Source organism: Microbacterium sp. GbtcB4, assembly GCF_019091465.1.
Taxonomy (GTDB): domain Bacteria; phylum Actinomycetota; class Actinomycetes; order Actinomycetales; family Microbacteriaceae; genus Microbacterium; species Microbacterium paraoxydans.
On the sequence record NZ_JAGXJJ010000003.1, the window covers coordinates 238,001 to 345,888 of the forward strand.

The 107,888-nt window shown below is 70.6% G+C and carries 105 protein-coding genes, 5 tRNA genes and 1 other RNA gene; 29 read left to right on the forward strand and 82 right to left on the reverse strand.

All coding sequences use genetic code 11. The features are described from left to right. Positions 1–114: 114 nt before the first annotated feature. Both KVS71_RS07085 and KVS71_RS07090 read right to left on the reverse strand, forming a co-directional pair. Positions 115–798, reverse strand: a complete 684-nt coding sequence (locus tag KVS71_RS07085) for a response regulator transcription factor (RefSeq protein WP_071328841.1) — start codon at positions 796–798, stop codon at positions 115–117. Next, the gene (locus tag KVS71_RS07090; protein ID WP_060921938.1) at positions 795–2,018 is read right to left on the reverse strand and encodes a cell wall metabolism sensor histidine kinase WalK; all 1,224 of its coding nucleotides are present in this window, start codon (positions 2,016–2,018) and stop codon (positions 795–797) included. Before KVS71_RS07090 ends, KVS71_RS07085 begins: the two co-directional genes overlap by 4 nt. 214 nt (positions 2,019–2,232) lie before the next feature. Here KVS71_RS07090 and phoU point away from each other — a divergent pair, with 214 nt between their 5' ends. After that, complete coding sequence (gene phoU, locus KVS71_RS07095; RefSeq protein ID WP_025104304.1) at positions 2,233–2,931, forward strand: phosphate signaling complex protein PhoU; 699 nt, start codon at positions 2,233–2,235, stop codon at positions 2,929–2,931. An 80-nt stretch (positions 2,932–3,011) separates the two neighbouring features. Here phoU and KVS71_RS07100 read toward each other — a convergent pair whose 3' ends face one another. Further along, positions 3,012–3,761 carry a phosphoglyceromutase gene (locus tag KVS71_RS07100; RefSeq protein ID WP_217584222.1) on the reverse strand — a complete coding sequence of 250 codons (750 nt, stop codon included), beginning with the start codon at positions 3,759–3,761 and terminating at the stop codon, positions 3,012–3,014. A gap of 60 nt (positions 3,762–3,821) precedes the next feature. Here KVS71_RS07100 and KVS71_RS07105 point away from each other — a divergent pair, with 60 nt between their 5' ends. Both KVS71_RS07105 and KVS71_RS07110 read left to right on the forward strand, forming a co-directional pair. Next, positions 3,822–4,643: a class I SAM-dependent methyltransferase gene (locus tag KVS71_RS07105; protein WP_144882418.1), complete on the forward strand. Its 822-nt coding sequence runs from the start codon at positions 3,822–3,824 to the stop codon at positions 4,641–4,643. A 142-nt stretch (positions 4,644–4,785) separates the two neighbouring features. Next, the gene (locus KVS71_RS07110; protein ID WP_217584223.1) at positions 4,786–6,303 is read left to right on the forward strand and encodes an amino acid permease; all 1,518 of its coding nucleotides are present in this window, start codon (positions 4,786–4,788) and stop codon (positions 6,301–6,303) included. Positions 6,304–6,315: 12 nt separating this feature from the next. Here the strand turns inward: KVS71_RS07110 and KVS71_RS07115 are convergent, their stop codons facing one another. From KVS71_RS07115 to KVS71_RS07125, 3 genes are all read right to left on the reverse strand, one after another. Then, complete coding sequence (locus KVS71_RS07115; RefSeq protein WP_217584224.1) at positions 6,316–7,431, reverse strand: folate-binding protein YgfZ; 1,116 nt, start codon at positions 7,429–7,431, stop codon at positions 6,316–6,318. 12 nt (positions 7,432–7,443) lie between these two features. Then, the gene (locus KVS71_RS07120) at positions 7,444–8,046 is read right to left on the reverse strand and encodes an FABP family protein (protein WP_217584225.1); all 603 of its coding nucleotides are present in this window, start codon (positions 8,044–8,046) and stop codon (positions 7,444–7,446) included. A 147-nt stretch (positions 8,047–8,193) separates the two neighbouring features. Further along, positions 8,194–8,484 carry a hypothetical protein gene (locus tag KVS71_RS07125; protein ID WP_062636289.1) on the reverse strand — a complete coding sequence of 97 codons (291 nt, stop codon included), beginning with the start codon at positions 8,482–8,484 and terminating at the stop codon, positions 8,194–8,196. A gap of 74 nt (positions 8,485–8,558) precedes the next feature. Between KVS71_RS07125 and KVS71_RS07130 the strand changes: the two genes are divergently transcribed. From KVS71_RS07130 to pstB, 7 genes are all read left to right on the forward strand, one after another. Beyond that, a complete protein-coding gene (locus KVS71_RS07130; RefSeq protein ID WP_060923071.1) occupies positions 8,559–9,242 on the forward strand; it encodes a response regulator transcription factor in 684 nt (227 codons plus the stop codon). Between the two features lie 45 nt (positions 9,243–9,287). Continuing rightward, entirely contained in the window at positions 9,288–11,456 is a 2,169-nt protein-coding gene (locus KVS71_RS07135) for an RNA degradosome polyphosphate kinase (RefSeq protein WP_025104296.1), read from the forward strand. Then, positions 11,453–12,439, forward strand: a complete 987-nt coding sequence (locus KVS71_RS07140; RefSeq protein WP_217584226.1) for an NUDIX hydrolase — start codon at positions 11,453–11,455, stop codon at positions 12,437–12,439. Before KVS71_RS07135 ends, KVS71_RS07140 begins: the two co-directional genes overlap by 4 nt. A gap of 221 nt (positions 12,440–12,660) precedes the next feature. Beyond that, entirely contained in the window at positions 12,661–13,764 is a 1,104-nt protein-coding gene (locus KVS71_RS07145; RefSeq protein WP_217584227.1) for a phosphate ABC transporter substrate-binding protein PstS, read from the forward strand. Between the two features lie 106 nt (positions 13,765–13,870). After that, on the forward strand, positions 13,871–14,854 hold the full coding sequence (pstC, locus tag KVS71_RS07150; protein ID WP_060923075.1) for a phosphate ABC transporter permease subunit PstC: 984 nt from the start codon (positions 13,871–13,873) through the stop codon (positions 14,852–14,854). 1 nt (position 14,855) lies between these two features. Beyond that, a complete protein-coding gene (gene pstA / locus KVS71_RS07155) occupies positions 14,856–15,953 on the forward strand; it encodes a phosphate ABC transporter permease PstA (protein ID WP_060923076.1) in 1,098 nt (365 codons plus the stop codon). A 29-nt stretch (positions 15,954–15,982) separates the two neighbouring features. Further along, the gene (pstB, locus tag KVS71_RS07160) at positions 15,983–16,762 is read left to right on the forward strand and encodes a phosphate ABC transporter ATP-binding protein PstB (protein WP_025104291.1); all 780 of its coding nucleotides are present in this window, start codon (positions 15,983–15,985) and stop codon (positions 16,760–16,762) included. A 78-nt stretch (positions 16,763–16,840) separates the two neighbouring features. Here the strand turns inward: pstB and KVS71_RS07165 are convergent, their stop codons facing one another. The 5 genes from KVS71_RS07165 to KVS71_RS07185 all read right to left on the reverse strand — a co-directional run bounded on the left by KVS71_RS07165 (position 16,841) and on the right by KVS71_RS07185 (position 21,669). Continuing rightward, positions 16,841–17,725, reverse strand: a complete 885-nt coding sequence (locus tag KVS71_RS07165; RefSeq protein WP_217584228.1) for an aminodeoxychorismate lyase — start codon at positions 17,723–17,725, stop codon at positions 16,841–16,843. Between the two features lie 171 nt (positions 17,726–17,896). Then, positions 17,897–18,526 (reverse strand): hypothetical protein, encoded by a 630-nt coding sequence (locus KVS71_RS07170; protein WP_060923078.1) that lies wholly within the window; start codon positions 18,524–18,526, stop codon positions 17,897–17,899. Between the two features lie 29 nt (positions 18,527–18,555). Next, the gene (locus KVS71_RS07175; RefSeq protein WP_083370905.1) at positions 18,556–19,326 is read right to left on the reverse strand and encodes an anti-sigma factor; all 771 of its coding nucleotides are present in this window, start codon (positions 19,324–19,326) and stop codon (positions 18,556–18,558) included. Further along, on the reverse strand, positions 19,323–19,925 hold the full coding sequence (gene sigK, locus KVS71_RS07180; protein ID WP_174521451.1) for an ECF RNA polymerase sigma factor SigK: 603 nt from the start codon (positions 19,923–19,925) through the stop codon (positions 19,323–19,325). The genes KVS71_RS07175 and sigK overlap by 4 nt, the downstream gene beginning before the upstream one ends. 31 nt (positions 19,926–19,956) lie before the next feature. Then, positions 19,957–21,669, reverse strand: a complete 1,713-nt coding sequence (locus tag KVS71_RS07185; RefSeq protein WP_060922991.1) for a cytochrome c biogenesis protein DipZ — start codon at positions 21,667–21,669, stop codon at positions 19,957–19,959. Between the two features lie 167 nt (positions 21,670–21,836). Between KVS71_RS07185 and KVS71_RS07190 the strand changes: the two genes are divergently transcribed. Continuing rightward, positions 21,837–22,496, forward strand: a complete 660-nt coding sequence (locus KVS71_RS07190) for a fasciclin domain-containing protein (RefSeq protein ID WP_105950821.1) — start codon at positions 21,837–21,839, stop codon at positions 22,494–22,496. 135 nt (positions 22,497–22,631) lie between these two features. Then, positions 22,632–22,704: transfer RNA gene (locus tag KVS71_RS07195), tRNA-Lys, on the forward strand. Positions 22,705–22,712: 8 nt separating this feature from the next. Here the strand turns inward: KVS71_RS07195 and KVS71_RS07200 are convergent. Continuing rightward, positions 22,713–23,177: a hypothetical protein gene (locus KVS71_RS07200; RefSeq protein ID WP_060922992.1), complete on the reverse strand. Its 465-nt coding sequence runs from the start codon at positions 23,175–23,177 to the stop codon at positions 22,713–22,715. A gap of 157 nt (positions 23,178–23,334) precedes the next feature. Here KVS71_RS07200 and KVS71_RS07205 point away from each other — a divergent pair, with 157 nt between their 5' ends. Continuing rightward, complete coding sequence (locus KVS71_RS07205; protein WP_060922993.1) at positions 23,335–23,880, forward strand: type 1 glutamine amidotransferase domain-containing protein; 546 nt, start codon at positions 23,335–23,337, stop codon at positions 23,878–23,880. Positions 23,881–23,883: 3 nt separating this feature from the next. Here the strand turns inward: KVS71_RS07205 and KVS71_RS07210 are convergent, their stop codons facing one another. Then, the gene (locus KVS71_RS07210; RefSeq protein ID WP_217584229.1) at positions 23,884–24,402 is read right to left on the reverse strand and encodes a CGNR zinc finger domain-containing protein; all 519 of its coding nucleotides are present in this window, start codon (positions 24,400–24,402) and stop codon (positions 23,884–23,886) included. A 25-nt stretch (positions 24,403–24,427) separates the two neighbouring features. On the opposite strand from KVS71_RS07210, the gene KVS71_RS07215 reads away from it, so the two are divergent. Next, entirely contained in the window at positions 24,428–24,646 is a 219-nt protein-coding gene (locus KVS71_RS07215; RefSeq protein WP_217584230.1) for a hypothetical protein, read from the forward strand. Here KVS71_RS07215 and KVS71_RS07220 read toward each other — a convergent pair. From KVS71_RS07220 to KVS71_RS07275, 12 genes are all read right to left on the reverse strand, one after another. Continuing rightward, the gene (locus KVS71_RS07220; protein WP_105950272.1) at positions 24,627–25,160 is read right to left on the reverse strand and encodes a DUF1697 domain-containing protein; all 534 of its coding nucleotides are present in this window, start codon (positions 25,158–25,160) and stop codon (positions 24,627–24,629) included. The genes KVS71_RS07215 and KVS71_RS07220 overlap by 20 nt on opposite strands. Further along, positions 25,157–25,738, reverse strand: a complete 582-nt coding sequence (locus KVS71_RS07225; RefSeq protein WP_217584231.1) for an isochorismatase family protein — start codon at positions 25,736–25,738, stop codon at positions 25,157–25,159. The genes KVS71_RS07220 and KVS71_RS07225 overlap by 4 nt, the downstream gene beginning before the upstream one ends. Before the next feature lie 78 nt (positions 25,739–25,816). Next, positions 25,817–25,889 (reverse strand) — tRNA-Thr (locus KVS71_RS07230). 69 nt (positions 25,890–25,958) lie between these two features. Then, entirely contained in the window at positions 25,959–27,512 is a 1,554-nt protein-coding gene (locus KVS71_RS07235; protein ID WP_199787655.1) for an alpha/beta hydrolase, read from the reverse strand. After that, positions 27,509–28,666, reverse strand: coding sequence for a DNA polymerase III subunit delta' (locus KVS71_RS07240; protein WP_217584232.1), 1,158 nt, complete (start codon positions 28,664–28,666; stop codon positions 27,509–27,511). Before KVS71_RS07240 ends, KVS71_RS07235 begins: the two co-directional genes overlap by 4 nt. Positions 28,667–28,753: 87 nt before the next feature. Then, positions 28,754–29,383, reverse strand: coding sequence for a dTMP kinase (gene tmk, locus KVS71_RS07245; protein ID WP_105950275.1), 630 nt, complete (start codon positions 29,381–29,383; stop codon positions 28,754–28,756). Continuing rightward, positions 29,380–32,256 carry a type I DNA topoisomerase gene (topA, locus tag KVS71_RS07250; protein ID WP_217584233.1) on the reverse strand — a complete coding sequence of 959 codons (2,877 nt, stop codon included), beginning with the start codon at positions 32,254–32,256 and terminating at the stop codon, positions 29,380–29,382. Before topA ends, tmk begins: the two co-directional genes overlap by 4 nt. A gap of 78 nt (positions 32,257–32,334) precedes the next feature. Next, the gene (locus tag KVS71_RS07255; RefSeq protein WP_306663911.1) at positions 32,335–32,667 is read right to left on the reverse strand and encodes an Rv3654c family TadE-like protein; all 333 of its coding nucleotides are present in this window, start codon (positions 32,665–32,667) and stop codon (positions 32,335–32,337) included. Further along, positions 32,664–32,957: a TadE family type IV pilus minor pilin gene (locus KVS71_RS07260; protein ID WP_217584271.1), complete on the reverse strand. Its 294-nt coding sequence runs from the start codon at positions 32,955–32,957 to the stop codon at positions 32,664–32,666. The genes KVS71_RS07255 and KVS71_RS07260 overlap by 4 nt, the downstream gene beginning before the upstream one ends. 83 nt (positions 32,958–33,040) lie before the next feature. Continuing rightward, the gene (locus tag KVS71_RS07265) at positions 33,041–33,247 is read right to left on the reverse strand and encodes a DUF4244 domain-containing protein (RefSeq protein ID WP_105950277.1); all 207 of its coding nucleotides are present in this window, start codon (positions 33,245–33,247) and stop codon (positions 33,041–33,043) included. A gap of 30 nt (positions 33,248–33,277) precedes the next feature. Continuing rightward, on the reverse strand, positions 33,278–34,177 hold the full coding sequence (locus KVS71_RS07270) for a type II secretion system F family protein (RefSeq protein WP_105950278.1): 900 nt from the start codon (positions 34,175–34,177) through the stop codon (positions 33,278–33,280). Further along, positions 34,171–35,175 (reverse strand): TadA family conjugal transfer-associated ATPase, encoded by a 1,005-nt coding sequence (locus tag KVS71_RS07275; protein WP_217584234.1) that lies wholly within the window; start codon positions 35,173–35,175, stop codon positions 34,171–34,173. Before KVS71_RS07275 ends, KVS71_RS07270 begins: the two co-directional genes overlap by 7 nt. A gap of 398 nt (positions 35,176–35,573) precedes the next feature. On the opposite strand from KVS71_RS07275, the gene acs reads away from it, so the two are divergent. Beyond that, on the forward strand, positions 35,574–37,541 hold the full coding sequence (gene acs, locus KVS71_RS07280; protein ID WP_217584235.1) for an acetate--CoA ligase: 1,968 nt from the start codon (positions 35,574–35,576) through the stop codon (positions 37,539–37,541). Positions 37,542–37,640: 99 nt separating this feature from the next. Here the strand turns inward: acs and KVS71_RS07285 are convergent, their stop codons facing one another. Both KVS71_RS07285 and KVS71_RS07290 read right to left on the reverse strand, forming a co-directional pair. Continuing rightward, positions 37,641–38,099 (reverse strand): RidA family protein, encoded by a 459-nt coding sequence (locus KVS71_RS07285; protein ID WP_105950280.1) that lies wholly within the window; start codon positions 38,097–38,099, stop codon positions 37,641–37,643. Then, entirely contained in the window at positions 38,096–38,320 is a 225-nt protein-coding gene (locus KVS71_RS07290) for a hypothetical protein (RefSeq protein WP_060921874.1), read from the reverse strand. The genes KVS71_RS07285 and KVS71_RS07290 overlap by 4 nt, the downstream gene beginning before the upstream one ends. Positions 38,321–38,409: 89 nt before the next feature. On the opposite strand from KVS71_RS07290, the gene KVS71_RS07295 reads away from it, so the two are divergent. From KVS71_RS07295 to KVS71_RS07315, 5 genes are all read left to right on the forward strand, one after another. Next, entirely contained in the window at positions 38,410–40,971 is a 2,562-nt protein-coding gene (locus tag KVS71_RS07295; RefSeq protein WP_247641260.1) for a transglycosylase domain-containing protein, read from the forward strand. Continuing rightward, positions 40,962–41,903: a metallophosphoesterase gene (locus KVS71_RS07300; protein ID WP_217584236.1), complete on the forward strand. Its 942-nt coding sequence runs from the start codon at positions 40,962–40,964 to the stop codon at positions 41,901–41,903. Before KVS71_RS07295 ends, KVS71_RS07300 begins: the two co-directional genes overlap by 10 nt. Positions 41,904–41,986: 83 nt before the next feature. Continuing rightward, a tRNA-Pro gene (locus KVS71_RS07305) sits at positions 41,987–42,063 on the forward strand. A 68-nt stretch (positions 42,064–42,131) separates the two neighbouring features. Further along, positions 42,132–42,608, forward strand: coding sequence for a VanZ family protein (locus KVS71_RS07310; RefSeq protein ID WP_082750020.1), 477 nt, complete (start codon positions 42,132–42,134; stop codon positions 42,606–42,608). Next, the gene (locus KVS71_RS07315) at positions 42,605–43,372 is read left to right on the forward strand and encodes an HAD-IIB family hydrolase (RefSeq protein ID WP_217584237.1); all 768 of its coding nucleotides are present in this window, start codon (positions 42,605–42,607) and stop codon (positions 43,370–43,372) included. The genes KVS71_RS07310 and KVS71_RS07315 overlap by 4 nt, the downstream gene beginning before the upstream one ends. Before the next feature lie 85 nt (positions 43,373–43,457). Here the strand turns inward: KVS71_RS07315 and KVS71_RS07320 are convergent, their stop codons facing one another. The 17 genes from KVS71_RS07320 to KVS71_RS07400 all read right to left on the reverse strand — a co-directional run bounded on the left by KVS71_RS07320 (position 43,458) and on the right by KVS71_RS07400 (position 63,256). After that, complete coding sequence (locus KVS71_RS07320; RefSeq protein ID WP_144882404.1) at positions 43,458–44,735, reverse strand: alpha-hydroxy acid oxidase; 1,278 nt, start codon at positions 44,733–44,735, stop codon at positions 43,458–43,460. A 10-nt stretch (positions 44,736–44,745) separates the two neighbouring features. Then, positions 44,746–45,468, reverse strand: a complete 723-nt coding sequence (locus KVS71_RS07325; protein WP_060921880.1) for a FadR/GntR family transcriptional regulator — start codon at positions 45,466–45,468, stop codon at positions 44,746–44,748. 152 nt (positions 45,469–45,620) lie between these two features. Further along, positions 45,621–46,274, reverse strand: coding sequence for a thymidine kinase (locus tag KVS71_RS07330; protein ID WP_060921881.1), 654 nt, complete (start codon positions 46,272–46,274; stop codon positions 45,621–45,623). Positions 46,275–46,283: 9 nt separating this feature from the next. Next, positions 46,284–47,756 (reverse strand): malate:quinone oxidoreductase, encoded by a 1,473-nt coding sequence (locus KVS71_RS07335; protein WP_060921882.1) that lies wholly within the window; start codon positions 47,754–47,756, stop codon positions 46,284–46,286. Positions 47,757–47,802: 46 nt separating this feature from the next. Then, a complete protein-coding gene (locus KVS71_RS07340) occupies positions 47,803–48,873 on the reverse strand; it encodes an aspartate-semialdehyde dehydrogenase (RefSeq protein ID WP_105950284.1) in 1,071 nt (356 codons plus the stop codon). 351 nt (positions 48,874–49,224) lie between these two features. After that, positions 49,225–50,505: an aspartate kinase gene (locus KVS71_RS07345; RefSeq protein WP_025104257.1), complete on the reverse strand. Its 1,281-nt coding sequence runs from the start codon at positions 50,503–50,505 to the stop codon at positions 49,225–49,227. Positions 50,506–50,586: 81 nt separating this feature from the next. Next, complete coding sequence (locus KVS71_RS07350; RefSeq protein WP_217584238.1) at positions 50,587–51,501, reverse strand: DMT family transporter; 915 nt, start codon at positions 51,499–51,501, stop codon at positions 50,587–50,589. Next, positions 51,498–52,091, reverse strand: coding sequence for a recombination mediator RecR (gene recR / locus KVS71_RS07355; protein WP_025104255.1), 594 nt, complete (start codon positions 52,089–52,091; stop codon positions 51,498–51,500). Before recR ends, KVS71_RS07350 begins: the two co-directional genes overlap by 4 nt. After that, positions 52,091–54,379 carry a DNA polymerase III subunit gamma and tau gene (locus KVS71_RS07360; protein ID WP_217584239.1) on the reverse strand — a complete coding sequence of 763 codons (2,289 nt, stop codon included), beginning with the start codon at positions 54,377–54,379 and terminating at the stop codon, positions 52,091–52,093. Before KVS71_RS07360 ends, recR begins: the two co-directional genes overlap by 1 nt. 126 nt (positions 54,380–54,505) lie before the next feature. Next, positions 54,506–57,013 (reverse strand): glycosyl hydrolase family 65 protein, encoded by a 2,508-nt coding sequence (locus KVS71_RS07365; protein WP_217584240.1) that lies wholly within the window; start codon positions 57,011–57,013, stop codon positions 54,506–54,508. Next, positions 57,010–57,768, reverse strand: coding sequence for a beta-phosphoglucomutase family hydrolase (locus KVS71_RS07370; protein WP_217584241.1), 759 nt, complete (start codon positions 57,766–57,768; stop codon positions 57,010–57,012). Before KVS71_RS07370 ends, KVS71_RS07365 begins: the two co-directional genes overlap by 4 nt. A 99-nt stretch (positions 57,769–57,867) precedes the next feature. Then, a complete protein-coding gene (locus KVS71_RS07375; protein WP_060923290.1) occupies positions 57,868–59,088 on the reverse strand; it encodes an acetate/propionate family kinase in 1,221 nt (406 codons plus the stop codon). Further along, entirely contained in the window at positions 59,085–61,214 is a 2,130-nt protein-coding gene (gene pta / locus KVS71_RS07380; RefSeq protein WP_060923289.1) for a phosphate acetyltransferase, read from the reverse strand. Before pta ends, KVS71_RS07375 begins: the two co-directional genes overlap by 4 nt. A 62-nt stretch (positions 61,215–61,276) precedes the next feature. Beyond that, complete coding sequence (locus KVS71_RS07385; protein WP_157547021.1) at positions 61,277–61,975, reverse strand: hypothetical protein; 699 nt, start codon at positions 61,973–61,975, stop codon at positions 61,277–61,279. Continuing rightward, positions 61,972–62,580 carry a rhomboid family intramembrane serine protease gene (locus KVS71_RS07390; protein ID WP_060922551.1) on the reverse strand — a complete coding sequence of 203 codons (609 nt, stop codon included), beginning with the start codon at positions 62,578–62,580 and terminating at the stop codon, positions 61,972–61,974. The genes KVS71_RS07385 and KVS71_RS07390 overlap by 4 nt, the downstream gene beginning before the upstream one ends. A 48-nt stretch (positions 62,581–62,628) precedes the next feature. Next, positions 62,629–62,725, reverse strand: an RNA gene (ffs, locus tag KVS71_RS07395) — signal recognition particle sRNA small type. A gap of 63 nt (positions 62,726–62,788) precedes the next feature. After that, complete coding sequence (locus KVS71_RS07400) at positions 62,789–63,256, reverse strand: hypothetical protein (protein ID WP_157547022.1); 468 nt, start codon at positions 63,254–63,256, stop codon at positions 62,789–62,791. 261 nt (positions 63,257–63,517) lie between these two features. On the opposite strand from KVS71_RS07400, the gene KVS71_RS07405 reads away from it, so the two are divergent. Genes KVS71_RS07405 through KVS71_RS07415 form a run of 3 tightly spaced genes read left to right on the forward strand, consistent with a single transcriptional unit; the run spans position 63,518 to position 67,962 of the window. Beyond that, on the forward strand, positions 63,518–64,507 hold the full coding sequence (locus KVS71_RS07405; RefSeq protein WP_060922553.1) for a MoxR family ATPase: 990 nt from the start codon (positions 63,518–63,520) through the stop codon (positions 64,505–64,507). A gap of 10 nt (positions 64,508–64,517) precedes the next feature. Further along, entirely contained in the window at positions 64,518–65,708 is a 1,191-nt protein-coding gene (locus KVS71_RS07410; RefSeq protein WP_217584242.1) for a DUF58 domain-containing protein, read from the forward strand. After that, positions 65,695–67,962: a DUF3488 and transglutaminase-like domain-containing protein gene (locus KVS71_RS07415; RefSeq protein WP_217584243.1), complete on the forward strand. Its 2,268-nt coding sequence runs from the start codon at positions 65,695–65,697 to the stop codon at positions 67,960–67,962. The genes KVS71_RS07410 and KVS71_RS07415 overlap by 14 nt, the downstream gene beginning before the upstream one ends. Before the next feature lie 18 nt (positions 67,963–67,980). Here KVS71_RS07415 and KVS71_RS07420 read toward each other — a convergent pair whose 3' ends face one another. The 12 genes from KVS71_RS07420 to mpaB form a co-directional block, all read right to left on the reverse strand. Further along, entirely contained in the window at positions 67,981–68,889 is a 909-nt protein-coding gene (locus KVS71_RS07420) for a rhodanese-related sulfurtransferase (protein ID WP_060922556.1), read from the reverse strand. A gap of 29 nt (positions 68,890–68,918) precedes the next feature. Continuing rightward, positions 68,919–69,650, reverse strand: coding sequence for a hypothetical protein (locus KVS71_RS07425; protein WP_083370907.1), 732 nt, complete (start codon positions 69,648–69,650; stop codon positions 68,919–68,921). Then, a complete protein-coding gene (locus KVS71_RS07430) occupies positions 69,647–70,375 on the reverse strand; it encodes a hypothetical protein (RefSeq protein ID WP_060922557.1) in 729 nt (242 codons plus the stop codon). The genes KVS71_RS07425 and KVS71_RS07430 overlap by 4 nt, the downstream gene beginning before the upstream one ends. Further along, positions 70,372–71,088 carry an ATP-binding cassette domain-containing protein gene (locus tag KVS71_RS07435; RefSeq protein WP_060922565.1) on the reverse strand — a complete coding sequence of 239 codons (717 nt, stop codon included), beginning with the start codon at positions 71,086–71,088 and terminating at the stop codon, positions 70,372–70,374. Before KVS71_RS07435 ends, KVS71_RS07430 begins: the two co-directional genes overlap by 4 nt. Before the next feature lie 2 nt (positions 71,089–71,090). Further along, complete coding sequence (gene mpaP, locus KVS71_RS07440; RefSeq protein WP_060922558.1) at positions 71,091–72,776, reverse strand: daptide biosynthesis intramembrane metalloprotease; 1,686 nt, start codon at positions 72,774–72,776, stop codon at positions 71,091–71,093. Further along, positions 72,773–73,585: a daptide-type RiPP biosynthesis methyltransferase gene (gene mpaM, locus KVS71_RS07445; protein ID WP_217584244.1), complete on the reverse strand. Its 813-nt coding sequence runs from the start codon at positions 73,583–73,585 to the stop codon at positions 72,773–72,775. Before mpaM ends, mpaP begins: the two co-directional genes overlap by 4 nt. A gap of 69 nt (positions 73,586–73,654) precedes the next feature. Continuing rightward, on the reverse strand, positions 73,655–73,774 hold the full coding sequence (gene mpaA3, locus KVS71_RS20245; RefSeq protein WP_301178377.1) for an MpaA3 family daptide-type RiPP: 120 nt from the start codon (positions 73,772–73,774) through the stop codon (positions 73,655–73,657). A 10-nt stretch (positions 73,775–73,784) separates the two neighbouring features. After that, the gene (gene mpaA2, locus KVS71_RS20250; protein ID WP_255218699.1) at positions 73,785–73,910 is read right to left on the reverse strand and encodes an MpaA2 family daptide-type RiPP; all 126 of its coding nucleotides are present in this window, start codon (positions 73,908–73,910) and stop codon (positions 73,785–73,787) included. A 43-nt stretch (positions 73,911–73,953) separates the two neighbouring features. Then, complete coding sequence (mpaA1, locus tag KVS71_RS20255) at positions 73,954–74,088, reverse strand: MpaA1 family daptide-type RiPP (RefSeq protein ID WP_255218700.1); 135 nt, start codon at positions 74,086–74,088, stop codon at positions 73,954–73,956. A 5-nt stretch (positions 74,089–74,093) separates the two neighbouring features. Beyond that, a complete protein-coding gene (gene mpaC, locus KVS71_RS07450; RefSeq protein ID WP_060922560.1) occupies positions 74,094–75,266 on the reverse strand; it encodes a daptide-type RiPP biosynthesis dehydogenase in 1,173 nt (390 codons plus the stop codon). Next, entirely contained in the window at positions 75,263–76,522 is a 1,260-nt protein-coding gene (mpaD, locus tag KVS71_RS07455; protein ID WP_217584245.1) for a daptide-type RiPP biosynthesis aminotransferase, read from the reverse strand. The genes mpaC and mpaD overlap by 4 nt, the downstream gene beginning before the upstream one ends. Further along, positions 76,519–77,586 (reverse strand): daptide biosynthesis RiPP recognition protein, encoded by a 1,068-nt coding sequence (gene mpaB, locus KVS71_RS07460; protein WP_217584246.1) that lies wholly within the window; start codon positions 77,584–77,586, stop codon positions 76,519–76,521. The genes mpaD and mpaB overlap by 4 nt, the downstream gene beginning before the upstream one ends. A gap of 165 nt (positions 77,587–77,751) precedes the next feature. Between mpaB and KVS71_RS07465 the strand changes: the two genes are divergently transcribed. Beyond that, positions 77,752–77,839 (forward strand) — tRNA-Ser (locus KVS71_RS07465). 52 nt (positions 77,840–77,891) lie between these two features. Here KVS71_RS07465 and KVS71_RS07470 read toward each other — a convergent pair. From KVS71_RS07470 to KVS71_RS07500, 7 genes are all read right to left on the reverse strand, one after another. Further along, positions 77,892–78,494, reverse strand: a complete 603-nt coding sequence (locus KVS71_RS07470) for a GNAT family N-acetyltransferase (RefSeq protein WP_217584247.1) — start codon at positions 78,492–78,494, stop codon at positions 77,892–77,894. A gap of 18 nt (positions 78,495–78,512) precedes the next feature. Continuing rightward, positions 78,513–79,154, reverse strand: coding sequence for a phosphatase PAP2 family protein (locus KVS71_RS07475; RefSeq protein ID WP_234024150.1), 642 nt, complete (start codon positions 79,152–79,154; stop codon positions 78,513–78,515). A gap of 47 nt (positions 79,155–79,201) precedes the next feature. Further along, positions 79,202–80,362: a cystathionine gamma-synthase gene (locus KVS71_RS07480; protein ID WP_060922564.1), complete on the reverse strand. Its 1,161-nt coding sequence runs from the start codon at positions 80,360–80,362 to the stop codon at positions 79,202–79,204. A 54-nt stretch (positions 80,363–80,416) separates the two neighbouring features. Continuing rightward, the gene (locus tag KVS71_RS07485; protein ID WP_025104232.1) at positions 80,417–81,787 is read right to left on the reverse strand and encodes a cystathionine beta-synthase; all 1,371 of its coding nucleotides are present in this window, start codon (positions 81,785–81,787) and stop codon (positions 80,417–80,419) included. A gap of 201 nt (positions 81,788–81,988) precedes the next feature. Further along, positions 81,989–82,957 (reverse strand): carbohydrate ABC transporter permease, encoded by a 969-nt coding sequence (locus KVS71_RS07490; RefSeq protein ID WP_025104231.1) that lies wholly within the window; start codon positions 82,955–82,957, stop codon positions 81,989–81,991. Beyond that, positions 82,957–84,294 (reverse strand): carbohydrate ABC transporter permease, encoded by a 1,338-nt coding sequence (locus KVS71_RS07495; protein WP_025104230.1) that lies wholly within the window; start codon positions 84,292–84,294, stop codon positions 82,957–82,959. Before KVS71_RS07495 ends, KVS71_RS07490 begins: the two co-directional genes overlap by 1 nt. A 111-nt stretch (positions 84,295–84,405) precedes the next feature. After that, complete coding sequence (locus KVS71_RS07500) at positions 84,406–85,734, reverse strand: ABC transporter substrate-binding protein (protein WP_060923551.1); 1,329 nt, start codon at positions 85,732–85,734, stop codon at positions 84,406–84,408. Positions 85,735–86,017: 283 nt separating this feature from the next. Between KVS71_RS07500 and KVS71_RS07505 the strand changes: the two genes are divergently transcribed. Further along, complete coding sequence (locus tag KVS71_RS07505) at positions 86,018–87,022, forward strand: LacI family DNA-binding transcriptional regulator (RefSeq protein WP_083371072.1); 1,005 nt, start codon at positions 86,018–86,020, stop codon at positions 87,020–87,022. 66 nt (positions 87,023–87,088) lie between these two features. On the opposite strand, the gene rplL is transcribed toward KVS71_RS07505, so the two are convergent. Then, a complete protein-coding gene (gene rplL, locus KVS71_RS07510) occupies positions 87,089–87,472 on the reverse strand; it encodes a 50S ribosomal protein L7/L12 (protein ID WP_025104227.1) in 384 nt (127 codons plus the stop codon). A gap of 48 nt (positions 87,473–87,520) precedes the next feature. Further along, on the reverse strand, positions 87,521–88,009 hold the full coding sequence (gene rplJ / locus KVS71_RS07515; RefSeq protein ID WP_025104226.1) for a 50S ribosomal protein L10: 489 nt from the start codon (positions 88,007–88,009) through the stop codon (positions 87,521–87,523). A 1,437-nt stretch (positions 88,010–89,446) separates the two neighbouring features. On the opposite strand from rplJ, the gene KVS71_RS07520 reads away from it, so the two are divergent. Continuing rightward, the gene (locus KVS71_RS07520) at positions 89,447–90,127 is read left to right on the forward strand and encodes a YqaJ viral recombinase family protein (RefSeq protein ID WP_060923575.1); all 681 of its coding nucleotides are present in this window, start codon (positions 89,447–89,449) and stop codon (positions 90,125–90,127) included. A 15-nt stretch (positions 90,128–90,142) separates the two neighbouring features. Here the strand turns inward: KVS71_RS07520 and KVS71_RS07525 are convergent, their stop codons facing one another. The 6 genes from KVS71_RS07525 to KVS71_RS07550 all read right to left on the reverse strand — a co-directional run bounded on the left by KVS71_RS07525 (position 90,143) and on the right by KVS71_RS07550 (position 94,172). Beyond that, a complete protein-coding gene (locus KVS71_RS07525; protein WP_217584248.1) occupies positions 90,143–90,634 on the reverse strand; it encodes a hypothetical protein in 492 nt (163 codons plus the stop codon). Continuing rightward, positions 90,631–91,251 carry a hypothetical protein gene (locus KVS71_RS07530; protein ID WP_217584249.1) on the reverse strand — a complete coding sequence of 207 codons (621 nt, stop codon included), beginning with the start codon at positions 91,249–91,251 and terminating at the stop codon, positions 90,631–90,633. The genes KVS71_RS07525 and KVS71_RS07530 overlap by 4 nt, the downstream gene beginning before the upstream one ends. A gap of 11 nt (positions 91,252–91,262) precedes the next feature. Further along, on the reverse strand, positions 91,263–91,835 hold the full coding sequence (locus KVS71_RS07535; RefSeq protein WP_217584250.1) for a signal peptidase I: 573 nt from the start codon (positions 91,833–91,835) through the stop codon (positions 91,263–91,265). Then, on the reverse strand, positions 91,832–92,413 hold the full coding sequence (locus KVS71_RS07540) for a SipW-dependent-type signal peptide-containing protein (RefSeq protein WP_234024151.1): 582 nt from the start codon (positions 92,411–92,413) through the stop codon (positions 91,832–91,834). Before KVS71_RS07540 ends, KVS71_RS07535 begins: the two co-directional genes overlap by 4 nt. Before the next feature lie 42 nt (positions 92,414–92,455). Further along, positions 92,456–93,082: a SipW-dependent-type signal peptide-containing protein gene (locus KVS71_RS07545; protein ID WP_060923006.1), complete on the reverse strand. Its 627-nt coding sequence runs from the start codon at positions 93,080–93,082 to the stop codon at positions 92,456–92,458. A 160-nt stretch (positions 93,083–93,242) separates the two neighbouring features. Then, entirely contained in the window at positions 93,243–94,172 is a 930-nt protein-coding gene (locus KVS71_RS07550) for a LysR family transcriptional regulator ArgP (RefSeq protein ID WP_105950305.1), read from the reverse strand. A gap of 24 nt (positions 94,173–94,196) precedes the next feature. Between KVS71_RS07550 and lysE the strand changes: the two genes are divergently transcribed. Then, complete coding sequence (gene lysE, locus KVS71_RS07555) at positions 94,197–94,850, forward strand: L-lysine exporter (protein WP_217584251.1); 654 nt, start codon at positions 94,197–94,199, stop codon at positions 94,848–94,850. Between the two features lie 4 nt (positions 94,851–94,854). Here the strand turns inward: lysE and KVS71_RS07560 are convergent, their stop codons facing one another. The 9 genes from KVS71_RS07560 to KVS71_RS07600 form a co-directional block, all read right to left on the reverse strand. Next, a complete protein-coding gene (locus KVS71_RS07560; protein WP_217584252.1) occupies positions 94,855–95,211 on the reverse strand; it encodes a DUF1801 domain-containing protein in 357 nt (118 codons plus the stop codon). Between the two features lie 40 nt (positions 95,212–95,251). After that, positions 95,252–96,055, reverse strand: a complete 804-nt coding sequence (locus tag KVS71_RS07565) for an amino acid ABC transporter ATP-binding protein (RefSeq protein ID WP_085606301.1) — start codon at positions 96,053–96,055, stop codon at positions 95,252–95,254. After that, positions 96,042–96,707 carry an amino acid ABC transporter permease gene (locus KVS71_RS07570; RefSeq protein WP_144882383.1) on the reverse strand — a complete coding sequence of 222 codons (666 nt, stop codon included), beginning with the start codon at positions 96,705–96,707 and terminating at the stop codon, positions 96,042–96,044. The genes KVS71_RS07565 and KVS71_RS07570 overlap by 14 nt, the downstream gene beginning before the upstream one ends. A 3-nt stretch (positions 96,708–96,710) precedes the next feature. Beyond that, positions 96,711–97,526 (reverse strand): amino acid ABC transporter substrate-binding protein, encoded by an 816-nt coding sequence (locus tag KVS71_RS07575; RefSeq protein WP_217584253.1) that lies wholly within the window; start codon positions 97,524–97,526, stop codon positions 96,711–96,713. A 199-nt stretch (positions 97,527–97,725) separates the two neighbouring features. Then, the gene (gene rplA / locus KVS71_RS07580) at positions 97,726–98,415 is read right to left on the reverse strand and encodes a 50S ribosomal protein L1 (RefSeq protein WP_025102336.1); all 690 of its coding nucleotides are present in this window, start codon (positions 98,413–98,415) and stop codon (positions 97,726–97,728) included. 11 nt (positions 98,416–98,426) lie between these two features. Further along, entirely contained in the window at positions 98,427–98,858 is a 432-nt protein-coding gene (rplK, locus tag KVS71_RS07585; RefSeq protein WP_025102337.1) for a 50S ribosomal protein L11, read from the reverse strand. A gap of 284 nt (positions 98,859–99,142) precedes the next feature. Next, a complete protein-coding gene (gene nusG / locus KVS71_RS07590; RefSeq protein ID WP_217584254.1) occupies positions 99,143–100,177 on the reverse strand; it encodes a transcription termination/antitermination protein NusG in 1,035 nt (344 codons plus the stop codon). Between the two features lie 42 nt (positions 100,178–100,219). Continuing rightward, positions 100,220–100,492: a preprotein translocase subunit SecE gene (gene secE / locus KVS71_RS07595; RefSeq protein ID WP_025102339.1), complete on the reverse strand. Its 273-nt coding sequence runs from the start codon at positions 100,490–100,492 to the stop codon at positions 100,220–100,222. Positions 100,493–100,531: 39 nt separating this feature from the next. After that, positions 100,532–100,604 (reverse strand) — tRNA-Trp (locus tag KVS71_RS07600). 192 nt (positions 100,605–100,796) lie between these two features. Here KVS71_RS07600 and KVS71_RS07605 point away from each other — a divergent pair. Further along, on the forward strand, positions 100,797–102,617 hold the full coding sequence (locus tag KVS71_RS07605; protein ID WP_105950308.1) for an HSP90 family protein: 1,821 nt from the start codon (positions 100,797–100,799) through the stop codon (positions 102,615–102,617). Positions 102,618–102,645: 28 nt separating this feature from the next. Next, complete coding sequence (locus KVS71_RS07610) at positions 102,646–105,438, forward strand: hypothetical protein (protein WP_217584255.1); 2,793 nt, start codon at positions 102,646–102,648, stop codon at positions 105,436–105,438. Between the two features lie 62 nt (positions 105,439–105,500). On the opposite strand, the gene poxB is transcribed toward KVS71_RS07610, so the two are convergent. After that, positions 105,501–107,225, reverse strand: coding sequence for a ubiquinone-dependent pyruvate dehydrogenase (poxB, locus tag KVS71_RS07615; RefSeq protein ID WP_060923243.1), 1,725 nt, complete (start codon positions 107,223–107,225; stop codon positions 105,501–105,503). Between the two features lie 40 nt (positions 107,226–107,265). Continuing rightward, entirely contained in the window at positions 107,266–107,703 is a 438-nt protein-coding gene (locus KVS71_RS07620; protein WP_105950310.1) for a pyridoxamine 5'-phosphate oxidase family protein, read from the reverse strand. Positions 107,704–107,888: the final 185 nt, after the last annotated feature.

Below are 107,888 nucleotides of genomic sequence, written 5' to 3' on the forward strand. Positions count from 1 at the left end.
CCCCGGGCCCCGCCGCCCCCCCGCCCGCCCCCCTCGCCCCCCCCCCCCGAGCCCGGACCCCCGGGAAGGGGGGGGGGCCGGCCCCCGGGGGGGCCCCCCCTCTCCTGTCTGTCATCAGCCCTCGAAGCGATACCCCAGGCCGCGGACGGTCACGAGCATCACCGGCTCGCTGGGGTTCTCCTCGATCCGCGAGCGGATGCGCTTGATGTGCACGTCGAGCGTCTTGGTGTCGCCGAAGTAGTCGCTCCCCCACACCCGGTCGATGAGCTGGCCCCGCGTGAGCACCCGGCCGGAGTTGCGCATCAGCACCTCCAGGAGCTCGAACTCCTTCAAGGGCATGTTGATCTGCTCGCCGGCGACCGACACCGTGTGCCGATCGATGTCGAGCGAGACGCGCCCGCCCTCCAGCACCCGTTCGTCCAACTCGCCCTCGGCCTGCACGACGCGTCGCAGCACCGCCCGCATCCGGGCGAGGAGCTCCCGCGACGAGTAGGGCTTGGTGATGTAGTCGTCCGCTCCGAGTTCGAGTCCCACGACGATGTCGACCTCGGAGTCCTTGGCGGTCAGCATGATGATCGGCACGGCCGAGGTGGAGCGGATCTGACGGCACACCTCGGTCCCCGGCATCCCCGGCAGCATGAGGTCGAGGAGCACGATGTCGGCGCCGCGCTCCCGGAACGCCGTCAGCGCACCGGGACCGTCCTCGGCGATCTCGACCTCGTAGCCCTCGCGGCGCAGCAGGTACGCGAGGGGGTCGGCGAGGTCGGGCTCGTCTTCGACGAGAAGGATGCGGGTCATGCGGTCTCTCCGTTTCGGACGCGCGTCGCCCCGGTCGCGGGGGCGCCCTTGCGTGCGCGCTTCTTCTTGCTCTTCTTGCCCTGCCCGCTGTTCGCGGGGGCGTCGATGCGAGGCAGGCGGATGGTGAACGTGGACCCGCGGCCGGGGCGCGACCACAGCCGCACCTCTCCCCCGTGCCGCTGGGTGGCGTGCTTGACGATGGACAGCCCGAGGCCGGTGCCGCCGGTGCGCCGCGAGCGGGCTTCGTCGGCACGGTAGAACCGCTCGAAGATGCGCTCGCGATCGGCCTCGGCGATCCCGATGCCCTGGTCGGACACGGCGATCTCCACGACGTCGTCGTCGGCCTTCACCCCGACGCCCACCCGGGAGCCGCGGGGCGAGTAGACGATCGCGTTGGCGATGAGGTTGCCGACGGCCTCGATGAGGATCTGCGCGTCGCCGCGGACCCAGACGCCGCGGTCTCCACCGCGGGCGAGCTCCACACCGGCGGAGTCGGCCTGCACGACGTGGGCTTCGATCGAGGAGGCGATGACCTCGTCGATCGAGACGGGGGCGACCTCGGTCAGCCCGTCCTCCGCCTGCAGCCGGGACAGGCTCATGATGCGTCCGGTGAGCTGACCGAGGCGGCCCGCCTCCGCCGAGATCCGGGACGCGAACGCCCGCACCTGGGCGGGGTCGTCGGCGGCGGACTCGATGGCCTCGGCGAGCAGGCTCACGGCCCCGACGGGCGTCTTGAGCTCGTGGCTCGTGTTGGCCACGAAGTCACGGCGCATCTGGTCGAGGCGCTCCTGCTCGGTCACGTCGCGGATGATGAGGAGCACGAGGCGCGTGCCGATCGCGCTCGCCCTGGCCGACACGAGGCGCGGGTCGAGGCTGAGACCGCCGCGGGTGATGCGCAGCGACTCGGTCGCCGTCTCCCCCGTCGAGCGGACGCCCCGCACGAGCTGCCGGAGCTCCGGGTTCTCGAGCGTCGATCCGACCTCGATCCCGAACCGTGCGGCGGCTTTCGACGTGGCGAGCACGAGGCCGGAGACGTCGACGACGCACGCGGCGTCGTCCATGCTGCGCAGCACGTCGGTGATCCCGGGCGGGATCGTCATCGACGTCTCCTCCTCCGCCCGCGCCCGCGCCCGATAGGCCCAGACGACGAGGAGGGAGAGGCCCACCCCGATCGCCAACCCGATGGCGAGGGAGGACAGCGCGAGCTGCGGCAGGGTCATGACTCCAGCGTAGAGCGCGTTCACCGTCGATCCGGCGGGTTTCCGCGCCATCCCGGGGAGCGGAGACGTACTATTCACTCGCCGGGCACCGTTCGTTAACCTTCGGAGCAGACAATCGCTTCAGGCCTGCGCGCGCGCAGTCCTCACCCCTGCGGACGCCCCGCCGCCCCGCGCTGGACCGTCAGCCGGATCCGAACGAAAGGTTGCGCCCACCATGCGCGAAGTCTTCCACCAGTCCCTCGAGGACCTGCAGTCCCGCCTCGTCGAGATCGCCGAGCTCGTCACCGTCTCCATTGACAAGGCCACCCGCGCGTTCGCCACGAGCGACGTCGCCCTGGCCGAGGAGGTCATCGCCGACGACGCCAAGATCGACGAGCTCGCGGTCGCGCTGGACGAGCAGGCCATCGAGATCCTCGCCCGACAGCAGCCGGTCGCGCGCGACCTCCGGATCGTCGTCACGGCGCTCCGCGTCAGCGCGTCCCTGGAGCGGATGGGCGACATGTCCGAGCACATCGCCCAGCTCGCCCGCCTGCGCTTCCCGGAGCGCGCGATCCCGAAGGGCCTCAAGGGCACGTTCGTGAAGATGGGCGAGCTCGACGTGGAGATCTCCCGCACGCTCACGGAGCTCCTCCGCACCCAGGACCTGAAGTTCGCGGATGCCATCCGCAACGCCGATGACGACGTCGATGAGCTGCACGCCAGCGTCTTCGAGAAGGTGCTCAGCGACAACTGGAAGGGCGAGGCCGTCGCCACGGTCGATGCGACGCTCGCGAGCCGGTACCACGAGCGCTTCGCGGACCACGCGGTCGCCGTCGCCAAGAAGGTCGTCTACCTCGCGACGGGCGACTGGCACGTCGAGGAGGAGGACATCGCCCTCGCGGTGGAGCAGCAGGAGCAGCTCGGCCACGCCTGACCGAGCCCCCGCCTTATCGCCGAGACCCCCTGCTGCAGGCGACTGCAGCAGGGGGTCTCGGCGTGAAACCGGGGTCTCGGTTACTTCTTGCCCTGGGCGGCGACGGCCGCGGCACCGGCGGCGGCGGCCTCCGGGTCGAGGTACCGGCCGGGACCCGTCGGCGCGTTGTTCTCGTCGAGCTCGTACACCAGCGGAATGCCGGTGGGGATGTTGAGGCCGGCGATGTCGTCGTCGCTGATGCCCTCGAGGTGCTTGACGAGGCCGCGCAGCGAATTGCCGTGCGCGGTCACGAGGACGGTCTTGCCGGCTTCCAGGTCGGGGGCGATCTCCGCGTCCCAGTACGGCAGGAGACGGTCGATGACGAGCTTGAGCGACTCCGTGCGCGGCACCTCGCCGTCGATGCCCTCGTAGCGGGCGTCGCCCACCTGGCTGAACTCGCTCGCGTCGTCCAGCGGGGGCGGCGGCACGTCGAACGAGCGGCGCCACAGCTGGAACTGCTCCGGACCGAACTCCTCGAGCGTCTGCGCCTTGTCCTTGCCCTGCAGCGCCCCGTAGTGGCGCTCGTTGAGCCGCCAGGAGCGCTTCACCGGGATCCACAGCCGGTCGGCGGCATCCAGCGCGATGTCGGCGGTCTGGATCGCCCGGCTCAGCAGCGACGTGTGCAGCACGTCGGGCAGGATGCCGGACTCGGCGAGCAGCTCACCGCCGCGACGGGCCTCGCCCTTGCCCTGCTCGGTCAGGCGGACGTCCACCCAGCCGGTGAAGAGGTTCAGTTCGTTCCACTCGCTCTGGCCGTGGCGGAGCAGGATCAGGGTGCGCTTCGCAGTCATGCCGCCAGTTTATCCGGGGGCGCGGAGCGGACACAGCGGCGGAGGAGGGAGGATGGACGCATGGCGTCATCTCCCCTCGGTCGGCCGACCCGCGGCACGACCGGGACGAACCGGCTGCGTCGGAACGATCGGTGGATCGCCGCCTCCCCCGCTTTCCGAGGCGCGGCTGACCCCCTCGTCGTCGACCTCGGGTTCGGGGCGAGCGGGGTGACCGCGTTCGAGCTGGCCGCACGGCTGCGTCGAGTGCGGCCGGATGCCGAGGTGCGCGGCCTGGAGCTCGACCCGGACCGGGTGGCCACCGCGGAGCAGCAGCTCGCCGAGGTCCGGGCCGGCCGGACCCCCTTCCCCGCCGATCTCCGCGTCTCCTTCGCCCGCGGCGGGTTCGAGGTACCGCTCCCCGGAGGTCGGCGCCCCGCCGTCATCCGGGCGATGAACGTCCTGCGGCAGTATGACGAGGCCGAGGTGGCCGCCGCCTGGCGGACGATGGCGCACCGCCTCGCGCCGGACGGGCTCCTGGTGGAGGGCACCTGCGACGAGATCGGGCGCGTGGCGAGCTGGGTCGACGTCGATCCCGGCGGCACGCCGCTCCGCTTCACCGTCTCCCTCCGCCTCCGCGGGCTCGAGGTCCCGAGTATCGTGGCGGAGCGGCTGCCCAAGGCCCTCATCCATCACAACGTCCCCGGCGAGCGCATCCACGCGCTGCTCGTCGAGCTGGACCGGGAGTGGGAGCGCGCCGCTCCCCTGTCGACCTTCGGCGCCACGCAGCGCTTCCTCGCCGCGGTTACGGCGCTGCGCGCGCAGGGCTGGCCTGTGCAGGGCCGGCGGAGCCGGTGGCGGCTGGGAGAGCTCACCCTGCCGTGGGGCGCCGTGGCACCGGCCTGACGGCGCCCCGCGAGGACACACCCCTGCTGTATTCCGGTGCGCACCTCCTCACGGGCCTGCGCACCGCTAGCGTCGTACGCGGCGGGCCGTACCGACGCGTGCGCCGACTCGATCGCCATGCGTTCCCAGGGCAGGAGAGGCGATGACGACCGAGAACGCGAAGGCGGAAGGATCCGCGGAGGCACAGGAGAACGACCGCGAGCGACTCGGCGACGTCCTGACGTCGGCGCAGGACTTCGCCCACGAGCAGTCCGGCTACCGCACCGCGTTGAAGGCGCGGCACCTGCAGATGATCGCCCTCGGCGGCGCGATCGGGACTGGACTGTTCATGGGGGCAGGCGGACGCCTGAACGCGGCAGGACCCCTGCTGGCCGTCTCCTATCTGGTGTGCGGGGTGTTCGCCTTCTTCATCCTCCGCGCCCTCGGAGAGCTCGTCATCCACCGCCCCTCCTCCGGATCGTTCATCTCGTACGCGCGGGAGTTCTTCGGTGAGAGACTGGCCTTCGCCGCGGGCTGGCTGTATCTGCTGAACTGGGGCATGACGGCGATCGTCGACTCCACGGCCGTGGCGCTCTACGTCCACTACTGGTCGGCGTTCCGCGTCGTGCCGCAGTGGCTGCTCGCGCTGATCGCCCTGGTCGTCGTCGTCGGTCTCAACCTCGTCTCGGTCCGGCTGTTCGGCGAGATGGAGTTCTGGTTCGCGCTCGTGAAGGTCGCCGCGCTGGCGCTGTTCCTCGTGATCGGCGTGGTGTTCCTCGCGGCCGGCTGGCAGACCGACGAGGGACCGACGGGGATCCCCATGCTCGCAGCGCACGGAGGCTTCGCACCGGAGGGGGTGCTCCCCGCCGTGATCGTGATGCAAGGGGTCGTCTTCGCGTACGCCTCCATCGAGCTGGTCGGCACCGCCGCCGGCGAGACCGCGGACCCGGAGAAGGTGATGCCCCGGGCCGTCAACTCGGTGATCCTGCGCATCGCGGTGTTCTATGTCGGATCGGTGCTGCTCCTCGCCCTGCTGCTCCCGTACACGGTGTACCGCGCCGGGGAGAGCCCGTTCGTGACGTTCTTCTCGCACGTGGGAGGGCCGGACGTGGGGGCGGTGGCCGGCAGCGCCATGAACTTCATCGTGATCACCGCCGCGGTCTCCGGGCTGAACGCCGGGCTCTACTCGACGGGCCGGGTCTTCCGCTCGCTCGCGAGTTCGGGCGCCGCACCCCGCGCGACCGGGCGGATGAGCCGTCGCGGCGTGCCCGTCGTGGGGATCCTCGTCACCGCCGTGTTCGCCCTCGCTGGTGTCCTGCTGAACGCGGTGGTGCCGGGGCAGGCCTTCGAGATCGTGCTCAACATGTCCGCGCTGGGGATCATCGCGGCCTGGGCGACCATCATCCTCTGCCAGCTCCGGCTGTACCGGCTGTCGCGGCGCGGCCTCGTCGAGCGCCCGTCGTTCCGCCTCTTCGGTGCACCGTACACCTCGTATCTGACGCTGGCGTTCCTCGCGTCCGTCGTCGTGCTCATGGCCTTCGACTATCCGACGGGCACCTGGACGGTCGCCAGCCTCGGCGTGCTGATCCCTGCGCTCATCGGCGGCTGGTTCCTGGCCCGAGCACGGATCCGGGAGCTCGCCGCGCAGCGCTCGGCGGCCGGACCGGGAGTCGAGATCTGACGGACGCCCCGCTCAAACGCCGGCGTCGCGGGGATCGGGCGCCGTCGGGCGGCGGGACAGCCGCGTCAGGCGCGGGACGTCCGCGGTGGCGCCGGCATCGGCCGGGACGATGATCTGCTGGGACGCGGCGACGTCGATCCCTTCGGCCCGGACGACGAGATCACCGATCGGGGCGCGACGGGACAGGAGGGCGAGGGCGATCGGCCCGTCTTCATGATGCCGCGCGGAGGAGGTGATGTGCCCGACCTCGTCGTCGCCCGCGAACACGGGGGCTCCGGGTTCCGGAAGCACGGCGTCGCTGCCGTCGAGCTGGAGCAGAGCGAGCCGCCGCGGCGGATGGCCGAGGTTGTGCACCTTCGCGACCGTCTCCTGGCCGCGATAGCAGCCCTTGTTCAGGTGCACAGCGCTGCGGAGCCAGTCCGACTCGTGCGGCAGCGATCGCTCGTCCACCTCGGCCGCCCACCGCGGGCGCCAGGCGGCGATGCGCAGAGCCTCGGCGGCGAGGAGACCGGCGGCGTCCTCCCGATCGAGCTCCGCGGCGAGCGCCCGCGCCGCCGCCTCGGGCACGATGCCGACCCGCCAGGCGAGGTCGGCCCCGGGGTGCGCGGCCACGTCGGCATACTGATGGCCGCCGACGGCGACCTGCTGCCACGGGTCGACCCAGATCGGCGCGTCGTCGAGGCCGCGCACGCGCTCGGCCGCGGGACCGCCGTCGACGAAGCCGAGCAGCGCGAGGTCGGGGCGCAGCTCGACCGTGGCTTGGGTGCGGAACTTCATCCGCGTCAGCCAGGTCGCCAGACCCTCGGCATCGCCGGCGTCCGCCAGGAGCCAGGTCGAGGTGCCGTCGTCGAGGACCCCGGCCGCGTGCTCCACCCGTCCCTGCGGATCGAGGACGAGGAGCTCGGTGCTCTCCCCCGCGCGCAGATGACCCACCGCCTGCGACGTGATGGAGTCGAGCCAGGGGAGGCGTTCGGGGCCGGACACCTCGATGACCGCCCGGTCGTCGAGGGGCGCGATCGCCGTTCCGGCCGCGAGGCGGCGCTGCTCCCGGAACGGATCGCCGAAGTGGGCGATCCCGCGCTCCCCTGCTGTCGCGCCGGGGACGCCGTCGAAGACGCTGGTGCTCACGGTGTGCTCCGTTCAGACGCGAGCGAGACGTGCCGAGGCGTGCGCCCGCAGAGGTGTGCCGAGGGCGGCGATGTCCCACGCCCACAGCAGGTGCCCGTCGACGAGCCCGTACATCCGCGCGGCGGAGCCGTAGTCCTTGGCACCGGCGCCGCGCACGATCGCGTCCGACGCGAGGTCGACCCGCGGTCCGTTGATCTCGCCGAGGTAGTACTCGAGCATGCCGTCCGAGCGCGCCAGCGACACCTCGAGCGGGAACGCGCCGTTGTCGGACCGCAGCGCCTCCACGTCGTCGACCGTGCGGGTGACGGGTGTCGCCGTCGGCGGCAGCAGCGCCGGTCCCGCGTCGGTCGCCGCGGCCGGACGCGCCAGGCGCCAGAAACCGGACTCGGCGGTCAGCGGGACGGCGGGCGCACCCTCGTCACCGACGAAGGTCGCCGTGGCCGCGTAGTTGAGGAACGGTCCCCCGTCGTGGCTGAAGCTGACGCGATGGGTGAACTCGCCCTGCAGACGCTCCTCGCCGACCGGGTAGTCGATCACCCCGGACCCCTCCCACACGCCGATCAGCCACGCCAGCGGGGCGAGGTCGGCGGGAAGGTCCGTGGGGAGTTCGATCATGTCGTCAGCGCTGGCCGCGGAAGAGGTTGCGCAGCACCACGGCCGACACGAAAACGATCGCGAGGCTCGCCAGGCCGAGCAGGCCGATGAAGAAGATTTCGAGCGCCATGATGTCCATGACCTCCACCTTACCCCCGGCGATCCGGGTCAGGAGGGGATGAGGGCGGCCAGGCCGAAGCCGACCGAGATGATCCCCATCAGCAGCAGCGCACCGGTCACGCTGCTCGCGACGCGGAAGATGAAGCCCTGCGTGCGCCCGTACCAGAGCTGCACGGCGAAGGAGAGCAGCACCACCGCGCCGAAGCCGACCAGCATCCAGGGGATGCGCCACTCCTCCGGAGCGAAGATCCCGATGACGATGCTGCCGACGAACGCGGTCGCCCAGACCGCGATGACGCCGGTGAAGGCGTTGCGGGGCGCGAGTGCCGGTTCTGACATGTCTCCATTCTTGCGCATCGGTGGCCGCTATCATGGCGGCACGGCGTCGATCCCCCCGCCGGTGAGGAGTGCGCGTGGCCCTGGTGCTGGTTCTGACCAATGCTCCGCTCTCGGAGCAGGTGCTGCCCGCCCTCGAGCTGCTGAGCCATCGCACGCGGCAGATCCCGGCCGAGCCGGCGCAGCTGATCAATGCCCCGGAGTACGACATCGTCATCGTCGACGGCCGTCACGACCTGGTCGGGGCGAAGTCGCTGTGCCGTCTGCTGCGGGCCACCGGCCAGGATGCGCCGCTGCTGCTCGTGGTGACCGAGGGCGGCATGAGCGCCCTGTCCGGCGAATGGGGCATCGACGACGTGCTGCTGTCCACCGCCGGCCCCGCGGAGATCGACGCGCGCGTGCGTCTGGCGCTCGCGCGACGGGACGAGGTCGCCGAACCGGCGCGCGTGCAGGCCTCCGGCGTCACGATCGACGAGCAGTCCTACTCGGCCAAGCTCCACGGGCGGCCGCTGGACCTCACCTACAAGGAGTTCCAGCTCCTGCACTTCCTCGCCACCCACCCGTCCCGGGTGTTCACCCGCGAGCAGCTGCTCAGCGAGGTGTGGGGGTACGACTACTTCGGCGGCACCAGGACCGTCGACGTGCACGTGCGACGGCTCCGCGCCAAGCTCGGCGATCAGGAGCAGATCATCGGCACCGTGCGCAACGTCGGATACCGCTTCAACGTCTACGAGGACGACAGCCTGGTCGGCTCGCGCTGACCGCCGTTCACACGCCCGACACCTGCCGGTGCTTAGATGTACCCCATGATCGATCCCGCACTCGCCGACGCCGGACTCGGTGACGCCGAAGACGACGACTTCGACGACGCCGTCGAGGCGCCGGACTCGCAGCTCCCCGACCACCGCTATCTGGACCGCGAGCTGAGCTGGCTCGCGTTCAACCAGCGCGTGCTCGAACTCGCGGAGGATCCGTCGCTGCCCGAGCTGGAGCGGGCGAACTTCCTGGCCATCTTCGCGAGCAACCTCGACGAGTTCTTCATGGTGCGCGTGGCCGGTCTCAAGCGGCGCATCATGACCGGTCTCGCCGTGCCGACCAACATCGGACGCTCCCCCGTCGATGCCCTCGCCGACATCTCTCGGGAAGCGCACGCCCTCCAGCTCCGCCACGCGGACGCCTGGACGAAGCTCGTCCGCCCCGCCCTCGCCGACTCCGGCATCGAGATCACGGAGTGGTCGGATCTCACCGACGACGAGCGCAGCGCGCTGTCCGACTACTTCGGCGCGCAGGTCTTCCCGGTGCTGATGCCGCTGGCGGTCGACCCGGCGCACCCGTTCCCCTACATCTCCGGACTCTCCCTGAACCTCGCCATCCGCATCCGCAATGCGCGGACCGGCCGCCAGGAGTTCGCGCGCCTCAAGGTGCCGCCCATGCTGCCGCGCTTCGTCGAGGTGCCGTCCACGGGCGAGATCAAGCGCTTCCTCCGCCTCGAGGAGCTCATCGCCAACCACCTCGGCGATCTCTTCCCCGGCATGGAGGTGCTCGACCACCACGCGTTCCGCCTCACCCGCAACGAGGACGTGGAGATCGAGGAGGACGAGAGCGAGAACCTCATCCAGGCGCTGGAGGCCGAGCTGCTGCGCCGCCGGTTCGGGCCGCCGATCCGGCTCGAGATCACCGACGACATGGACGAGGTCACGATGGACCTCCTCGTGCGCGAGCTCGACATCACCGACCAGGAGGTCTACCGCCTCCCCGGGCCGCTCGATCTGCGGGGCCTCTTCGACCTGTCTCGCATCGATCGCCCCGATCTGCGGTACCCGCCGCACCTCCCCACGACCGCGGTGGCCTTCCAGCCGACGGGCTCCAACACCCGTGCCGACATCTTCAAGGCGATCCGGAAGTCCGACGTGCTCGTGCACCACCCGTACGAGTCCTTCACCACGAGCGTCCAGGCGTTCCTCGAGCAGGCCGCCCGCGATCCGCACGTGCTCGCCATCAAGCAGACGCTGTACCGGACGTCCGGGGACAGCCCAGTCGTGCAGGCCCTCATCGATGCGGCCGAGGCCGGCAAGCAGGTGCTCGCGCTCGTCGAGGTGAAGGCCCGCTTCGACGAGGCCAACAACATCGTGTGGGCGCGCAAGCTCGAGAAGGCCGGCGTGCACGTGGTGTACGGCCTCGTCGGGCTCAAGACCCACTGCAAGCTCGCCCTCGTGATCCGCGAGGAGGAGGGCAGACTCCAGCACTACTCGCACGTCGGCACCGGCAACTACAACCCGAAGACGAGCCGCATCTACGAGGACTTCGGTCTGTTCACCGCCGATGCCCAGGTCGGCAAGGACCTCACCCGGCTGTTCAACGAGCTCAGTGGCTACGCGATCGAGAAGAAGTTCAAGCGTCTGCTCGTCGCCCCGCTCCACCTCCGCAAGGGCCTCGTGCGGCTGATCGACGCCGAGCGCCGGATCGCCGAGTCGGGCAAGCCCGCGCACATCCGCATCAAGGTCAACTCGATGGTCGACGAGGAGATCATCGACGCGCTCTACCGCGCCAGCGCCGCGGGGGTGAAGGTCGACGTGTGGGTGCGTGGAATCTGCAGCCTGCGGCCCGACCTCGACGGGATCAGCGACAACATCACCGTGCGCAGCATCCTCGGCCGCTACCTCGAGCACTCGCGCATCTTCACGTTCGAGAACGATGGCGACCCGCAGGTGTACATCGGCAGCGCCGACATGATGCACCGCAACCTCGATCGGCGCGTCGAGGCCCTGGTGCGGGTCACCGACCCCGCGCATCTCAAGGAGCTCACCGCCTTCTTCGACCTGGCGATGGACGACCGGACCTCGTCGTGGCACCTCGGCCGCGACGGCGTGTGGGAGCGCCACGCCGTGGATGCCGACGGCAAGCCGCTCACCGACCTGCAGGATAAGACCATGGGGATGATCCAGCGACGTCGTCGGGCGCGGGCGGTTCGATGACGGCGCGGCAGGTCCAGCTCCCGCCGTCCGCGGCCGACGCGAAGTGGGCGGACAAGGCCGTGTACGCGGCCGGCGCCGTCGTGTGGCGTCTGGTCGACGGCAAGCTGCGGATCCTGCTCATCCACCGCACGAAGTACCGCGACGTCACCCTCCCGAAGGGCAAGGTCGACCCGGGCGAGATGCTCGCGGAGACCGCCGTCCGTGAGGTGCACGAGGAGACCGGCATCCGCGTGGCCCTCGGCGTGCCGGTCGGGATCAGCCGCTATCACCTCGCGTCCCGCAAGCAGAAGGTCGTGCACTACTGGGCTGCCGAGGCGACGGACGCCGCGATCCGCGCGTCGACCTTCGTGCCCAACCGCGAGATCGCCGCCCTCGAGTGGGTCAGCGTGAAGAAGGCCCGTGCCGCGCTGAGCTACCCCGTCGACCTCGAGATCCTCGATGCGTTCGCGGCCCTCGTCGACGACGGCGTGCTGCGGACCTTCCCGGTGATCGCCCTCCGGCACGCGAAGGCCCTGCCCCGTTCGGAGTGGGACAAGGCGGACGCGGCCCGGCCGCTCACCGACCGCGGGAAGCGCCAGGCCAAGGCCATCGTCGGACCGCTCCGCGCTTTCGGCGTGCGCAAGATCGTCACCAGCGACGCGGTGCGCTGCGTGCAGACCGTCACGCCGCTCGCCAAGGCCCTGGACCGCAAGCCGGTCCTCACCGAGAAGATGAGCCAGGACGCCTGGGAGGACGGCGTCGCCGATCTCCGCTCCGTCGTCGGCCGCCGCATCCGCGCCGGCAAGCCCGCCGTGCTCTGCAGCCACGGCCCGGTGCTGCCTGCGCTCCTCTCGGAGATCGCCCTCGCGACCGGCACGGTGCACGGCTCGTACGTCGGCAGCGCCGCCGATCTGGAGACCGGCGCGTTCTCCGTGGTGCACGTCTCGGCTACCAATCCCGGCTCCGGCATCATCTCGATCGAGACCCACGCCCCGAAGGTCTGACCCCTCCCCCACGTTCGAATCGCGCACTTCGCTGCATCCGGGCCGGAAATGGCGCAAAGTGGGCGATTCGAAAGGGCGCGCGGTGACAGGGATCGGTGACAGAGAGTCGCCGGCCGTTCACCTGCCGTTCACCTGCGCGGGAGAGTCTCGTTAACCGTCGCCCCTAGCGTCACTGTGTGCCCTGCACCGGGCCCCACCCCTCCAAGATCGAAGGATCCACAGTGAAGATCTCCCGAATCGCACGAATCGGCGCCATCGGCGCCGTCGCCGCTCTCGCCCTCGCCGGCTGTGCCGCGAACGAAGGCGGAGCCGGCGGCTCCAGCGAAGAGCCCTCGGAGTCCACGCTCTCCGGCACGATCGACGCGACCGGCGCGTCGTCGCAGACCGCAGCCCAGGAGGCCTGGGTCGCCGCCTTCCAGACGGCCAACCCCGATGTGACGGTCAACTACGAGCCCACCGGCTCGGGCACCGGCCGCGAGAACTTCCTCGAGGGCGGCAGCAACTTCATCGGCTCCGACCGCGCGTTCAACGACGAGGAGATCGCCGCCGGCGGCTTCGGCGCCTGCACCACCGACGACATCGTCGAGGTCCCCCTCTACATCTCCCCCGTCGCCGTCGCCTTCAACCTCGAGGGCATCGACACGCTGAACCTCGACGCCGCCACGATCGCGGGCATCTTCGCCGGCACGATCACCAACTGGAACGACGAGGCCATCGCCGCCCTGAACGACGGCGTCGAGCTCCCCGACCTGGCGATCTCGCCGGTGCACCGCTCCGACCCCTCGGGCACGCAGGAGACCTTCGCCAAGTACCTCAGCGCGACGGCCCCCGACATCTGGACCTACGAGGTCTCCGACGAGTGGCCGATCCAGGGTGGCGAGGCCGCTCAGGGCACCTCGGGCGTGAAGCAGGCCCTCACCGCCGGCAACGGTGCGATCGGCTTCCTCGACGCCTCGCAGGCGGACGGCCTCGGCCAGGTCGCCGTGGGAGTCGGCGAGGACTTCGTCTCCTACTCGGCCGAGGCCGCCGCGAAGCTCGTCGAGGGCTCGCCGCTCGCCGAGGGCCGTGGTGAGGGCGACCTCGTCTTCGACGTCGACCCGGCCGCTGCTGCGGACGGCGCCTACCCGATCGCCCTGGTCAGCTACCTCATCGGCTGCGAGCAGTACGAGGACAGCAACGTCGCGGAGCTCGTGAAGGAGTACTTCACGTATGTCGCGAGCGCCGAGGGCCAGGACGCCGCTGCGGAGAACGCCGGCAGCGCCCCGATCTCGGACGGCCTGCGCGAGCAGGTTCAGGCCGCGATCGACCTCATCCAGGTCGGCTGATCCTGCCGATCCACTGACGACGGTGCCCCCGCGTCCCCGAGCGGGCGCGGGGGCTCCGCCAGGTCAGCACCCGATCCATCTCCACCCGGCCCGAAACAGGGAGATCATGAGCACGACCGCGCAGGAGCCGACAACGGCACCGGCACCGACACCGGCGCCGCCCACACCGATCAAGGCCAAGCAGCGCCTCGGCGACCGGGTCTTCTCCGGCACCGCGCTGGCGGCCGGCATCATCATCCTGATCGTGCTGGCGCTCGTCGCTGCCTTCCTCATCATCCAGAGCCTGCCGGCGTTCCAGCTCGACACCACCGACAACCACATCCTCCGTGGCGAGTCGTTCTGGGTGTACGTCTGGCCGCTCGTCTTCGGCACCCTCTGGGCCTCGTTCATCGCCCTCCTGATCGCCGCCCCCATCGCCATCGGCATCGCGCTCTTCATCTCGCACTACGCCCACCGGCGGCTGGCGTCGTTCCTCGGCTACATCATCGACCTGCTCGCCGCGGTGCCCTCCGTGGTGTTCGGCCTCTGGGGCGGCCTCGTGCTCGCCCCCATGCTCCAGCCGATCTACGTGTGGCTCAACGAGAACGCCTCGTGGGTGCCGTTCTTCGGCGGTCAGGTCTCCGCGACGGGCAAGACCATCCTCACCGCCGCCCTCGTCCTCGCCGTGATGTGCATCCCGATCATGACCGCCATCTGCCGCGAGGTCTTCCTGCAGACCCCCAAGCTCCACGAGGAGGCGGCCCTCGCCCTCGGCTCCACGCGCTGGGAGATGGTCCGCATGGCCGTCCTCCCCTTCGCCCGCGGCGGCATGGTGTCGGCGGCGATGCTCGCCCTCGGCCGCGCGCTCGGCGAGACGATGGCCGTGACGATGGTGCTCTCCCCCTCGGCGGTCGTCAGCTTCCTCGTGCTCACCGCCACCAACCCCACGCCGATCCCCGCGAACATCGCGCTCGCCTTCCCGGAGGCGCACGGCACCGGCGTGAACACGCTGATCGCGACCGGCCTCATCCTCTTCGTCGTGACCTTCGCGGTCAACGCGCTGGCGCGCTGGATCGTCGCCCGCCGCGCCGAGTTCTCGGGAGCGAACTGACATGACCGCCCTCACCAGCGCTCCGCCCGCCGCGAGCACCACCGCCCTCACCTCCGGCCGCCTGCCGAAGTGGGCTCCGTGGGCCCTCCTCGGCGTCTCGTTCGTCGTGTCCGCCGCCGTCTTCGGTGTCGCCGCCGCCGGCTCCGACACCCCGCTCGCGGACTTCAACATCGCGGGCACCGTCATCGTCGGCATCCTGCTCTACATGGTGATCATCACGGTGATCTCCTCCATCGCCGAGAGCCGCCGCAAGGCCGTCGACCGCCTGATGACGGCCCTCGTCGCCACGGCCTTCCTCATCGCCCTGCTGCCGCTGATCTCGCTGCTGTGGACCGTGGTGGCGAACGGCCTCGAGCGCTTCGACGCCGAGTTCTTCACCTACTCGATGCGCAACGTCGTCGGCGACGGCGGCGGTATCGTGCACGCCATCTGGGGCACCGTCCTCATCACGCTCACGGCCACGATCATCTCGGTGCCGGTCGGTCTGATGACCTCGATCTACCTCGTCGAGTACGGCCGCGGCAAGATCGCCAAGGCCATCACGTTCTTCGTCGACGTGATGACGGGCATCCCCTCGATCGTCGCGGGTCTGTTCATCTACGCGGTGTTCGCCCTCCTGATCCGTCCCGGGATCTCGATGGGCTTCATGGGCGCGCTCGCCCTCGCCGTGCTGATGACCCCTGTCGTCGTGCGCGGCAGCGAGGAGCTGCTCCGGATCGTCCCCAACGAGCTGCGCGAGGCCTCCTACGCCCTGGGCGTGCCGAAGTGGCTCACGATCCTCAAGGTCGTCCTGCCCACCTCGATCGCCGGCATCATGACCTCGGTCATGCTCGCCATCTCCCGCGTGATCGGCGAGACCGCCCCGCTGCTGCTCACCGCCGGCTTCACGCAGAGCCTCAACACGAACATCTTCGACGGTCAGATGATGACCCTCCCGGTGTTCGCATACAACCAGTACATGAACCAGGGCACGAGCCCGGACGCCGCCGTCGCGCGCGCCTGGGCCGCCGCCCTCACCCTCATCCTCATCGTCATGGTGCTGAACCTGCTCGCCCGCCTGATCGCGAAGCTGTTCGCCCCGAAGGTCAACGGCCGCTGAGCGCCCGACCACTCAGAATAGGAATCCACGTGTCCAAGAGCATCGAAGTCAACGACCTCAACGTCTACTACGGCAACTTCCTCGCGGTCGAAGGCGTCTCCCTCGACATCCAGCCGCGCAGCGTCACGGCCTTCATCGGCCCGTCGGGCTGCGGCAAGTCCACCTTCCTCCGCACCCTCAACCGCATGCACGAGGTGATCCCCGGCGCCCGCGTGGAGGGTGAGGTGCTGCTCGACGGCAAGGACCTCTACGGTGCCGGCGTGGACCCGGTGCTCGTGCGTCGCCAGGTCGGCATGGTGTTCCAGCGGCCGAACCCGTTCCCCACGATGTCGATCAAGGAGAACGTGCTCGCCGGTGTGAAGCTCAACAACAAGCGCATGTCGAAGAGCGAGCAGGACGACCTCGTCGAGAAGTCCCTCACCGGCGCGAACCTGTGGAACGAGGTCAAGGACCGCCTCGACCGCCCGGGTTCCGGGCTCTCGGGCGGCCAGCAGCAGCGTCTCTGCATCGCCCGCGCGATCGCCGTCTCCCCGGAGGTGCTGCTGATGGACGAGCCGTGCTCCGCCCTCGACCCCATCTCGACCTACGCGATCGAGGAGCTGATCGGCGAGCTCAAGAACGAGTTCACCATCGTGATCGTGACGCACAACATGCAGCAGGCGAGCCGGGTCTCCGACAAGACCGCGTTCTTCAACATCGCCGGCACCGGCAAGCCCGGCAAGCTCATCGAGTACGACGACACCACGAGCATCTTCACGACCCCGTCGGTGCAGGCCACCGAGGACTACGTCTCCGGCCGCTTCGGCTGACCCGCACCCTTTCGACCTTCGGGCCCGGACGCCTCGCGTCCGGGCCCGTTCTCGTCTCCGTCCGTCCCGCCGGGGGGCTCAGTCGCGCGGGGAGAGGAGGTAGGTGTTGAGGTCGTCCGTGAGGGCGGTGTCGACGGGGACCGGCGTGCCGTCGATCCCGGTGATGGCGGTCGCGAGACGCACGCTCGACACGAGCCATGCGGCGTCAGCCTGCGTCAGATCGGTGGCGGGGATGCGGTCGTACCCGACCTCGAAGCCCCGCGCGAGAAGGTGGTCGTAGACGCTGAGCTGCGTGGTGCCGTGCAGGATCCCGCCGTTCGGGGCCGGCGTCGTGAAGCGGTCGCCGAAGCGCAGGATGAGGGAGGCCGTCGGAGCCTCCAGCACGAAGCCGTCGCTCGACAGGAAGATCGCGTCGTCGGCTCCGCGGCGCTTGGCCTCGCGCAGGGCCGCCATGTTCACCGCGTAGGACAGCGTCTTGGCTCCGAGCAGCAGCCAGGGCGCCCGTTCCGCGGCGCCGAGGTCGTATCCGCGGTCGAGGGTGACGACCTTGACGCCGTTCCGCCGTACCGCGGCGAAGTCCGCCGCCGGAGCCGCCGTGACCCACGCGGTCGGCGTCGGCCCGTGCTCGACGCCGCGGCTGAGGATCAGCTTGATGACCGACTCCCCCGCGCCGAGCTCTGCTGCGGCCTGCTGGATCGCCTGCCGCCACTGCTCCTGGTTCGGCACCGGGAGGTCGCAGAGTCGCGCCGAGTGCGCAAGACGTTCCAGATGCGGGACGACCTCCTGCGCATGTCCGTCGATCACGCCGATGGACTCGAACACGCCATCGCCCCGTTGCGTGCTCAGCTCGCCGACGCTGAGGGCGGGGGCCGCGGCGTCCACCTGCGTGAACGTGTCGGCGTAGTCGGCACGCTGCTCGTCGGCGGCGACGGGATCGATCATGAGGGCGAAGCGACGGGTCATGTCACCGAGCCTAGGCCGCCGGGAATACCCACCGCGTCCTCGCGTTACACTGGAGTGGCCGGGCCGCATAACCCCGGGCTCCAATTTTCGCCGCTGCGAGCGGCCTTCCGCCGAGAGGCGTTCTTGCGGCCCGGTCTTTCTCTGTCCGGATGATGTCCCGCCCGCTCGGACTCAGGCCAGGGCGCCCGTGCGCCACAGGGCCGCCGACGCCGCGAGGTCCTGGGCATAGCTGCTCAGTCGCAGCGCCCGCGTGGTGAGCTCGCTGGCCCGCGCGGGCTCCGTGGGCTCGTAGTCGTCGGCGGTGTGCGTCGCCCCCGAGGCCTGGACGCGGCAGAACGCCGCCGCGCGCTCCAGCGCCACGGCGAAGTCGCCGCGGAAGGCGCCGCGCAGGATCGTGTCGATGAGCGCGACGAGCTCGTCCGGGCTCGCCGGCACCGGCGCTCCGGCGACCACGGCGTCGGCCGAGGGCAGCTCGACCCGCCCGCGGTCATAGAGCAGGGCCGCGGTGCGCGGATCGCCGTGGATCGCGAGCTGGAGGACGTACAGCCGCCACAGCGACCCCGGGAGGGTGCGCGACGGCGCCTTGGACCACAGCTCCGCGATCTCGTCGATGCCGTGCTCGCTCGTGAAGGCGATCAGCCGCTCGACGCTCGCCCCGCTCTCGTCCTCGCGGACGCGGGTGAGCAGCGCGGAGGCGGTGGCGTGTGCGACGCGCGTCTCCTCGGCGGGATCATGGGCGCCGACGATGTTGTCGAAGGCGCTCGTCGGACGACGCACGGGGCGGTGGTGCTGCTCGGGCATCCCTCCAGGGTACGCCCCGCCTCCGACGCTCAGGCCGTCGGGATGACGATCACCGGGTCGGTCGTGGGGAGCCCGGACGGCGATCCGCCCTCCTGCTCGACCGTCACCGCGATGGCGTCGCCGGCCTGCATCTCGCCCTCGAGGAGCGCGGTGGCCTCCCCGCCGTCGACATCGAACACGCCGGCGGCGATCGGGTCCTCCCCGCGCACGAACCACAGCTCGTACGTCTTGCCGTCCGCGACCTCGGGCAGCCCGTCCGTGACGAGCACGGCCTTGCCGACCGAGCCCGACCAGTGCGCGGTGGCCGTCGCGCCGTCGTCGAGCTCGACCGTCGCCTTCTGCGCGTCGCCCGCGGATTCGATCTCCTGCAGCGCGACGACACTCGCCGGGCGGTTCAACTGGTCGTTCAGCGCGACCGCACCGATGCCGACGCCCACCAGGAGCGCGAGACACGCGGCGAGCGCGAACGCGAGCCGGGTCCAGCGGCGAGCCGGGCCGGGAGAGGCGGCGCCGGAGGCGGGGCTCTCGTCCGCGGAGCCGTCGGGCTCGGAGGCGGATGCGGATGCGGAGCCCTGCGGAGTCTGGGCGATCTGCGCGAGCAGGGCCGCACGGATGCCGGCGGGTGGGGCGACCGGGGCCACGCCGTCCGCGAGGAGAGCGGCCGTATCGGCGTCGGCGTCGTCCTGCGCCGCCCACTCCGGGTGCTCGGCGAGGGCACGGCGGTACCGACGCTCGTCGTCCGCCGAGAGCGCGTGGAGTGCGGCACCTGCCGCGAGCTCCGTGAAGTCCTTCTCGTTCATGCCGTCACCCCCATCGCCGTGCGGAGCCGGGTCAGCCCGTCTCTCATCCGTGTCTTGATCGTGCCCAGCGGTGCTCCCACGAGCGCCGCGATCTCGTTCTGACTGTAACCGCCGTAGTAGGCGAGGACGAGCGCCTCCCGCTGCGCCTCCGGAAGCCCGGTCAGCGCCGCGACGACCCGCTCTCCTTCGATCCCCAGCTCGACCCGTTCCGCCACGCTGTCGTGCGCGACGCCGAGGTCCTTGAATCCCGCGCGCACGTCCCGGTCCGCACTCGACTGCGAAGCCCGCACCCGATCCACGGCCCGGCGATGCGCGATGGTCATCACCCAGGTTCGTCCCTGTCCCTTGTTCGGAGCGAACCGGGAAGCGGATTGCCAGATCTCGAGGAAGACCTCCTGCAGCACTTCCTCGCTCTGCGCGCGGTTCACGAGCACGCGGAGGATGAGACCGAAGACGCGGGAGGAGAGGGAGTCGTACAGAGCCGCGAAGGCAGCCTGATCACCGGAGGCGACGCGGACGAGGAGGTCGGCGACAGCATCCTGCGGCGCCGTCCCGTCCTCGGGGACGTCCATCCCATCGATGACCATCTCCATAAGCATGCCGTATCTCCTCCCTCTTCCCGTGCAGACGTCACCCGAATGTGAACGAATACACCTCGACGCCGGTGGGGACCTCGAGCGTGAACGTGCCCTTCGCGATGTCGTCCTGCTCGAGCAGCCCGTAGGAGCGTGGCGTCCCGTCGATCCGGATCGTCTGCGCGTTCCCGTCGGCGTCGGTGACCACCACCTCCCCCGACCCCGCGACGACCATGCGCACCTCAGCCGCCCGATACTGCAACCGGATCCGCGCGTCGTCAGCGGTCGGCGTCACGTACTGGGTCTCCACCGTCCAGTCGCCGTCCAGGGCGAAGCTGTCGTCGGGCTGGTCGTCCGGGAAGCGGAAGCTGCCGTCTCCGCGACGGTACTCGTCGCCGCCGCCGTAGTTGACGTCCTTCGAGGAGCCGAGGAAGGTCTCCCGGGTCGTGGCTCCCACGTCCGGGGTCTCGTCCTTCACGTCCGTGGCGGCGGGGAGATCGACGTCGGGGTCGGCGTCCTGCAGCAGCTCCCGGATCATCGCCTCCGTCGCGGCGTAGTTGCCCTCGCCGAAGGAGATGTGGCGCACGGTCCCCTCCGCGTCGATGAGGTAGTGCGCGGGCCAGTAGCGGTTGCGGTAGTTGGTCCAGGTGGAGAGGGTGTTGTCGAGAGCGACGGGGTACTCGATGCCGAAGTCACGCGCGCCCGCCGAGACGTTCCCCGGATCCTTCTCGAACGCGTACTCGGGCGAGTGGATGCCGATCACCTGCAGTCCCGCGTCCCGGTAGGCCTCGTCCCAGGCCACGACGTGCGGGATGGAGCGCTGGCAGTTGATGCAGGAGTACGCCCAGAAGTCGATGAGGACCACCTGGCCGCGCAGGTCCTTCAGGTCGATCGCCTCCCCGTCCGGGGTGTTGAGCCACTGCTGGATCCCCTTGATGGAGGGCGCCGTCCCGCAGGACTCCAGCTCGGTCGCGCCGTTCGTGCACTTGTCGAGGTCCTTGTTCTCCTCGTTCACCAGGCCGCCGAGGTCGAGGGCGTCCTGCACCTGCTCGGAGTCGGCGATCTGCTCCTGCAGGGGCGCGGTGTAGTCCGGGAGCAGACGCTGCAGCGCCTGCGGCACGTTGAACACGAGACCAACGGCGAGGCCGATCATCGCCACGCCGGCGGCGATCCGGAGCGCCCGCTCCTTCGTCCGGAAGGCCCGGATGCGCTCGATGACACTGCGCCCCGCGAGCGCGAAGACCAGCAGGGGCACCGCGACGCCGATCGCGAAGGAGACGGTGAGGAGCACGGTGCCCACGCCGATCTGCCCCGTGGAGCCGGCGACGATGATGGCCGCGAGGACCGGGCCCGCGCACGGGACGAACACGGCCCCGAGGGCGAGGCCGACACCGAAGCCGTTGCCGCGGTTCTTCACCTCGCGCTGTCCGAAGCGCTGGAACGGCCGCTCCAGGATGTGCTGGAACCGCGGCACGATGAGTCCCACCCCGATGACGACCAGCACCGCGATGCCGACCCAGCGGATGATGTCCTGCGGCAGGTTCAGCAGGCCCAGCAGGAGCGAGCCGGCGAGCGTCACGAGCGTGAAGCTCAGCACGAGGCCGGCGATGACGAAGTAGGGGCGGCTGCGCTTCGCCGGCACCGCCTCCCCCTCGTAGGACGCCGACTGGGCACCGCCGGTGAGGAAGATCACCGGGAGCACGGGCAGGATGCACGGCGAGATGCCGGTGATGAGCCCGCCGAGCAGGCCGATGATGATCAGGTCCATGAGGTCCTCGTCTCTGTCGGGTGCTGTTCGCGCCGACCCCCCGCAGCGGATTGGATCGGATCCGATTTCGGAGAATCTCGAAATTCCTCCCATCCGATCCGGGGAGGCTTCCGAACAGCCCTCGACGCCACGGAGAGGCCGTGGCCGGAGTTTCGAAGGAGCTCGACATGTTCAGCACCAAGAAGAAGGTCACCGCAGCAGTCACCCTGGGTCTGGCGAGCGCATTCCTGCTCTCGGCATGTTCCATGGGCAGCGGAACGAGCACGGAGGAGTCGTCGGAGCCGACGACCCCGGAGTCGTCGGAGTCGACGCCGATGGAGATGGATCCCGCCGCGAACCTCGTCGGCCCCGGCTGCGAGGCCTACGCGGAGGAGGTCCCGGACGGCGCCGGTTCCATCCAGGGCATGTCCCAGGACCCGGTGGCGGTCGCCGCCTCGAACAACCCCATGCTGACGACGCTCGTGTCGGCGGTCAGCGGTGAGCTGAACCCCGACGTGAACCTCGTCGACACGCTCAACGGCGACGAGTTCACCGTGTTCGCCCCGGTCGACGACGCCTTCGCGAAGATCGACGCCGCGACCATCGAGACGCTGAAGACCGACAGCGACCTGCTGACCTCGATCCTCACGTACCACGTGGTCCCCGGCCAGATCGAGCCGTCCGACATCGAGGGCATGCACACCACCGTCCAGGGCGCCGACCTCGAGGTGACCGGCAGCGGTGACGAGTGGATGGTCAACGACGCCAACGTCATCTGCGGCGGCGTGCAGACCGCGAACGCGACCGTGTACCTCATCGACTCGGTCCTGATGCCCCCGGCTGAGTAAGCCAGGGATGGTGCCGGCGACCCGACCGGCACACGGCCTCCCCTGTTGTCAGGAGGGACACGGGGCAGGTGAAGGGGCCGTCGGCGGCTGTGGCGCCGACGGCCCCTCGTCGTGCGCCCCCTAGACTGGGAGCACGGGCCTCTAGCTCAGTTGGCAGAGCATCGGACTTTTAATCCGCGGGTCGTGGGTTCGAGCCCCACGGGGCCCACCGCATCCTCAGTCGTCGCCGCCGGCGTTCCCGGCGAGCAGGTCGTCGCGGATCCCGGCGACGCCGTCCGGCAGCGTCTCGCCGTGCATCACGAAGTCCGGGGCCTCGGGGCTCCCCCCGATGCCGCAGACGGCGACGTTGTCCTGACCGTCGATCGTCTCCGGGACGGCCACGAACCACACCGCCGACTCTTCCAGCCACTCCGTGGTCGCCATGTCGGCGAAGAACGTCGCATCCGGCGAGATCGAGCGGATCTTCTCGGTGCAGAGAGAGACGAGCTGCCCCTTCGCGAAGGCGCCGGCAGCCGGCGGCGCGGACGTCTCCGTGGGCGTCGGGGCCGTGGTCGGGACGGGCGAGGACGACGGCGTCTCCGAGGGGGTGGAGGTCACGGTCGGTGTCGGCTCCGGAGCCGGCGTGCAGCCGGCGAGGACGACCAGCACCGGCAGGAGGAGGAGAGCAGGGCGGAGGCGCATGTCTGGATCGTATCGAGTCGCCGATGCCATTCCCGCCAGCGCGGCCGCTCTGTATCACCGTCGTCCGCGGCTGGCCACCCCCTGGCGACGCCCGGAGCCCTGCGAGAGGGTCGAGGAGTCCCCGGAACAGGGCGACTTCCTACCGAAAGGACGGACCATGACTCTCACCGGAAACCGCGTGGCATTCCTGGCGACGGACGGCTTCGAGGACAGCGAGCTCACGAGCCCCTGGGAGGCGGTGACGACGGAGGGCGCGAGCGCCACACTCATCGCCCCGGACGGAGCAGCGATCACCGGGAAGAACGGCCACGAACAGGCCGTCGACCTGAAGGCCGCGGACGCCAGCGCCGACCAGTTCGACGCGCTCGTGCTGCCCGGCGGCGTGGTGAACGCGGATCACCTCCGGATGGATCACGCCTCCATCGACCTGGCACGTGCGTTCTTCGAGCAGCACAAGCCGGTGGGCGTCATCTGCCACGGCGCCTGGATCCTCATCGAGGCCGGCGTCGTCGACGGCCGGACGATCACGAGCTACCCGAGCCTGAAGACCGATCTCCGCAATGCCGGCGCGAGCTGGGTGGACGAGGAGGTCGTCGTCGACGAGGGGCTCGTGTCGAGCCGCACCCCCGATGACCTCCCGGCGTTCAACGCCAAGCTGGTCGAGGAGATCGGCGAGGGCAAGCACGCGGGACAGACCGCCTGACCATCAGCTCACGCGCGCCCGATGGCGCCGCACGGCCGCCCGGTTCGCGCACCTCACGGAGCAGAACCGCTGGCGGCCGTTGCGCGTCACGTCCGCGACGACGTTGGTGCACGGCGGCGCGTCGCAGCGCCCGAGTCGGTTCATCCCCCGGGTCACGAGGTGCAGCGCCGTGCCGAGGTTGATGATCGCGCGCAGCACGAAGGGCAGCGAGCGCACGTCGTCCCGGTAGTGCAGGTGCCAGCCCTCGTCATCGTGATTGGTGAGCCGCGGATAGGCGCCCGCGGTGGCGAGCTGATCGTTGAGCAGGGCGGCCCGCGCATCGGGGTCCGGTTCATCCACGATGGCCAGCCAGTCGTCGATCACGGCGCGCACCTGCGCGTGGTCGTCGGGGGCCGGCGGAAACGTCTGCGTCATCCCCAGCGCGAGCGTGCGTTCCTCGATCCCCGCGCGGTCCTCCGGCCAGTCGTTCGCGAGGGAGGCGGCGAGGAGCACCGCATACTCCCCGTAAGGGTTGAGATGCATAAGACCATTACATCACGCTGGTCCCATGGCCTCCTCCGACACCCTCCCGATCCCCCGTCTCACCTTCCCCGACGACACCCACGAGCACGCCTGGCTCGTGGAGTCGCGCCATCCCACGAGCGAGGGCGTCGTGCTGTACGTCCGGTGCCCGGACTGCGATTCTCGTCGGGTGGACCTCGCCCCGCATGCCCAGATGCCGCCGACCGCGCTGAGCCGGGCCGTGGTCACGCCGTCAGCGCGATGAGCTTCCGCACCGTGCGCAGGTTGCGCGCCGTGCCGGGAACCCCGAGCGCCCGGTCGAGCACGGCTTTCGAGAGCTTCGTCGTGTGCACCCCGCCGGGGGCGTAGTCGATCCACAGATCGTGTCCGACCAGGGCGAGGCGCTCCCCCGGCATCAGGCGCTCGTGCAGAGCCTCGAGAGCCCCGGGGGCGGGCTCACCCTCGAGGAACATCGCGTGCACGAGCTTCAGCTCCCCCTCCGGGAAGGGCTGGGCCGCTTCGGACTCGGCGAGCTCGGCGTGCGTGCGATGGATGACCGGTGTGTCGACACCGAACTCCGCCGCGATGAGCGCCCGGACCGTCGCGCAGGCCGCCGCGGGTTCTCGCGGCGTCGCGCAGAGGATGTTGCCGCTCGCGATGTAGGTGGAGACGTCCCCCAGGTCGGTCTCAGCGGCGAGCAGCTCGCGCAGCCGCATCATCGGCACACTGTTGCGTCCGCTGACGTTGACCGCGCGGAGGAGGAGGACGCTGCGACTCACGTCTCCGCGCTCTCCAGCAGTTCGGCACCGGCGTGTGCAAGCTCGGCGAGAGCAGCGGCACTGGGTTCGGGGGCGACCCCGGCGATCAGGTCGGTGAGCACACGGACGTGGACGCCGTGGGCGATCGCGTCGAGCGCAGAAGCCCGGACGCAGTGGTCCGTGGCGATGCCGACGACATCGGCCGTCACGACGCCGGCCGCACTCAGCACCGCGGCGACCGTCGCACCGTCGTCGGTCACCCCCTCGAACATCGAGTAGGCCGGGCGGCCCTGGCCCTTGCGCACGTGGTGGGTGACACGGTCGGTCACGAGCAACGGATCATACTCGGCTCCGGCCATGCCGGCGACGCAATGCACGGGCCAGGAGTCGGTGTAGTCCGGGGTCGTGGAGAAGTGGCCGCCGTTGTCGCCGTCGGCATCGTGCCAGTCCCGGGAGGCCACGATCACCTCGTAGTCGTCGGCGTGGGACGCGAGGTAGGCGGAGACGGCGGAGGCCACCGCGTCACCGCCCGGAACCGCGAGGGCACCACCCTCGGTGAAGTCGTTCTGCACGTCGACGATGAGAAGCGCTCTGCTCATGCTCCGAGAGTACGCCCCGCGGCCGGGCCCGGAGACGAGGAAACCCCCGGGACCACGAGGGTTCCGGGGGTTTTCCTGAGCCGCTTGTCAGAATCGAACTGACGACCTTTTCATTACGAGTGAAATGCTCTGCCGACTGAGCTAAAGCGGCGTGCGACGCGTGAGCGGCGCGATCACCGATATTACCCTGTCTCGCGCTCACTCGCGAATCGAGGCGCGATCACTCGCAGCGCAGGCCGTCTTCCGGCACCACGCCTTCGAGGAGGAAGGCCTCCACCGCCTCGTCCACGCAGACGTTGCCCTTGTTGTAACCGGTGTGGCCCTCGCCCACGCGGGTGATGAGGACGCCCTCGGAGAGCTGATCGGCGAGCGACTCCGACCACTCGTACGGGGTCGCGGGATCGTTGGTCGTGCCGACGACGACGATGGGCCCCGCGCCTTCCGCGGTGATCTTCTCGCGGGTCCCGGTGGGCGGATACGGCCACACCTCACACGGGTCCGGTCCGGACCAGTACGGGGCGATGGTCGGCGCCCCCTCCGCGATCTTCTTCTCGGTGGCCGCCTCGGCGGCAGGGTCGTCCTCGACCGGGTAGTCCATGCAGTTGTACGCGCGGAACGCCTCGGTCGAGTTGTCGATGTAGGTGCCGTTCTCCCGACCGTTGTAGAAGTCGGCGAGGCGGAAGGCCGTCGACGGGTCGCCCTGTAGCGCCTCGTCCAGGGCCTGGGTGAGGATCTCCCAGCTGTCCTCCGAGTACAGCGCCGCGATGATCGCCGTCATCAGGGCGTCGGCGCCCATGAGGCGGCCGTCCCCGTTCTTCAACGGCGTGCGGTCCGCGCTCGCCAGGAGCGCGCCGAGATCGGCCATCGCCTCATCGACCGTGCCGTTGAAGGGGCACGAGCCGGAGTCGAGGCAGTTCTGCATGTACGCCCGCAGCGCCGACTCGAAGCCGAGTGCCTGCGTGGCACCGACCTCGAGGCCGGGGACGGAGGGATCGATCGCCCCGTCGAGCACGAGCCGCCCGGCCTTCTCCGGGTAGAGCTTGGCGTAGGTCGCGCCCAGGAACGTGCCGTACGAGTACCCGAGGTAGTTGAGCTCCTTGTCGCCCAGGACGGCACGGAGGAGGTCCATGTCGCGGGCGGCGTTCACCGTCGTGATGTACGGGAGGATGCCCCCGCTGTTGGCGTCGCACGCCTCGCCGAAGGCGCGGGCTGAGTCGAGCAGCTCGGCCTCCCACTCCGGGGTGCCCCGCGACGCCGAAGGGATGCCGTAGAGATACTCGTCCATCTCCTTCGCGTCGTAGCAGGTGACGGCGGTGGAGGCGCCGACCCCGCGCGGGTCGAAGCCGATGACGTCGTAGTTCTCGATGAGCGCCGGACCCACCGCGTAGTCGAGGCTGCTCTGGATGAGGTCGACGCCGCTGGAACCGGGGCCACCGGGGTTCGTGAGCAGCGAGCCGATCGCCTCGCCCTCGGCGCGATGCCGCACGACGGCGAGCTCGATCTCTCCCGCTCCGGGGTCTTCCCAGTCGAGCGGCGCGGTGACGGTCGTGCAGTCGAAGCCTGGACCGCAGTCGGTCCAGTCCAGCCCCTGGGAGTAGAACGGCAGCAGATCTTCCGCGACACCCTCGGTGTCCGGGGTCTTCTCCACGGCCGGCTTCGAGGACTGCTCCGGGATCATGGCGTAGAGGCATCCGGAGAGCGCGACCGAGGCGGCAGCCAGGCCGGCGACGATGGCCGCGGTGCGACGGAGGCGGGAAAGGGATCGAGTCTTCACGGTTTCCTCCCGCTCGTGACGGTCACGAGCAAACTCTCGAGTGCGAGCAGCGGGGCGACGTTGCGCTCCAGCGCCTCACGGGTCTCGGCCAGGTGGTCGAGCACGACGAGCGTACGCTCCACGCTCCAGGCGCCGGCGAGGCCGGCCAGCTCGGGGCGCAGTTCGCGGTTGATGAGGTCGTCGCCGCGACCGTACTGCAGCATCACGACGTCGCGGAAGAGCGACTGCAGGTCGGTGAGGACCCGGTCGATGCCGTCCCGCAGACTCCGTGTCGCCCGCTTCTTCTGGTCGTCCTCCAGCGCGGACACCTGGGCTCGCAGCGCCGGAGGCACCGCCTGCCCCTCGGCGACCCCGACGGTGCGCAGGAGAGCGGCACGTTCCGCTGCGTCCCGCTCGGCGGTGAGCGCCTTGGCGTCCTCCGTCGCCGCCTGGATGATGCGGCCGGCGACCTCGACGGCGTCGTTGACTCCGCGCACCCCGATCACGGCGCGGAGTGTCTCGTCGCGGCGGCGACGTGCGGAATCGTCGGTGGCGAGACGCTGGGCCATGCCGATGTGACGCTGCGCGTGTCGGGCGGCCTGCTCGGCGACCGCCTCGTCCACTCCCGTGCGGAGACTGATGAGGCGGGACACGTCCGCCACGTCGGGTTCGCGAAGCCGGAGCGACCGCACGCGCGACCGGATCGTGGGGAGGAGGTCGGCCTCGCTGGGCGCACAGAGGATCCAGACGGTCTGCTCCGGCGGCTCCTCCAGCGCCTTGAGCAGCACGTTCGAGGTGCGCTCCACCATCCGGTCGGCATCTTCGACGACGATGACCCGATAGCGGCCGGCGGACGGGGCGAAGTAGGAGCGCTCGACGAGGGCGCGCGCTTCGGCGATGGTGATGATCACCTTGTCGGTGCGGAGCGCGGTCACGTCGGGGTGGGTACCGGCGAGGACCTGCCGCATCGTGGCCTCGTCGTCCGGCCCCTCGGCGATGAGCGCGGCGGCGAAGGCGTAGGCGAGGGTCGAGCGTCCGGAGCCCGGAGGGCCCGTGATCAGCCAGGCGTGCGAGAGCGCGGCGGGATCGGACGCGGCGGCGCGCAGCGTCTCGACGGCGGCCTCCTGCCCCCAGACGTCGGCCCAGGGAAAAGGCGGGGCGAGGGTCGAGGGCATGCACTCAGCCTAATCGCGACCGCCGACGCTCCCACCACCCGCCGGTGGACCGGGCATCCCGTCGGACGGGGCCTTCTCTGTGGAGGATCAGTCGAACAGTGCGGAGACGCGGGCGCGGATGCGATCAGCGATGTGTTCGGGCGACGCCGCAGCGTCGATCACGAGGAACCGAGCGGGCTCCGCGCGGGCCAGTTCGAGATAGGCGTCGCGCACACGGGCGTGGAAGGCCTCCTTCTCGGCCTCCAGCCGGTCGAACGGCTTGTCGGCCGAGTCGAGGCGCGTGCGCGCCGTGGCCGGATCGAGATCGAGGAGCACGGTGAGGTCCGGAAGAGCCCCTTCCGCGGCCCACAGCGACAGATCACGGATCTCCGTGGCGTCGAGGACGCGTCCGGCGCCTTGATATGCCACCGAGGAGTCGAGGTAGCGGTCCTGCAGCACGATCTCGCCGCGAGCGAGCGCGGGTCGGACGACCGTGGCGACGTGGTGTGCACGGTCAGCGGCGTAGAGCAGCGCCTCCGCACGCGGGGCGATGTCGCCGCGATGGTGGAGCACGATGTCGCGGATGAGCTGCCCGACCTCGGAACCACCCGGCTCCCGGGTGCGCACGACCGTCCGACCGCTCTGCTCCAGCCACGTGGCCAGGAGGTTCGACTGGGTGGTCTTCCCGGACCCGTCCCCGCCTTCCAGCGTGATCCAGAGGCCCGGGCCTGCGGTCACGAGTCCGCCTTCTCTGCGGCCTTCGCCGCCGCGTTCGCGGCCCGGGTCGCCGCCGCCTTCTTGGCCGCCGCCGAGCGGGCCGCCGAGGTGGTCGACGTCTTCGCCGCCGTGGACTTCTTCGCGGTGGAGGCCTTCGCCGGGGCCTTCTTCGCCGGCGCCTTCTTGGCGGGGGCCTTCTTGGCCGGAGCCTTCTTCGCCGCTCCGCGCTTGGGCGCGGGACCCTTCGCGCGCTTGTCCGCGAGCATCTGCACGGCGATCTCGAACGTGATGTCGTCCGGGGTCTGTCCGCGCGGGATGGTGACGTTCGTCTCGCCGTCGGTGACGTACGGTCCGAAGCGGCCGTCGCGCACGCGGATGGGCTTACCGCTCACCGGGTCGGCCTCGAACTCGGCCAGCGCGCTCGACGCCCGCCGGGCGCCGTACTTGGGCTGCTGGTAGATCTCCAGCGCCTGTTCCAGCGTGACGTCGAAGATCTGCGACTCGCTCTCCAGCGACCGGGAGTCGGCGCCCTTCTTCAGGTAGGGACCGAAGCGGCCGTTCTGCGCGGTGATCTCGTCCCCCGTCTCCGGGTCGACGCCGACCACGCGCGGCAGGCTCAGCAGCTGCAGCGCGGTGTCGAGATCGATCGTGTCCACCGACATCGAGCGGAACAGCGAGGCGGTGCGGGGCTTGGGCGCCGCTTCCTTCTTCGCGCCGCGCTTCCCCTTCGCGCTGGGTGCCTGAGCCTGCCGAAGGTCGACGACCTCACCCGTGGCCTCGTCGACGGCGGCATCGTCGGAGACCGGATCGTTCTCCTGCACGTAGGGACCGAAGCGTCCGTCCTTGACGACGACGACCTTGCCGTTCTCCGGGTTCACCCCGAGGACGCGGTCGCCGGCGACCGGCGCATCGATCAGCTCCTGGGCCTTCTCCGCCGTGAGCTCGTCAGGCGCGAGATCTTCGGGGACGTTGACGATCCGCGGCTTGGCCTCCGGATCCTTCGGGTCCGTCACCTCGAGGTAGGGGCCGTACTTGCCGAACCGGAGGGTCGCGGTGTCGGTGATCCGCGTCGAGTTCAGCGCCCGGGCGTCGATCTCCCCGAGGTTGTCGACGACCTGGCGAAGACCCACGTGCGAGTCGGAGCCGAAGTAGAACGACTTCAGCCATTCCACGCGGTTCTGCTCGCCGCGTGCGATGGTGTCGAGGTCGTCCTCGAGCGCCGCGGTGAAGTCGTAGTCGACGAGCTCGGCGAAGTGCTCTTCGAGCAGACGCACCACGCTGAACGCGAGCCACGTCGGCACGAGGGCCTGTCCGCGCTTGACCGCATACCCGCGATCGAGGATGGTCTCCGGGATCGTGGCGAAGGTAGACGGACGGCCGATGCCCTTCTCCTCGAGCACCTTCACCAGCGAGGCCTCGGTGTAGCGCGGCTTCGGCGTGGTGCGGTGCCCCTTCGCCTCCGCGGCGGACACCGCCAGCTCATCGCCGACGGAGACTGCGGGAAGGGACTGGTTCTCCGCGGCGTCGGCATCGCTGCGCTTCTCGTCGCGGCCCTCTTCGTAGGCCTCGAGGAAGCCCTTGAACGTGTACACCGTGCCGGAGGCGGTGAACTCCGCCGTCTGGCCGTCCGCCTCGACCGCGATGGTGACGGTCGTCGTCTCGTACTTGGCGTCCGACATCTGGCTCGCGACGGTGCGCTTCCAGATCAGGTCGTACAGCCGCTGCTCCTCGCGGTCGAGCTCGCCGGACAGCGAGGACGGCGTGCGGAAGTTCTCCCCCGAGGGGCGGATCGCCTCGTGCGCCTCCTGCGCGTTCTTGCTCTTCGACTTGTAGACGCGCGGCTTGAGGGGCACCGCGTTGTCGCCGTAGAGAGCCACGGCCTGACTCCGGGCCGCCTGCACCGCCTGGGTGCTCAGCGCCGTGGAGTCGGTACGCATATAGGTGATGTACCCCTTCTCGTAGAGGCGCTGGGCGACGCTCATCGCCTGCTTCGCGCTCATCGAGAGTTTGCGGCCCGCCTCCTGCTGCATGGTGGAGGTCGTGAAGGGCGCGTAGGGGCTGCGGGTTCCCGGCTTGGCCTCGACCTTGGTGACGGTTCCCGCCCCCGCGGCGTCGACGGCGCGCGCAAGGGCTGCCGCCTTCGCCTCGTCGAGGACCACGACCGCCTTCTTGAGCTTCCCGGTGTCGTCGAAGTCGGAGCCTCGGGCGAGCTGGCCGCCGTCCACGCGCACCAGGCGGATGCGGAAGGACGTGCCGGTCGCGGCCGCGTCGGCATCGACGTCCCAGTACTCCGCAGAGACGAACGCCATGCGCTCACGCTCGCGGTCGACGATCAGGCGGGTCGCGGCGGACTGCACCCGGCCGGCCGAGATCCCGGTCTTGACCTTGTACCAGAGCACGGGCGAGACATCCCACCCGTAGAGGCGGTCGAGGATGCGCCGGGTCTCCTGCGCGTCGACGAGGGCGTGGTCGAGTTCACGGGTGTTGCCGACGGCGGCCTGGATCGCGTCCTTGGTGATCTCATGGAAGACCATGCGCTTGACCGGCACCTTGGGCTTGAGCGTCTCCAGCAGGTGCCAGGCGATCGCCTCGCCCTCGCGGTCCTCATCAGTGGCGAGCAGGACCTCATCGGCGTGCTTGAGCGCGCGCTTGAGCTCGGCGACCGTCTTGGTCTTGCGGTCCGAGACCACGTAGTAGGGGTCGAAACCGTTGTCGATGTCGATGGAGTACTTGCCGTACGCCTTCTTGTCCTCGGCCGGGATGTCCTTCTTGTCGGCGAGATCGCGGATGTGCCCGACGGAGCTGAGCACCTCGTAGCCGTCGCCGAGGTATCCCTGAATAGACCGCATCTTCGTCGGGGACTCGACGATGACGAGCTTCTTGCCTTCAGCCAAGGGGCGTCCTTTCTTCGAAGCACACCATACACACCGCTATCAGGGGTCGTTCACAGCGGGCGAGGGGTAGAGCCGCCGTCATGGTTCCTCGGGTGGCCCGGCACGAGCGCGGGAGACGGCAGCGAGTCCAGCGTACGCCGCCTCAACGGACACGGTCGCCACATACCCTTCCAGCGAACAGCTCATCAGGGCCGCCCCGCCCGCCGCGGCGACCCTGGCGGCCAGCGCACAAGGCTCGTCGGCCGTCGGCACCGCGCCGCTCGCGGCATCCGCGGCGGCGAGCGCGGCGGCGTCGGCGGCGCCCGCCGCACGCTGTGCTGTGACCGCCGCACCGCCCACCGCCGCAAGACCGACGGACAGCGTGGCGCTCACCACGAGGAGCGCGGCCGCCAGCGCCGAGCCCGCCATCATCGGCCCCCGTCCAGCGCACAGCTCGAGGCGCGCAGCGGAACGCTGATGACCGCTCCGAAGGAGACCCGGAGCGTCGTCGTGGCGCACACGAGGTCGCCCGCAGGGGCGAACGCGGCACCGGCGCCCGGGATCGCCTCGTGGACGACCCGGGCTGCCGCCGCCGGGTCCTCGCCGCGGCCGAGCAGCCGTGCGGCGTCGGCGGCCGCATCCTGCAGCGCAACCTGCCTCGACGCCGCCACGAGAGCACCCGCCCCGAGCAGCAGCACCAGCACGATGGCCGGCAGCGCCAGGGCGAGCTCCGCCGCGACGGCGCCACGGTCACCCCGTCACCGCCGGTGTGCCGGGGTCGCATCGGCATCGGGTACGCCGCCCGTCATGAGACGGTCAGAGCTCGACGGACGAGGCCGGTGAGGATTCCCCGCACCTCGTCCGAGCGCATGATCGCCACGAGCAGACCGGCGAAGGCGACCGCGGCCATGGTGGTGATGGCGTACTCAGCGGTCGCTGCGCCGGTGTCGTCTCCGAAGAGAGCCCGGGCGCGGCGCCGGTCCAGGGTGGGCAGGGTGTCGTTCATCTTCATACCTCTTTTCTTTGGGTGATCACGGAAGGGTCAAGTCGGCAGGGGCGTGGAGGCGAGCACACTGAGCAGGAGGGGCGCCACACCGAGCAGGAGGAACGCAGGCAGCGTGCAGACGCCGAGCGGAAGCAGCAGCCGCGTGGAGAGGCGCGCGGCACGAAGACGCCCCTGGACCCTCGCACGATGCCGGTCCTGTGCCGCCGCCGCGCGCAGCAGCTCCACGGCGGGGACGCCGGCTGCACGGGAGAGCTCGAGCACCTGGCCGACGCGGTCGCGCTCGGCGGGATCGACGACTCCGGTCTCGGTGACGAGCGCGACGGCGCGGTCGATCGGTGCACCACCCGTGAGCGCGACCGCGACGAGCTCCGCCGTCATGCCCGGCGTCCCCGACTCGGGACGCGCACGGCGCAGTAGTCGTCTCGTCCACAGTCGGGCGATCACGACCAGCAGGAGGCCGGCGACGACGCACGCACCCCCGAGGGGGTTACCGATGATCGCGCCCAGGGTGTCGAAGCCCAGCGCCACGCCGAGCAGCAGGCCGGCCAGCGGCATCCAGAGCAGCAGTCGCGCCGTGCCCGCCGGCTCGGCCAGGGCCACCCGGACGTCGTCCGCCGCCGACGCGGCATCGCGCAGCGCCTCGGCGATGGTGCGGAGCACGTCGGCCAGCGGCGCTCCCACCGTCGTGGCGACCTCCCACGCCGCCGCCAGCTCCGTCCACATGCCACCCTGCGCCTCGATCGCCGCGACCAGGGGCACCCCCTCATCCGTTCGTTCCAGCACCGCCGTCGCGGACGGGTCTCCTGTGCCCGCGAGATGCCGCCAGGCGACGAGGGGGATCGCCCCGGCCTGCAGGAGCACCGCGAGCGTCTGGACGGAATCGGCGACATGCGGACCGGCCGCCGACGCCGGACGCGGCACACGGAGCGTCACCACGGTTCGACCTCCTCGATCGCCAGACGGTCGCCTGCGAGCACGAGACGACCGGCCTTCGCGATGCGTCGCGCCCCGGCCGGAGTGCGCTCCAGGTGCAGCACGATGGTGAAGGCGCTCACCGCCTGACGCGCGAGGGCCACCGCATCCATGCCGGCGAGCGCGCCCAGAGCCTCCAAGCGCGCGGGCACGTCCGCCAGACCGCTGGCGTGCAGGGTGCCCGCACCGCCGTCGTGCCCGGTGTTGAGCGCGGTGAGCAGCTCGCGCACCTCCTCCCCTCGGCACTCGCCCACCACCAGACGGTCGGGCCGCATGCGCAGGGACTCCCGCACCAATCGCGCCAGATCGATCTCCCCGGCGCCTTCGAGATTGGCCTGGCGAGCCTCCAGAGCCACATGGTGCGGGTGCCGGGGCCTCAGCTCCGCGACGTCTTCGATGGTGACGATGCGCTCATCGGGCGCGACCTCCGACAGCAGAGCCGACAGCAGCGTCGTCTTGCCGGAGCCCGTTCCCCCGGTGAGCAGGAGGTTCGCCCGGTCGCGGACGAGCGCGCCGAGCCAGCGCCTCTGCCGCGCATCGAAGGCCCCGCGCGCCGCGAGCGCATCGAGGTCGGCCGCGTGTACGCGAGGGACGCGGATCGACACGGCTGTGCCCAATGCCGACACCGGAGCCAAGGCGGCGTGCACCCTGACGCCGGAGCCGAGCCGCACATCGACGCACGGCGTCTGATCGTCGAGGTGTCGCCCTCCGATCGCGACGAGCGCCACGGCGAGTTCGCGGACCTCGCGTTCCGTGGCCCGCCAGTCCGGCACGCGTTCCGCCCCGCTCCCTCTATCCACGAACAGCGCGTCCGCGCCGTTCAGGAACACGTCCGTCACCTCGTCGTCGATGAACGGCACGAGCGGGGCGAACGCCGGCTCACTCCGGAGCGCCTCCTGCGGAGCGCGCGATGCGGCACGACTCCCGGAAGGGCGAGGGCGGATGACGAATCGATCAGGCATACGGCGAAGGTAGGCCGCGGCTGTGCGCGTCGCCCGCGCGGGGCACATGTTCCGTCGGACCCTGTGCACAACCAGACGCCACCCGCGGCGGTGCAGGAGCCGACCGCGGCGGACGAGGAGGCGGGAGCGCTCCCATGAGAAAGGGCGGCACCTCACGGGGGGAATGAGATGCCGCCCACGGCGGCTCTCGATCGGGGGAATCGGGCACGCCAAGGCCGGAATGAGATTTCGGCTGTCGTCGAGTGTACGCAAGGCGACCGTCCTGACAAAACCCACTCGACTACCGACTTTCGGCAGTATTCGAGGGTCAGGGGCGGGGATAGATTCACCCTGACCTGGTCGCACTCCCCCTGCGGCCATGCCTGCACGACCCGAACGCCGCAAAGGAGCGCCTGCCGATGAGCAGTCAGATCGATCACCTTCTCGACGAGACCCGGCGCTTCGCGCCGTCGGAGGAGTTCGCCGCCCAATCCGTCGCCTCGCAGGAGCTCTACGAGCGCGCCGCCGCGGACCGCGAGGGCTTCTGGGCCGACCAGTCGCGCGAGCTCGTCCACTGGCACAAGCCCTTCACGCAGGTCCTCGACTGGAGCAATCCGCCCTTCGCCAAGTGGTTCGACGACGGAGAGCTCAACGTGGCGTACAACTGCCTCGACCGGCACGTCGAGGCCGGCAACGGCGACCGCGTCGCACTCTTCTGGGAGGGTGAGCCCGGCGACAGCCGCCGCATCACCTATGCCGAGCTGACGGACGAGGTCAAGCGCGTCGCGAACGTGCTCGACGAGCTCGGCATCGGTCAGGGCGACCGCGTCGCGATCTACCTGCCGATGATCCCCGAGGCGATCGCCGCGATGCTCGCCGTGGCGCGCGTCGGCGCCATCCACTCGGTCGTCTTCGGTGGTTTCAGCGCGGACAGCCTCCGCTCCCGGATCGACGACGCCGGCGCCAAGCTCGTGATCACGGCGGACGGCGGGTACCGCAAGGGCCGCGTCTCCCCCCTGAAGCCGGCCGTCGACCAGGCACTGGCCGACCGCGGCGAGGGCGAGCAGCAGACCGTCGAGCACGTGCTCGTCGTCAAGCGCGGCGAGAACGAGGTGGAGTGGACCGAGGGCCGTGACCTGTGGTGGCACGACGTCGTCCCCGCCGCCTCCTCCGACCACACCGCCCAGGCGTTCCCCGCCGAGAACCCCCTCTTCATCCTGTACACCTCGGGCACGACGGGGAAGCCGAAGGGCATCCTGCACACCTCCGGCGGCTACCTCACCCAGGCGGCGTACTCGCACAAGAACGTCTTCGACCTGAAGCCGGAGACCGACGTCTACTGGTGCACCGCCGACATCGGCTGGATCACCGGACACAGCTACGTCACCTACGGACCGCTGGCGAACGGCGCCACCCAGGTGCTGTACGAGGGCACGCCGGACACTCCGCACCCCGGCCGCTGGTGGGAACTCATCGAGAAGTACAAGGTCTCGATCTTCTACACGGCCCCGACCGCGATCCGCTCGTTCATGAAGATCGGTCGCAGCGTCCCGCAGAAGTTCGACCTGTCCTCGCTGCGCGTGCTCGGCTCGGTGGGCGAGCCCATCAACCCTGAGGCCTGGATGTGGTACCGCGAGGTCATCGGCGCCGGCTCGACGCCGATCGTCGACACGTGGTGGCAGACCGAGACCGGCGCGATCATGGTGTCGGCGCTCCCCGGGATCACCGCCACGAAGCCCGGCTCGGCGCAGGTGCCCCTGCCCGGTATCTCGATCGATGTGGTCGATGAACAGGGCGTCGAGGTCGGCAACGGCAACGGCGGCCTCCTCGTGATCACCGAACCCTGGCCGAGCATGCTGCGTGGCATCTGGGGCGACCCGGAGCGTTTCCGCGAGACGTACTGGGAGAAGTTCGAGAAGCAGGGCTACTACTTCGCCGGCGACGGGGCCCGCCTCGACGAGGACGGCGACCTCTGGCTGCTCGGCCGGGTCGACGACGTCATGAACGTCTCCGGCCACCGGCTGTCGACCGCGGAGATCGAGTCCTCCCTCGTCGCGCACGAGGCCACGGCGGAAGCCGCCGTCGTCGGCGCCTCGGACGAGACCACGGGTCAGGCGGTCGTCGCGTTCGTGATCATCAAGGAGAGCTACCTCTCGGCGCACGACCCGGCGGGACTCGCCCAGCAGCTGCGGCTCTGGGTGGGCGAGCAGATCGGCGCGATCGCCCGTCCGCGCGACGTCTACATCGTCGGCGAGCTGCCGAAGACCCGTTCCGGCAAGATCATGCGGCGTCTGCTCCGCGACGTGGCGGAGGGTCGCGAGGTCGGCGACACGACGACGCTCGCCGACACCGCCGTGATGAGCATCATCTCCGCCCAGGTCAAGTAACGCGAGACCCCGGGTTCACGTCGAGACCCCCTGCTGCAGGCGTCTGCAACAGGGGGTCTCGGCGCGTACCCGGGGTCTCGGCGAGCCGGGGCACGGGAACTATGCGAGGCGGAAGGTGACCTCGACCTCGACGGGGCTGCCGAGCGGGAGCTCCGCGACGCCGACCGCGGCGCGGGCGTGCCGGCCCTCCTCGCCGAAGATCTCGCCGAGCACCTCGCTCGCGCCGTTGATGACGGCGGGCTGTCCTGTGAAGCCCTCCGCCGAGCCGACGAACCCGCCGACGCGGACCACACCGGCGATCCGATCGACACCGCCTGCGACATCGGCAGCCGCAGCGAGCGCGTTCAGGGCGCAGGTCCGGGCGAACGCCTTGGCGTCCTCCGCAGAGACCTCCGCACCGACCTTGCCGGTCGCCGGGAGGGCGCCGTCGACGAACGGGAGCTGGCCAGACGTGTAGACGAGGCCACCGTGCACGACGGCCGGCACGTAGGCGGCGACCGGGGCGGCGACGGCGGGCAGCTCGATGCCGAGCTCGGAGAGTCGGGCGGCGACGCTCATGCCTGGCCCCCTTCGAACTGGCGGGAGGCCTCGGCGGCGGCGGCGAGCCCGGCGTTGGCCGAGCCGTCCGTGGTCACCGGGCGCTTGAAGTAGGCGACCAGACCGCCTTCGGGGCCCTGCACCACCTGCACGAGCTCCCAGCCCTGCTTGCCCCAGTTGTTGAGGATGGCCGCGGTGTTGTGGATCAGCAGCGGCGTGGTGAGGTACTCCCACGTGGTCATGGCACTCCTGTCGATCAGGGCGCGTCCAGGGCAGACCGGGCCGCGCTCGTCAAAGCGGGTATTCAGGGAACTCCCCTACGATCAAGCGTATGCCCCAAAAGAACCGCACGGTGAAGGGCGTGCTCGGCGGTCTCGTCGGGCTCGTCGGATTGAGCGCCATCGCCGGTCTGCTGGTCACCGCCAGCGTCACCCCCGTCCTCGCGATGACCGGCGTCGCCGGCTCCACGGCGCTGACCATCTTCGATGAGCTGCCCGAGGTCCTCAAGGTCGACACCCCGATGGAGCAGTCGACCATCTACGCGACCAACCCCGAGGGCAAGCCGGTCGTGCTGGCGTCGTTCTACGAGCAGAACCGGGTCCCGGTCACCTACGAGCAGGTCGCCCCCGTCCTCTACGACGCGATCCTCTCCAGTGAGGACAAGAACTTCTACACCCACGGCGGCGTCAACCTCGGCGCGACCGTGAAGGCCCTCGTCGACAACGTGCGGGGCACGTCCAGCCGCGGCGCTTCGACGATCAGCCAGCAGTTCGTGAAGAACGTCCGCATCCAGCAGTGCGAACAGAACGTCAACACGGCCTCCGAGACCTACGCGGACGAGCTGCAGCAGTGCTGGCAGGACGCCACCAACGCCTCCGGCGTCGACGGCATCGAGCGCAAGCTCCAGGAGATGCGCTACGCCATCCAGATCGAGAAGGACTACTCGAAGAACGACATCCTCCTCGGATACCTCAACATCGCGAACTTCGGCGGCACGGTCTACGGCATCGAGGCCGCCGCGCGGTACTACTTCTCCACGACCGCCGCGAAGCTCACCGTCGGCCAGGCGGCGACGCTCGCCGGCATCGTGCAGAACCCGAACACGTACCGCATCGACAAGCCCGGCGGCACCTACACGACCGACGACGGCGTCGCGCACAACTCCGCTGAGGACGGGTACAAGGACGCCAAGGACCGCCGCGACTACGTTCTCGGCCGTATGCTCACGGACGGCAAGATCACCCAGGCGCAGCACGACGAGGCAAAGGCCGCCGCGATCACTCCCGCCATCAAGGTCCCGACCCAGGGCTGTGCCGCCGCCGGACGCAACGCCTACTTCTGCCAGTACGTGAAGTCGATCGTCGAGAACGACGAGGCGTTCGGTGCGGACATCCAAGAGCGTCGCGACCTGCTGCGCCGCGGTGGTCTGAAGATCTACACCACCCTCGACTTCCGCGTGCAGGACCCGGCAGCCGAGGAGATGGCCAACGTCGTCCCGGCGAACTTCGACAACAAGTACTTCGGTGCTGCCGGCGTCTCGATCGAGGTCGGCACGGGTCGCATCCTCTCGATCACGCAGAACACGAAGTTCTCGGAGACTCCGACCAGCGACCAGCAGTACTCATCGCTCGTCTTCGCCGGCGACCAGAAGTACGGCAACTCCGGCGGCTTCCAGGTGGGCTCGACCTACAAGCTCTTCACCCTCATCGACTGGCTCGAGAAGGGCCACTCCGTGCGGGAGTCCTTGAACGGTGCGGTGCAGACCAACCTGCAGATCCCGGTCTGCGGCAGCCCGCAGACGACCGACACGGCGAAGATCGGCAACTTCAACCGCGTTCGCGGATTCACGGGGACGCCGATGGCCTTCACGGCGCAGTCCCTCAACAGCGGGTTCTTCGCGATGGCCGCCAAGCTCGACGTCTGCGACATCAACAAGGTCGCCGACAAGATGGGCGTCACCCTGGCCAGCGGCGAGAAGGTCACGGAGGAGAACGTCCCCTACGACGTCCTCGGACCGAAGAACATCTCCCCCATCGCGATGGCCAATGCCTACGCGACGGTCGCCAGCGGCGGCACGTACTGCACACCGCGCGCGATCGACAAGGTGATCGACGCCGAAGGCAAGGAGCGTCCGCTCCCCAAGGCCTCCTGCACCGAGGGCGTGCTCTCGAAGGAGGTCGCGGCGACCGCGGCCTATGCACTGCAGGGCGTCATGGCCGGCGGTGGCACCGGCGCGCGAGCCAACCCCTTCGACGGCACCCCGCTGATCGGCAAGACCGGTACGCACGACCTGTGGTCGACCATGATGATCGAGTCCAGCACCAAGGTCGCGACCGCGGTCTGGGCCGGCCGCTCGAACGGCAACCACGACAACGTGTTCAACGTCTGGACCGGCAGCCACCTCCTCAACGAGGTGCGGTACCCGCTGGCCCGCGCCGCGCAGCACGCCGCGAACCAGGCCTACGGTGGCGATCGGTTCCCGGAGCCGGACGGCAACCTTATCCGACAGATCCGTGTCGACGTGCCGGATGTCGTCGGGCAGACCGTCGAGGAAGCGACTGCGACCCTCGAGCGCGCCGGTTTCCAGGTTTCCGTGGGCGATCCGGTGGACAGCGACAAGGCGACGAACATCGTCGTCGAACAGAGCCCGTCCGGTCAGGCCGCTGCCGGGGCCACCATCACGATCTCGCCCAGCAACGGCAACGGCGCGACCGTTCCCGATGTGACAGGGCAGAGTCCGACCGAGGCCAACGCCGCGCTCGTCGCCGCCGGCTTCACGACGGTCGAACGAGAAGGCTCCTGTAACGCGGAAGACGCGACGGTGACGGCGACGACCCCGGCCGCGAACTCTGCGGCGACGAAGGCCACGCCGATCCGAGTGTCGTGCAAGTAGGCACGTCCCGCGCGGCGCACCCGGCCCTCATCGCGCTCGGCGCGGTGGGGGCCGTCGGTGCAGCCACCGCGATCTGGGGCATCGGCATCGAGCGGTACCTGTTCACGGTGCGGGAGGTCTCGGCGGAGGCACTTCCGGCGGGCGCGGCGCCGCTGCGCATCCTGCACCTCTCTGACGCGCATATGGCGCCCTGGCAGCACCGGAAGCAGGACTGGCTCGCGTCCCTGACCGATCTGAAGCCCGACCTCATCGTCAACACGGGCGACAACCTCGGGCACGAGGAGGGCTTGCAGGGCATCCGCCGAGCGTTCGCCCCCTTCGCCGGAGTTCCCGGGGTGTTCGTGCACGGCTCCAACGACGTCAACGGCCCCTCCCCCCGGAATCCGCTGCGGTATTTCGCCGGACCATCGCAGAAGCACCGCGAGCCCACTCTGCTCGACACCGCCGCGATGGACCGCTACTTCACGGACGAGCTGGGCTGGGCCGACCTGAACAACACCGCGACGCGACTCACGGTGCGCGGCGAGGCGGTCGACCTGTTCGGCGTCGACGACGCCCATCGCGACTGGGAGCGCCTCGACGTGCTGCCCGCGGCGCTCGAACAACTCGGGTCGCGGTCGGACGCCACTCCCGTGCTCGGCGTCACGCATGCGCCGTATCAACGCGTGCTCAACGGCTTCGTCGACCTCGGCGCGGACGCCATCCTCGGCGGCCACACTCACGGCGGACAGGTCTGTCTCCCCGGTTTCGGCGCCATCGTGGCCAACTGCGACATCCCCCTGAAGCAGGCCAAGGGACTCAGTACCTGGACGCATGGCGACCGTTCGGTGCCTCTGAACGTCAGCGCAGGCTGCGGGCACTCCATCTACGCGCCCGTCCGCTTCGCGTGCCGCCCCGAGGCGACACTGCTCACGCTGACCCCCCACGCTTGACCCCGCGAACGGTTCCGCCACGCGGGTGGAGTGCTCGATTCGGTGCTGGAGGCATTTCGCTGTAGACTCGGAGGGTTGCAAAACGGGGTGTGGCGCAGCTTGGTAGCGCGCTTCGTTCGGGACGAAGAGGTCGCAGGTTCAAATCCTGTCACCCCGACCAGTGACACGAGAAGGCCGCCCGCAGGGGCGGCCTTCTCTGTATCGGGATGTCGTGCGAGAGGGGAACGCATGGGGAGGCTCCTGCCACCGCCGCGGCGTTCGACGCGCGTGTGGGCCGTCGCCCTCGGGCTCCCCTTCCTCCTCGGCGTCGCCCTCCTCACGCTCACGCCCGCGCGCGTGGAGCAGACGATGCCCAACCTGCTCGACCTCCTCCTTCGCGCGATTCAGCGGCTCGGCTGGACGAGCCTGGACTTCACGCGACTCGAGGTTCTGGCGAACGTCGCCGTCTTCATCCCGGTCGGGGTGCTCGCGTTCCTGCTCGTGCCCCGGCGCGCGTGGATGCTATCACTGCTCGTGGGTCCGGCCCTTTCGCTGGGGATCGAGACGGCGCAGTACCTGGCCCTCCCCCACCGCGCCGCGACCGTGAGCGACGTGCTGGCCAACGCCACCGGGGCGAGCATCGGCGTCGTCCTCGCGATATTCTGCACGCTGCTCGCCGCCACACCGTCCTCCCGGCCGCGAACACCTACAGTGGAGGCATCATGACATCGCCCTCTCTCATCGCCTTCGACCTCGATGACACCCTTGCCCCTTCCAAGGGAACGATCGACCCGCAGATCGCCGCGCTCCTGGGTGAGCTGCTGCGTTCCGTCGATGTCGCGATCATCTCCGGGGGCAACGAGGCACAGTTCCGCACGCAGGTGGTGGCGCAGCTCGCCGACGCCGACCCGACGGCCCTCGCCCGACTGCATCTGCTCCCGACGTGCGGCACGCGATACCTGCGGCATGACGGCAGCGATTTCGTCGCGGTGTACGCCCATGACCTCAGCGACGAGGAGAAGACCGCCGCCCTCACCGCGCTGCGCGAGGAGGCGGAGCGTCTCGGGCTCTGGGAGGCCGAGCCCTGGGGCGAGATCCTCGAGGACCGCGGCTCGCAGATCACGTTCTCCGCGCTCGGCCAGCAGGCCCCACGCGACGCGAAGCATGGGTGGGATCCGACGGGTTCGAAGCGCGGCGCGCTACGCGATGCCGTCGCCGCGCGGCTCCCGGGCCTCGAGGTGCGCTCGGGCGGCTCGACCTCGATCGACATCACCCGCGCCGGGATCGACAAGGCGTTCGGCATGCAGCAGCTCGCCACCCACACCGGCATCGATCTGACCGCGATGCTGTTCTACGGCGACCGTCTCGACGAGGGCGGCAACGACTACCCCGTCCTGGCCCTGGGTGTGCCGTCGGTGGCCGTCGAGGGTTGGGAGGACACGGCCGCGCGTCTGCGGGAGCTGCTGCCGACCCTCTCCACCCGGGTCTGACGGGCACAGCCGCACTACCTCGGTCCGCCTGCACGACGGGAGGAGCGAATCCGTCGTGCAGGCGTGGTCTGGTCGTGCAGGTGGGTCAGTGCACCTCGACGCCGGCCGCGCGGGAGACGGGCACCAGACGAGTGAGCTGAGTCACGTGCCCGGGCTCGAGCTCCGCCAGGGACGCGACGCCCAGCAGCCGCATCGTGCGCTCGATCTCGCCGCGCAGGATGGCGATGGTGCGGTCGACGCCCTGGCGACCTCCCGCCATCAGGCCGTACAGGTACGCGCGCCCGATCAGCGTGAAGTCGGCACCGAGCGCGACGGACGCCACGATATCGGCGCCGTTCATGATGCCGGTGTCGATCATGACCGTGAAGTCGTCGCCGACCGCCCGACGGACCTCGGGCAGGAGGTGGAACGGGATCGGGGCGCGGTCGAGCTGGCGGCCACCGTGGTTCGACAGCACGATGCCGTCCACGCCCGCGTCGCGCAGGCGCACGGAGTCCTCGACGTTCTGCACGCCCTTGATGACGATCTTGCCGGGCCAGATGTCGCGGATGACCGCGAGGTCGTCGTAGCTGATCGTCGGATCCATCGCCGCGTCGAGGAGCTCGCCGACGGTGCCGCCGGTCGTGCTCAGCGAAGCGAACTCGAGCTTCGGGGTGGTCAGGAAGTCGAACCACCACCAGGGCCGCGGGATGGCGTTGATGATCGTGCCGAGGGTGAGCTGCGGGGGGATGCTGAAGCCGTTGCGCTTGTCGCGGAGACGGGCGCCGGCGACCGGGGTGTCGACCGTGAACTGGAGGGTGTCGAAGCCGGCCGCGGCGGCGCGACGGGCGAGCTCGTACGAGATCTCGCGGTCGCGCATGACGTAGAGCTGGAACCAGTTCCGACCGGGCACGGGGCCCTGCGGCTCCCGGACCGTCGCCGCCTTGACGTCCTCGATCGAGGTGGTCCCGAGGGTGGACAGCGTGAACGGGATACCTGCGGCGGCCGCGGCTCCGGCGCCCGCGACCTCACCCTCGGTCTGCATGAGCCGGGTGAAGCCGGTCGGCGCGATGCCGAACGGGAGCGCAGACGGACCGCCGAGGATGTCGACGGCCGTGTCGACGTCCGGCGCCGGCTTGAGGATGCCGGGGTGGAACTCCACGTCCTGGAACGCCTGGCGTGCCCGGCTCAGCGACAGCTCGCCCTCAGCGGCGCCGTCGGTGTAGTCGAAGGCAGCCTTGGGTGTGCGGCGCTTGGCGATCGTGCGCAGATCGTCGATGGTGAGCGCGGCGTCGAGGCGGCGCTTGCGCCCGTCGAGCTCGGGCTTCTTGAACTTCATGAGCTCCAACAGCTCGGCGGGGTTGGGGAGCTGGCGCTGGACCATGTTCTGCCTCTCAGTTCTGCGGGGTGATGGCGCGGGTGAGGCCCGCGGCGGTGTAGTAGCCGGTGATGTGGGCGCGCACCAGGCGCCGGGCGGTGTCGATCTCGCCGGCGTCGATCGCTGCGACGAGGGCACGGTGCTCGGACCGCAGGCGGTCGGCCATGCGGTCCCAGTCATCGACGGTCGCCGCGCCCGCGAGCACGTACGACTCGATGGCGGAGCGGAGTCCCGCCATCATCGCCGCGATGACCGTGTTGCCGCTGCCCTCCGCAAGGGAGAGGTGCAGCTGCGCGTCGAGGGCCAGGAACTCGGCCGGAGTGAGGGCGCCGTCGTCCATCGCGGTGAGCAGCTCGTGCGCCCGCACGGTGTCCCGCTGGGCGGCGCCTGCCATCGCCTCCACGACCGCATCCTCCAGGACCAGTCGCGTGCGGACGACGTCGTCGAGGGGGAAGCCCTGCGCGGCCACCTGGAGCCTCAGGAGCGCGGACATCCCGCCAGTGGGGGTGGCGATCACGATGGCGCCCGCCTGGGGGCCCGAGCCGGTGGCGGTGCGGATGAGTCCGAGCACCTCGAGCACGCGGAACGCCTCCCGGACGCTCGATCGTCCGACGCCGAGGTCGCTCGCGAGGTCCCGTTCGGACGGCAGCCGGTCCCCCGGGCCGAGACGACCGTCGAGCAGGTCACGCTCGATGTGCTCGAGCACGAGTCGCCATGCGCGCGCCGGCTGCTCCGTCATCTCGCCTCCTGTGGTCAGACCACAGGTTAGCGTGTGTGGTCAGACCACGCAACGCGGCGATGCCGCGCGCGAGCCGCCCCTTTTCGCGCGTCCCGGCCCGGTGCGTACGCACGCAGAGGGGTGGGGCGAGCGGAAGGGGGTGGGTCAGCGGGTCAGCCGAGGCGGCCGCCGGACTCCTCCAGGTAGCAGGTGCCGCACAGCGACTCGTAGGTCGTGAGCTCGGGCGAGGCGGAGCCGTCGGCGCCCTCGTCGATCGCGACCTGGTCGCCGTCGAACACGAAGCGGCCGCCGACCACGCGGCCGTTGAACACCGCCTTGCGCCCGCAGCGGCAGATCGTCTTGAGCTCTTCCAGGGAGTGCGCGATGGCCAGAAGACGGGCGGAGCCGGGGAACGCGTGGGTGCGGAAGTCGTTGCGGATGCCGTAGGCCATCACCGGGATGCCGTCCTCCACCGCGATACGGAAAAGGTCGTCGATCTGTGTCGGCGTGAGGAACTGCGCCTCGTCGATGAGGAGACAGGCCACGTCGACCGGGCCCGTCGGGAGGAGCTCCTCCTCCGTGGACCGCCGCATGCGCTCGCGGTGGACCGCGAAGAGCGCGCGGGCGTCATCGTCCGGACCGATGAGGAAGTCGACGGGTCGCGTCACCCCGAGGCGACTCTCGATCTCGCCGGCGCCCTTGGTGTCGATCGCGGGCTTGGCGAGCAGCACATGCTGGCCGCGTTCCTCGTAGTTGTACGCAGCCTGAAGCAGGGCAGTCGACTTGCCCGAGTTCATCGCGCCGTAGCGGAAGTAGAGCTTCGCCACGGTCAGGGGTCAGGCGTTGATGCCGAGGACGGCGGCGGTCGCGGTGGTCGACTCCTCCGCGAGCTCCGCGTCGCCGTTGAGCTTCCGGCCGAAGGTGGGGATGAGGTCGCGCAGCTGCGACTCCCAGCCCGGGTACTCGCCGGGGAAGCACTTCTTCAGCAGGTCGAGCATGATCGGCACCGCCGTCGAAGCCCCGGGGGATGCTCCGAGGAGACCGGCGATCGAGCCGTCGCCCGAGGCGACCACCTCGGTGCCGAACTGCAGCACGCCACCCTTCTTCGGGTCCTTCTTCATGACCTGGGCGCGCTGACCGGCGTCGATGAGCGTCCAGTCCTCGTCCTTGGCCGTCGGCATGAACGTGCGGAGGCTGTCGACCTTCTTGCGGTGGTTCTTCATCAGCTCGCTGATGAGGTACGTGATGAGGTCGGGGTTGGCGAAGGCGACCCGCAGCATCGGCCAGAGGTTGTGCGGCCGGACCTGCGTGACGATGTCGAGCATCGAGCCGTTCTTGAGGAACTTCGGGCTGAACGTCGCGAACGGCCCGAACATCAGCGACGCCTCGCCGTCGACGACACGCGTGTCGAGGTGCGGGACCGACATCGGCGGCGCGCCGACCGAGGCCTGCGAGTAGACCTTCGCCTTGTGCTGCGCGACGATCTTCGGGTTCGTCGTCTTGAGGAACTGGCCACCGATCGGAAAGACGCCGTAGCCCTTGATCTCAGGGATGCCGGAATTCTGCAGGAGCTTCAGCGCCCAGCCACCGGCGCCGACGAACACGAACTTGGCCTTGATCTCGTTCGGGGTGCGGCCGACCGTCGTGCGGTACTTGATGAGCCAGGTGCCGTCCTTCTGACGCTTGAGCGACTTGACCTCGTGGTTGGTGCGCACGGCGACGCCCGACTCACGCAGGTGATCGAACAGCTGGTGCGTGAGGGCACCGAAGTCGACGTCGGTGCCGGCGGGCACCCGGGTCGCCGCGAACGGCTCGCCCTTCCGCCGCTTCTGCATGAGGAGCGGCGCCCACTGATTGATGACGCGGGAGTCTTCGCTGTACTCGATGCCGGCGAACAGCGGCTGCTCCTTGAGCACCTCGTAACGCTTCTTGAGGTACGCCACATCCTTCTCACCCCGCACGAACGTCATGTGCGGCGTCGCGTTGATGAAGGTCGACGGCTCGTCCAGCACGCCCTTCTCGACGAGAGAGGACCAGAACTGGCGGCTCTGCTGGAACTGCTCGTTGATCGAGATCGCCTTGGCGGGGTCGAGCGGAGCGTCGCCCTGCTGCGGCATGTAGTTCAGCTCACACAGCGCGGCGTGCCCGGTCCCGGCGTTGTTCCAGGGGTTGGAACTCTCCTGCGCTACGTCCGACAGCCGCTCGAAGGCGACGATCTTCCAGTCCGGCTGCAGCTCGTGCAGCAGGGTACCCAGGGTGGCGCTCATGATGCCACCGCCGATCAGGACGACATCGACGTTTTCAGTCACCCGAACAGTCTAGTTCGCGGCCAGGACACCGCAGACCATGCGGCCCTCAGGAGACCGGAGCGAGTCGCTCCGCGAGGACCTCGGCGATCTGCACCGCGTTCAGCGCCGCTCCCTTGCGGAGGTTGTCGTTGCTGATGAAGAGCACGAGCCCCTTGCCCTCCGGAGCCGACTGGTCGGCACGGATGCGACCCACGAAGCTCGGGTCCTTGCCCGCGGCCTGCAGTGGGGTCGGCACCTCGTCGAGCACGACGCCCGGCGCCGCGCTCAGCACCTCCGTGGCGCGCTCCGGAGTCAGGTCGCGGGAGAACTCGGCGTGGATCGACAGCGAGTGACCCGTGAACACCGGCACACGGACGCAGGTGCCGGCGACGCGCAGGTCGGGCAGCTCCAGGATCTTCCGGCTCTCGTTGCGGAGCTTCTTCTCCTCGTCGGTCTCGTTGTCTCCGTCGTCCACGAGGTTGCCCGCGAGCGGGATCACGTCGAAGGCGATCGGCGCGACGTACTTCTCGGGCTCGGGGAAGTCGACCGCGGAGCCGTCGTGCACGAGGCGGAGGGTGTCGCCCTGCGCGAGCACGCCTTCGACCTGGCCGAGCAGCTCCTGCGCGCCCGCGAGTCCGGAGCCGGACACCGCCTGGTAGGTCGACACGATCAGGCGCTCCAGGCCGGCCTCGGCGTCGAGGACCTTCAGCACCGGCATCGCCGCCATCGTGGTGCAGTTCGGGTTCGCGATGATGCCCTTGGGCCGGTCGTCGATCGCGTGCGGGTTGACCTCGCTGACCACGAGGGGGACCTCGGGATCCATCCGCCATGCGCTCGAGTTGTCGACGACCACGGCACCGGCCTCGGCGAAGCGGGGGGCGTAGGCGCGGCTGGCAGTGGCACCGGCGGAGAACAGGGCGATGTCGATACCGGACGGGTCGGCGGCCTCGACATCCTCGACGATGACCGTCTGTCCGCCGAACTCGATCGACGTTCCCGCGGAACGCGCCGAGGAGAACAGCCGCAGCTCGCGGATCGGGAACGAACGCTCCGCGAGAATCTCGCGCATCACGGTGCCCACCTGGCCGGTGGCGCCGACGATGGCGACGGAGAGTCCTGATTCGGAGATGCGGGTCATGATGTTCCTTGGCTTCGTGCGGTACGGCGTACGAGGCTTCGGGCGCGGCGTCGGGATGCTGATGCTGCGCCTGGCGCCGGTGTCAGGGTTTCCGCGAGTCTATCGCGCTGCGACCACCCCGAAGCCCGTCGGTTTCACGAAGGCAGGCGCCCCCGGCGAATCAGGCGAACGCGGGACAACAGGCACGCGCACAGCACAGCCTGAACCCGCGCGAACGCCTGTGCTGGCGTGGACCCCGGGACAACAGGCAGACCCGCGACAGCAGGCGAACGCGGGACAACAGGCACGCGCGCACAGCACAGCCTGAACCCGCGCGAACGCCTGAGCTGGCGTAGCGCGCTGGCGTGGGGGTCAGCGACCGGTGCCGGCGTGGACCGTGGCCTCCGCGTCGCCGTCGAGACCGTAGGCGGTGTGCACGGTGCGGGCGGCCTCGGTGAGGTCGGTGTCGCGGAGCACGACCGAGATGCGGATCTCCGACGTGGAGATCATCTCGATGTTGATGCCGCCGGCGGACAGCGCCTCGAACAGGGTCGCCGAGACACCGGAATGCGTGCGCATCCCCGCGCCGACCACGGACAGCTTGCCGATCTGGTCGTCGTGGATGAGGTTCTGGAAGCCGACCTCGGTCTGCTCGCCGGCGAGCGCCTTGAGCGCGGCAGCGGCGTCGGCCTTCGGGACCGTGAAGGAGATGTCCGTGCGCCCCGTGGCCGAGACGTTCTGCACGATCATGTCGACGTTGGCGCCGGACTTCGCGACGATCTTGAAGATCTCGGCGGCCTTGCCCGGGACGTCGGGCACCCCGGCGACGGTGATCTTGGCCTGGCTGAAGTCGGTGGCGACGCCGGCGACGATCGGTTCTTCCATGACTGCTCCCTCGGCTTCGCGAGGGTTCTTCATGCCCTCGCCCAGAACGTATGTACCCTCGGCCGACGAGAACGTCGACCGGGCGTGGATGAGGACGCCGTGCCGGCGGGCGTACTCCACGGCACGGATGTACAGGACCTTGGCGCCGTTGGCGGCGAGCTCCAGCATCTCCTCGCTGGAGACGTGGTCGAGCTTCTGCGCCTTCGGGATCACGCGCGGGTCGGCGGTGAAGATACCGTCCACGTCGCTGTAGATCTCGCAGACGTCGGCCGACAGCGCGGCCGCCAGCGCGACGGCCGTCGTGTCCGACCCGCCCCGGCCGAGCGTGGTGATGTCGCGGGTGTCGCGGTTGAACCCCTGGAAGCCGGCGACGATGACGATCGCGCCCTCGTCGAGCGCTTCGCGGAGCCGCACGGGTGTGACGTCGACGATGCGCGCCGCCCCGTGCTGCGAGTCGGTGATCATGCCGGCCTGGCTGCCGGTGAACGACCGCGCCTCGAAGCCCATGGAGTGGATCGCCATCGCCAGCAACGCCATCGAGATCCGCTCGCCGCTGGAGAGGAGCATGTCGAGCTCGCGCGGGGCGGGGATCGGCGCGACCTCGTTCGCGAGGTCCAGCAGCTCATCGGTCGTGTCGCCCATGGCGCTCACGGCGACGACGACGTCGTGACCGGCGCGACGGGTGTCGACGATGCGCTTGGCGACGCGCTTGATGCTCTCTGCGTCGGCGACGGACGAGCCGCCGTACTTCTGCACGATGAGGGCCACGTTCACTCCCTGGGATGTCGGGCGGATCCGCCCACGGTCATTCTACGATCGGCGCGCATGCCGCCCCGCGCATGTGACGACTCAGGCGGGGGCGGGCGGGACGGGCGTCATCGGGCGCAGCCGCCCTCCGGTGGCGGCGAACCAGCACCCGATGATGATCAGCGGGAATCCCAGGAGGAGACCAGGGGTGAGGGGTTCGGCGAGCACGATCGCGCCGAGGACGATCGCCACGACCGGGTTCACGTAGGTGAACAGCGGTGCCCTGACCGGTCCGACCTCGCGGATCAGCGCGAAGAAGGCCAGGAACGCCAATGCCGTGCAGATGACGGCGAGAGCGAGCAGCGCGCCGATCGACGGGAGCGTCGGCACTTCGTGCTGTGTGAGCAGACCGATCGGGAGATAGAAGATGCCGATCATCAGCAGGGACAGCGTGATCGTGCCGAGCGAGGGCACGTCGTTCAGCTTGCGCGCCACGATGAACGGCGCGATCGCGTACAGCACCGCGACGAGCAGCACCTCCCCGGCCGCGAGCAGGCTCACCTCTCCCCCGAAGAGCCCCGGCCCCGCCACGACGATGGCGACGCCGACGAAGCCGACCAGCAGGCCGATGCCGCGGGCGGGACGCAGCACGCCGCGGTCGCCACCACCCAACGCGATGAGTGCGGCGAACAGCGGCACCGTGGCCACGAGAAGTCCGGTCATGCCGGAGGGCAGTGTCATCTCGGCGTGTCCGAGGAGGAGGAACGGTCCGGCCATCTCCACAGCCCCGAAGGCCAGCACCCACGGCCAGTGCCGCAGCGCCGCACGGAGGGCGCCGCTGCGCAGGGCGAACGGCAGCAGGAGGAGCGCGGCGATCAGCGTCCGTCCGGCGACGATCGCCGGCGGGGAGATCGAATCCACCGCCACGCTGATGAAGAGGTAGGGCACGCCCCAGAGCAGGGCCATGACCCCGAAGAGCAGCCAGCCCCGGCGGGAGAAGCCGGACTGCGGGGTCACAGCACGCGCCGGCCCTCGAAGGCCCGGCCGAGCGTCACCTCGTCCGCGTACTCGAGGTCGCCGCCGACCGGGAGGCCCGAGGCGAGCCGCGAGACCGTGATCTGCATCGTCGTCAGGAGTCGGCTCAGGTAGCTCGCCGTCGCCTCCCCCTCCAGGTTGGGGTTCGTGGCGATGATGACCTCCTGCACGGTGCCGTCGGCGAGCCGCGTCATGAGCTGGGCGATCCGGAGGTCGTCCGGCCCGATGCCCGCGATGGGGCTGATCGCGCCGCCGAGCACGTGGTACAGGCCGCGGAACTCCCGCGTGCGCTCGATCGCCGCGACGTCCTTCGCGTCCTCGACCACGCAGATCAGCGCCTGGTTGCGGCGGGGGTCGCGACAGATCGCGCAGCGTTCCTGCTCCGCGACGTTGCCGCAGATCTCGCAGAAGCGCACCCGGATGCGGATCTCGGTCAGCAGCTCGGCGAGACGGGCGACGTCGAACGTCGGCGTCTGCAGGATGTGGAACGCGATGCGCTGCGCCGACTTCGGGCCGATGCCGGGAAGGCGGCCGAACTCGTCGATCAGCTCTTGGACGATGCCGTCGTACATCAGGAGAACCTCGTGGGGGGCTCGTAGGGCTCTTCGCGAAGGAACGTCGCGCCGAGCACCTGGCGGATCACGGCCTCTCCGTAGCGCTGCACGCCGCCCGCGGCGGGGGTGCGCTCGACGACGACCGGTGGAGCGGCCGCGGGGGTCGTACGGGCGGCCGCCTGCGGGGCCGCAGCCGGAGTCGCACGTGGGGAGGGAGGGCGGTCGTACGGAGCCGGGGGCTCGTAGGCCGGATCGTACGGCGGCTCCTCGTCGAACGCAGGAGCGTCGTCGTCGCCGGGCAGCGGCGGCTCATCGCGATCGATCCTGCCGTCGGTCGGCGGGGTCGGGGCGGCGGAGGCGGCCTCGACCTCCTCCGGCTCCTCGTCGACGGCGAGGGGCGCGGCGGGCGCGGCGGCCGCTGTCGTCGGGATGGGTGCGACCGCCCACTCCGTCACGGGGGCGGCGGCGGCGCGGGTCTGCGGGCGGGAGGGACGCGCTGACGCAGGCTCCGATGCGGGAGCGGTGTCGGCCGGGGCGCCGGACGCCGAGGAGGCGGGCTGCCGCGGCGCACCGCCGGACGGCATCGGGGCCGGCAGGTACTTGACCCGCACCCCGACCTCCTGCTCGATGGCCGTGCGGAGGTGGTCGGACGGTCCGGAGCCCGGCGTGGTCCCCTTGAACTTCGCGACGTCGTGCTGACTCGTGAATCCGAGGGTCAGCACCTCGGACTCGCCGTCGTAGGCCAGCGGCTGCACGGCGGTGGCGAGCAGCCAGGACGTGCGGCTGATGCCTTCGAGGCGCTTCAGCACGGCGGGCCAGGCGTCGCTGACACGGTCGAACGTGACGGGGGCGGACGGCGCGGCGGACGACTTTGGGGCCGGAGCGGGCGCAGGTTCCGGGGAGGGCTCGGGCTCTGCGGCCGGCGCAGGAGCGGAGGCCGCCGGCGCAGGAGCGGAGGCCGCCGGCGCAGGAGCGGACGGGGCCGGCGCGGACGCGGACGGGGCCGGTGCGGACGAGGTCGCTGCCGATGCCGTGGGCGTCGCCGTCTCGGGCGCCGACGCGGTCTCGGGCTCGGGCGGGACAGCCGCCGAGGGCGGGGCGGACACCGGCGGGATCACCGGCGGATGCGTCGTCGCCGGCGGGTGCAGCGCGCCCGACGCCGAGGAGCCGGACAGGGCCGAGCCACCGGGAGCGGCAGCGAGCACCCGGGCGACCATGAGCTCGAGGTGGAGTCGCGGTGACGTGGCGCCGGACATGTCGTCGAGCGCCGCGCTGACCACGTCGGCCGTGCGGGAGAGCCGCGCGGCGCCGAAGGACTCGGCCTGGCGGCGCATCCGGTCGAGCTCGTCCTCGGCGATGCCGCGGAGCACGGCGGAGGCGCCGGAGCCGACGGCGGCGATGACGATGAGGTCGCGCAGGCGCTCCAGGAGGTCGTCGACGAAGCGCCGCGGGTCCTGTCCGGTCTGCACCACGCGGTCGATGGCCGGGAAGGCGGTCGCGGCGTCGCCCGCGGCCAGCGCATCGACGATCTCGTCGAGGAGCGCCCCGTGGGTGTACCCGAGCAGCGCCACCGCGCGCGCGTAGCCGACCGTGACGGTCTCCGAGCCGGCCGGGGCGTCCGAGCCCGCGATCAGCTGATCCAGCAGCGACAGCGTGTCGCGGGGAGAGCCTCCCCCGGCGCGGACGACGAGCGGCAGCACACCCTGCTCGACGATGACGCCCTCTTCCGCACACAGCTTCTCGACGTACTCGAGCATCGCGGCGGGCGGCACCAGCCGGAACGGGTAGTGATGCGTGCGCGAGCGGATCGTGCCCAGCACCTTCTCGGGCTCCGTCGTGGCGAAGATGAACTTGACGTGCGGCGGGGGCTCCTCCACCAGCTTCAGCAGCGCGTTGAAGCCCTGCGGGGTGACCATGTGTGCCTCGTCGAGGATGAAGATCTTGAAGCGGTCACGGCTCGGGGCGAAGGTCGCCCGCTCGCGGAGGTCGCGGGCGTCGTCGACGCCGTTGTGGCTCGCCGCGTCGATCTCGACGACGTCGAGCGATCCGCCACCGGCCCGGGACAGCTCGACGCAGCTCGGGCACGTCCCGCACGGGGTGTCGGTCGGCCCTTCCGCGCAGTTGAGGCAACGGGCGAGGATCCGCGCCGAGGTGGTCTTGCCGCAGCCGCGAGGGCCGGAGAACAGATAGGCGTGACCCACACGGTCGCCGCGCAGCGCGGTCATGAGCGGATCGGTCACCTGAGACTGCCCGATCATCTCGCCGAACGTCTCGGGTCGGTAGCGGCGGTAGAGGGCTGTGGTCACCCCTCCAGCCTACGGCGTGCCACCGACGTTGCTCCCCTCTCACTCGACCCGGCCCCTTTCACGCGAGCCACCCCCTTGCGGACGTCCGCAAAGGGGTGGGGCACACGCAAAGGGGTGGGTCGGCGGTCAGTCGATCGTCTCGATGACGGGGATCGCGCTCGTGATCACCGGAACCGAGGCGGAGAGCCGCGTACCGTCGTCGCGGCGGGCGTCGGCGAACTCCTGCAGGGTCGGGCGTCCGGGGATCACGGGTCCCTGGTTCGCGAGCGGGACGATGACCTCGTCCTCCAGGGTCGCGATGTACGCGTTGTCCCGCACGCTGAACGGCACCGGAGGTCCGCTGCGCACCTCGACGCGCAGCTCGTGCCGTGTGACGGTCACCTGCATCGCGGTCCCCTGCCACTGCAGCGGGAACGACAGCGACGGCCAGGACTCGGGGAGCCGCGGGTCGAAGCTGAGGTCGCCGCCGTAGTCGCGCATGCCGCCGAAGCCGCAGACGAGGGCCGTCCACACACCGCCGGCCGAGGCGACGTGCACGCCGTCGGCCGCGTTGTGGTGCAGGTCGTGCAGATCGACGAACAGCGACTGCTCGAAGTACTTCTGCGCGAGGTCCTGATAGCCCACCTCGGCCGCGAGGATCGACTGCACGACCGCCGACAGGGTCGAGTCACCCGTCGTCAGCGGGTCGTAGTAGTCGAAGTCGGCCTTCTTCTCCTCGGGCGAGAAGTGATTGCCCTGCAGGAACAGCGCCAGCACGACATCGGCCTGCTTGAGCACCTGGAAGCGGTAGATCACGAGCGGGTGGAAGTGCAGCAGCAGCGGGCGCTGGTCGGCAGGGGTGTTCGCGAGGTCCCAGACCTCCCGCTCCAGGAACAGCGAGTCCTGCGGGTGGATGCCGAGGCTCTCGCTGTACGGGATGTACATCGCCTCCGCAGCCCGCTCCCAGGACTCCGCCTCACCGGAGCCGAGGCCCGTGCGCTCGACGAGGGCCGCGTAGTCCTCGGGGTAGCTGTCGCGGATCTCCCGCACGACCTTGGCCGCGTACCGGAGGTTGTATCGCGCCATGACGTTCGTGTACAGGTTGTCGTTCACGACGGTCGTGTACTCGTCCGGGCCGGTGACGCCGTGGATGTGGAACGTCTGGAGGCCGTCGCCGGCGCCGGACTGCTCGACGAGCCGCGACCCCCGCCAGAAACCGAGGGTGGCCCAGAGCCGCGCGGTCTCGATCGCGACGTCTGCACCCTCGCGGCGCAGGAAGGCCTCGTCCCCGGTCGCCCGCACGTACTTGCCCAGCGCGAAGCTGATGTCCGCGTTGATGTGGTACTGCGCGGTGCCGGCGGCGTAGTACGCCGACGCCTCCTCGCCGTTGATCGTGCGCCACGGGAACAGCGCTCCGGCCTCGTTGAGCTGGGCGGCCCGGCGGCGCGCCGCGGGGAGCATCTTCACCCTGGCTCGCAGCGCGTTGTAGGCCCACCGCGGCGTCGTGTAGGTGAGGAACGGGAGCACGTAGATCTCGGTGTCCCAGAAGTAGTGGCCGCTGTAGCCGGAGCCGGTCAGCCCCTTCGCGGGGACACCGGCGCCGTCCGCCCTGGCCGAGGCCTGCGCGAGCTGGAACAGGCACCACCGGGTGGCCTGCTGCAGGTCGTCGCGCCCGCCGATCTGCACGTCGCTGCGCTCCCAGAACGCGTCGAGCCACTCGCGCTGACGACGGAACACCGTCTCCACGCCCTCGTCCGCTGCCCGGTCGAGCGAGCGACGGCAGCGGTCGACGAGCTCCCGCGGGGGCACCCCGCGGGACGAGTGGTAGCTGACGAGCTTGGTGATCGTGATGGGGACGCCGGCCTTCGCCTGGACGCGGAAGACGTTCTTGGCGATGTCCGGCTCGATGAGCGTGCGGACGTTGTAGTCGTTCTCCGTCTCGATGATGTGATCGGCGACGACGGCGACGGTCATCCCGGACGCGGCGACCCGATACGACAGCGCGGAGCGCAGCCCGTCCTGCCAGTGCTCCGCCGGCTCCAGCACGCGGTCCGCGATGCGCTCGGCCTTGCGCGGGTCGAAGGCGGCGCCCTTGGTCGTCATCGGGGAGCCGGCGTAGACGCCCGCCCCGTCCTGACGGTTGAGCAGCTGGCAGCTGATCGTGACGGGGGCGTTGGCGTTCTCGACGACGACCTCGAGCCGCAGCACGGCGAGGTGGCGCTCCTCGAAGCTCACGAGACGCTGATCCCGCATGCGCACCCGCTTGCCGGACGGGGTCTCCCAGACCACGCGCCGTTCCAGCACGCCCGTGCGCATGTCGAGCGTGCGGGCGTACTCGCGCACGTCCGCGTCGTCGAGGGAGATCGGCTCGTCGTCGACGTAGAGGCGCATCACCTTGGCGTCGGGGGCGTTGACGATCGTCTGGCCGACCTCGGCGAAGCCGTAGGCCTGCTCGGCGTGCCGGATCGGCCACGTCTCGTGCAGGCCGTTGATGAAGCTGCCGTGCTCCTGCGCGCCGCGCCCCTCGATGTGGTTGCCCCGGAGCCCGAGGTAGCCGTTGCCGACCGAGAACAGCGTCTCGCCGACACCCTCCTCCGAGTAGCGCGTCTCGATGAGACGCCACGGGTCGACGGGGAAGCGGTCGCGGTCGATCATGCGGTCTCCGGGGTGTCGGTGCGGGCGGCGGGAAGCAGGACGCCGAGGTCGTCGACGACGTGGGTCGCGCCGGCGGCGCGGAGTGCGTCGGCGCCGGCGCCGCGGTCGACGCCGATGACGACGGCGTAGCCGGCGGCGGCGGCCGATGCGGCACCGGAGGTGGCGTCCTCGACGGCGATGCTGCGGGCCGGGTCGACGCCGAGGGCCGTGGCGCCGGCGGCGAACATGTCGGCCGCGGGCTTGGAGGCGAGGTGCTCGCGCTCGGCGACGACGCCGTCGATCACGACGCGGAAGAAGGACCGGATGCCGGCGGCCGCCAGCACCTCTTCGGCGTTCTTGGAGCTGGAGACGACGCCGAGCGGGATCCCCGCGGCGTGCAGCGCCTCGACGACGGCGAGGGAGCCGGGGAACGGAGCGATGCCCTGGCTGCGGAGGGACGTCGCGAACGCGGCGTTCTTGCGGTTGCCGATCCCGCAGATGGTCTCGGCGGACGGGTCGTCGTCCACGGATCCCCAGGGCACCTCGACGTTGCGGCTGCGCAGCAGGCTCGCGACGCCGTCGTAGCGCTTCTTGCCGTCGACGTAGGCGAAGTAGTCCTCGTCGGTGTACGGCGGCGTGATGTCCCAGCGGGCGAAGACGTCATCGAAGACCGCCTTCCAGGCGCGCATGTGCACCTCGGCGGTCGGCGTGAGGACGCCGTCGAGGTCGAACAGCACACCGTCGGCGTGGAACAGGTCGGGCAGCGCGTCTGGCACAGAGCCTCCAGGAGAAGGACGAGGGTCGGGTCGGCACCTCTCCGTGCCACTGTGCAAGCGTAATGGCGGTGGCGCGCGCGGGGTAACCCCGGACCGCGATCAGAGCAGTTCGGCCGTCTGCCTGGCGATCTGGAGCTCCTCGTCGGTGGGGACGACGAGGACCGTCACGGCCGAGGCGTCCGTCGAGATGACGCGGACGCCGCGCTCCTTCGCCTCGTTGCGGGCGGGATCGATCTCGATCCCCGCGAAGCCGAGCGTCGCCATCGCCGCCGCCCGCACGGGCGCCGCATTCTCACCGACGCCGGCGGTGAAGGACACGACGTCGACCCCGCCGAGCTGGGCGATGTAGGCGCCGGCATAGGCCCGCAGGCGGTGGACGTACACGTCGAAGGCGAGCGTGGCGGCCTCCTCCCCCGCGGCGACGCCGGCGAGGATGTCGCGCATGTCGCTGCGTCCGGCGAGTCCCGCCAGCCCGCTGCGGGTGTTCAGCAGCGCGTCGAGGTCGTCGATGGTGTAGCCGGCGCGACGGGACAGATGCACGAGAGCGGCCGGGTCGATGTCACCCGACCGCGTGCCCATGACGAGGCCCTCGAGCGGCGTGAGGCCCATCGAGGTCTCGACCGAGCGACCCCCGTCGATCGCGGTGACCGAGGCGCCGTTGCCGAGGTGGAACACGAGCTGCCGGAGGGTCCGGAGGTCGCGCCCGAGGAACCGTGCGGCGGTCTCGCTGACGTACTGGTGGCTCGTGCCGTGGAATCCGTACCGGCGGACCCGGTGCTCGGCGGCGAGCGCCGCATCGATCGCGTAGGTGTAGGCCGCCGGCGGCAGCGTCTGGTGGAACGCGGTGTCGAACACCGCCACGTGCGGGACGCTGTCGAACACGGCGCGGGCCGCCCGGATGCCGGCGAGGTTCGCCGGATTGTGCAGCGGCGCGAGCACGGCGAGCTCGTCGATCTGCCGCTCGACGTCGGCGTCGATCAGGGTCGGCGCGTAGAAGCGCGCACCGCCGTGCACGACCCGATGTCCGACCGCGACCGGCGGATGCGCGTCGAGGGAGGGGCCGTGCGCGGCGAACTGCGCGCGCATGACCTCGAAGGCCGCGGCGTGGTCGGGGATGGCCTGTTCGTCGCGGTAGGTGGCGTCGAGCATCGTCGCCGACGGTCCGTCACCCGGCTCCGGGCGCACGGTGTGGGCGACGGGGCTGGAGTCCTGGCCGATGCGCTCGATGAGCCCACTGGCGAGCTCGTCCTCGTGCGCCGTGTCGATGAGGCTGTACTTCAGCGAGGACGACCCGCTGTTGATGACGAGGATCGCGCTCACGCCTTCTCCCCCGCTCGTTCGGCGCCCTGGGCCTGGATCGCCGTGATGGCCACCGTGTTCACGATGTCGTCGACGAGCGCGCCGCGGGACAGGTCGTTGATCGGTTTGTTGAGCCCCTGCAGCACCGGACCGATGGCCACGGCGCCGGCGGAGCGCTGCACCGCCTTGTAGGTGTTGTTGCCGGTGTTGAGATCCGGGAAGACGAACACGGTCGCGCGCCCCGCCACGGCCGAGTCCGGCAGCTTGGCCTTGGCGACCGCCGCGTCGGCGGCGGCGTCGTACTGGATCGGACCCTCCACGAGGAGTTCGGGAGCGCGCTCGCGCACGAGCGCCGTCGCCGCCCTGACCTTGTCGACGTCGGCCCCGGACCCGGACTCGCCGGTGGAGTACGACAGCATCGCCACGCGGGGGTCGATGCCGAACTGCCGGGCGGTGGTGGCGGACGAGATCGCGATGTCGGCGAGCTGCTCGGCCGTGGGATCGGGGATGACCGCGCAGTCGCCGTACACGAGCACGCGGTCGGCGAGGGCCATGAGGAACACGCTGGAGACGACGTTCACCCCCGGCTTCGTCTTGATGATCTCGAAGGACGGCCGGATCGTGTGCGCCGTGGTGTGCGCGGCACCGGAGACCATGCCGTCGGCGAGCCCGAGATGCACCATCATCGTCCCGAAGTAGGAGACGTCGGTGACGGTGTCGGCGGCCTGCGCGAGCGTGATCCCCTTGTGGGCGCGCAGCCGCGCGTACTCGGCGGCGAAGCGCTCAACGAGGGCCGGGTCGGTGGGACTCAGCACCTGCGCGCCGGCGATGTCGAGGCCGAGTTCCGTCGCCCGCGCGCGGATCGCGCCGTCGTCGCCGAGGATCGTCAGCTCCGCCACCTCGCGGGACAGCAGCGCCGCCGCCGCCCGGAGGATGCGGTCGTCGTCGCCCTCGGGGAGGACGATGTGGCGGCGGTCGGACCGCGCGCGTTCCATCAGGCCGTACTGGAACATGAGCGGCGTGACGACGTGCGCCTCCGCGAGCCCGAGCTGCTCGGTGAGCTCGGCCACGTCGATGTGCGCCTGGAAGAGTCCGAGCGCCCGGTCGTAGCGACCGCGCGAGTCGGCGGAGATGCGTCCGCGGGTGCCCATCACCCGCACCGCCGTGTCGTAGGTGCCGAGGTCGGTGGTGATGATCGGCACCGAGGAGGCGAACCCGTCGAGCAGCTGGAGGATCGGGTCCGGCAGCGGGAACGGCCCGTTGAGGATGATCCCGGCGATCCGCGGGAACGTGCCGGAGGAGTCGGCGAGAAGGGCGGCGAGCAGCACCTCGGTGCGGTCTGCGGGGATCACGACCACGGCCTCGTCGGTGAGGCGCGGCAGGACGTTCACCATCGACATGCCGGCCACGACGATCGACAGCGCGACCGCGGTCAGACGATCCTCGTCGCCCTTGAGCAGCGTCCCGTCGACCGCGGAGACGATGCCGCGGATGGACGGCGCGACGAGCGCGCGGTCCTCGGGGAGCGCCCAGACCGGCGTGCCCTCGGGGAGGACCGCCCGCACCGCGTCGACGATGGCGTCGAGCCCGTCGGGGTCGGCCCTGTTCACGGCCACCGCGAACAGCTCCGCGCGCTCCTCGGCCAGTTCCGGCAGCGCCAGGGCGGCGATCTGGCCGACGGCGGCGGCCTCCCGCGCCGTGGTCGTGCCGAGCTGCTCGGCCTGCCGCTGCTGGTCGCGTCCGCTCAGCACGAGCAGGACGGGGGCGCCGAGGTTCGCCGCGATCCGGGCGTTGAAGCCGAGCTCGGCGGGGCTCGCGACGTCGGTGTAGTCGCTGCCGACGATGACGACGGCGTCGCACTGCGCCTCGACGGCCTTGAAGCGCGCGACGATGGTCGACAGCGCGCCCTCGGGATCGGCGCGCACGTCGTCGTAGGTGACGCCGATGCAGTCCTCGTACTCGAGCTGGACGCCGTCGTGGGCGAGCAGCAGCTCGAGGATCTCGTCGCGCTCGGCGACCGCGCGGGCGATCGGGCGGAACACGCCCACGCGCGGCGACACGCGCATCAGCGCATCGAGCACCCCGAGGGCGATCGTCGACTTCCCGGTGTGGCCTTCGGCCGAGGTGATGTAGATGCTCCGCGACACGGCTCCAGCTTAGGCGGGCACCCCGACACCGCACCCCGCCGCTGCCGTGACAAACGCGCGCGTCACTCGCACGGGCCGGACAGCACGTCGACGACGGCGGCCGCATCCTCCTGGTACCGCGCGTAGTAGTCCCGGTCCGTGTTCACCTGCACCCGGTGGATGGCGTGCGACGGCGCCATCGACCGCCAGTCGGGGACCCGCGCCAGGCGCTCGAAGAACAACCGGGCCGCGGTGGCGGGATCCATCCGCTGCTCCGCGCTCCCCCACCAGTCCTGCTGCTGGAAGAGGCCGATGCTCGTCGTGCGCGATCCATCCGGATTGGTCCAGCCGCGCGTCTCCCAGTCCCCGTAGTCGATGTTGCGCAGGCTGCTCTCCCCCATCGCGGTCATGACGCCGAGGATCTGGCCGTCCCGCGCGAACCCGAGCTCGTCGGCGGTGCGGATGATGGTCGCGGCGTTCTCGAGCTGTTCGCCGCTCCACCCGGCGACGCCCGCCTGGGGGAAGGTCGACGGCCGGTCGAGGCAGACCGGCGCCGGATCCCTCGCCAGCCCCAGCGGGATGAGCACGAGCAGCACCGCCCCCGCGGCCACCACCGCGGCGGACACGGCGACGCGCCGCAGGATCCGCTTCCGCTGTGCGCGCCGGGCGGCCCGACGGCGGGCCTCGCGGCGTCGGCGGTTGGCGGCCTCGCGCGACGCGGCGGGCCGCCGAGTCGACGTGGTCCGCGTCCCCGTCGTCCTGCTCGTGCGCCGAGCCGTCATCGTCCGACGGCGCGGCGCTGGTCGGGACGCCGTCCGGCGAGCGCGGCTGCACCGCCCCCGATGGCACCGAACAGATGGCCCTGCCAGGACACGCCGTCCGCGACGCCGAACACCCCGGCCAGCATGGTGCCGCCGTACAGGCCGACCACGACGACCGCGATCACCGCGTAGAGGATGCGGTGCGACACGCGCCCGGGGGCGAACACCCGCATCACCACGTAGCCGAAGTACCCGAACACGAGCCCGGAGGCGCCCACGGTCAGCGTTCCGGGGGCGTTCACGAGCCAGGTCCCGAGCCCGCCGACGACCGCGACGATCACGGTGACGGCCCAGAACCGGCGCGTGCCCTCGACCGCGACCAGGCAGCCGAGCACGAGGAACGGCACGGAGTTCGCGATCAGATGCGCCCAGCTCGCGTGCAGCAGCGGGGCGAAGACGATCCCCAGGAGTCCCGCAGGGTCCCACGAGCGGATGCCGAGGCCGCTGAAGGAGCCCGGCAGCACGGCGTCCGCGAACTGCACGGCCCACATCGCCGCGAGCAGGAGCACGGGCGAGGCGAATCGCCGCAGCGGATGCTCGGGCCTGGCCGGCGGAGGAACGGTCACCGCTCGATTCTCGCAGGAGCACCCGGGGGCCGGCTGGACGCGGGCAAAAGAAAAGACCCTCCGCGCACCCAGCAGAGCCCGGTTACCCTTGCTGCGTTTCCGCCCTGGGGGATTTGGCCTGGATGCCGCCACGCGGAGAGCCGTCGTCCACTCTACCCGACGCCGACCGTCGCGATGACACACCCCGCTCGTCGAGAGACTGTGCAGGTCAGGGATCCATCGATGCGCGGACGGAGACGACGGACGGTTCCTCATCTGCTCGTTCGGAGAACCAGTCGACCAACTCCGACGGGCACTCGACGTCCGCGACCTGGACATCGAAGCTCCCCGGCACGCCCGACAACTCGGCGCACCCATAGACGCTTGCCGAATATCCGGCCAGGCCGGACGGGATCGAGACGTTGATGGGGAAGAACACACAGGCTGTGATCGTGTCGCCGGCACGCTGCAAGCAGTACATGGTGTTCGCTGCCCGAGCATCTGGCAGTTCCTCGAGCCCGGACAAGAGTTCGAATGTGGAAACCTCCGCGTAGTGTTCGGGGGCGGGATCGCTGCCGGTGGGGGTCGACTCCACCGCCGTGCTCATCGCAGCCACTGCGGCCCCCACATCGTTTCCGAGACGCTCTTCGGCGATTCCGCCTGTATCAGGTCCACATGCGGTGAGCATCACGGCCATCGAGAGAACCATGCACGCCTGAGCCGCCCGCGTCCTCCTCACCACTGCAGCACACCTGTCCCTGTTTGACCCGACCCCGAGCGACTGTTCACCATCCGAGCACTCAATGCATACCACCCTGCTCGACGGCGCGGTACCGGATCTGGGGCTGACCGCCGGCCCGCTGTCTGCGGGATACCGGGCAGCCCGGCATGGTCCCGTGGGCCGTGCGGAGCGTACGATCGATGCACGCGCATCGTTGCGCCGGACGAGAGGGAACGCATGCCAGAGAACGCCCCCCTGAGCCCGGTCGCGATCGACGCCGACGGATTCGCCGCCCAGACCGCGGCCATCCTCGGCTCGATCAGCCAGGTGATCGACGGGAAGCCCGAGGCCGTGCGCAGCGCCCTCGTCTGCCTTCTCGCCGAAGGCCATCTGCTCATCGAGGACGTGCCCGGCGTCGGGAAGACGATGCTGGCGCGCGCCCTCGCCGCGACCGTCGACGCCACCGTCCGGCGCATCCAGTTCACCCCTGACCTCCTGCCCGGCGACGTCACGGGGGTCTCGGTCTACAACCCCGTCGATCGCGAGTTCGAGTTCAAGCGCGGCGCCGTCTTCGCCCACATCGTCATCGCCGACGAGATCAACCGTTCCTCCCCCAAGACCCAGTCCGCACTCCTGGAGGCCATGGAGGAGGGACAGGTCACGGTCGACGGCTCCACGCATCGGCTGCCCGACCCGTTCCTCGTCGTCGCCACGCAGAACCCGCTGGAGATGGAGGGCACCTACGCGCTCCCCGAGGCGCAGCGCGACCGGTTCATGATGCGCATCTCGATGGGTTACCCCGACCCCGCGGCCGAGGCCCTCATGCTGCGGCAGCGTGACGTCGTGAACCCGCTGGCGACCGTGACCCCGGTCGCGGACGCCACCGCGATCTCGCAGCTCATCGCCTGGGCCCGGGCCGTGCATGTGGCGCCCGCGCTCGAGGAGTACGCCGTCGCCCTCGCCCAGGCGACGCGGAACGACCCCAGCCTGCACCTTGGCGCCAGCCCGCGGGCCACGTTGCAGCTCGTCCGCGCCGCGAAGGTCTGGGCCGCACTGGACGGCCGCGACTACGTCATCCCGGATGACATCACGGACCTGCTGATCCCCGTGTTCGCCCATCGGCTGCTCCCGGCCCGCGGCGCGCATCGGGCGGGCGCCCAGCCGGTCGAGGCGGCGCTCACCCAGATCGCGGAGCGCGTGCGCGTGCCCGTCGCGACCCGTTCCTGAGGACACCGCCATGCGCCGACGTCGACTGCTCACGCCGCGCGGCACCGGTGCGCTCATCGCCGCCCTCGCATGCGTGATCGCGGCCAACGTCCTCGGCGCGCGGATCCTGCTGTACCTCGGGGTGCTGCTGGCCGCGCTCACGCTGTTCGCCGCCCTCGCCGTACGCCTCCCGCGGCGCTCCGGGACGGTCAGTCGGCAGATCTCGACCGACCTGCTCACGGTGTCCGAGACCTCGCGGGTCACGGTCCGCTTCACGTTGCGCGCCCTCCGGGTCCCGCACGGGCTGTGGCACGACGTCCTTCCCACCGCGGTCACCGGAGACTCGAGCGGCGAATACCCCGCGGACACACCCCAGCTCAGCTACCTCGTCGCCGGCGTGCGCCGCGGCGTCTGGCCCCTGGGGCCCCTCGTGCTGCGGACGGTCGATCCGTTCGGTCTCGCCCAGCGCGAGCAGGCGTTCGGCGACACGCGCACCGTCACGGTCGTCCCGGAGGTCTTCGCGCTCACCCCGCTCGCCGTGCGGATCGGCGCCGCGGGCGGGACGGCGCACACCTCGTCCACCCGCCTCGGCCAGGGCAGCGACAACCTCTCGCCCCGGGGGTACGCCCCCGGCGACTCGATGCGTCGCATCCACTGGAGGGCCACGGCACACCGCGGCGAGCTCATGGTCCGGCAGGAGGAAGAGGAATCGAGCCCGGACGCGGTCGTCGTGCTCGACCGCGCCGCCGGCGGCTGGGCGCCGGGCGCCGATGTCGTCGACCCGGCGTTCGAGGCCGCCGTCTCCCTGTGCGCATCCGCCGCCGTCCACCTCGCAGCGGAGGGGTACAGCGTCGACGTCCTGGACAGCGCCGGCACGCTCCTCGGCGCGCTCCGCGGACACGAGGACGACCGGGACGGACTCCTCGTCGCCCTGGCGATGGTGACGCCACGCGGTGAGAGACGCGATCTCGTCGCCCTCCTCGGAGGGACTCCGCCGGGCCCGCTCGTCTACGTGACCGGACGGCTGGACGAGGAGGACGCCGCGCTGCTGCGCCCGGCCGGGGCTGCGGCGCCGCTGCTGTTCAGCACGGATCCGCTTCCGGGAGCGGAGGACGCCGCCCGCCACCACGGCTGGACGGTGACGCGGCTCGGCATCGACGTGGCGGACGCCTGGGACGACGCGCTGTCGGCACGGACGGGAGCCACCGATGTTCCGCGCTGAGCGCCCGCAGCCCGCTCCTGTCCCCGCCGGCACGAGCGCACGCTGGCACCGCGACAGGGAGGAGCCGCCGCCCGGTGTGCTCGCGCCGGCGGCCCTCGCCGGGCTCGCCGCACTCACGGCGCTGTGGCCGTTCACCGCCGTCATCGTCCCGGGGACCTGGTCCTTCGTCGCGACCGTGGTCATCATCGCGGTCGTGGGGGTCGGCGCGCTCGTGCGTCACCTCCTGCGCAGGCGCTCGGAGGGCATCGCCGGGCTGCTCGCCCTCCTGGGGCAGATCATCGTGGCGGTCGGCGTGCTCACGCTGCTCCTCGCGGGGGACACCGCGGCCGTCGGGGTCGTCCCGACGGCCGCGACCCTGAGCCGGTTCCAGGTCCTGGCTGCGGCGGCAGCGGAGGAGATCGTCTTCGGCTCCGCCCCGCTGGAGGCCACTCCGGGGCTCGCAGCGGCCCTCGGCGCGGGCTTCGCGGTCGTCGCGATCCTGCTCGATCTCCTCATCGTGAACCGATCCGCCGTGCTCGCGACCGTGCTGATGGGCGTCACCGGCGCGGTGCCCATGATCATCACCCTGGGTGCCCCGAACCTGGGGTGGTTCGCCGCGGCGGCTGTCGTGGGCCTCCTCGTGTTCCGCTTCACCGCCCGCCGCCATCCGGAGTCGCCGCGCCGATCGTCGCCAGGGGTCGCGGTCGCCGTGGGCGCCGCCGCCCTCGCGACCACCTTCGTCGTGACGCCGCTGCTCCCGGTCGGCTCGACCATCACGGGCACCGGGGTCGGCGTGACGGTCGATGCCTCGCTGCGGCTGGGCGACGATCTGCGGCAGCCGAGCCCCGTCGAAGTGCTGACCGTGGCCGCGAAGGCGGACGCCGCCCCGTACCTCCGTCTCACGACGCTCTCCCGGTTCGACGGCCGCGTGTGGCAGCCCGATCGCGGCGACCTGCAGTCTCAGGTCGACGGCTTCGGCGAACCGGAGTGGGGAGACGACATCACCACCGCCGAGCAGACGACCTCGATCCGAGTGCTGCGCATGTCGAGTTCCTGGCTGCCGCTGCCGTATCCCGCCACCGACGTGCAGGGACTCAGCGCAGCATGGCGCGTCTCGCCCGAGAACCGCACCCTGTTCTCCCGCCGTGCCGATGCGGTCGGCAACGATTACACCGTGACCTCGCTCCGAGTGACACCGACCCTGGAGCAGATCCGCGCGGCGGAGGCCGCCCCGCCCGTCGAGGACGCGGAGCGCGAGGACGTCGAGCTGCCCGGAATCATCTCCGAGTTGGCGTCAGAGGTCACCGCGGACGAGGAGTCCGACTACGACCGTCTGGTCGCGCTGCAGAACTGGTTCCGGTCGGAGTTCGAGTACTCGCTGGAGACGCCCGTCGACGAGGGGTTCGACGGAACCGGCGCTGACGCGGTGGCCCGTTTCCTCGAAGAGCGGTCCGGGTACTGCGTGCACTTCGCAGGCTCCTTCGCCCTCATGGCCGAAAGCCTGGGCATGCAGGTGCGCATCGTGGTGGGGTACCTCCCCGGGTCGCCTACCGATGAGAAGCGCGGAGACGAGTCGATCTTCTCGGTGTCGAGCGACCAGCTGCATTCCTGGCCCGAGGTGCTGTTCCCGGGGATCGGCTGGGTACCGTTCGAGCCGACCGCCTCCCTCGGCGTGCCCACGGCCTTCCGTGCAGGGATCACCGGAGGGGGGACCGGCGGCAGCCCGACCACCCCGGCACCGACCACGGCACCTCAGACCGAGGAGACGTCGGGCCCGGAGGTCGACCGGAGGGACGCGGATGCCGGCTCGACGGACTCCGGGGAGCTGAGACGGCTCGACCCGACGCCCGTGCTCCTCGCCGCGCTCGGAGTCGTGGCCCTCCTTCTGCTTCCGGCGGCCGTCCGGATCGTCGAGCGGCGCGTCCGCATGCGCCGTGCGGCGCGAGGCGACGCGGCCGCCGCCTGGGCGGAACTGCGGGACACCCTCCTCGACCTCCGGATCGCGGTCTCGGATGCGGACAGTCCTCGGATGCGGGCCGCCGGGCTCGTCCGGGAGGCGGGGGCGGACGAGGAGGCGCTGGGGCGGCTCATCACGGCCGTGGAGCGGGCCAACTACGCTCGCTCGTCCGCGGCGGAGGACGATCTCGCGGCGCCCCTGCGGTCCGTGCTCGTCAGCCTCCGCGCGCATGTCGACGGCACGACGCGAGCCCGAGCCGTGCTGCTGCCGCGGTCGCTCTACGCCCCGCGGGGGTCCGACTCGCGGCTCCTGATCTGACGCTCGGCCGCCGGACGCTCAGGTCTGCGACGGAGCAGCCGTCGCATGCGCCGGGCACGTGACGGCCTCGCAGTCCGCGCAGACCACGAACTGCATCCGGCAGGAGAGGTCGGGGCAGTTCGCGGTGCGTTTGGTCGCCGCACCACACCCTGCACACACGCCGATGACGCGCGCGTGATCCGAGAAGTCGACGGACCCGCGCCCGTCGAAGACGTAGAGCGATCCGTCCCAGAGGCCGTCGTCGCCGTACGTCTCGCCGTAGCGGACGATGCCGCCCTCGAGCTGGTAGACCTCGCCGAAGCCGCGGGACACCATGAGGCTCGACAGCACCTCACAGCGGATGCCCCCGGTGCAGTAGGTGACGACGGGCTTGCCCTTCAGGTCGTCGTACACGCCGGAGTCGAGCAGACGCACGAAGTCCCTGGTGGTCTCGGTGTCCGGCACGACGGCGCCGCGGAAGCGTCCGATCTCAGCCTCCAGCGCGTTCCGGCCGTCGAAGAACACGACCTCGTCCCCGCGCTCGGCGACCAGGGCGTGCAGCTGGTCGGGGGTGAGCCGCGCGCCTCCGCCGACGACGCCGTCCGCGTCGACGCGGAGCTCGTCCGGGGCGCCGAACGACACGATCTCGTCGCGCACCTTCACGCTCAGCTTCGGGAAATCGAGGCTGCGGCCCGCCTCGTCGAGTCCGGTGCCCTCGCTCCATTTGATGTCGGTGTCCCGGAAGGGGGCGTAGGAGCGGAACGAACGCGCCCACTTCTTCAGAGCCGGGAGGTCCCCGCCCAGAGTGCCGTTGACGCCGTGCGCCGAGATCAGCAGCCGTCCGCGCAGCCCCAGCGCCTCGCCGAGGTCACGCTGCCAGACGCGGATGGCCTCCGGGTCGGCGAGCGGGGTGAACGCGTAGAAGAGGACGATCTTGGGGGTGGCCACCCAGGAATCCTACGTCGCCTCCTGAAGCGCTACGACACGTCCCTCCGCAGGAAGACGATCGCCCCTGCGCCGCCCGCGAGCAGGACCCATCCTGCCGCGAAGGGCACGGCCGCGGGCCCGAGGCGTCGATCCGCCGGGATGCCGATGACGGACACGTCGAACTGGAAGGCGCCGAGCAGGGCCGGGAGAGGCAGGTATGCGGCGCCTGCGCTCCAGAACAGCGCGACGAGCATCCCGAACCCCATCGTGAGCGCGGCGGCGAAGAGCGCCGCGAGATGCGCCTGCACGACGATGCCGACGCCCAGCCCCCACAGCGCCGCGGCCGCACCGAGGGCGATAGCCGACGCGACGGCCGACGCGTTCACGGGCACGCCGCCCATGGTGACGAGCAGCGCCGTGCGACCGCCGACCACCGCGGCGCCCGCGACGACCGCGCCGCCCAGCGCCGCGGCGGGCACCCGGGCGACGAGCAGCGCCCATCGGGACTCCAGCATCAGCCGCTGCGCGACGACGCCGTCCCGCCGGTCGATCGTGTAGCGGAAGGAGCCGTAGACGGCCGCGAGGATGCCGGCGTAGGTCGCGAGCACGGCGTCGAAGGGGGCGACGAGCTCCTCCCGGGCCGCCGACGGGGCCTCGGCGAGCTCCGCCGGGATGCTCATCGCCAGGGAGAGGGACAGCAGGAAGGCCGCCAGCGCGACCCCGAGGAGGACGACGTCCCCGGCCGCGCCCCGCGCCTGTGCCCGCAGCGCTCGACCGATCACGCGACGCTCCGCCGTCCCCGGACGGCGGCGAGCGCGACGAGGCCGACCGCCCATGCCGTCCCGATGGCGAGGGCGGGCGCGAAGGCGAGCAGTCGGCCCTGGTACTCCGGCACGCTCAGCGCCGCGATGGCCATACCGGGAGAGAACCGCGCGATCTCGGGCGCGGTCCGCAGCATCGCGAACTCCAGCGCCATCGGGAAGACGAGGACGATGATCGCCGTCGCGTAGTAGTTCCGGGTGATCCAGCCGATCGCGCCGCCGATGAGGGCACCGAGGACCACACCGCCCAGAGCCCCCACGACGATGCGCCCTGCCTCCGCCGTGAACACGAGGCTGAGCCCGTGCCGGGCGAGGAAGACGGAGATGCCGAGCGTCCACAGCAGGATGACGGCCACGGCCAGCGTGAGGGCGATGAAGACGCCCGCGACCAGCTTCCCCGGGAAGGCGCGGCGGAACCCGACCGCCGTGAGCGTCCGGTCCATGGAGCCGTAGTAGTACTCCCGCGTCACCGGGTACGCGCCGACGAACGCCGCCGAGATGACCGACCACGCGAGCGGCTCCAGCAGCCGGGCCGTCGCCGTGCCCGCGTCGAGGCCGTCCACCGCGAGACGGGAGCCGTCGGAGAAGAGCACGAAGGCCGGCATGAGGACCGCGACGAGGTACACGGCCAGGATCGACAACCCGCTCACCGCGCGCAGCAGTTCGCCGCGGATCACGCCGCTCATGCGGGGGCTCCTTCGACGAGGTCGAAGTACCGGCTCTCGAGCGAGTCGGCCCCGCCCGTGACGAGGTCGTCCAGCCTCCCGGCGAAGAGCGCGCGCCGTTTGATGACGACCACCTCGTCCACGACCTGCTCGAGCTCGGAGAGCTGATGACTGGAGACGAGCACCGTGCCGCCGCGTTCGGCGAAGCCGCGGAGGAACCGGCGCAGCCACCGGATGCCGTCGGGGTCCAGACCGTTGGCAGGCTCGTCGAGGATGAGCGTCCGCGGCGCACCGATCAATGCCGCGGCCAGGCCCAGCCGCTGCGCCATGCCCGTCGAGTAGGTCTTCACACGACGGCGCGCATCGGCGGCGAGGCCCACCTCGTCCAGCACCTCGTCGACGCGGTCGCGGGGCATCCCGGCGGCGAGCCGGCAGATCTCCAGGTGGCGTCGCCCCGAGATGCCGGGCTCGAAGCCGAACCCGTCCATGTGGACGCCGACGTGCGCCGCCGGGTTGTCCAGCGTCCCGAACGGCGCCCCGTCGATGACGGCCTCGCCGCTGGTCGGCCGCACGAGTCCGACGATCGCCCGCAGCGTCGTCGACTTCCCCGCGCCGTTCGGGCCGAGAAGCCCGACGATCGCCCCGCGGGGCACCGCGAACGACAGGTCTTCGACGGCGGTGCGGCGTCCGAACCTCTTCGTGAGGCCACGTACCTCGATGGCGTGCTGATTCATGTTCATCCTCTCTCCTCCTCGCTCGTGAGAGCTGCCAGCGGGGACGCGACCGTCGCCCAGAGCGCCTGCCAGAGCGGGGTCGTGCCGAGGTCGACGCGCGCCTGTCCGGCCGCCGGCAGGGCACCCCGCTCCCCCGTCACCTCCACCTCCGCCACGGCCGTCGCCGGGACCGATGCCTCGGGCATCCTGACCGGGAAGAGCGCCTCGATCGGCACCTCGGTCTCCGTCGCAGGTCGGGTCCTGATCGTCCCCTCGCCGCGGTACTCGCTGGCGAGGATGCCCCGCGTCGACAGGACCACCGGAGCGCCGTCCGGGATGCGGGCGCCGGGATCCCGTCCGCCCTGCACCAGGACCACCCGGTCGTCGTCCACGGAGAACCCCAGCACCGCGGCCGTCGGGACCGGGACGAGGATGCCGGCGGCCACGATTCCGGCCGCGAGCGCGGCGGTCACGCCGACGAGGCGGAACCGCGAGGCACCGGATCGCCACACCCGGAGCAGAGCGCGCACCAGGAGGACGACACCCGCCGCGACCACGACGGCCTCCAGAGCGAGCACGAAGAGGCTCGCCGCCGGGCCACCTCCGTCGAACAGCTGCGCGGTCCGGACGACTGCGAACAGCACCATGACGACCGGGGCCGCCAGGCAGCAGAGACCGAACGGCACGCTCCACCACCGCTCCAGCGCCCGCGGCTGCCGCGGCGCCCCGAACACGAGGCCGGCGAGGAAGCCCGCGCCGTCGCGGATCGACCTCCTCCGGAGATTCGGCTCGTCCAGGGCGCTCATCAGGGCGAGGTACCCGTCGAAGCGCACGAAGGGGATCAGGTTCACGAGCACGACGACCGTGCAGGAGATCGCGAGGAGCAGCAGTGTCTCGCGGGCCGCCGACGACGGCAGGGCGAGAGCGGCGAGCATGGCCACCGCCGCCACCGTGGCGTGGACGGCGGGGCCGGCCAGGGCGATCGCCACACGATGCCGGCGGTCGGGGAGCCGCCAGCCGTCCGTGACATCGACGAAGAAGGCGGGCGTGAGGTAAAGGAGCATGAACCCCGCGCGCCGCGGCCGGCCTCCCAGCCGGGTGAGGGTGAGCCCGTGCGCGGTCTCGTGGATCAGGGTCGCGAGGCCGAGCGCCACGACGACGAGGGCGAAGCCGGCGAGCGGCACAGGACGAGCGAGCACGGCACCCAGCTCGCCGAGGTGCAGGGCCGCGCCGACGATCCCGGCACCGACCACCGCGGCGACGACCGCGAGGACCGCACGACGCGGTACGGGCACGACCACACGGTCGAGACGCGCGAAGAGCGCGGAAGCGCGGAGGGTCGCGAACTGCACGGTGAACGGCGGCCGATACGTGACACGGCCGGGCAGCCGGGACGCGCCCCCGTCCAGGAGCCCGTTGTCGCGGAAGCGCTCCATCAGTCGCAGCACGCTCTCGTCGGTCTCCCCCGGGGCGAAGCGCGTCTGCAACGCCGAGACAGGAGTCCGGCCGTCCATCGCCGTCAGCAGGTCGACCACCGCTCGGGATAGTCGGGCGGTCGGCACGCCCTGGACGGTGGCGAGCCACCCGGACCCCTCCGCCGTCGGCTCGAACGCGACGCCGGCGGCGAGAGACGGGCACGAGTCCGCCGTGAGGGAGGCGCGGCCGTCCCCGCGGCGACGCCGATCGGGTCGAGGTCCTGCCGTCGTCATCGCCGGCCCCTTCCATCCCCGGCGCGGGAGGTCGTGAGGAGCAGGATCTCCACGCCCGCGGGCGTCCGCACGGGAGACCTCTCCGGCGCCGTGAACCCCGCGGCGACGAGCTCACCCGCGAGGACCTCGGGGGTCAGCACGTGCAGGCGACTCGTGAGGACCGGCACCTCCGCACGCGGGGCGATGTCCGCGAGGCGGACCCAGTTGACCAGCCGTGCGGCGCCGTCGTCCTCGATCTGCTGTGCGAAGAGGTAGGGCTCGTCTCCGGCGCTGCCGGGGACCGTGATCTCGCGGTCGGTCGGGATTGCGAGAGCGTCCGCCGACACCCCGTCCGCGATGGTGAGGGCGAAGACGCCGGCGGAGGCCAGATGACGTCGAACGCCCGCGTAGAGACGCGCCCGGTCTTCGCGATCGAGCAGCGTGATGGAGGTCGCCCCGAGGACGACGAGGCCGAAGTGCCCGCCGAGCGCGAGGTCGCGCATGTCCGCCACGACGCACTCGACGGTCGCTCCGTGCGGCACGGCGCCGCGGAGGCGGGCGAGCATGTCCGCGGAGAGATCGACCGCCGTGACGCGGTGCCCGGAGCGTGCGAGCGGGATCGTCAGCCGTCCGCTGCCCGCGGCGAGGTCCAGGACGGGTCCGGGGGCCGTGTGCGCGAGCCCCAGGACCTCGCGGATCTCCGCCCGGTCCGGGCCGACGAGCCGGTCGTAGAAGTCGGTGCCGGCTCCGGCGTACAGGTCCTGTGCCCTGGCGGTCGCGCCGACGAGGTCGAGCCGTGCCGCCACGGTCTCGGTGATCAGGGACGTCATCCGTGCATCGCCTCTCCTCGGCTGGATGGTCGGGGGGGTGCGGGCGGACGATCCCGCCCGCACCCGCTGTCAGGTCGCGATGGCGGCGGCTCCGCCGATGATCGCGATGATGTAGCTCGCGTGCTCCCACCACTCGAGCGGGGTGTCGATCTGTTCGAGTTCCAGGAACTCCAGCGACGTGGACTGCACAGTGCACCTCCTAGGTCAGAGCGAGAATTCCGATGATCACGCCCACAGCGAAGCCGCGGATGTAGTCATCGGCATCGCCCGGCGCGTCCATGGCCTCGAGTTCGGTGAACTCGAGCGCCGGCAGTGCTGCGTTCATGCGTCCCTCCTTCCTTTCTCCGATCGGGTGCTGCCGGACGGCATCACGTGGCGGCTGCCGCACCGATCCCGATGAGGACCAGCGCGCCGATCACGCCCTGGTAGAAGCTGTCCCAACTGGGGGCCTCCATCGGGTCGAGCTCCTGGAACCGGATGCTCATCTCCGTGCTTTCGTTCATTCCCGTCACCTCCTCTCCGCCACTCGGGGCCGGCGATCGCCGACCGGGGACGGGCTCCACCGGGAGTCGTGGAGCACAGCGCGGACGTCCGCGGCGCGGATTCCGCGCAGCATGGGGCGGTGATCACCCCACGCCCTCTCCACGGCGTCGGCGATCCGATCGATCTCCCGTGCGCTCGGGCGCGGCGGTGACGGGAGGCCGCCCTGATCGACGACGACGGCGATGCCGGCGGCCGGATCGCGAGGCAGTGCTGTCCCCGCCGCGACGCCGGCCCAGAAGGCGTCGAGGCTGGCGCGGTCGCCCCAGCGTGGATCGCCCGCACCGATCCGCTGCCAGACGGCGGCGATGACCGCCGCCGTGGCCGTCATCTTGCGGACGCCGAGATGGAAGGCGACCTCGTTCGCGAGGTACCAGTGCCGGGCGCTGTACGGATCGGGGCCGCGAAGGGCGGCCGTGCGCTGGGTCGCGGCGCTGAGCCGTGCGAGGCGCAGGCGTCCCGTCGTCGACATCACGTCCCGCGCGGCCGCCTCGAGCAACGCCCGACCGAGGATCCGCGCGTCGCGGTCGGCCCGCGCCGTCCGTGGACTCGTCGAGGCGCCGGCCACCCGGAGGAACGCCTCCAGCGCTCCCTCTCGCACGGCAGCAGGGGTGAGCGTGGCGAGCTGGTCGGGATCGAGGACGGCGTGGCGCGGACGCAGCGGGCGACCGACGAGGAGCCGGGCTCCGCAGCGGTTCCGGAGGATGGCGACACTGTTCGTCTCCGACGACGTGCCGAGCGTCGTCGGCATCGCGACGATGTCGACCGGCGGAGGCGCGTCGGGCAGGATCGTGAGTGCCGAGGTCGCCGCGTGCCGCAGGGCGAAGTCCAGGAGGCGTCCGGGGCTGAGCGCGAGGGCCGCGATCTTGCTCGCATCGAGGACGCTTCCGCCGCCGACGGCCACGATGACCTCGGGCGGTCGCCGCACGAGCTCCTCGGCGATCAGGAGGATCCCCAGCTCATCCACCGCGGCAGCGTCCACCGTCATGGTCCGGCCCGACTGCGGGGTGGGGAGAGGGTGCGCGACGGCCGCGTCGGCGAGCACCAGCGTGTCGCGTCCCGCTGTCAGACCCACCATCCTCTCTCGTGCGCGCGACCCGTGCCACAGCGTGGGGACGCGTGCGGTGAACGGCACGGTCATGCCACCGCCTCCCGCGCCCGAGCCAGGCCGCCTCGCACGGCCCGGTCGGTCTCGGCCACCTCCGCCGGGGTGAAGCCGTAGCCGGGGATGAGCTGGAAGGAGCTCGGACCGGGGTGCACCACGACACCGCTGTCGGCGATGGCGGACACCACCTCCAGGACGTCGGTCCCGGAGAGCGCAGACCCGTCCGGGCGGCGGAGCCCCACCCCGACGAAGCAGCCGCTGCCGCTGACGTCGGTGACGATCCCGTCCTCCTGCCAGGTCCTCGCGAGGCGATGCAGCGTCGACGCCAGGGCCTGCGTGGTGGCCTCGACGTCGATACGGCGGAGCTCGTCGATCACGGCGAGGACCGCGGCTGCGCAGGCAGGCGTGCCCGCCTGCGTCTCCCCGTGCACGAACGTCCATCCGCCGCGGGCGAACGCCGTCGCGATGCGGTCTCCGACGAGGAGCGCCGCCGCTCCCATCGCCCCGTTCGTCAACGCCTTCGACACGAGGAGGACGTCCGGGGCGGCTGCCCAGCGGTCGGTGGCGAACATCGCGCCGGTGCGCCCGAAACCGGTCGCCACCTCGTCTGCCACCAGCAGGAACCCGTGCCGCTCCCTCAGCTCCAGGAGACGACGGACGAAGGCGGCGGACAAGGCATGGGCGCCGCTGCCGAGGACGGGCTCCACCACGACGGAGGCGACGCGGGAGCCTTCACGCTCCAGCAGCGCTTCGAGCTCCGCCCCCTCGTCAGTGTGCGACACGTGCCGCACCGTGCGCCTGTCGACGCCGTAGACCGACTGCAGCAGGTCGTCGCCGCTCAGCACATGACTGCCGTACATCGTGCCGTGATAGCTGCCGCGCAGGCCGACGACGAGCGACCGCGAGCCCGCGCCCTGCTGAGCCCAGTACTGCCGGGCGAGCTTCATGGCGGCGTCGTTGGCCGCCCCGCCGGAGGTGGAGAAGATCACCCGCCGGTAGCGGTCGGAGCCCGCGAGGGCGATGAGGGCGTCGGCGGCGTCTTCGGCGTACCGGTGCGGGGCGCGGAACAGCGAGAGGTACGACGCGTCGCGGGTCGCCCTGCTCACGGCCTCGGTCACCGCGGGATTGCCGAAGCCGAGGGGCACGTTCCACAGGCCGCTGGTCGCGCAGAGGCGGTCGGAGCCGTCGGCGTAGAAGAGGCGATGACCGGCGGCCCCGATCGCCACCCGATCCGGAGGGAACGCGGTGTCGGCGGGGAGCATCGACGTCCACAGCGCGTGCGGCACGCTCATCTCGCACCGTCCCCCGAGGCGTCCTCGGTCCGCGCACCGAGGTGGACGCCGAGCGCGGCGAGCGCCTCCAGGCACAGGTGCCGTGCGTGGGCATCGGGCACTCCGCAAGCGCGCGCCACGCGCGCCGCCGCCCGCCCGCGTGTGCTCGAGGTCTGGATCGCGTCGACCACCGCGGCGGTCAGCGGCGACAGGAGATGCCGACGGAGCGTCCGGACGTCGGCGAGCAGGAACCCCTCGGCGGTGTCGAGCAGGAACGGGTCGTCGGCCAGGGCCTCCGCATCCGCGAGGTCGTCATCGAGGAGCGCCCACCCGTAGCCCGCGATCCGGGCGGTGCCGTTCGGCAGGCGGAGCATCTTCCGGAGATCGGCGGCGTCCAGGTATCGACGGAGCCACGGCCGGGTGTCGAGTTCGGCGACGAGGTCGGCCGAGCCGGGCACGCCGCCCAGCATCGACGCCCGCGGGAGAGCCCATCCGAGGGCGTCGGGGAGGTCGTCCACGTGGCCGATCGCCTCCCCCTGCAGCCCGAGATGCACACCGCCGTCCCCGTCGATGCGGACGGCGCGCGGAGTCTCCACCTCCTGCGGCCGCGCGAGAGCGGAGCGGTCCGCCAGCAGCACCCGCGGGTCGAGCATCGCGGCGGCGAAGACTCCGGTGCCGCGAGCGAGGTCGGCGTCGTCGAGGAAGGCACGCCAGCTCGCCTCGTCGAAGAAGCGCATGGCCGTCGGTCCGACGATCTGGACGAAGGAGGCCGCGATGTAGTCCTGGAGCTCGACGCCACGCTCCCCCAGGAACAGCTCGTCACCGAGGTCGGCGAGCCGTCCTCCGTAGCCGACGACCCGCGCCGCCGCCGGCCGAGGCGCCGATCCTGCGGGCTCGAGGATCACGTCCTCGGGGTCGGCCGCAGCCGCGAGGGCCTCAGCCCCGGTCTCCGCCTCGCGCAGGAACACGCGACCGCGTGCCGCGTGCCCGCCGGTGACCCACGCCCGCAGGGCGTGCGGCCCGAGGAGCGGATCTTCGCCCGTCGACCCGTCGTCCTGCCGTGCCGTCGTCGCACTCGTCCCCATGATCCCCCCAGAGAACCGGATCCGTCTGACGCCATTGCGTCTTCATATGAAGATATACAGACCTCTGCTGACGCGCAATATAACAGGTTTCGTGGTCGCGGGCCGGCATCGCCGGTATGTCACGAGGCCCCCGGGACATCGGATAGGATGGACAGGTTGTTCCCTGGTGACGTGTCCGAGCGGCCGAAGGAGCACGCTTGGAAAGCGTGTGTTGTGCAAGCAACCGCGGGTTCGAATCCCGCCGTCACCGCCACAGACGAAGAAGACCTCCGCATCGCGGAGGTCTTCTCTCGTTTCGGGCGGCGTCAGCCGTCGAAGCGCACCCCGTACGTCAGACCACCGGGTGCGGACGGGAGCACGGTCATGCCGAGCCGCTCGTAGAACGCGGCCGCGCCGGAGTTCGCGGGATCCATGCCGAGGTGCAGCGCCGGGACACCGCGCCGGCGCAGCTCGGCGAAGAGCGTCTCGATGAGACCGCGACCGAGTCCCTGCCCCTGGGTCTCCGGGAGCAGGTCGATGTGCAGATGCGCCGGGTACTCGGCGGCATGCGGCTCGACCCCCGGCTCCCTGGTGTAGCCGTACTCGATCAGCTTCTCCTCGCGCGTCTGCGGGTCCGCCGCTCGCGGATAGCGCGCGTGCAGGCCGGGCCACCACTCGTCGCGGAACCAGGCGTAGAAGGCGTCGGTGTCGTCGGTGGCGACGATGTAGCCGATGGTGCGCCCGTCCTCCGCCTCCACGACCCAGGCGAGGTCCGGGTGCCGTTCGACGTACGCCACCGCGAAGAGGTTCCCCCACAGCTCGTCATCGGGCAGCACCCCGGTGGCGTCTCCCCCGGCGTCGGCCGTCCGCAGGCAGATCTCGAACATCGCCGGGCGATCGGTCGGACGGTAGGGACGGATGCGCGACACGGGGGCTCCTCGGACGGGTCAGGTTCCGCTCAGCCTATCGGCGCGGGCAGTCGCCTCGACGTCGCGTCGCACCCACGGCACCAGCCAGGCGGCGAGCACGAGCACGACACCGGCACCGACGAACGCCCCGCCGAGGGTGTCCGTCGCCCAGTGCACCGACAGGAAGGTGCGCGACAGCGCCATGAGCACGATCCAGGCCGCCCCCACGATCGCCACCCACACCCGCGGGAAGAGCACCCAGAGCACCAGGGCGATGGTCGCCGCATTCGCGGTATGACCGGACGGGAACGAGCCGTAGTCGCTCACCACGAGCATGTCGTGCGGCCGGGCACGGCCGAAGACGTTCTTCAGGAGCTGGACGGCTCCGGCGCTGACGAGGAAGCACAACGCGGCGAACAGCGCCCCCCGCCATCGGCGCAGCAACAGCAGGACGGCGATGGTCGCCAGCGGCACGGCGAGGATGGCGACCCAGCCACCGCCGATCCAGTTCAGCGCGAGGGCGAAGCTCAGCATCCAGTCCGCGCGGACCGCGGCGATCGTGTCGTTCCACCACTGGTCGAGGCCGGGCGTCTGCGGATACACGAAGACGACGAGAGCGCCGAGGGCAGTGGCCAGGAGGAGGCAGGCGACGCCCCACCACAGCAGCATCCGTCGATTCATCGTCCCATTGTGACGGACGCCCCCGCGATCGCGGGTCGCCGTGCCGGTCAGCGGGCGATGCGGGCGAGACCCTCCTCGAGATCCGCGATGAGGTCAGCCACGTCCTCGATGCCGACCGAGAGCCGCACGACGTTCTCCGGCACCGCGAGCTCCGTGCCGCGGACCGACGCGTGGGTCATCTCCGGCGGGTACCCGATGAGCGACTCCACGCCGCCGAGCGACTCGGCGAGCTGGAACACGTGCGTGCTCTCGGCGAAGGCCCGGGCGGCGTCCGCCCCCGCGGCGAGACCGAGCGACAGCATGCCGCCGAAGCCGCTCATCTGCCGCGCCGCGATCCCGTGACCGGGGTGCGACGGGAGGCCGGGATAGAACACCTGCGCGAACTCCGGCCGCGCCTGGGCCCATTCGGCGATGGCCTGCGCGTTCTCGGAGTGCTGGCGCACCCGCACCGCGAGGGTCTTGATGCCGCGGGTCGTCAGCCAGGCGTCCAGAGGCGCCGAGACCGCCCCCACCGCGAACTGCTGGAACTTCACGGCCTCGACGAAGCGGTCGTCGCCGAAGACGACGGCGCCGCCCAGCACGTCGGAGTGCCCGCCCAGGTATTTCGTCGTCGAGTGCACGACGAGATCGGCGCCGAGCGCGAGCGGCTGCTGCAGAGCCGGCGAGGCGAAAGTGTTGTCCACCACGACGAGGGCACCGGCCGCATGCGCCACCTCGACGATGAGCGCGATGTCGACGACCTTCAGCAGCGGGTTGCTCGGCGTCTCCAGCCACACGATGCGCGTCTCGGGTCGGATCGCCGCGCGGATCACGTCGACGTCGGAGAGCTCGACCGTGGTCGTGTCGATCCCCCAGGGCGCGAGCACCTTCGTGAGCAGGCGGTAGGTGCCGCCGTAGACGTCGTTCCCGAGGAGCACGTGGTCGCCGGGCTTGAGGATGCCGCGCAGCAACGCGTCCTCGGCGGCGAGACCGGACGCGAACGACAGCGCCCCGACCCCGCCCTCGAGAGCGGCGAGCTGCGTCTCCAGCGAGGAGCGCGTCGGGTTGCCCGCACGGTTGTACTCGTAGCCGTCCCGGAAGCCGCCGATGCCGTCCTGCACGTGCGTCGACGACTGATAGATCGGCGGGATGATCGCCCCGGTGATCGGGTCGGGCGCCTGTCCGGCGTGGATGGCTCGGGTAGCGAAGGCGTGGTCGTGGTCGGACATTCCCTCAGCCTACGTCCGGGCCCTCCGACGGGTGCCGGCCTGTTACGTCCCGCGTCACCGGGAGAGGTAGCCGAGCAGGTCCTGTCGGGTCAGCACGGTGTGCGGCTTGCCGTCCTCGGTGACGAGGAGGGCGTCGGCGTCGGCGAGCGCGGCCCGTGCCTGCGCGACCGGCGCGTGGATGCCGATGAGTGGCAGCCGCTCCCCCACGTGTGCGCCGACGGCGTCGCTCGGTTCGGCGTCGCCCCGGAAGAGCAGGTCGAGAAGGCCCTTCTCGTCGACGGTGCCCACGACCTCGCCCATCATCACCGGCGGCTCCGCGCTGAGGACGACGAGCTGCGAGACCTCGTACTCCGTCATCATGCCGATCGCCTCCAGCACCGTGTCGGTGGGGTGCGCGTGCACGAGGTCGGGGAGGCCGTGGCGGGAGGCCCGGGCGGCGAGCACGTCGGCGACCGTCTCCCCCTCCTCCACCTCGCTGAACCCGTAGGAGCGCATCCAGCCGTCGTTGAAGATCTTGCCCAGGTAGCCGCGTCCGCCATCCGGGAGGAGCACGACCATGACCGCGTCCGCCGGCAGGTCCTTCGCCACCCGCAGCGCCCCGACGACGGCCATGCCGCTGGAGCCGCCGACGAGGATGCCCTCCTCGCGGGCCAGGCGCCGCGTCATCGCGAACGACTCCGCATCGCCGACCGCGACGATCTCGTGCGGGACGGCGGGATCGTAGGCACCGGGCCAGATGTCCTCGCCCACGCCCTCGACGAGATAGGGCCGGCCGGTGCCGCCGCTGTAGACGCTGCCCTCCGGATCGACCCCGATGATGCGCACCGCGTCGTCGGACACCTCGCGCAGATAGCGTCCCGTGCCGGTGATCGTGCCGCCCGTCCCCACGCCGGCGACGAAGTGCGTGACGCGCCCGTCGGTGTCGCGCCAGATCTCCGGCCCCGTCGTCTCGTAGTGGCTGCGCGGCCCGTTCGGGTTCTCGTACTGGTTCGGCTTGAAGGCCCCGGGGATCTCCCGTGCCAGCCGGTCGCTCACGCTGTAGTACGACTCCGGGCTGTCCGCCGGGACGGAGGTCGGGGTCACGACGACCTCCGCACCGTAGGCGCGGAGCACGTCGATCTTGTCCTCGCCCACCTTGTCCGGGAGCACGAAGACGCACCGGTAGCCGCGCTGCTGCGCCACAAGGGCGAGCCCGACGCCGGTGTTGCCGCTCGTGGGCTCGACGATCGTACCGCCCGGCTGCAGATCGCCCGCAGCCTCGGCGGCGTCGATGATGCGGGCCGCGATCCGATCCTTCGCCGACCCGCCCGGGTTCAGGTACTCGAGCTTCACGAGCACCGTGCACGCGATGCCCTCGGTGACGTGCTGGAGCTTCACCAGGGGCGTGTCGCCGACGAGGTCGACGATCGAGTCTGCGTACTTCATCTGTTCAGGGTACGGCGCGGGCCGTCGCCTCCGGGGCTGTGTTTCAGCGCCGCTTCGACAGGCTCAGCGACCCAGAAACCTGGGTCCCTGAGCCTGTCGAAGGGCGCTGGGTCCCTGAGCCCGTCGAAGGGCCCTGGGTCCCTGAGCCCGTCGAAGGCCTGAGCCTGTCGACGGGCCTGGGTCCCTGAGCCTGTCGAAGGGTCAGCCCTTCGTCGCGCCGGCCAGCAGGCCGCGCACGAAGAAGCGCTGCAGGGCGAAGAACACGATCAGCGGGACGATGATCGAGATGAACGTTCCGGCCGACTGCAGGAACCACTTGTTCCCCCAGGTTCCGGAGAGCGAGTTCAGCGCCTGGGTGATCGGCAGGGCGCCGGGCGAGGCGAAGATCGTCGCGACCAGCAGGTCGTTCCACACCCAGAGGAACTGGAAGATCGCGAAGGACGCGATCGCCGGAGCCGCCAGCGGCAGGATGATCCGGAAGAACACCTGACCGTGTCCGGCGCCGTCCACGCGGGCCGCCTCGATGATCTCGCCGGGGATCTCGGAGATGAAGTTGTGCAGCATGAACGTCGCGAGCGGCAGCGCGAAGATCGCGTGCGCGATCCAGACGCGGGCGAAGCTGTACTGCACCTCGTTCAGCCCGAACCCGGGGAAGATCGGCACGTCGTTGATCGTCAGTCCGTCCGAGAACAGGCTGAGCAACGGCACGAGGGCCATCTGCAGCGGCACGATCTGCAGCGCGAACACGAAGATGAAGAGCATGTTCCGACCCTTGAAGTCGATCCATGCGAACGCGTACGCGGCGAGCGACGCCATCACGATCGGGAACACAGTCGCGGGGATCGTGATCGCCAGCGAGTTGATGAACGCCGTCGCGAGGGTCGTCGAGGTGCCGCCCGAGTTCCACGCCTGCACGTAGTTGTCGAACGTGAACTCCGGGTTGGAGAAGACCGTCCACCAGCCGCTGTTCTGCGTGTCGGCGCCCGGGCGGAACGACGTCACGAAGAGACCGAAGGTCGGGATCGTCCAGAAGAGCGCGATGACCGCGGCCGCGATCGTCGCCCCCTTCGAGGTCAGCTTCTTGTGGGCGGTCGCCTCGTTGCGGCGTGTGTCCCGCGCCACCTGGCGCTTGGTGCGGTTGTCCACGACGGTGGCCTGCGTTGCACTCATCAGCGGATCTCCCTCTGCTTGGCCATCGATCGGGCGTTGTAGATGATCAGCGGCAACACGAACAGGAACAGCACGACGGCGAGCGCCGACGAGTGCCCGTAGCTCTGGAACCGCTGCTGCTGGTTGACCATCTCGAAGCCGAGGACGCTGGTCTCGTCCCGTCCGCCGGTCATCACGGCGACGATGTCGTACACCTTGAGCGAGGCGATCGTGATGGTCGTGAGCACGACGATCAGCGACGACCGGATGCCGGGCACGGTCACGTTGCGGAAGCGCTGCCAGGCGTTCGTGCCGTCGAGCTCGGCCGCCTCCATCTGCTCGACCGGCACGGCCTTGATCGCGGCCGAGAGGATGACCATGGCGAAGCCGGTCTGGGTCCAGATGAACACGATGAGCAGCATGAGCGTGTTGAGGATCGGCTTGATCGCCAGCCACTGCACGGGGTCGCCGCCGAAAGCGGTCACGATCGCGTTGAGGAGACCGATCTGGTCACCCTGCCGGGCGTCGTACATGAACTTCCAGATGATGCCGGCCCCGACGAACGAGATCGCCACCGGCATGAAGACCAGCACCTTGAGGAACTTCTCGCCGCGGGCCCTGTCGATGAAGACGGCGTAGGCGAGGCCGATGACCACGGAGATCACCGGAGCGAGCAGCGCCCAGATGATCGTGTTGATCACCGACGACGTGCCGACCGGGTTGGTGAAGACCCAGATGTAGTTCTCGAGCCCGACGAACTCGTCGCCGGTCTTGTCGAAGAAGGACTTGAAGATCGTCGAGATCGCGGGGTAGATGAGGCCGAGCAGCAGCATGATGGCCGCCGGGGCCATGAACAGCACGAGCTGGAAGAGATAGCCCGCTCCCTGCCGCGCGCGGAAGTCCGCGAAGAAGAGGAGCGCCCCGACGAGGAGCGCGATCGCGACGACGTACACGACGGCGTTCGCGTAGGGACGGAGCAGCAACAGCGCGAGCACCGGGATGACGAGGCACGCGACCAGCCGCATGATGAAGTAGCCGCGACCAGGGCGGGGCGCGAACTCGATCAGCACGAGGATGATCGCCACGACCACGCCGAACACGAGCAGCACGGCCGGGATCTGCACCAGCGGATTCAGACCACCGAGCCACAGGAAGAAGCTGTTGAGCGAGAACCCGATCGTGATCCGCGAGGACTCCTCGGTCGGAGCGGTGAAGACGAGGAGGAGAGCCAGCGCGACGACGACCACGAAGCCGATCGCGAGGATCGTGCGTGTGGTCTTCCTCCCCTTCTCGTCGGTGCCGTGCGTCGTCGGCGGCGCGTCAGCCTCGACGGGTTTCTCGATGGTCGCGTGCGACATGAACGTCCCCTTCTGGATCGTGCTGGGTTCCCGCGCAGTATGGATGGGTGGAGCGGGGCCGGGCTTGTGCAGCCCGGCCCCGCTCAGCCTGAGAAGATCGTGTCGAGACGATCAGTTCTCGTAGCCGGCCTGGATGTCGGAGAGCACCGTGTCGGTGTCCTTGCCGTCGATCCAGTCGACCATCCCCTTCCAGAACGAGCCCGAGCCGACGGTCGACGGCATCAGGTCGGAAGCGTCGAACCGGAAGGTCGTCGCGTCGTCCTGCATGATGGTCATCGCCTCCTGGAGGAACTCGCTCGAAGCGAGGCTCGGGTCGGCGTTCTTGTTGGCGGAGATGACGCCACCGAGCTCGACACGGGCGTCGGCGAACTCCGGCGATGCCATGAACTCGAGCACCTTCTGGGTGGCTTCGTCGTCGGAGAAGGCCGCGACGAACTCGCCGCCACCCTCGACCTGGAGCTCACCGGCGGTCTCGCCCGGCATGATGAACGCGTAGACGTCGCCGTCCGGCGCGACCTCGGGGACGTTGCCGTCCGCGGTCTCCGTGTCGAGGAAGTTCGCCGACAGGAACGACGCCTGGTGGGTCAGCGCGCAGTCGCCCTTGGCCACAGCGTTGGCGACGTCGCCGAAGGCGGTCGAGTTGATGCTCTTGACGTCGCCGTAGCCCGCGTTGACGTACTCCGGGTTGAGCAGGATCTCACCGACGGCGTCGAAGGCCTGCTTGATCTCGGGGTCGGTGAACTTCACGTCGCCGGCCACCCAGTCGTCGTACACGTCGGGGCCCGACTGGCGCAGGACGAGGTCCTCGATCCAGTCCGTGCCCGGCCAGCCCGACGCCGCCTCGGAGGCGAAGCCGGCGCACCAGGCGGGACCGCCGGTCTTCTCGACGATGGTGTCGGTCAGGGCGATCATGTCGTCCCAGGTCTCCGGGACCTCGACGCCCCACTCGGCGAACTGCTTCGGCGAGTACCAGACGTAGCCCTTGAGGTTCGCGAGCATCGGCGCCGCGTAGAAGGTGTCGTCGAACGTGCCGTACTTCTTCCAGTCCTCGGACCAGTTCTCGTCGACGGCGGTCTCCACGGCCTCCGGGGCCGGCATGACCTTGCCGGTGTCGACGAGGGTCTTGAGCAGACCGGGCTGCGGGACGATCGCGATGTCGGGAGCGTCGCCACCGGTCACCTTGGTGACGATGTTGCCCTCGAAGCCCTTGTCGCCGGTGTACTCGACCTTGATCCCGGTGTCCTTCGTGAACTGCTCGAAGGAGGCGTTCAGGTCATCGGCCTCGACGCCCGTGATGCCGCCGGAGATCCGGACCGTGTCCTTGGTCTCCCCGCTTCCGCCTTCGCCGCTTCCGCCCTCGGCGCAGCCGGCGAGCGCGAGAGACGCGACGCCGACGAGTGCGATGGGGGCGAGCAGGCGGTATCGCTGTGACAAAGCCATGTACTTCTCCTCTTCAGGTGGATCTTCAGTCCGCCCAAGGAGAGCAATCGCCACATCCATTGGGGAACCGATTCCAGGCCAACCTACTCGGGTTCCTTCGCGCCGTACAACTGGGGAAGGTTACAAGATCACAACCGTTTGAGGTCGGTGCCCCCCGCGTGGTGGGAGCGCTCCCAGTTCCACGGGTCTGGAACCGGTTCCTCCCCGCGTGTGGAACGGCTACGATGGCTCCCGGCGAGCGCCCGATGGCTCGCCGTCGTGGAACCGCGTCGAGGAGGACACGATGAGCACGATCGCCGACGTCGCGACGCGCGCCGGTGTGTCCAAGGCGACCGCGAGCCGCGCCCTGAGCGGCCGCGGCTACGTCTCGGAGGAGACGAGACAGCGCGTGGAGGAGGCGGCGCACGACCTCGCGTACGTCGCGCACTCCTCCGCCACCAGCCTGGCGACCGGGCGCACCGGCACCATCGGCCTGGTGATGCCTCCGGTCGACCGGTGGTTCTTCTCCGAACTGCTGGCGGGCGTCCAGGAGGCGCTGCTCGCGCGCGACCACGACCTGTCGCTCTACGGCGTCCCCGAGCGCTCGGAGACCAGGGAGCGGCTGTTCGAGAGCGTGCTGCCCGGCCGGAGATTCGACGGCATCATCGCCGTCGGCATCCAGCCCAGCGCCCGCGAGCTGGAGCGCCTGCACCGCACCGGGCGCCCGCTCGTCAGCGTGGGCCCCTACAGCGCCGGATCGAGCGCCGTGTCGATCGACGACGCGGCCGCCGCGCGGATCGCCACCGAGCACCTGATCGAGCTCGGCCACACCGACATCGCCTTCGTGGGCGGCGCCACCGACGACACCGACCTCAGCTACGGCGACGCGCGACGCCTGGCCGGCTACCGGGAGGCGCTGCACGCGGCGGGACTGACTCCGCGGGCGCGCATCGCCGGGGCGGCCCCGACGATGCCCGGGGGCTATGCCGCGGCGGCGGGACTCCTGGGCGACCGCCGGCACCGACCGACCGCCATCGTCGGCGTGTGCGACGAGGCGGCCATCGGCGCCGTGATCGCCGCCCGCCGCCTGGGGATCGCGGTGCCCACCGAACTCAGCGTCGTCGGGATCGACGACCACGAGCATGCGGAGATGTTCGCCCTCACGACCATCGGGCAGTCGCCGCGGGATCAGGGCCGGGAGGCCGTGCGCCTGCTCATGCGGCGGATGAGTGAGCCGGACGCTCCGGTCGAGCGCGTCGAGGCCGCCTCGGCCCTCGTCGTCCGCAGCTCGACCGCGGCGCCGCGCTGACCCCGCAGACGCACGAAGGCCCCGGGCGGAACCCGGGGCCTTCGCAGAAGCGCTGGTGCGCTGGAATTACTTGAGGGTGACGGTCGCGCCGGCCTCTTCCAGAGCAGCCTTGGCCTTCTCGGCCGTCTCCTTGTTGGCGCCCTCGAGGACGGCCTTCGGAGCACCGTCGACGACGGCCTTGGCCTCGCCGAGGCCGAGCGAGGTGAGCTCGCGGACAGCCTTGATGACCTGGATCTTCTTGTCGCCAGCAGCCTCGAGGATGACGTCGAAGGAGTCCTTCTCCTCCTCGGCCGCGGCCTCGCCTGCGCCACCAGCGGCACCGGCGACGGCGACGGGAGCAGCAGCGGTGACCTCGAACTTCTCCTCGAACGCCTTCACGAACTCGTTGAGCTCGATGAGGGTCAGGCCGGCGAACTGCTCGAGCAGCTCCTCGGTGGAAAGCTTCGCCATGATGTATCTCCTAGATAGATGGGGTTTGTAGACGAGATCGCCGGTCGCTTACGCGGCCTCGGCGGTCTCCAGCTTTTCGCGAAGCGCGTCGATGGTGGCCGCAGCCTTGCCCATCGTCGCCTTCATCATGCCCGCGGCCTTCGCCAGCAGAACCTCGCGGCTCTCGAGCGAGGCGTACGTGTTGACCTCGTCGGCGGTGAGGGCCTTGCCCTCGAAGATGCCCGACTTGATCACGAGAAGCGGGTTGGCCTTGGCGAAGTCACGCAGAGCCTTGGCGGTGGCGACGAAGTCACCGTGCACGAACGCGACAGCCGACGGCCCCTTGAGGTCGTCGTCCAGCGCGGAGATGCCGGCCTTGTTGGCGGCGATCTTGGTCAGCGTGTTCTTCACCACGGCGTACTCAGCGTCCTGACGGATGCTGTTGCGCAGCTGCTTGAGCTGGGCAACCGTCAGACCGCGGTACTCGGTCAGCAGGACGGCGTTCGAGTTCTCGAATGACTTCGTGAGCTCGTTGACCGATGCATCCTTCTGCGCCATGGTCACTCCTTGGTGTGTGCGAGGCGCCGCACGGTGGTGGGGCGCCGGCCTCCGACCCCCTGCAAAAGAGAAGAGCTCCGGCGCAAGCGCACGGAGCTCGGAAGTTCGTGACACCTGCGCGGGCCCCTGCGATGCAGAGCTTCGATCCTGTGCGCTCACGCGCACACGATGACCAGCGGTCTTCGGTTATGACCACTGTACCCCACCCCCACCTCTCCCCCAAATCCCCCCTCCTCTTCCCGTCGACCCACCCCTTTCCGTGCACCGCGGCGAGGGAAGCGACGTCCGCGCTGGTCACCCGGGCCACCCGCCAGCCGGTGGTTCCGCGCACCCAGTCCTCGCGGATCTTCTCGTCCAACACGACCCTCTCCGCGGTGCGGTCCCCGCGGAGCTCGTCATCCAGGTACTTGTCCCGGCCGTCGCACTCCACGAAGGTGCGGCACTGGTCGACGGCGATGTCCATCCAGAACCGGCCGCCGCGCGGTCCGTCCACCGGTACCTGTAGACGCGGCCTGCCGAAGCCGAGCTGATGGAGCCGGTACCGCGTCACGCTCTCCAGAGGCAGTTGCGCGCGACCGTCGGCCAGACCCACGATCCGGCGCGCCTGCACGATGCCGCGGAGCCGCGGACGGCGCACCCGATCCGCCAGGTCGGCCAGGAGAGCCTGCTCCGCGGTGTCGTCGAACTCCCACGGGTCACCGCCGACCAGAGCGAGGGCGGCATCCGCGCCCGCGAGGGCCGCCTCGGGAGAGACCGTGCGGGCGAGGTCGACGACCGTCCGGGCGAGGGAGGTGCAGCGGATGCCGTCGCGCTCCACGATGTCGCCGGGGGAGACAGTGCCCTCGTGCCGCAGGATCCCGGACGTGCTGTGGCGACGGTCAGGCGGGGCCGTCACATGCACCCTGGTCGGACGCACCCGGTACAGCGGCAGTCCCCACAGCACCGCGGCCGAGGCATGCGAGAACACAGGCCGCGTCCCCGAGGCCGCGAGATCGGCGGCCACCACCTCCGCACGATGGCGGGACTCCGGGGCGAGCTCGCTCCAGGTCCGCAGCGCGAGGTACCACCCACGGCGCACATGATGCAGCTGCCGCCCTTCCACCGCGGCGTGGAGCGTCCGAGACCCCCAGCCCTCCTCCTCCAGCCGTCGACGACCGAGGAGCATCCCCCTGATCTCCTCCACACTCACCTGTCTCATCCCGCCGACTCTTCCTCTCCTCTCGCTACTCCCCCGCCTTCCCACCGTTCTCCACACCCTTCTCTCCCCTCCCGCCCCCTGTGCAGGAACCGTCCTCGCCGGCCGACCCACCCCCTTGCGTTCGAGCCACCCCCTTGCGCGCGTGCGTAGGGGGCCGGGACGCACGCAGGGGGGTGGGTCGGCGGGAGGGGGCGGCGTGTACGACGGGTACGGGGGTGGGGGAGAGTTAGAGTCTTCTGGTGACCCCGGAACTCCAAGCTCGCATCGTCGCGGACTCGCGCGACCGCGTGGCATGGATGAGGGCACGATCCCGCGGCATCACGGCCACTGACGTCGCCGGACTCACGAGCGAGCGCTCGATCGCCCGTGCTGCCGACGCCAAGCTCGGCGGCGGGCCGCGGTTCGGCGGCAACGCCTACACCGACCACGGCCGACGCCGCGAGCCGGAGATCGCCGCCTGGGTCGCGGCCACGCACGGCATCTTCCCCTCCTCTGCGCTGTTCCGCGCCGAGGTCGAGCACCGCCACCTGGCGACGCCCGATGGCATCTCGGTGGACGCGGACGGTCGTGTCAGCCTCGCGGAGATCAAGACCACCAACAAGGCCTTCCGGGGGATCCCCCGCACCTACCTGCGCCAGGTGTGGTGGCAGCAGCACGTGCTGGGCGCCGAGCGCACCCTGTTCGTCTGGGAGGAGCACGTCGACTTCTCCCCCGTCCACGACGAGCCCCGCTGCGTCTGGATCGACCGCGACGAGCGCGAGATCGCGAAGCTCGTGGGGCTCGCCACCGACCTCATCGACGAGCTGTACCGCCGCACGACGGGACGCACGGTCCCGGCCCGCTCCGCCACTCCCCTGGACAGCCGTCGCGAGCAGCTCCGCGAGCGCGACGCCTTCCGCGCCCTCGCCCTCGCCGACTGAGCGGACGGCGCGTGCTCACGTGCACGTGTTGTTCCCGCCCAGACCGAGCAGTCCGCCCACCGACAGCGTTCGCGTCGCGGCGGGCGAGACCCAGGACGTTCCGGGGAGAACGGCCTCGACCCGCACCGTGTTGGACGAGCCGAGCAGGCTTCCGAGCAAGGTGCTCAGCAGGCCCGAGCTGATCGTGGTCGAGTACGTGTACGGCGCGCTCCCGCTCTGACTGACCGAGCCGTTGTCGACGACGACGGTGTTGATCGACAGCCGCTGCTGCGCCTTCAGGTACGGCGAGGTCCAGGTGATCGTGAAGCCGGTGAAGGTGCCGAGCAGGCTCGTCACCGTGCAGGAGGTGATGGACGGCGCGACCAGCCGCGATGCGGTGAAGGATCCCGCGGCGTGTTCGACATCCGTGAAGCGCGCCGCCGTGGACTCGACGGACGACGCGGAGAAGGCGGCACAGAGCAGGGCGACCGCGACGACCCCGGCGCCCCTTCGTCGATCGCGCTTCATCGCGGCACCTCCCCACCGCCAGAACGGCGCCGACCGGCGCCGAGGGCGGCGCCGCCGACCACGACCAGCCCCGCCGCTACGATCAGGGGCGCGATCCCCGGCGAGGGCCCCGTCGTCGCGGGCCCGCCGCCCGGGCCGGCGAGCACCGTCTCCCCCGCCCCATGCGCGACGACCTGCACCTCGGTCGTCCCGGCACCATCCGTAGGATCCAGCGCGATCGCGAGACGGAGGTGGGCGGTCTCGGAATGTGCGATCTCGGTCACCGGCACCTCGGCACCGTCCCGGGGGATGCTCCAGTCATCGCGGACGACCGTCGAACCGGACGCGCACCCCGAGGCACCCCAGGGTTCGGAACACAGCGCGATGTCCACCCGGAGGCGGGCGTCCCCCGTCGCCCGCACGCCGATGCGGATCCGTCCGGGCTCCTCGGCGTCGGCGCTGACCTCGACATCCCACTGCACGGGCTGGCCGGGAAGCATGCCTCCCGCGGAGTCCCAGTCCGCGATCGAGACGAGCCGCAGCACGTCGCCCTGGATCACCTCCGATGTCGGCTCTGCCCGGGCGACGCCCGGAACCGCCACGGCGAGCAGGAGAGGCGCCGCGAAGAGGGCCGCCACCCCGCGCCGTCTCACGACCCCTCCGTGCGCACCGGGGCCCGCCGCGGCGTCCGCGGCCAGAAGGCCCAGACCACGAGCGCCGTCGCCGCGATCGTCAGCACGGCGAGGACCACCGGGTCACCCAGCGCCACCACCACGGCGGCCGCCCCTGGCACCGCGAAGAGCACCGTGCGGACGGAGGACACCGGGTACGCGACGGGATCCTCCGCCGCGTTGGCGTCGCCGCGCAGGGTGAGCATCCGCTCGTCCTCGGCGGCTCCCGGTTCGACGGCCGTGACGCGATGGGTCACCGGGAGCTCACCGGGCCGGTCGACCGTCACGACGTCCCCGACCTCGACCTCCTCCGCGGGCACGCGCTGCGCGACCGCCACGGAGCCGGCGGGGATCGTCGGCGCCATCGATCCCGTCCGGAACAGGATGAGCGTGATCTGCGACGTCGCGGCGAGGATCACGAGGACGATGCAGATGGTGCCGGCCGCAGCGGCGCACCACAGGAGGAGATCGCCCAGCATCCTCCGCCCGCGTCCGCGAGCCCCGACCGCCTCGCCGGTCCGTGCTCGCCCTTCCCGACGGGTCGTGGTCATGACGACGTTCCCTGGATCTGCCAGGTCTGGGTCATCGTGAGCCCTTGCGCGCCGTTCCCCGCCGCCGTGGGCAGGGTCACCGCGAAGCAGTAGTTCACCTGCGCCGCCCCGTTCGCCGCGACCGCCTGCGTCGTCGTCCCCGCCGTCGTGAGGGTGGACCCGTCAGGAACGACAGCGGTCCCCGCCGGATACGTCGCCGCCGTGCAGGAGGTTCCGGTTATCGTCCGCACCCCATAGGTGAGATACGTCGCCAATCCCGTTCCACCCGGTGTTCCCGGCGTGAGCTGCAGCACCCCGGCCACCGAGGGGTTCGCGGTCCGCACGCTGAACAGCGCGTACGTCGTCGTTCCCGGTGCCATGGCGGTGGGCGGCAGCTGGAAGTTCAGCGCGGCCGCCGTTCCCGCCGTCGCGTGACTGGAGAAGGTCGTCCCGTCGGTGGCCCCGACGATGTCGAAGCGGCCCGCCGTGAAGGTCGCGGCGCCGTGTTCGGAGTCGTTCCAGGCGGCGAGGGTCGCGGTCGCGCCGACGCCCAGCACGAGACCCCCGGCGAGTATCGCCCGGATCCGGCGGGAGCGCATCCGTCCCTTCTCCCGCCTCACTCTGCGGGTGTCCATGAAGACTCAGCTCGTGGACGTGGCCGTGAACTTCCACGTGGCGTCCGTCACCAACCCCGGCTCCAGCGCGGCATCCGCCGTCACGGCGAAGCAGAGCTGCACCGCGGTGCCGGCCGTGTCGGCGGTCGCGCCCTCGGTGAGAGGTACGGTCGTCACACCGGTCTGCGCGTCGAGCGTGGCCCCGGTCGCGATGGGGGTGCCGACCGCCGAGGCCGCGTCGCATGTCGCCCCCGGCGCGAGTTGATAGACCGCGTAGGACAGATGGTCCGTGTTCGAACTCGCCGCCGGGTCCGCGGTCGTCCCGTCGGCGACCAGATCCGCTCCCGTCGTCGTCCCGGCGGCGAGCCGCACCCAGAGGCCGGCGTAAACGGTGTCGGACGGCGACATATTGCCGACCACCCCCGCCGGCAGAGTGAAGGCCAGTGCCGCTGCCGTGTCGCCGTCATCCACGTTGTGGTCACTGAAAGTCGTGCCATCCGTGGAGCCCTCCAGGTCGAAGGCCCCGGCCGTGAACGTCCCGGTCGCGAACTCGGAGTCGTTCCAGGCGGCGAGAACTCCCGCCACCCCCACACCCAGGACGAGACCACCCGCGAGCACCGCAAGGACTTTTCGTTGCGTCGTCTTCGTCGCCATCTTTTCCCCCCTCAGGAATCCGGTCTGCGCGGATGCCCGACGAGTAGAGCTCAGGCCTCCCGCGTGCTGGTATATTGCCGGACCCCGGGGGCGAGGACAAGCCCCTCTTCGCGGCAGCCGTCGTCAGCCTCGCCCACGCGCCGACGCCGTCCCGGCCCCGTCAGGGTTCGCGAGCGAGCACCCGGCGCGCCTCCCCCGCGACCTCGGACGCGATCGTGTCGAGCAGCGCGGAGCGCAGGTTCCACTGCTGCCAGTACAGCGCCACGCGCAGGATCGGACCGCCCAGCGCCACGAGTCCCGGCACCTCCTGCAGCCGCGGCACCATCCCCCACCCCAGCCCGAGGCCGACGGCCAGCGCATAGTCGTGCGACGCCGGGACGTAGTGCCGGGGAACCCCGGCCGCCGGCACTCCCCGCGCGGCCAGCCACTCGTGCTGGAGGGTGTCCCGGCGGTCGAAGTCGACGAACGGCGCGTGCGCCAGAGCACCGGGGGTCACGCCGTCCGGGAACCATCGACGGGCGTAGGCGGCTTCGGCCATGGCGCGGTACTCGAGCACGCCGAGGGGCGTGACCGTGCACCCCGCGACCGCCGTGGCCTCGCTCGTGACCGCCGCCATGACGGTCCCCGATTCGAGCAGGCGCGCGGTGAAGTTCTGATCGTCGCGATGAAGATCCAGATCGATGTCGTGCACAGCCGAGAGCCGGGCCATCGGAGGGAGGAACCAGGTCGCCAGGGAGTCCGCATTGACGGCCAGGGGCACCGTGATGCGGCGCCCTCCACCGCCTTCCTCGATCCCGACCCCGGCAAGCGCATCCTGCTCGAGGAGGGCGATCTGCCGCGCGAGCCGCACGACGGATTCCCCCGCCTCGGTGAGGCGGACCGGCTTGCTGCGCACGAGGAGGATCCGCCCGAGTTGCTGCTCCAGCGCCTTGAGACGCTGACTGACCGCGGATGGGGTGACCTGCAGTCGACGCGACGCGGCATCGAGGGTGCCCTCGTCGGCGACGGTGGCCAGCGTGGCGGCGAGCTCCGGGTCGATCCTCACATCAGCGATGCTAATGGTGCGGAAGGAATCTTCGCTGCACCTCATGCTCAGCCCTCCTAGGCTCGACACATGCTCACCGTCCTCGCCGGTCTTGGCCTCGGTCTCTCCCTCATCGTCGCGATCGGCGCGCAGAACGTCTTCGTGCTGCGTCAGGGCATCCGGCGCGAGCACGTCCTCGCCGTCGTGATCGTGTGCGCGCTCTCCGACGCCGTACTGATCATCGCCGGCGTCGCCGGGCTCGGGTTCGTGCTGTCCGCCGCCCCCTGGCTCGTCGTCGTGGCTCGCTGGGCAGGGGCGCTGTTCCTGCTCGGGTACGGCATGCTCGCGGCGCGGCGGGCCTGGCGTGGCGGCGAGGAGCTGGTGGTCGACGGGGGCGACGCCCCGGTCCTCGAGGCGTCCGGGGGCACCGGCACGCTCACCCGCACCCGCCTCGCCCCGGTGATCCTCACGACGCTGGCGTTGACGTGGCTGAACCCGCACGTGTACCTCGACACGGTGCTGATGCTCGGGTCGATCGCGGCGACGCACGGCGAGGAGCGGTGGCTGTTCGCGGCGGGGGCGGTCGCGGCGAGCATCCTCTGGTTCACCGCCCTCGGCTTCGGCGCCCGCTACCTCGGACGGTGGCTGCGCACCCCGCGCTCCTGGCGCCTCCTCGACGCGGTGATCGCGGTCGTGATGATCACGCTCGCGGTGAGCCTCGTGCTCCCGGTGCTCGGCGCCTAGGCGTTCACCCGGCCTCGATCTGCGACACCCGCGCCCGGATGAGCGCGCGGACCGCCTCCACCGGCAGGGGGTGCTCCGGCTGGAACCGGATCGTCCCCTTGTCGAGGCTGACCCCGGGGTGACCCTCGAGGAGGCCCGCCACGGCGGCGACCGCCTCGGGGCTGAACGGGTAGACGCCGATGTGCTTCTTCGCACGCATCACCGAGAGCAGCGGCTTGCCGTCGTACACGAGCGCCGGCATGCCGTAGCCGGTGCCCTGTTCCGCCTCCGGCACCTCCTCCGTGGCGATCGCGTACACGCCATCGATCGCCGCACGGTCTGCGGCGTCGAGATCGGTCAGGTAGTCGTCGATGGTGCCCACGCACCGCATCCTGCCACCGATCGCCCGCGGGGTCGAGGACTCACGCGCCGTCGAGGGGCCGGAGGATGCGGGTGAGGAACCGCTGCGTGCGCTCGTGCTGCGGAGCGCTGAACAGCTCGGCGGGCGGCCCCTGCTCGACGACGACGCCGTCGTCCAGGAAGAGCACATGGTCTGCGGCCTCGCGGGCGAAGCTCAGCTCGTGGGTGACGACGGCCATCGTCCATCCCTCATCGGCGAGCTCCTTGATGACGAGCAGCACCTCTCCCACGAGCTCCGGGTCGAGCGCGCTCGTCGGCTCGTCGAACAGCAGCAGGTCCGGCTGCAGGGCCAGTGCCCGCACGATGCCCACCCGCTGCTGCTGCCCGCCGGAGAGCTGATGCGGCCGCGCGTCCGCCTTGTCGGCGAGACCGACCCGGGCGAGCAGCGCCTGCGCCTCGGCGACGACCTCGGCCTTCGGACGGCCCTGCACCCGCCACGGCCCTTCGATCACGTTCTCCAGCACGGTCAGGTGCGGGAAGAGGTTGTGATGCTGGAACACCATCGCCGACCGGTCACGCAACGCGAGCCGCTGCTGCTTCGCGACGCGGGGCTTCGGGCGGATCTCCGGTGCGAAGTCGATCTCCGGGCCCCCGGCCATCGCGATGGTGCCGGCGTCCGGGGTCTCCAGGCCGTTCAGGGCGCGCAGGACGGTCGTCTTCCCCGAGCCGCTGGGCCCGATGAGCACCACGACCTCGCCGCGGTGCAGGGTGAGGTCGAAGCCGCGCAGCACCTCGGTGGTGCCGAAGCTCTTGTGCAGGCCCCGTGCGGTGAGCAGCGGTTCGGCCGTGGGGTCAGTGCGCGACACGACTGTCGAGCCTCCTCTCCAGGGCGCTCTGCCCGAAGGAGAGCACCAGGCAGATCACCCAGTAGACCAGCGCCGCAGCCAGGTACAGCACCATGAACTCGAGCGTGGCGGAGGCGATCTGCTGCGCCACCTTGAACAGCTCCGTCACGAGGATCAGCGAGGTGAGGGAGGTGTCCTTCACGAGCGAGATGAACGTGTTGGACAGCGGCGGCACCGACACCCGGGCAGCCTGCGGCAGGATGATGCGGGTCAACGTGCGGGTGCGGTTCATCCCCACCGTATAGGCGGCCTCCCACTGCCCCTTCGGCACCGAGAGGATCGCCGCCCGCACGACCTCGGCGCCGTAGCCGCCGACGTTGAGCGAGAGCGCGATGATGGCGCTCGGCCACGGATCGAGGGTCACCCCGACGGACGGCAGGCCGAAGAAGATCACGAAGAGCTGCACGAGCATCGGCGTGCCGCGGATCACCGAGATGTAGAACCGCGCGATGCCGGACACGACTGGATGCACCGAGATCCGCATCAGCGCCATGCCGATCGCGATCACGAGCCCCAGGACGAACGACACCAGGGCGAGCGGGATCGTCGCCGTCAGCCCCGCCCAGGCGATCGGCCCGAGCGAGGAGAAGAAGAGCTCCCAGGGATTCTGCATCGCCTACTGCGAGACGTCTTCGCCGAAGTACTTCTCGCTGATCTCGGCCAGGGTGCCGTCGGCACGGAGCGTGTCGAGCGCCTCGTCGACCGCATCGACGAGCGCCTCCTTGTCCTTCGTGAACACGAAGGCCTGCTCCCCGGCGTCGTCGGTCTCCGCGGCGATCTTCAGGCCCGTCGGGCTGTTGGTCGTCTCGTAGTCGAGGAAGGTCAGCTTGTCGTTGACGGTCGCGTCCACCCGCCCCTGGCGGAGGAGCTCCACGGCCTGCGCCCAGCCCTCGACGCCCTCGACCTTGGCACCGGACTCGGTGGCCAGCTCGTACCAGTTGCTCGTGAGGGACTGGGCCGTCGTCTTGCCCTCGAGGTCGTCGAAGGAGGAGATGGAGTCGTCGTCCTCCTTGACCACGATCACGCCGGGCGACACCGTGTACGGGGTGCTGAAGAGGTACTTCGCCTCGCGCTCGTCGTTGATCGACACCTGGTTCGCGATCACGTCGAAGCGGCCCGCGTCGAGACCCGCGAAGATCGCGTCCCACTGCGTCTCCTGGAACTCGACCTTCAGGCCGAGCTCGTCGGCGACGGCCTGGATGATCTCGACGTCGTAGCCGGTGAGGTCACCGGACCCGCCGTCGTCGTGGAAGCTGAACGGGCGGTAGGTACCCTCGGTCGCGACCGTCAGCGTGCCGTCCTTGACCAGGCCGAAGTCGGAGCCGGCGGCGCTCTCGCCGTCGGTGCTCGCGGGCGTGCTCGAGCCGCTGCAGGCGGTCAGGGCCGCGGCGGCGACGACGAGTGCGGTGACGGCGATGAGACGACGGGACATGGACCCTCCTGGGGCGAGAAAGCGCGGATGCGAGTTTACGCGACGACCGCGGGAACTCCCCCACAGTACGCGGCGCCTCCGACCTTGCCCGCATCGGATGACGCCGGATGTCGGGGCGGCGAGGCCTCCGGGAACGCAGAACGCCCCCGAGGAGGACCCGGGGGCGTTCGGTGCGACGGGTGCGAGACCCGTCGACGCGTCAGATGGCGTTGACGTCCAGCGGGATGCCGGGGCCGAACGTGGTCGACACCGCACCCTTCTGGATGTAACGGCCCTTGGCGCTGGACGGCTTGAGGCGGACGATCTCCTCGAGAGCGGCGTCGATGTTCTCGTTCAGCTGCTCGGCCGAGAACGAGGCCTTGCCGATGACGAAGTGCACGTTGGCGTGCTTGTCGACGCGGAACTCGATCTTTCCGCCCTTGATCTCCTCGACGGCCTTGGCCGGGTTCGGAGTCACGGTGCCGGTCTTCGGGTTCGGCATCAGGCCACGGGGACCGAGCACCTTGCCGAGACGACCGACCTGGCCCATGAGCTCCGGGGTCGAGACCGCGGAGTCGAAGTTGGTCCAGCCGTCGGCGACCTTCTGGATGAGCTCGGCGCCGCCGACCTCATCGGCGCCGGCGGCGATCGCAGCCTCGGCCGCGGGGCCGGTGGCGAACACGATGACGCGGGCGGTCTTACCGGTGCCGTGGGGCAGGATGACGGTGCCGCGCACCATCTGGTCCGCCTTGCGCGGGTCGACGGCGAGCTTCAGCGCGACCTCGACGGTCGAGTCGAACTTCGCCGAACCGGTCTCCTTCGCGAGCGCGACGGCCTCGGACGGCGTGTAGAAACGGTCTGCCTCGATCTTCTCGGCGGCAGCCTTGTAAGCCTTGGACTTGGTAGCCATGATTATTCTCCTCAGCCCTCGACCGTGATGCCCATGGAACGGGCGGTTCCGGCGATGATCTTCGAGGCGGCCTCGATGTCGTTCGCGTTCAGGTCGGCCTGCTTCTGCTCGGCGATCTGACGGACCTGGTCCTTGGTGATCTTGCCGACCTTGACGGTGTGCGGGGTGGCCGAAGCCTTCTGCACGCCGGCGGCCTTCTTGATGAGCTCCGCCGCGGGCGGGGTCTTCAGGACGAAGGTGAAGCTGCGGTCCTCGTAGACGGTGATCTCGACGGGGATGACGTTGCCGCGCTGCGACTCGGTCGCGGCGTTGTACGCCTTGCAGAACTCCATGATGTTGACGCCATGCTGACCGAGCGCGGGGCCGATCGGCGGCGCCGGGTTGGCGGCACCGGCGTTGATCTGAAGCTTGATCAGGCCGGTCACCTTCTTCTTCGGTGCCATTCTCTTTCCTTTCCTCGAGGCGGATGCGAGCATCCGCTTCTCCCACGGCTCCGGCCTCTCCGGCCCGCGGTCGTCTGCGCGCCCTTCGACAAGCTCAGGGACCCATGCGGGCTATCGCACAAACCACGTAAGTCTACCTGATCTCTCCCCCGCTGGCGAGCCGGCCCCTTCCGTACGAGCCGGCCCGTTGCGTACGTCCGCAAGGGGCCGGGAGGCACGAAAGGGGGTGGGTCGACGGAAAAGAGAACGGCCGCCCCGGAGGGACGGCCGTTCTCGAGACAGTGTCAGATCATCTTGGTGACCTGGTCGAACGACAGCTCGACCGGGGTCTCGCGCTCGAAGAGGGAGACGAGGACCGTGAGCTTGCCGCTCTCCGGCTTGATCTCGCTGATCGAACCGGGAAGACCCGCGAACGAGCCCTCCTTGATCGTGATGGTCTCGCCGATCTCGAAGTCGACCTCGGCGGGAAGCGGGCGAGCGACGGCGACGCCGCCCTTGGCCGCGATGTTCTTGGCGGTCGGGACGTCCTTGACCTCGACGAGGGACTTCAGCATGTTGAAGGCCTCTTCGAAGCGCAGCGGCGTCGGGTTGTGGGCGTTGCCCACGAAGCCGGTGACGCCGGGGGTGTGCCGCACGACCGACCAGGTGTCTTCCGTGAGCTCCATGCGCACCAGCACGTAGCCGGGGATGCGCACACGGGTGACCATCTTGCGCTGGCCGTTCTTGATCTCGACGACGTCCTCCATCGGGACCTCGACCTGGTAGATCTCGTCCTCGACCTCGAGCGTCGACTTGCGCTGCTCGATGTTCGCCTTGACCTTGCGCTCGAAGCCGGCGTACGAGTGGATGACGTACCACTTGCCGGGGAGCATGCGCAGGTCCATGCGGAAGGCCTCGTACGGGTCTTCCTCGGAAGCCGACTCGTCGTCGTCGGACTCGGCGGCGGGACGGTCGTCCTCGCCGTTCACGTCAGGTCCCTCGTACGGGGTGACCTCGTCGGCCGCCTCGGCCTCCTGCTCCGCGACCTCCTCGGCCACGGAATCGTTGAGGACCTCGGCGGCGGCTTCGGACTCCGCGGCTTCGTCCAGGTTCAGAGCGTCGTTCACGATGGCGTCCGCCTCCGGGTCGTCGATGTCGATGTCGATGTCTTCCGCCTCCTGCTCGCCGTCCTCGTCCTCGACGTGGACCGCGACGTGCTCGGCAGAGGTGACCGAGAGCTCCTCGGCGGCGAGCACGTTGCCCTCCTGGGCCTCGTCCTCCTCGCTGGACTGCTCTGCGGCGGTCGCCCAGTCGGCGTCGTCGGAATATCGTTCAGACACGTTGCTTCTTCTCCATAGCTGCGGCTGTCGCCGCGGGGGTCATCAGCCAGGGATTCCGAACACGTAGTGCGTCAGGAGCCCGAAGACGTAGTCGAGACCGTAGACGATGCCCATGACGATCAGGACGAAGACGAGCACCACACCCGTGAACTTGAAAAGCTCCTTGCGGGTCGGGGTGACGACCTTGCGCAGTTCGGCGATGACCTGGCGGATGAACAGGGCGATGCCCCCGAAGAACCGGGAGAAGGGGTTGCCCTTCTTCTGGCGCGTGGCGCCGGCCGCGACGACGTCGCCGCGCGGTTCGTCCTGATCCATCCTGAATGTACCTTTCGTGTGTCAGCGTGCGCTGACGCGCAGGGCGGACAGGAATCGAACCTGCAACCTGCGGTTTTGGAGACCGCTGCTCTGCCAATTGAGCTACCGCCCTAGAGACCCGGAGGTCTCGGGGATGCCCTCCCCACCCTGCCACCGGCCGATGTCGTAGACGCCAGGCACGGCGAAAGAATGCAGAGAACAACTGCTCACCAAGCATACGGCATCGATCCGGTGGTGCCGAACAGGAAGCGGAACCCGCGTTGTTGCTAGGCTCGGCGGGCGGACGAAGCAGGAAGGGACGCATGTGAGTGGGGATGTGCAGCAGTTCCAGGTGGATCTGCGCGGAGTCGTCGATCTGCTCAGCCGGCACATCTACTCCAGTCCCCGGGTCTATCTGCGGGAGCTGCTCCAGAACGCGAGGGACGCGATCGCGGCGCGCCGTGAGGTCGACGGGGGCGGGAGCCGCATCCGCATCACGCCGCTCACCGCGCAGACCGGTGAGTTCGTGCTCCGCGACGACGGGGTGGGCCTGACCGCAGCCGAGGTCGCCGATCTGCTCGCGACCGTCGGACGCAGCTCCAAGCGGGACATCTTCGACCTCCCCCGGAGCGACTTCCTCGGCCAGTTCGGCATCGGGCTGCTGAGCTGCTTCATGGTCGCCGACACCATCGTCATCCGCTCCCGCAGCGCCAGAGGCGGACCCGCGGTGGAGTGGACGGGCAGCGCCGACGGCACGTTCCGCGTCGCGGAGATCGACGACGACCTGCCGATCGGCACCAGCGTGCACCTCGTGCCGCGCTTCGACGCCGACGAGCTGCTGCGGCCGGCGGCCGTGCACGAGCTCGCGACCACGTTCGGGGAGTTCCTCCCGGTGCGGGTGACCATCGACGCGCCGGGCGGGGACATCGACGTGACGCGCGAGCCGCCCTTCCTCGACCCCGCCGCCGACATCGAGGCGGCCGTGCAGTACGGTCGCGACCTGCTCGGGGCCGCCCCGCTGGACGTGATCCCGCTGAGCGAGCCGGCGACCGGGACGCAGGGCCTGGCGTACGTGCTGCCCTTCGCACCCCCGCCCGGCGCCCGCCAGGCGACCCGTATGTACCTGGGGCGCATGCTGCTGTCCGAGCGCGTCGACGACGTCCTGCCCGACTGGGCCTTCTTCGTGCGCGCCGTCGTCGACTCCACCGGCCTCGCGCCGACCGCGAGCCGCGAATCCCTCGTCGAGGACACGGCCCTGGAGCGCGTCCGGGAGCAGCTCGGCGCCGGGATCCGCCGCTGGGTGCTCGAACTCGGGCTGCGCGAACCGCATCGTCTCGCGCAGTTCGTCGCCGTGCACGAGGTCGGACTCAAGTCCCTGGTGCGCCACGATGAGGAGCTCGCGCGCTTCATCACCCGCTGGCTCACCGTGGAGACGACGCACGGCACGATGCGGATCGGCGAGCTCGTGGAGCGTTACCCTCACGTGCGCTACGCCCAGACCGTCGACGAGTTCCGCCAGGTGGCGGGCATCTCCCCCTCGGACGAGGTGCTCGTCAACGGCGGCTACCTCTATGACGCCGATCTGATCCGCCTGCTCCCCGACCTCTACCCGCAGGTCACGGTCGAGCAGGTCGATGTGACCGGGGAGCTCGATCGCCTCGACCCGCCGCCGCTCGACGACCGGGACATCGCGATGGCGTTGGAGTCCCGCGCCGGCGCCGTGCTCGCCGCCTCCGACTGTGCCGTCGTGGTCAGGGCGATCGATCGCCCCGAGCTGACCGGGCTCTACGTCGCGGATCCCGAGGTGCTGCGGACGATCGATCGCGGACGCACCAAGGGCATCGCGAGCACGCTCTGGGGCGGGGTGCTCGACCGCATCGACCAGACGCTCTCGTCCGCGCGAGACGACGACCTCACGGCGCGGCTGTGCCTGAACTGGTCCAACCGCGTCGTCCGCGCCCTCGTCCGCGTCGAGGACGACGCCGTGTTCGCGCGCACGGTCCAACTCCTCTACATCCAGGCGCTCCTCGCAGGTCACCACCCGCTCTCGGACGCCGATCGGGCGCTCATGACCAGCGCCCTCTCCGACCTCGTCTCGCTCTCCGCCGGGATCGAGGGGGACACGCTCCCCTTCGACGCGCGCTGACACCCCCGACTACCCGAAAGGGCCCTCCATGGCACGTCCGAAGAAGCGCTTCCAGCAGCTCATCGAGGAGATCGATCGCACCCCGTGGGGCCCGGCCGAGCAGGCCCTCGTGGCGGAGGCCGTCGCGCTGGCCATCGAGATCGGCGATGAACGGCTGGAGTACGAGGCCCGGATGCGCCAGACCGCCTCGGCGAACATGGTCGGGGCCACCGACGTCATGCTCAACTCCTTCGCCTGGTGCCTGGCGCATCACGACGCCGACCCGCAGCGGTTCCCCGCCGACCTCGACAACGGCGGGGCCGACCTCATGTGGCAGTTCAAGTGGATGGCGTCGTCCCTGCGCTCCTCCCCCGCCTTCTCGCAGGAGCAGATCGCGGCGGTGCTCGACGACATGGAGGCGCACTACCGCGCCGCAGGGCTCGGCCTCAGCGGCGTGCTGACCGCCCGCTTCGAGGACGCCTGGGATGCCGGTCGGTTCGACGCCGCCGAGGCCCTCCGGGTGCAGCTCGAGGCCACGCCGCGCGACGAGCACAGCCACTGCGATGCGTGCAGCCGCAGCCAGTTCGCGGGATTCTTCGCGGAGACCGACCGGGACGCCGACGCGATCCGCCTCGTCGAGGAGATGCTCGAGGGCGGGTTCTCGTGCGGCGAAGAGCCGGAGCACGCCCTGTCCCGCGTGCTGCTGCCGTATCTGCGTGCCGGTCGCGCGGAGGACGCGAAGACCGCGCACCTGCGCAGCTACCGCCTGGCGAAGGACAACCCGGACAACCTGCGCATCGTGGCCAACAACATCGTGTTCGCCGCGATCACCGGCAACGAGGCGCGGGCGCTGGCCCTGATCGAGAAGCACATCGCGTGGCTGGCCCACGACGGCCTCAACGTCGACGCGCACTTCGCCGCCCTCACCGCCTTCGCGGTCGCTCTCGACCGCGTCACCGCCGCCGGACACGGCGACACCCCGGTCCGCGGCGCCGACGCCCCGGCGCTCGTGCCGCTGCTGGGCGCGCACGACGGCCCGTGGAGCGCCGCCGAGCTCGCCGCGACCGCCTGGTCGACGGCCGAGCGCATCGGCGCACAGTTCGACGAGCGGGACGGCACTGACGGCCACGCCCGCAGCCTCGCCCGGATGCGCGCTCTCGCCGACGAGAGCTACGACGTCCCGATCCGCTCCGACGCGTTCGTCGCCCCCGCGCCGGCCACGACCCCGACCGACCCGGACGGCTGGTTCGAGCGGGCGATGCAGCTCGCGCAGTTCGGCGCCGAGCAGGAGACCCTCGCCGCCCTCCCGCACGCCCTGGAGATCGACGACGCCGCCAAGCGCGCGCAGCTCCTGTCGATGCACCTCGGCATCCTCGTCGCACTCGATCGCGTGGACGAGGCCGAGCGCCTTCTCCCCGAACGGATCGCCGCGCTTCGGGCCGCCGGGAACGACGCGCAGGCCGACCTCGAGGAGCGGCTCGGCCTGGCGACCTTCGGCCTGCACACCGACGAGACCATGGCGGCGCTCGAAGAGGAACTGGCCGAGGCCGACCGTCTTCCCGCGTGGTCGCGCGGCGATCTGGCGATCAGCCGCGCGTCGCTGCACCTCCGGGCGGAGGAGCCGGATGCGGCGCTCGACCTCGCCGAGCTCGCCGCGCGCTCGTTCGCGGAGGCCGAGGACACCCGGCTGTCCAACACCACGACCCTCGTGGCGATCGGCGCCGTGCTGAGCAAGGGCGACCTCGACGCCGGTCGCACGCTCCTCGACCGCTTCCTCTCCCAGGAGGACCTGTCCGCCGGACACCGGGCCCACGCGCTGCAGACCCGGGCCCGCGTACGCGGCGGCACGGGTGCGTACCAGGACGGGGCCGTCGACGCCGACGAGGTGTGCCGGCTGCTCGCCGAACTCGGCGCCACCCGCGCTCTCGCCGAGGCCCATGTGCTCGCGGGCGCGCTCTGGGAGGACGCCGAGGAGCCCGAGAAGGCCGTCGCCCGCTACCGTCTGGCCGCTCGCCTGCAGGACGACGGCGATCGCACCGGCGTCGACTTCCGGCTGGCCAGGGCGATGCTCCGCGCGGGAGACGCGGAGGAGGCAGCCGAGCTCTTCGGCGACGTGCTCCAACGCGAGGAGAACGCCGAGACTCCTGCGGGTTCGCGCGCCATGACCGCCTCGCTCCTGGCCCGGTCGCTCGCCGAGTCCGGCGAGTTCGGTCAGGCGGTCGGCGCACACGGCTACGCGGCCGAGCTGTTCGGGCAGGCGGAGTCCCACGCCGACCAGGCCATGGCCATGACGGAGCAGGCGAAGATCCTCGCCCGGTTCGAGGAGCACGACGACGCCGTCCGGCTGCTGGAGGGCGCTGCGGACATCGTGCGGCGTGCCCCCGAGGCCGTCGGCGCGCTGTCCGAGGTGCTGCACAGCCTCGGCCAGGCCTACGCAGGCCGGGGTGACGAGCGCGCCTTCCCGCTCTTCGACGAGGTCGCCGCGCTCGCCCAGGAGCATGAAGCCGGCTGGCTGCTCGCTGACGTGACCGACTCTCGCGGCCGCGCGCTCGCTCAGCTGGGCCGGACCGATGAGGCCGTCGCCGCGGCTCTCACCGCCGCCGACGGTTTCGCGGCGCTCGGCGACCAGGGCGCCGCCGGAAGCTCGGAACTCTTCGCGGGCCGGGTGCTCGCGGGGAACGACCGCCCGGCCGATGCCGTGCCGGTGTACCGGAGCGCCCTGGAGCATGCCGAGGGCTTCCCACCGCTGCGTCAGGTGGCGGCGCTGGAGCTCGGCGACATGCTGGAGGCACTGGGGCGGCACGCCGAGGCCGCAGAGGTCAGGGCACTCGTCGAGAGCTGACACGACACCGGCTCGGGATCCGGAGGGGGTCCCGAGCCGGCGTCACGTGGCGGAGGGCCGCGTCAGAAGAGCTGACGCCAGTTCGCCCGTGCGAGGTCGAGCAGCTCGTCGCCGCGACCCGACATGACCGTGCGGATGGCGTAGAGCGCGAAGCCCTTGACCTGCGCGGCCTCGATCGCGGGCGGCATGGACAGCTCCTGGCGCTCGGTCACGACGTCGAGGAGCGCGGGACCGTCGTGCGCGAGGACCTCGCGGACGGCCTCCGGCAGATCCTCGCTGCGCTCCACCCGACGGGCGAAGATGCCCATGGCCTCGGCGATCGCCGCGAAGCTGGGGTTGTCCAACCCGGTGCCGTAGGTGACGAAGCCGGCGGCCTTCATCTCCAGCTCCACGAAGTTCAGCGACGAGTTGTTCACCACGATCGTCTTGACCGGGAGACCGTTCTGGGTGAGCGTGAGCAGCTCGCCGAGCATCATCGCGAGGCCGCCGTCGCCGGCGAGCGCCACGACCTGACGATCCGGATGCGCGACCTGCGCGCCGATGCCGTGCATCAGGGCGTTCGCCATCGAGCCGTGCGTGAACGATCCGATCAGCCGGCGCCCCTCGGTCATGGACAGGTAGCGCGCGGCCCAGACGGTGGGCGAGCCCACGTCGGCGGTGAAGATCGCGTCGTCGGCGGCGTACTCGTCCAGCAGTCGGGCGAGGTACTGCGGATGGATGGGCCGCTTTCCCTTGGCCGGCACCGCGAGCTCGTCGAGCTTCTTCCGCGTCTTCCGGTAGTGGGCCACGGCGTCGTCGAGGTGGCCGCGGTCGTCCTTCCGCGCGAGACGGGGCAGCAGGGCTTCGGCGGTCGCCTTCACGTCACCGACGAGGCCGAGGTCGAGCGGGTGCCGCTTGCCGAGCTGGGACCCGCGGATGTCGACCTGGATGGTGGTCGCGTGCTCCGGGTAGAACTGCTCGTACGGGAAGTCGCTGCCGAGGACGAGGAGCGTGTCGGCGGCCTCCATGGCCCGGTAGCCGGACGCGAAGCCGAGCAGCCCGGTCATCCCGACGTCGAACGGGTTGTCGTACTCGATGAACTCCTTGCCCCGCAGCGCGTGGACGATGGGGGCTCCGAGCGCGTCGGCGAGCGCGATCACCTCGTCGTGCGCGCCCTCCACGCCGGCCCCGGCGAGGATGGTGACCTTCTTCGCCGCGTTCAGCATGGTCGCGGCCTTCTCCAGCTCCGGGCCGCTGGGCTGGATCAGCGGGCGGGTGCGCTCGATCACCACGGCGCGGTCGTCCGCGATCTCGGACAGCGCCACGTCACCCGGGATCACGAGGACGGCGACGCCGCGCTGCTCGATGGCCGCGCGCATCGCGATCTCCATCAGCCGCGGCATCTGCGACGGGTCAGCAACGTACTCGACGTACACGCTGCACTCGCGGAACAGCTCCTGCGGGTGGGTCTCCTGGAAGTACCCGGTGCCGATCTCGACGGTCGGGATGTGCGCGGCGATGGCCAGCACCGGCACGCGGGAGCGCTGCGCGTCGTACAGGCCGTTGATGAGGTGCAGGTTGCCGGGGCCGCACGAGCCCGCCACGACGGCGAGGTCTCCGGTGGTGCCGGCGTCGGCCGCGGCGGCGAAGGCGGCGGACTCCTCGTGGCGTACGTGCACCCAGCGGATCCGGCCGTCCTTGCGGAGGGCGTCCGTGAGTCCGTTCAGGGAGTCGCCCGGGATGCCGTAGACCCGGTCGACTCCGTTGGCGTTCAGAGTCTTGACGATGTTCTCAGCGACGTTGGCCATACCCCGACCCTACGCCCGCCGAGGCCTCCCCGGGCCGGGCTCAGTACTCCTGCGGGCCGTCCCGGTCGGGCTCGGGATCGCGCCGGAACGCGCGGCCGGACACCGACGCCGGGGCGATGCGCACGTACACGCGCTTGTCGGTCGGGATCCACGGACGCAGACCCGCCGCCTCCGCCCGCTCGATGTCGGCGTCGGTCTCCAGAGCCTCCGCACGCCCGCGCACGATGACGCTCCAGGCGGCGGTGTCCGTGTGGTCGTCGACCTCGAAGAGCACGTCGGCGTTGACCGTCAGCTCGAACAGCTTGCTCCCGGGGGCCGTGCGGAACAGGAGTCCTTCGCCGTCCACGGCATAGTTCACGGGGAAGATGTCGATGGTCTCGCCGACCCGGGTCACGAGCCGCCCGAGCTCCTGGCTGCGCAGGTGCTCCCAGCTCTGCTCCGCGGTGAGGGACTGGACCGGATCCGTGTGCGCACTCATGCCGCCATTGTGCCTCGTCTGTCCTCGACGCGCACCCCCGTCGACCCGGCCCCTCTCGTGCGAGCGGGCCCCCTGCGTGGGCCCCGCAGGGGGGCGCTCCGCCGCCAGGGGGGGGGGTGACGGGCCGGCCGGGCGGGTCAGCCTCTTGTTGAAGAACCCGTCGGGGGGCCGGGGGGGGAGGCCCC

Excerpts from the sequence above, each read along its gene's own strand:
- KVS71_RS07405 (WP_060922553.1), top strand. The coding sequence starts at position 63,518 with ATGCCAGAGAACGCCCCCCTGAGCCCGGTCGCGATCGACGCCGACGGA.
- mpaM (WP_217584244.1), bottom strand. The coding sequence starts at position 73,585 with ATGACGTCCCTGATCACCGAGACCGTGGCGGCACGGCTCGACCTCGTC.
- mpaB (WP_217584246.1), bottom strand. The coding sequence starts at position 77,586 with ATGGGGACGAGTGCGACGACGGCACGGCAGGACGACGGGTCGACGGGC.
- KVS71_RS07340 (WP_105950284.1), bottom strand. The coding sequence starts at position 48,873 with ATGACCCGCATCTCCGAATCAGGACTCTCCGTCGCCATCGTCGGCGCC.
- acs (WP_217584235.1), top strand. The coding sequence starts at position 35,574 with ATGAGCAGTCAGATCGATCACCTTCTCGACGAGACCCGGCGCTTCGCG.
- rplL (WP_025104227.1), bottom strand. The coding sequence starts at position 87,472 with ATGGCGAAGCTTTCCACCGAGGAGCTGCTCGAGCAGTTCGCCGGCCTG.
- KVS71_RS07290 (WP_060921874.1), bottom strand. The coding sequence starts at position 38,320 with ATGACCACGTGGGAGTACCTCACCACGCCGCTGCTGATCCACAACACC.
- KVS71_RS07125 (WP_062636289.1), bottom strand. The coding sequence starts at position 8,484 with ATGTCAGAACCGGCACTCGCGCCCCGCAACGCCTTCACCGGCGTCATC.
- KVS71_RS07240 (WP_217584232.1), bottom strand. The coding sequence starts at position 28,666 with ATGCCCTCGACCCTCGCCCCGCCTTTTCCCTGGGCCGACGTCTGGGGG.
- KVS71_RS07400 (WP_157547022.1), bottom strand. The coding sequence starts at position 63,256 with ATGGCCGTGATGCTCACCGCATGTGGACCTGATACAGGCGGAATCGCC.
- KVS71_RS07110 (WP_217584223.1), top strand. The coding sequence starts at position 4,786 with ATGACGACCGAGAACGCGAAGGCGGAAGGATCCGCGGAGGCACAGGAG.
- KVS71_RS07255 (WP_306663911.1), bottom strand. The coding sequence starts at position 32,667 with ATGATGGCGGGCTCGGCGCTGGCGGCCGCGCTCCTCGTGGTGAGCGCC.
- KVS71_RS07170 (WP_060923078.1), bottom strand. The coding sequence starts at position 18,526 with ATGCCCGAGCAGCACCACCGCCCCGTGCGTCGTCCGACGAGCGCCTTC.
- KVS71_RS07265 (WP_105950277.1), bottom strand. The coding sequence starts at position 33,247 with ATGAAGATGAACGACACCCTGCCCACCCTGGACCGGCGCCGCGCCCGG.
- mpaA1 (WP_255218700.1), bottom strand. The coding sequence starts at position 74,088 with ATGAACGAAAGCACGGAGATGAGCATCCGGTTCCAGGAGCTCGACCCG.
- KVS71_RS07285 (WP_105950280.1), bottom strand. The coding sequence starts at position 38,099 with ATGAGCGTCGCCGCCCGACTCTCCGAGCTCGGCATCGAGCTGCCCGCC.
- mpaP (WP_060922558.1), bottom strand. The coding sequence starts at position 72,776 with ATGACGACGGCAGGACCTCGACCCGATCGGCGTCGCCGCGGGGACGGC.
- mpaC (WP_060922560.1), bottom strand. The coding sequence starts at position 75,266 with ATGACCGTGCCGTTCACCGCACGCGTCCCCACGCTGTGGCACGGGTCG.
- KVS71_RS07175 (WP_083370905.1), bottom strand. The coding sequence starts at position 19,326 with ATGAACGAGAAGGACTTCACGGAGCTCGCGGCAGGTGCCGCACTCCAC.
- KVS71_RS07545 (WP_060923006.1), bottom strand. The coding sequence starts at position 93,082 with ATGGCGACGAAGACGACGCAACGAAAAGTCCTTGCGGTGCTCGCGGGT.
- lysE (WP_217584251.1), top strand. The coding sequence starts at position 94,197 with ATGCTCACCGTCCTCGCCGGTCTTGGCCTCGGTCTCTCCCTCATCGTC.
- KVS71_RS07365 (WP_217584240.1), bottom strand. The coding sequence starts at position 57,013 with ATGATCGACCGCGACCGCTTCCCCGTCGACCCGTGGCGTCTCATCGAG.
- KVS71_RS07165 (WP_217584228.1), bottom strand. The coding sequence starts at position 17,725 with ATGACCCGTCGCTTCGCCCTCATGATCGATCCCGTCGCCGCCGACGAG.
- sigK (WP_174521451.1), bottom strand. The coding sequence starts at position 19,925 with ATGCTTATGGAGATGGTCATCGATGGGATGGACGTCCCCGAGGACGGG.
- KVS71_RS07415 (WP_217584243.1), top strand. The coding sequence starts at position 65,695 with ATGTTCCGCGCTGAGCGCCCGCAGCCCGCTCCTGTCCCCGCCGGCACG.
- KVS71_RS07210 (WP_217584229.1), bottom strand. The coding sequence starts at position 24,402 with ATGCATCTCAACCCTTACGGGGAGTATGCGGTGCTCCTCGCCGCCTCC.
- KVS71_RS07540 (WP_234024151.1), bottom strand. The coding sequence starts at position 92,413 with ATGCGCTCCCGCCGGATCCGGGCGATACTCGCCGGGGGTCTCGTGCTG.
- recR (WP_025104255.1), bottom strand. The coding sequence starts at position 52,091 with ATGTACGACGGCATCGTCCAAGAGCTGATCGACGAGTTCGGCCGCCTT.
- KVS71_RS07495 (WP_025104230.1), bottom strand. The coding sequence starts at position 84,294 with ATGTCGCACGCGACCATCGAGAAACCCGTCGAGGCTGACGCGCCGCCG.
- phoU (WP_025104304.1), top strand. The coding sequence starts at position 2,233 with ATGCGCGAAGTCTTCCACCAGTCCCTCGAGGACCTGCAGTCCCGCCTC.
- KVS71_RS07535 (WP_217584250.1), bottom strand. The coding sequence starts at position 91,835 with ATGACCACGACCCGTCGGGAAGGGCGAGCACGGACCGGCGAGGCGGTC.
- KVS71_RS07100 (WP_217584222.1), bottom strand. The coding sequence starts at position 3,761 with ATGACTGCGAAGCGCACCCTGATCCTGCTCCGCCACGGCCAGAGCGAG.
- KVS71_RS07325 (WP_060921880.1), bottom strand. The coding sequence starts at position 45,468 with ATGACGGAGCAGCCGGCGCGCGCATGGCGACTCGTGCTCGAGCACATC.
- KVS71_RS07275 (WP_217584234.1), bottom strand. The coding sequence starts at position 35,175 with ATGCCTGATCGATTCGTCATCCGCCCTCGCCCTTCCGGGAGTCGTGCC.
- rplK (WP_025102337.1), bottom strand. The coding sequence starts at position 98,858 with ATGGCACCGAAGAAGAAGGTGACCGGCCTGATCAAGCTTCAGATCAAC.
- KVS71_RS07190 (WP_105950821.1), top strand. The coding sequence starts at position 21,837 with ATGTTCAGCACCAAGAAGAAGGTCACCGCAGCAGTCACCCTGGGTCTG.
- KVS71_RS07480 (WP_060922564.1), bottom strand. The coding sequence starts at position 80,362 with ATGTCCGACCACGACCACGCCTTCGCTACCCGAGCCATCCACGCCGGA.
- KVS71_RS07550 (WP_105950305.1), bottom strand. The coding sequence starts at position 94,172 with ATGAGGTGCAGCGAAGATTCCTTCCGCACCATTAGCATCGCTGATGTG.
- KVS71_RS07430 (WP_060922557.1), bottom strand. The coding sequence starts at position 70,375 with ATGAGCGGCGTGATCCGCGGCGAACTGCTGCGCGCGGTGAGCGGGTTG.
- KVS71_RS07410 (WP_217584242.1), top strand. The coding sequence starts at position 64,518 with ATGCGCCGACGTCGACTGCTCACGCCGCGCGGCACCGGTGCGCTCATC.
- mpaA2 (WP_255218699.1), bottom strand. The coding sequence starts at position 73,910 with ATGAACGCAGCACTGCCGGCGCTCGAGTTCACCGAACTCGAGGCCATG.
- KVS71_RS07385 (WP_157547021.1), bottom strand. The coding sequence starts at position 61,975 with ATGACGGCTCGGCGCACGAGCAGGACGACGGGGACGCGGACCACGTCG.
- KVS71_RS07135 (WP_025104296.1), top strand. The coding sequence starts at position 9,288 with ATGATCGATCCCGCACTCGCCGACGCCGGACTCGGTGACGCCGAAGAC.
- KVS71_RS07215 (WP_217584230.1), top strand. The coding sequence starts at position 24,428 with ATGGCCTCCTCCGACACCCTCCCGATCCCCCGTCTCACCTTCCCCGAC.
- poxB (WP_060923243.1), bottom strand. The coding sequence starts at position 107,225 with ATGGCCAACGTCGCTGAGAACATCGTCAAGACTCTGAACGCCAACGGA.
- KVS71_RS07140 (WP_217584226.1), top strand. The coding sequence starts at position 11,453 with ATGACGGCGCGGCAGGTCCAGCTCCCGCCGTCCGCGGCCGACGCGAAG.
- KVS71_RS07200 (WP_060922992.1), bottom strand. The coding sequence starts at position 23,177 with ATGCGCCTCCGCCCTGCTCTCCTCCTCCTGCCGGTGCTGGTCGTCCTC.
- KVS71_RS07085 (WP_071328841.1), bottom strand. The coding sequence starts at position 798 with ATGACCCGCATCCTTCTCGTCGAAGACGAGCCCGACCTCGCCGACCCC.
- KVS71_RS07525 (WP_217584248.1), bottom strand. The coding sequence starts at position 90,634 with ATGAAGCGCGATCGACGAAGGGGCGCCGGGGTCGTCGCGGTCGCCCTG.
- KVS71_RS07485 (WP_025104232.1), bottom strand. The coding sequence starts at position 81,787 with ATGAAGTACGCAGACTCGATCGTCGACCTCGTCGGCGACACGCCCCTG.
- KVS71_RS07575 (WP_217584253.1), bottom strand. The coding sequence starts at position 97,526 with ATGTCCCGTCGTCTCATCGCCGTCACCGCACTCGTCGTCGCCGCCGCG.
- KVS71_RS07500 (WP_060923551.1), bottom strand. The coding sequence starts at position 85,734 with ATGGCTTTGTCACAGCGATACCGCCTGCTCGCCCCCATCGCACTCGTC.
- rplJ (WP_025104226.1), bottom strand. The coding sequence starts at position 88,009 with ATGGCGCAGAAGGATGCATCGGTCAACGAGCTCACGAAGTCATTCGAG.
- KVS71_RS07295 (WP_247641260.1), top strand. The coding sequence starts at position 38,410 with ATGCCCCAAAAGAACCGCACGGTGAAGGGCGTGCTCGGCGGTCTCGTC.
- KVS71_RS07610 (WP_217584255.1), top strand. The coding sequence starts at position 102,646 with ATGGCACGTCCGAAGAAGCGCTTCCAGCAGCTCATCGAGGAGATCGAT.
- KVS71_RS07120 (WP_217584225.1), bottom strand. The coding sequence starts at position 8,046 with ATGATCGAACTCCCCACGGACCTTCCCGCCGACCTCGCCCCGCTGGCG.
- KVS71_RS07090 (WP_060921938.1), bottom strand. The coding sequence starts at position 2,018 with ATGACCCTGCCGCAGCTCGCGCTGTCCTCCCTCGCCATCGGGTTGGCG.
- KVS71_RS07185 (WP_060922991.1), bottom strand. The coding sequence starts at position 21,669 with ATGGACCTGATCATCATCGGCCTGCTCGGCGGGCTCATCACCGGCATC.
- KVS71_RS07315 (WP_217584237.1), top strand. The coding sequence starts at position 42,605 with ATGACATCGCCCTCTCTCATCGCCTTCGACCTCGATGACACCCTTGCC.
- mpaD (WP_217584245.1), bottom strand. The coding sequence starts at position 76,522 with ATGAGCGTGCCGCACGCGCTGTGGACGTCGATGCTCCCCGCCGACACC.
- KVS71_RS07435 (WP_060922565.1), bottom strand. The coding sequence starts at position 71,088 with ATGAATCAGCACGCCATCGAGGTACGTGGCCTCACGAAGAGGTTCGGA.
- KVS71_RS07105 (WP_144882418.1), top strand. The coding sequence starts at position 3,822 with ATGGCGTCATCTCCCCTCGGTCGGCCGACCCGCGGCACGACCGGGACG.
- KVS71_RS07475 (WP_234024150.1), bottom strand. The coding sequence starts at position 79,154 with ATGAATCGACGGATGCTGCTGTGGTGGGGCGTCGCCTGCCTCCTCCTG.
- KVS71_RS07505 (WP_083371072.1), top strand. The coding sequence starts at position 86,018 with ATGAGCACGATCGCCGACGTCGCGACGCGCGCCGGTGTGTCCAAGGCG.
- KVS71_RS07225 (WP_217584231.1), bottom strand. The coding sequence starts at position 25,738 with ATGAGCAGAGCGCTTCTCATCGTCGACGTGCAGAACGACTTCACCGAG.
- KVS71_RS07320 (WP_144882404.1), bottom strand. The coding sequence starts at position 44,735 with ATGGTCCAGCGCCAGCTCCCCAACCCCGCCGAGCTGTTGGAGCTCATG.
- rplA (WP_025102336.1), bottom strand. The coding sequence starts at position 98,415 with ATGGCTACCAAGTCCAAGGCTTACAAGGCTGCCGCCGAGAAGATCGAG.
- KVS71_RS07620 (WP_105950310.1), bottom strand. The coding sequence starts at position 107,703 with ATGAGTGCGCACACGGATCCGGTCCAGTCCCTCACCGCGGAGCAGAGC.
- pstA (WP_060923076.1), top strand. The coding sequence starts at position 14,856 with ATGACCGCCCTCACCAGCGCTCCGCCCGCCGCGAGCACCACCGCCCTC.
- KVS71_RS07205 (WP_060922993.1), top strand. The coding sequence starts at position 23,335 with ATGACTCTCACCGGAAACCGCGTGGCATTCCTGGCGACGGACGGCTTC.
- pstC (WP_060923075.1), top strand. The coding sequence starts at position 13,871 with ATGAGCACGACCGCGCAGGAGCCGACAACGGCACCGGCACCGACACCG.
- KVS71_RS07490 (WP_025104231.1), bottom strand. The coding sequence starts at position 82,957 with ATGAGTGCAACGCAGGCCACCGTCGTGGACAACCGCACCAAGCGCCAG.
- KVS71_RS07570 (WP_144882383.1), bottom strand. The coding sequence starts at position 96,707 with ATGCAGAATCCCTGGGAGCTCTTCTTCTCCTCGCTCGGGCCGATCGCC.
- secE (WP_025102339.1), bottom strand. The coding sequence starts at position 100,492 with ATGGATCAGGACGAACCGCGCGGCGACGTCGTCGCGGCCGGCGCCACG.
- KVS71_RS07310 (WP_082750020.1), top strand. The coding sequence starts at position 42,132 with ATGGGGAGGCTCCTGCCACCGCCGCGGCGTTCGACGCGCGTGTGGGCC.